We start from the raw sequence: 115,343 nt of genomic DNA on the forward strand, positions 1-115,343 counted from the left end.
ATTGATTTTGCAATATTTACAGCTTCATTAACGATTGCATAATGTGGGATTGTAGTTAAAAACTTGATTTGATAAATACTCATCCATAAAACTATTTGTAGTTCAATTGGAGTTCTTTTTGGATCAACCATTTTGCTTGTCAAGTATTCTAAATATAATTTATATGTTATAGTTCCGTGAACAATTGCAAACACAAGGTTTTTGAATTTATCTTCAATATTTTTATTAGAGACTTCATTTAATAAGATATTTGAAAAAGATTTGTTGATAAATACTTTTTTTAAAATATCTCAACTTAATTTTCGTGAATTATTATTCATTACATCCTTTTTTCTGATCAATACTAAAGAAGTTAATTCTGAACATTAATCTTTGGATTTGTCCAATAACGTATTCTTTGTCTGCTAATTTTTTAAAGTCCCCGTGTCCTAACACTTTGTGATAACATTGTTCAGTTAAAATTTCAATTAAGTTTGCTTCTGCATCGAAATCTTCTGCTTCTTCAATTTCTTCGGCATCATCAGCTAATAACTTAACATTTGCTTCTCAGTTTTCAACAAAGAATTGATAACTTTCTTTTACAATTTCAGTTACCATTTCATTTAATTTTTGATACATTGTTTTACCATTTGGTTCTGCTGCATTTTCGTGTTCTAAAATATCGGTAATTTTAGCAACGGCGTTTTCCACACTGTCATTTTCAACAACATATTGGTAATTGTGTTTTAACGGAATTTCTAACATCGCCTTATCTAAACGCGCTTTTAAAGTTTCTTCACTTTCAGATTTACGTCCAGCAATTCTATTTGCTAATTCTGTTAAAGTTGGCGGCATTAAGAAAATTGATAAAACATCTTTTTCATTTTTTAAAACTTGTGTTGCACCATCAACTTCAATTTCTAAAATAACATTTTTACCTTTTTCCATTTGTTCTTCAACGTATTTTCTTGGTGTACCATATGCATTACCAACAAAGTGTGCATATTCAATTAATTCTTTTTTAACAATTGCTTCAGCAAATTCTTGTTCACTCACAAAGAAATAATGAACTCCATCGATTTCACCATTTCTTGGTTGACGTGTTGTCATAGAAACTGAATATTCTAAATTTAAGTGAGGGTCTTCACGTAAAACATTGTTAACGCTCCCTTTTCCAACACCACTCGGTCCTGAAATAATAACCATTCTACCTTTTCTTTGTCCCATATTAACCTCTTTCCAATCTGAAGAAATACATATTCTTCGTTTTATATTCTTTGTGTTTTAGTAATTTAAATTCTTTAATTTGTTCTAAATCTAATGCTTTTTCAGATTCAACAATTACAATAGCTCAGTTATTTGCTAAATTGTAATCAACAACTTTATTAAAAAAGTTATAGTAATATTCAACCTCTTTAAATGGTGGATCTAAATAGAACAAATCAAACTTACTGTCCTTAATATTAAATAAGTCTAAAAGATCACTATAATCTTTTTCATACAATGTGAAGTTTGAAGGATGAATTCCCTTTAAGTTTTCTTTAATCACACTCATAGCATAACGAGAATTATCGTTAATGTAAGCGTGTTCAATACCTCTTGAAAGACCTTCAATAGATAGCGCTCCACTACCCCCGAATAAATCTAATGATTTCTTACCATCGAAAATAAAATAGTTATTTAAGATATTAAACATATCTTCTTTCATTCTTGCAGTTGTTGGTCTTGTGTTATCCCCTTCAAGGGCATAAAGTCTTCTTCCGCGATATTTTCCACTAATAACAATCATTTAATTCACCCCTAGTCACATTTATATTAGATTAATTATAACAAAATCCAACCTTATTTTGCCATTAATCTTTGTTATAATATTTTTATATAAAAGAGGTAATGAAATGAAACTAAATGATAATACAGAATTATTCCAAACAGAAATTCCATCAAACAAATGACTGACAAAAGATACTGATAAAGAAGTAATCCGTGCAGTTAGTGTTGATGTGGCAGACCCAGAAAATTTAACTCCAGAAGAAGAATTGGTAATGCATAAATTAATCGACTTTACACGTTATTCTCAAGATGCTGAACTAAACAAAGAAGATGGTCATGATTATCTAAGACCAGCAGTTGGATTGGCAGCTCCACAAATTGGTGCAAATATTAATATGTACTATATTCGCTTTGATCTTGGTGAAGAGAAAGAAGAATATGCGATGATTAATGCAAAAATAACAAGCAAAAGTAAACAGATAACAGCTCTTGATGATGGTGAAGGTTGTTTAAGTGTTGATGTTGATCACGAAGGAATTGTTCCCAGAGCTTATAAAGTTGTTGTTGAAGGTTATGATTATATAACTAAAGAATATGTTCAATTAACAATGAGACATTATCGAGCAATTGTTTTCCAACACGAAACAGAACACAATGAAGGTCATTTATACTACGATAGAATTAACACTTCTGATCGCTGAAAAACTGAAAAAGATTGAATTTTAATATAATAGAAAACACCCCGTGGGGTGTTTTTCTAGGTAAATTTGATTTAGTTAATTTTTTCATTTATTTCATCTATTATTGTCTCGATATTATTTATTGTTCATTCTGAACTACTAGTATTAGTATTAATATCGTCCAATAAACCTTTTATTTCTTTTATTTCTTGCATAAATAATGTAAATTGTTCTTGATTCATAAAAACCTCTTTTCTAAGGATTGAATAGAAATCCAACCTCATATAGTTTTAGGAAAAAAATTAAACAATTAACTCTTCTATGCCAAAAACTTTTTTATTTAATTTGATAATAGCTTTTTTAACTATTACCATGTCATTTTTAAGTTCTTCCATATCGGCTTTCAATTCAGCAACATCCGCTTTCAATTCAGCAATGTCAGCTTTCATTTCAACGATGTCATCTTCTATTTTGTCCATTTTGCTATTCATTTCAAACTTAAGATCGGTAATCATTTTTGATAGTGCTTTGAATTGTTGATCACTCATTTTGTTATCTCCAATCTTTATATTCTCATCACCAAATTTTTTGGCTATTTTGGGAATTTTTGTTTTAATTTTATTTTTAGTTAAATCATCAAGGTTATTGATGATATTTAAGGTGTTTTCGTCAAATTCTAATTTGATTTCTTTATCACCATCAAATGATATTCACAATAATTTGCTTCATATTTTTTTCATATTGTATTTAGTACTTAATAGTACTTCCTCCAATATGTATTAGGAAAAAAATTCTAATCTGTCCGATTTTTGGGAATATTTTTATTTTTACGACATTCTACACAAACATCCCCTTCTTCTCCGATTTCAATTATTCTTAGACGTCTTTCTGCTTTGAATAATCATTTTTCCAATTCTTCTATCCTTGAATTTGTCTGCTTAATTTCAGACTGTAAATAAAAAATGGGATCAAAATCTTTCATTTTCTTATTTTCAACTCCAATTCTTATTTTATATCTCAGAGCGGTTTAACTTTTATTATCTTATATTTGTATTTCTTTTAAATATCTCAATATGTTATTAGCACATACATTTATTTACATTATAAATATTTTCTACCTTCATTGTATATGAATAATATCCAAAAATTAAGAGATTTTTTTAAAGAAAAACCAATGATTTTCTGTATAAATAATAAAAAAAGCCTTTGGAAAGGCTATTTTTATTAAAGAATATTTTCTATTTGTTTTTTGATAGATTTAAGAATCATTGGTGTTGATAAAAACACATTGTAAATAGCATTTAAAGTACCTAAATTAATACCTTCTTCACTAGATAGTTCGTAAGTTAAAACCCTTAAGGCAGACATGCTTATATAGAATAAAATGCCAGTTAAAGAAGTTTGTAAATCATCAGAAGTTTTAACAACAACACTTAGAACTATTTCAAGGTAGTGATATCCAGTTTTTAAGAATTCATCTTCACCAATTTCTTGACGTTTGTCTGCAACCATTTTAGTTATTTTTTCAATAACTTGATTTACATTATAGATTTTTTCATCATTTGTTGTGTTAACAAGAGCAGTCATAAATGTATTCAGCTGAACATATATAAAGTTGAAAGCCATTTTCAGATTATCGTTAACTTTATATATTTCTTGGTCACCATTTTCTTTTTCAAATTTCATTGTTTCATCATTAAATTCATCAAAGTTGTAATTAACTCGGATAACCTCGGCTAGATCATCGGCTACGAAACCTAAAAATTCTTCGCTAAACTCTTCAATTGACATGTCTTTAAAAATAACTTCATTTTCGTTAACTTCTTCAGTTAAACTGTCAATTGTGCGGTTCAAGATTGAAGCCATGGCATCTTCGCCATCTTCCATTCCAGCTTGTTTTTTAGCTTCTTGAATTTGTTGTGTTAGTTCAGCCACAACTTTCTTTCATTCAGATAATAATAATTGTATTTTTGTCATAAATTAAATATATAAATTCATAGATATAAAAAATCTTATGAATTTATCCTCCATAAGATTATTTTAACTTTCTAAAATAACTTTTGCTTAAATTTCTTTATTTAATTCAAAGTCATATGTTCCAACATGTTTTTTAATAAACTCTACATTTATTTCTTCATCTAATTTTTTATCCATGATGATTTCACCCTTTTTAAAAACAAGAATGCGATTACAAAATTTATTAATTAATTCGAAATCGTGCTCAACTATAAAAGTGGCAGAATTTTGTTTAATAAGCTTTCCAATCATATCTGTTAAAATGTCTTTTCATAGAACATCAAGATAGCTTGTGCATTCATCTAAAATCATTATGCTTGGACCAGGTTTTTGAAATATTAATAATAACAAGAATTTAAAGCGTTGTTGTTCACCACCTGATAAATCAGTGTAGTAGTTACTTCAGTATTTTTCTAGTTGAAATTCAAATGCTAATTTTTCAATATCTCCCTGATAATTATTTAATTTTTTAAATGTTGAGGCAATTTCTTTCAACTTCATATCAACAAAACGATCTGATTGTAAAATGTGTGATATCGAAATACTAAAATCACCCATTATTTCTATGGTGTTTTGACGATAAAGGAATGGGTCTATTAAGTTGGCGAAAAAAGTTGATTTACCACCGCCATTTAAACCAATTATTCCAATAACATCGCCTTCATTTATAATTAAATCTTTAACCACTAATCTAAAATCAGGATACTTAATCCCTTGGATATTAATTTTTAACATTTTTAAATCCTCCCATTCTAAAAATACAAACTCATACAATTGGGGCTAAACAAGATATAACGAACGCATTTACAAGCCATCCCATTCCAAAGAAATTATCACCATATATTAAAAATCCAAAATTAATTATTGGAATAAAGGTCATAACCATTCTGAAGTTCCCATCCTGATTGAAACTAGACATTTGACCCAATACAAAATTCAGAACCAAGAACAGAATAACAAAAATAGTTCTATAAATTGTCTTCGATGGTTTAATTAAAAACAATAATAATATTACTAACCCAAAGCTTAAAATTGCTTCGAGGTGTGTTACCAAGTATCTTGCGAAATATTCAGAAAAATGTAAATTGTCAAGAATGATTTTGTGATTAACAGCAAGTAATAAGACGAAGTACAGAATAGAAAGCGAAATTCCAATGATAAATCCACTTATTAGATAATGAGTGATGATTTTGTATTTACCTATTTTTGAACTAAACAAATACGAAGTGTAACCATTTTTATAGTCACGATATTGGTTGTTGAAGAATCCATTTATAATAACCAAATTTAAGACTAATAAAAAGAATCCAGCTGTACTAGCAATTACACCGAATTGTTTTGTAACATAAGTTCCAATTATCCCCATCATAAACAAACCAACCGCCATAACCACACTAATGCCTACATAATATCAATTATGCGATACTCTAGTAAAACTTGATTTTAATAATTCACCCATAACTAAAACCCCTTTTCTTTGCGGTTTCTTTTTAATTTATTGACGCTGTTAAGATTGTTTATTGTTATATAAATAATCACTAATAGTGCCACCATCACAATCGTGTTCATTAATATCCCAACTCCATAAAAACTTGCACCACTCAATAATGGGATGAAGTTAATAACCGGTATTGAAGAAATAACATCATCAAATACTTCATTATGTATAAATATAGCTCCCATTTTAATAGTCCCACTCACAAAAAATATAATAAATGTAGAAACAAAAGACCACGTTTTCGTTGCTGGATCTTTCACAAAAAACATCAATAATATCAATCCATACAATATAAGAATTATAATTTGAGATAAATAGTAATCTAAGAAATATTTCCCACTACCAATAGTGTTATCAATTAGATTATTATTAATTGTTAATTGTAGGATCAACAGAATTGTAATATTTAATGATGCTGGTATTAAGCTTGAAATCAAGTAGTGTGTTCCTATTTTAAATTTTCCTACATCAGTCGTAAATAAATAGGACATGTAACCAGTTTGGTAATCTTTATATTGATTATTGGAAAAAGTTTTAATAACAAATATATTCAAAATAACTAGAATGAAAATATAATACTTATTTAATTCTCCGTGATCATAAGTTGTTCCAACGTCTGCTGCTATTAATGTTATCGAAATAATAAAATAGGCAATAACAAAGTATCACTTCTTAAGTAATCTATGAAAATTTTGCTGTATCAAAACACCCATTATTTACACCTACTCTCTCTAATAATTTTACGCTTTAAAGTTTTATAATGAGGATAATTAAAATTGATCGTTGCTTTTAGTTCTTTTAATTTAAATAAAGTTTTGCTATGGTATTTTCCATTCTTGTTTTCGAAGAATTCAAATATAATTTTTATGTACAACTTTTTACATATAAAACCTAATTTTTTATGATATATTTTATTTAAGTAAAAAGTTTATTTCAGCCGTGAGGCTCTTAGTTATCAAAATATAATATTTATTCAAAATATAATAAAAGACATTGCGTAAAAAATATAACAAGAGCATTTTATATAGAAATAAAAAGAGAGGATTATTATGGAAAAAGATTTAAAAGTTACTGAAGCTACAAAAGTTGTTGCTAAAGTTGAAGAAGAAGAAATTAAACCGTTTGTTTTCAAACAAAAAGAAGTTAAAAGACAATATGCTAATGGAGATATCCCTACTAAAGTTTTTGCTTTAGGTGGTTTAGAAGAAATTGGTAAAAACACATACGTTATTGAATATGATAACGAAATTATTATTATTGATGCTGGGGTTAAATTCCCAGATGCTACTATGCTTGGAGTTAATGCAGTTATCCCTGATTATTCATACTTAGTAGAAAACCAAAAGAAAATTAAAGCAATGTTTATTACTCACGGACATGAAGATCACATTGGTGGAATTCAATACTTATTAAGACAAGTTGACGTTCCTGTTATCTATGCTCCAGAATTAGCTAGTGCTTTAATTAGAGACAGATTAAGAGAATTCAAACTTAAAGATAAAACAGTTGTTAAAGAATATGTATCTGATGATGTTTGAAAATCAAGCAACTTCAGAGTTAGTTTCGCAGCTCTTAATCACTCAATTCCAGATGCATTCGGAATTTTAGTTGAAACTCCAAATGGAAATATTTTTTCTACAGGAGATTATAAATTTGACTGAACACCATTAGGACACTATACAGAACTAAATAAATTAGCTGCTATGGGAGATCAAGGAATCGAATTATTAATGGCCGATTCTACTAATGCCGAAGTTGAAGGTTATACACCAAGTGAAAAAGGAATTATTGAAAATATCGATAAATTATTCTTAAAAGCTAAAGGTCGTATTATGATTACTACTTTCGCTTCTAACGTTCACCGTATTCAACATATTATTGAAACAGCAAACCGTTATGGAAGAAAAATCGTTATCTTAGGACGTTCAATTGAAAGAATTATTAAAATTATTCGTCAAATGGGACACTTAAAGATTTCTGAAAAAGAATTTGTTAAACCAAATGATATTGATAAATACCCAGATAACCAAATCATGGTTATTACAACTGGATCACAAGGTGAACCAATGGCCGCTTTATCAAGAATCGCTACAGGAAAACACCAATCAGTTAATATCAAACCTGGTGATACTGTAATTTTCTCTTCATCACCAATCCCTGGAAACAGAGCTGATGTTGAAAGATTAACAAACCGTTTAACTCGAGTTGGAGCTATCGTAATTGAAAACTCAGCAAACAACAAAATCCACTCTTCAGGACACGCTTCTCAAGAAGAACAAAAATTACTATTCAGTTTATTAAGACCAAACCACTTTATGCCAATGCACGGTGAGTTTAGAATGTTGAAAAAACACGTTGAAACAGCTGAATCAGTTAACTTACCTGAAGGTCATGGATTTGTAATGGCCAATGGAGATGTTCTTGAGTTATTAAATGGACATGCTGAAGTTACAAAACGTATTGATGCTGATGCAGTTTACGTTGATGGAAAAGATATGACAGGACAAGCATCAAATGTTATCCGTGAACGTGATATCTTAAGTCGTGATGGTCTGATTGCTGTTGTTGTATCAATTGATTCAGCTACAAATAAATTATTAAGCCAACCAAGAATTATTTCACGTGGTTCATTCTACGTAAGGGATTCTGGAAATATTATTGGTGAATCAATTAATATCGTTACAAATGCAGTTTTAGAAGTTCTTAACGGACCAAAACCTACATTTGGAGGTATCAAACAAGCGATTAAACAATCACTTTCACCTTACATCTTCAAAACAAAAAGACGTAACCCATTAATCATCCCAGTTATTTTAAATAAAAAACAAGGTGATAAATAATCATAAAAAATACCAATTGGTATTTTTTTTATTTTATGAGATATAATCTTTATAAATTAAAGGAGGAATATTATTATGAATAATTATTCAGCATTATCTGTCCCACGTGGAATGATAAAATTTGCTCAGATAATCGGAACGGTGTTTTCTGTTATTGGGTTAGCGGCAATGATCTTTTACCTAAACGATATCCGTAACGGGATCGGGAATGGTATAAATCAAGAAACAGCCGTTTTATCAGTAAGTTTAATCCTGGCTTTCACAGTATACCTAACATGAAAAACAATCTACACAGCTGTTGTAATTGTTAAATTTGTAAATAAGGCATCTGACCAAGAAGTTTTAGACAATAAATACATTTTAGCAACACTTAGTTTAACACTTGGAGGTTTTTTAACACCATTCATTTTAACAAGTTTCCCAAATGTACCAAGTAACTCATCAATAAATCCAAGATGATTCTTAACAAGAGTATTAGGAATGACAACATTGGTTGGTGGAGCATTATTCTTATTAACTTTCATCACTACCGCATTAACAACAAATTATAATGGTGCCACAGTATCATTTAATGAACTTACACAAAATGTTTATGGAATTGTTGGGTTAGTATTCGGAATTGCAACATTAGTTTTAGGAACAATTGCAGTTTCATTATTCTTCCAAAACTCTTCAAAAGAAATTTTCTTTGGAGATACCGGAATGGCTAAATTGATGAATGTTGTAGCAATCGCGTACTTAATCATTGCTTCAATTGAATTAGTTTACTTAATGTTCATTGCAATCATAAGATTATTAGGAGCAATCGCAGATCTATTCAGAGCCTTTGGTCAAGATGGTGGATTTATGAAATTCATGTATATTACAGCAGCCTTGGCTAATTTGGCAATTACAATGATGTATGTATCAATCATCATTAGAATCGCTAGTCAGTCATTGGTTGGTATTTGACAAAAAGATGGTCAAGTTAAAATTACAGAATTTGAATCAATCAACAGAGCGGAACAAAAACGTAATTATAAATAAGAAAAATCCAACAGTTAAACTGTTGGATTTTTTTATTGCGCATTGCCCGCTTCATAAAGTTTCCTGAAATGTCCTTCTTGGTTTTTAAGTTCTTCAAACGTTCCGGTTTGCACAATTCCTCGACCATTGGCCCCAAGCACTATAATTTGATCAACATTTTTAATTGTTGACAATCTATGAGCAATTGTAATCGATGTTCTTCCTATCATCAATTCTTCAAGTTTTGCTTGAATTTCCTTTTCAACAATATTGTCCAATGCTGATGTAGCTTCATCAAGGATTAGTATTTCAGGATCTTTCAAAAATACCCTTGCAATTACAAGACGTTGTTTTTGACCACCAGATAACATGAACCCTCTTTCCCCAAGAATTGTGTCATAACCTTTTTCTCAAGTCATTATTAATTCATGTAACTCCGCTTTTTTACAAGCTTCTATAATTTGTTCTTTAGAATATGTTTCATTACCATATCCAACTTTATCAATCACATTTCCATAGATAAGTTGTGGTTCTTGTTCCACATAACCTATTTTTGACAGAAAGGCTTCTCTATTGATTTTTTTGATATTTACACCATTGAATAGAACGGCTCCCTTAGTAACGTCATAATGCCTTAATAACAACTTAGCAATTGTAGATTTACCACTCCCTGTTTCTCCAACAAAAGCATATGATTTTCCTTTGATAAATTTGAAGTCAAAGTTTTTCAAAACTACCTTCTCAGGTTTTTCTGGATATGAGAAGTCAATATCTTTCATTTGAATTGAAGATATTTTTTCGATCCCTTCATAACCATTTTTTATAGATGTCTCACTCTCAATTATCTCCATAATTCTCACACTCGTGATTGATGCTTGAGCTATTCCATTAGTAATATTAACCATTTGAAACAATGGTCCACTCATCATTGCTTGAACCATTACAAAAGATGTGAATGTATTCTGAAAGAATTCATTTGATGTTTTAGGATCAACATTTAAGTAAAAAAGCATTGCTATTATAATTGTTAAAAATTGTAAACTAGCTGTTCCAGAATAAAGTGCAGTTTGCAAAAACGAGACTCCCTTAGATAGTTTTTCACTAATTTTATAGTACTCGTGATGTAAGTCTTCTGAAAGATTAATTTCTTTCTCTTCTGTAGCATTAGTTTTGACCAATCTCACGTTACTTATTCTATCTGTTAAATTACCATTGATATTTGTGATTAACTTTCTAGTTTTTGAATATCTAGTTTCTGTTATTCTAAATGAAACTAAGATTATTAATGTAAGTATCACAAATAAAGTTAGAACCCCAAGAGTGATCTTTCAATCGAGGATAAACATCATCGTAAATGAAGCCAATATTTGCAAAATTGCCAGTAATAACATAATCGGTATTGTAGAAACTTGTTCTCCCACAATTTGTGTATCCGATACAAATTTTGTAATTAATTCTCCAGTTTTTTTATCAGAGTAATATTGTATATCTTGTTTTAAAAGAGCTGTATACATTCTCTTTCTTAAATCTATTTCTATTTTTCTCCCTAATTTTATACCTAAGTAATTTCCGAAATATAAAACAAAGGCATTAACAAAAATGAGAACCAGTCCGATTACTATCAAAGTTCAGAAATCAAGATTTCAAAAACCACTGATAAACTCAGATCCATTCTTTATAGCTATTGCCATTGTAAGTTGTTGAGTAATCAACGGAACCATCAAAGTAATGGTTGTCGATAGCAAAATTAATATCAATATTGAAATCGATATTAGTAAATTTAGTTTTATATAACGATAAATTAGGCTAAACAAAATTAAGGTATTGTTACCTTGTTTTTTCATATTAATTTCCCTTATTATTTATCTTTTTATATTAAAAAACTAGTAACTTATTTTACGACAGCACCGATAATGAAATAAATGCGTTCTGCAGTTAATGAAAAGTTTTTTGTCATTAATTTGTTTTCTGTTGATTTCATATCGACACCCCTATTCTTATATTAATGATACCAAATATTATAATTATGTGGCGTTTTTTTATAAATACACCCATGCTACGAGTAAGAATACCTTGTTGCTGTAAAATATCTTAACAAACTAACAAATACTCTTAAAAAGTGTTTAAAACGCAATATACGCCACTATAAGATACTTTATAAGTCTAAAACACAGACCCCTTATGTCGTTAGGAGTTTTTACATTAATTAATTTCCACAAATATGCTTACACTTCTTATTTATTCGTATGGAAAATAAAAAAATGAACCAACCGGTTCATTTAAGCTATCCACATTTTTTAATAGATTCAACAAATCATTTACTAAATAAATCGTGTTTAACTTCCTTAAGAACAAAAACATTTGGTTCTTTTCCTAAAAAGTTTCTAAAATCACAATATGTTGTTCCGGCTGATATTGAATTCTGAGTATCAACTTCAACATAAGTTTTTTGACCAACAAACATGTCAGGATTTGTTATATAACCAATAGCACATCCATCATACATGTTTGAGTTAGGGTTCCCTTTAACACTTCCGTAATTTGAGAACATCTTAACAAACATGTCACCTATTTTCCCATCTTTGATTTCTTCTTTCATTTCTGGTGTAACTTTAGCTTGGATACCAACCTCCATTGGCGCCATAACAATATCTAATCCAGATTCGAAAACAATTTTAGCAGCTTCAGGATCAATGTTAATATTGAATTCTGAATAGACCCCCATGTTACCTCTTCCAAAAGCACCACCCATTAAAACAATACGTTCAATTTTTGTTTTAACTTCAGGATACATTCTTAAAAGTAATCCAATGTTTGTTAATGGCCCAATAGGCATGATTGTGATTTTTTCTTCACTTCTCATCAATTCATTTCGCATCGCAACTACCGCGTGTTCTTCTAAAACTCTGCTCATATCAGGTTCTGGGAATTCGTAACCATCCATCCCACTTGATCCATGAACATTTGCGGCATCTCTCAAAGGCCTAATTAACGGTAATTGAGCTCCAGCAGCAACCGGCACATCTTTACCTGTAATTTCTAATAATTTAACAGCATTAGCTGTAGTTTTGTCGATACCCACATTTCCAGCAACCGTTGTTATTAATCTAACATCAACAGATTCGTTAAATAAAGCTATACAAATCGCAGCGGCATCATCAATCCCTGGATCTGTATCTATAATAATTGGTGTTTTTCTCATAATGACTCCTTATTAAATAGATTATACATTTTATGGCATTCCTGTGAAAGGAATAATCTTTCATATAACAAAAAAACAATCAAAAGATTGTTTTTATTTTAATAGACTCAAAGCTCCATAAGGATTGGCATCTTGAGCATACTTACATGGTTTAATTTCAAATTTACGAGAATAAACTTCTCCCATGATATTCATAAATCCATCAACTCTTTTAGTTAGTAATTGAATGAAGTCGTCATTCTGACTAATTCCTCCACCAATTAGAACTAATTCTGAATCTACTACTGCATTTGCACATATTATAGTTTGAGCTAATACTTTAATCATTCTATCAACTACTTCTTTTGCATTATCGTCATGGTAGTACTTCGCCATTATCTCCTTACCGGTAGCTTCATTACCTGTTAACTTATTATAGTTTCGAATAATTGAACCAACACTTCCATCAAGATGTCCTATACTGATGGTAGCTAGATCAATATCAAAAGCAATTAGACCAAAGTTTCCCGCTAATAAATTGGTTCCTTTATACACTTTATTATCAATGATTAGAGATCCGCCCAAACCTGTTCCTACAATGAATAACATTGTCTTTTTATCACGAGTATCTAAATTATATGTAATTTGAGCTTCAGCAGCTGCGAAGGCATCATTTTCAACTTCTATTCTTATATCAGTTTTCAAATCTCTGCGATAATTCATCTTACTACAATTCTTTATTCCTGATTCACCCATCACTTGTGTTGTTGTAACATCAACCACACCCGGAGAAGAAATACCTATTCCATCAATTTGGTATTTTTTCGTAAGTTTTGAGATGATTTCATTCATCTTTTCAATTAACTCTAAATGATCTAAATACTTACCATATACAAAATCCTCTCTATGAATTATTTCGGTTTTTTCAAACACAACAGTCTTCAATGACATTCCACCAATATCAAAACACAATTTCATATAATCACCTCTTCATTGAGATTTTAGCATCGGTGAATTTTAAAATATGTAAAAGAGAATTCTAAATAGTCAAAGTACTTTTGCGATAAAAAACAAGAGCCATTAATCTGCTCTTGCTAATAATTATTTAGTTAAAGCTAAAGCTCCATATAAGTTTGCATCTTGAGCGTAAACACATCGCTGAATAGCAAATTTTCTTTTGTATGGTTCTCCAACTACGTCAAGGAAAGCATCGATTCTTTTAGTTACTAAATCAAGAATTAAATCACTTTGACTAATTCCTCCTCCAATAAGAACAAGTTCGGCGTCAGCCACAGCATTGGCACTGATAACAACTTTTGCAACATCTTCAACAAATTTATCAACACTGATTTTCTTTTGTTCATCCTTGTTGTAACCTTCAACTATTTCTTTCCCAGTTAATAGTTCACCAGTTCTGTCATGATGTCCTTTAATCAACATTCCAGTTGTTGCAGTATTGTGTCCAATACTTAAAGTAGCAAAGTTAATGTCATGTGCGATAAATCCAAAACTACCACCTAAAAGGTTAGAACCTTTGTATAGTTTATCGTCAAGAATTAAAGCTCCACCAAGTCCAGTTCCAATTATCATAACGATAGTATTTTTACCCTCAACTTCTTTATTGAATGCGATTTGTGACTGAGCTGCTGCGAAAGCATCATTTTCTGCAAAAACAGGTAAAGAAGTTTCTAAATCTCTGCGGAAATTTATATACTTGATATCTTCAATAGCTGCTCTACCATGAACTTGAGTTGTTTCTGTATCAATAACCCCAGCTGAAGAAATACCAATCCCATCGATCTGTGGATATTTTTCAATCGCTTCTTTCAATGCATTGTTTAAGATTTCTAACAACTCTACATTGTTAATAGCTTTTCCATAAACATAATCTTTTTTATTAACCATTTCTTGTCCATCAAAGACTGCTGCTTTAACTGACATTCCACCAATATCAAAACACAATTTCATATTATTCTCTCCTTTTACAACAAAAAGTACATAAGGGGATATGTACTTTTTATTTTATACTAAGCTCTTGCAGCTTTATTATTTGCTTTTTCTGCTAAGTGTAATTGTTTTAAAGCTTCTTTTTTATTTAAAACTTCAGAAACAATGTCAAATTCAGGTTTTACTTCTACTAATTTGTATGAGATTGGCATTACATTTAATGCGTTTTCAATATTATCTTGTAGATCTTTTGTACTGAAAATGTTTTTTCCAAATTGTTTTTCAACATTTGCATATACACCATTAACGTGTTTGTGTGCTTTTTTGTTGAATTTTTCAATTACTTTTCAATCGATTGATTTTGAAACTTCAGAGATTTGTTCTTCTAAAGCTTCACGTTTAACTGTATTATCGATTGCATTGAATTTAGCCATCAATTTATCAGCTTTTTCTAAGTTTTCTTTAACTACAGCTGCTTTTCCAGCTTTCATTAATTTTTCTTTTTTCTTAGCTTCTGATTCATTTAATGCTGCTAATTTTGTTTTTAATTTTAACTCTTTTACAATAACTTTTTCAACTTGTTTAACTTCTGCTAATTCTTCTTTTGTAAAGATTTCTTTAGATTTTGATAATTCAGCTTTAATAGCAGCTTTATCTTCTTTTGTTAATTCAACTCCATTAACTTCGTTTGTTGTAACAATTAAGTTAAAGATTGATTTTGATAATGTATTGATTTCTTGTTTTTCAGTTTTTCTATCTTGGTTTAATAAGATTCCGAATCCGATACCTCCACCAAATACAATAGCACATGATGCGATGTATAATAATCCGTTTGCTAATTGACTTAATTGTCCTGTATCTTTAGCAATTTGTCCTGTTGTATCATAGATAGTATTTTGGAAGTATCCGATTACTTCGAAGATTCCGATTCCTGTACTGATTCTTTGAGTTACTCCTAGAGCTCCTGCGAAACAACCAGCGATAAATGCTGCAATTACCCCAGCAATTAATGGGCGTTTTTTAGGTAAGTTGATTCCATAAATCATAGGTTCAGTTACCCCTAATAATGCAACTGGTACATAACCGATTGCTTCTCTTCTTAAGGCAGCATTTTTTGTCATCATGATAACTGCGATTACTGCTCCAAGTTGTGCGTAAACTGAGATTGATCCACCAAGTCCGAAAATTCCGAACCCTCCTTGTCCAGCAGCTGCTGACGCACCTTGCTGAACAACTGAAACCATTCCTAATGCTAAGTGCATTCCGAATACAACACATACTTGTCATAGAGCTGTATAAACCCCAGTACCGATTCCAATAGGTGCTTCCCCGATGTAGTACATTAATAATGAAATTACAGCTTCAAAGAAGTTTCAAATTGGCATGTAAATTCCTAATGCTAATGTAGCTGTTATGAAGAATACCATAAATGGTCTAATAATTAATTCGAACATTGAAGGTACTCATGTACCGATTCAATCATCAAGTTTTTTAGCAGTAAACATTGCAAAGATAACTACGAAAATTTTAATATTTCCACCAGTGATTTTTACATCAAGAATACCTTGAATAAATCTGTTTACTTGGAAGTCTGGGTGATTTGGCAATACTTGCTCAACAGTTCCCATTGAGAAGATTGTTCATGATCCTCCCAATCCTTGTGCTCCCCCACCTAAGAACATAAGTGGTGAACAGATCATTACAGCTAAAGGAATTGCGATAGTTCCTCTTAATTTAAAGTATTTAGCTGCAGATCACGCAATTGTAATACCCATGAACATTCCTGATGATTTACCAATTACGAATAACATGAATCATCAGATTTCTCCACCTTTAAGGTTCATAATTTGTTCAACTGTTCCGGCATTAGTTGCAAATGCTGGCATAACTTCTAATCAAGTTAAAATACCAATAATAGCTTGGATAATACCAGCCCCAACCATCATAGGGATGATTTGAACCATAATTCCACCAAACATTTGTAAGAAACGTTTTCCGGCTGAAGCTTTTTTAATAGCTCCTTGTTCAAAGTTAATTTCTCCCGCAGGTGCCAAGTTATCTTGATCAACCGCTTCTTTAACTTTATAAACATCTTGACCAATAATTACTTGTAATTCATTACCATTTCAAACAACACCTTTTGTTAAAGGTAAGCTGTTAATTTCAGTAACATTTACACCATCTTTGTTTTTAACTGCGAATCTCAAACGAGTCATACAGTTGTAAACTTCAGTATAGTTAGCTGGTCCACCAACAAATTTGTTGATTTCATGAGCTGTTGCTTGATATTTATTTTTTTGTAAGAAGAACTCTTCAGCTGATTTAACTTCTTCAGTTTTAACTTCATTTTTAACTACAGGTACGAACTCTCCAATTAAATCTCCTTGTTTAACAGTTCCTGTTTTTGCAAGAAGTTTGAATTCGAATTCTCCTACTTCTGAGTTAATTGTAATTGGACAAACGCGGTCTAAACCTGCTTTGTTAATTACTGTTGTATCCACTTTAACAACTTTTGTATCTTTAGTAACTGTGTCCCCAACATTTACTAGTTGTTCAAATGGTTTTCCATCCAATGACACTGTGTCTAAACCAATGTGCATTAGAATACTAATATCCTCTGATACTTGGAAGAAGAACGCGTGTTTTGTATCTGTAATTAAAGACACTGTTCCTTTTTCGATCGGAGCATAGAAGTCGGCTTTTTTTAGTTTTTCGTCAGCTCTAACATAAAATCCGTCACCAAGCATTTTTTCACTAAAAACACCATCGCCAAGATTTACAACAGAACCAACTTCACCATCAACTGGTGAATATACTTTAATAGCTTTATTTTCCATTATTTCCTTTACCTTTCAAATATATGATAATTTTTTCCACAACAATAAAAAAGTACTTTTTGGCAGCAAAAAAGTACTTTATAATAGAAAAAGTACTTTTTTATCATTTTTTAAACTAATAGGAACATTTCTAGGAATAAGTAGTTCAGCTGTAATTTTCTAAATACAGGTTGATGAGGCAAGTGATTAGAATCAATGCTCATTACTAAAATATCTTCGCGATCTTTTCTAGGGAATTTTCATACTTGTGATTCAGATGTGAAAACTATAATATTAACACCATCTAATTTAGAAACTGCTTCGAATATTTCTACTTCAATACTAGTTTCTTGTCCTGCAACTATTAATATTACAGTATCACCCTTTTTGATTGTTTTAATTTTATCCAACATATAATTAGATAACTCTCTTGAGAATAAGATGATATTATTTCTCTTTACAGAAAGTAGTTCTTGGAAGTATTGCGCATCTTTTCCAACTTGTGGAGATCCAGCAACCATAACTTTATCAGCATTTCGTATCATCATAGAAGCTTTAATTATGTCATCACGATTTGCCATACCATCTTTAATAGTTGCAATCGTAGAGTTTTGGAATTCGAGGAATAGATCAAAATCATCTGTTGGAGCAAATGAATTTCCATGTAGATTATCAGACTCCATTTTTAATCTCATAATTAATTCACGATAACCACTGCATCCTAAACGTTTGGCAAAAACAGTTACTGTAGATTGTGAAACATAACATTCATCAGCTATATCCTTAAGACTTAAGAATTCTCCATTTATATAAGATTTATGTAAAGATTTAGCAATTAAATTACTAATCTTATTTTCTTCATCTTTAATTTTTTCAATTTGGTTAATTATTTTACTCATAAAAACCTCCGGCCATTATTTATATTTTATACAAAAAAAGAAGGTTCCCCTTCTTTTTTTTAATTATTTGATGTTGTTTCCGTTGTTATTGATTAATTCTTCATATCAGTATGAAGATTTTTTACGGTAACGTTTTAAGTCTCGTAAGTCTTTTTCATCTCTGTTAACAAAGATAAATCCGTAACGTTTTTGGAACCCTTCATGTGTTGAAACTAAGTCCATTGCACTTCATGGGTTGAATCCGATGAATTCCATTCCTTCAGAAACAGCTTTACGCATTTCTAAAATGTGGTCTTGGAATCATGCAATTCTGTAATCATCGTCAACTGTCATATCTTCGTTTAATTCTTCACGAACTCCGATTCCGTTTTCAGTTAATAACATTGGTAAACGGTATCTTTCATAAATTTCTCTAGAAGTTACTCTGAAACCAACTGGGTCAATTGCTCAACCAAATTCTGTTTTACCTAAGTTAGGGTTTTGTGCACCCATAAACATTCCAGGTAATCCCATACCTTTTTGTTGATCTACTTCACCCTCTAATTTATCTTGATCTTCTCAAGCCTTAACTGTCATTGTGTTGTAGTAGTTAAATGCGATGAAGTCTGGCTTACCAGCTTTTAAGATATCTAAATCACCTTCGCGAATATCTAAAGTGAATCCTTGTTCTTCTAATCATTTAATCATTAATGGGTTGTGTTCTCCACGAACTGGAGCATCTAATCAGTATCATGATCTGAATACAGCAGCTGTTTGAGCAGCTAATACATCTTCAGGTTTACATGTTGCTGGATATACTGAAGAAATGTTTGGAGCTGGTCCAATTAAACATTCTGGGTATGCATCATGTAAATCTTTCATAGCTAATGATTGTGCTAAGAATAAGTGGTGTGCCATTTGGAATGTTTCACCAACAGTGAATTTTTTACCTGTTGGGTTTAAGAAATCTTGTCCAAATAAACTCATCATAACTAAAACGTTTAATTCGTTAATTGTTAATCAGTATTTAACTCTGTCTCCGTAAGCTTCAAAGATTGCTTTTCCAAATTTTTGGAATGCAGGAACAGTTAAATCACGATTTAATCATCCACCTTTTTCTTCTAAAGCTAATGGTAAGTCAAAGTGGTACATTGTAACGATTGGTTCAATACCAGCAGCGATTAATTCATTAATTACATCATTATAGAAGTCAATTCCTTCTTGGTTGATTTCTCCATCACCATCAGGAATAATACGTGTTCATGCGATTGAGAAACGGTATGATTTAAATCCCATTTCTTTCATCATTGCGATGTCTTCTTTATAGTGGTTGTAGAAGTCTGAAGTTACTTTAAAGTCTGTAATTTCATCAGTTCCTTTATGTAAGTCTTGAACAGACATACCTTTTCCACCTTGATCTCATCCACCTTCAACTTGGTAAGCTGAAGAAGATGCTCCTCAAAGGAATCCTTCGGGGAAGTCTTTTAATTTTTTAATTTTCATAATAAACTCCTTTTCAAAATTTATAACTCTATTATCTACAAAAAGAACTTAGATAAAAACTACTTTTAGTACTTAAAAAAGTACTTTATGAATTTAAAAGTCCTAATAAAAACAAACATCATAAGATGTTTGTTTAAATTCTTGATGATAATGGCATGTAAACTCATACATTAAGCATCTTATTAAATTTTTTAAGTTCAGTCTTAGATAAAATATCCTTCGCCTGTTCACTCATATCATTTTTCTTTCCTTGGATTGTTGTGTATCAAGCAATAATAACAATTATTGTACATACTCAACCACCAATCGCTAATATTTGAAGAAATGTTCCTCACATTCAGTGGATTTTATCAGTATTTGATTGCACAGGTACGGTTGCAATAATAGCTACAACTCCTGTGAATAAAACCGCTGTTATTAATCCCAATATTGCGATCCCAATCAATTTTCATCTAGAATCAAAAGCTCTAGTCTTAACCTCTTCCATATTATCAGCTGTTAATAGAATATTGAAAGCTGAATTTAAATTACCGTGTTCTAAATCACCTCTAGCCATTGTGACTGTATTTGTTCTTTTGTTGAATGTAAACAAAGGCGAGTATCAATTGATTCTTTTTTTCTTAATTGTAATGAAACTGTAATTTCTTTGTTCTCTTACTTTTTCAAACATTTCTTCACCAGTTAAAAGTGTTTTATTCATCTTACCAAAGATGAATAAAATCAAGTTACCAATTAACGCTGAAGCTAATAATGCTCCTAAAAATATAAAGAAAATCATAACTACTACTAGTTCCTGCATTTGTAATTTATCGTTAAACATTTTTCCTCCTAATAAATAAATACTACTGGTAGATAATAATTAATATCTCCATCATTGTCTAATAAGGGTTTCCCAATTATTAGATTATCTATATAACACTCTAGTCTATACAAGTAGTTATTATACAAGATAGTCGCACTCCTTTGTCGCTTTTCAACATTGAAATAAAATGTTTCTCTTATATTGCTATCAGAAATTATTATTGTATTGCTATTGAAACCACAAACTGTAAATTCATTTTCAGATAAGTATAAATCTACTAATTCTTCTCCTTGGTAAAGTTTTGCAAAATTTTTACCAACAACAACGATATTTTCACCGACTAAAATAATATTATCTATTTCATAGTCTAAGTCTAAAGTCTTATCTTTGGTAATAATTGTCGAAAACCTTGTTTTAATATCTTTCAATAACAGGAATCCACCAGTATTCTTAACTATTAATTTATTAGAGAATAATTGCGTTTTTTCAAACCCATCACCACTCTTTATGAAATTAACAACTTCATTTTGGTAAATTACAGATACAATAATATCTTCTTCGTAATTATTAACACTATAAACGAAACCATCGAACATGAAATCCAGTTTAACTTCTGTTTCAGATATTCCAATCATTGTATTTTTAAGAGGATTAGGTGAACTTAAAAACCTATTATTTCCAGTAACTTTTAATTCAATATTCTCCTTAAGGTCCTTTATATTTATATGAGATAAGAGATTTTTTTCAGAATCGAAATCAGAATCAGTAAAGTAAACAAGATCATTGAGAACTCAGAAATTATTTATTCATTGCCCATCCTCGAATGATTTCAAAGTTATTCTTTTTCCTAAATTGTTATTATTTTTGAAAAACATAATACCTCCTATTTCAAATAATTATACCTTTTATTATTGTGCAAATAAAAAAAGTTCCGTTCGGAACTTTTCTAATTATTCAATATCTTTTAATCAACTAAATGTTCTAGTAACGGCTTGGTTTCATCCACGAATATTTTTCGCAGCTTCTGCTCTTGTGGCAATTGGGAACAATGTGAAATCTTCAACATAATTTTTTTTGATTTCTTCTACACTTTCTCAATAACCGACAGCAAGACCAGCTAAGTAAGCCGCTCCCATAGCCGTAGTTTCTACGTTTGTAGGTTTAATAACATTGGCTTGTGAAATATCAGCTTGGAATTGCATCATGAATTTATTTTGTGATGCTCCTCCATCCACTTTAATTGAAGAGAATGGTTTTTTCACATCTTTAGCCATTGCTGATAACACATCATTGGCTTGGTATGCAATCGCTTCAAGTGTAGCTCTAACGATATGTTCACGTTTAGTACCACGGTCAAGGCCGAAAATTGCCCCTCTTGAATATGAATCCCAATAAGGAGAACCCAAACCAGTGAATGATGGTACAACATAAACTCTTCGATCATCATTAACTTGTCCAGCATATCACTCTGTTTCCAAAGCATTGTAAATGATTCTTAAGTTATCTCTTAATCATTGGACAGCTGCTCCAGCCATCATTACAGAACCTTCCAACGCATATGTGATTTTCCCATCATATGCAGCAGCTACAGTTGTTAATAATCCATGTGATGAAAACACTCTTTCATCACCTGTATTCATTAATATGAAACAACCAGTTCCATATGTAATTTTAGATTCTCCAACATTAAGACACAATTGCCCGAATAAAGCCCCTTGTTGATCTCCAATTGAAGAAGCGATTTTAATAGTTGTTTTATCTGCCCTAGAAATTAATCCAGGATACGTTTCTCCATAAACTTCAGAACACGATTTAATTTCTGGAAGCATATTTCTTGGCACACCGAACAATTCCAATAATTCATCATCTCAATCATTCGTATGAATGTTATAGAAAAGTGTTCTTTGGGCATTAGTATGGTCGGTTACAAATTCCTTACCACCAGTTAATCTATAAATTAATCATGTGTTAACAGTACCAAACATTAACTTACCATCATTCGCAAGTTCTCTAGCACCTTTAACATTGTCTAAAATTCATTTAACTTTTGTTCCTGAAAAGTAAGGATTTATAATTAAACCTGTTTTATTTCTAACCATATCAACAGTTTTTCCATCCATTGATTCACACCATTCAGATGTTCTTAAATCTTGTCAAACAATAGCATTATAAATTGTTAAACCTGTTTCTTTGTTTCAAACAACGGCTGTTTCTCGTTGATTTGTAATTCCTATCGCTTCAATTTGTTCACCTTTTATACCACTCTTATTTAGAACTTGAACAAAAGCTCCCCTTTGAGTGTTTCAAATTTCGATAGCATCATGTTCAACTCAACCTTCTTGTGGGAAGTATTGTGTAAATTCACTTTGATCAACAGCTACAATATTACCTTTTTTGTCAGTTATAAGTGCTCTAGCTGAAGTAGTACCTTCATCTAAAGTAATAATATATTTTTCCATATTGCCTCCTTGTGGCTATTAGATTTTCAATATTAAACTAATGGTATGACAGCTTTCTCAATCGGATTTCAATCAGTTTTTTTCTCCAATTTTCCAGCTGTTTCTTCAACTAGTCCAATAACATAATCTGCAATAGCAGGTGCTGATGCAATAGCAGGTGATTTCATTCCAGCTACATTTATAAAGTTTTTATCTCCACTAGCGTGCTTAATTCAAAAATCATCCATTGTTGGTTCTATTGGACGTGACCCAGAATAAGTCATACATGTTTTATTCATATTAATACTTGGTATTAATTTTTTACCAATATTACCAATGTATTCAAATTGTTCTGCAGTTACGAGACGAGTTTCATCTTTGGCCACACCGCTAACAGCAGTTGGACCAACCATTACATGACCTGATAGCATTGGCGCAACAATCACACCTTTACCGTGGATTGTAGGCATCATGAAAACCACTGAGTTAACGATTCCAGCTTCTGTTTTTTCCAATATTCTATATTCACCACGTTTAGTAGTTAAGTTGAAGTCAGGGTACCCCGCTTTTGCTGAAAGGATATCAGCATAATGTCCAGCAGCATTGATTACATATGTTGCTGAAATAATTTCCCCTTTTGAAGTTTCAATCTCATATAGATCTCCAACTTTATTTATATCAATAACTTTAGAATTTACTTTTAAATCCACTCCATTATGAATGGCATTGGTGAATAAAACTTTCGTTAGTTCAAAAGCATCAATGGCAATTGAGCTATTACATACCAAGGCACCAATAGCATCAGGAGAAATATTAGGTTCCCTTTTTCTTAGTTCCTCAGCGTCAATAATTTCCATTTCTTTAGCTTCTAATCCATTAATCAGACCACGTTCATATAGCATATGTGCATGATCCATTTCCTCTTTATTGAAAGCAACAATTGTTGAATCAATTCTTAAGTGAGGAAATTCCATATCTCTTAATCAATCTTCATATCTAATTTTACCAAGTACATTAAGTTTGGCATTCAATCTGCCCGGTGTAGGATCAAATCCCCCATGCACTAATCCAGAATTACCTGCACTAGTTTCCATAGCAACCCTAGCGTTTGCTTCCAGAACAACAACTTTTTTATTATATTGTCCCAATTCCCCCTAGCGATGGAAGCTCCAATCATTCCACCACCAATTACACAAATATCATAGTTTTGTTTCATAATTTTTTCTCGTTTTCTTAAGTATTACTTATTTAAAATGCTAGGAATAAAGCTCCTGCAATTATTCCCGCTGCCATTGGTGCAGCTACCGGAATTCATGAATAACCTCAATCAGATTTTCCTTTACCTGAAATAGGTGCCAACATGTGTACAATTCTCGGTCCTAAATCCCTTACAGGGTTAATAGCATATCCAGTTGTGCCACCAAGTGATAAACCAATAGCTATAATAACTATTGCTACTGCAACTGGCCCAAAAATAGCACCTTCCATTTTACTTTGCCCTAATGAAAGTATTGCAAATACTAAAACCATAGTTCCTACAAATTCCATACCAAAGTTGAATCATGTAGATTTAGTTGTAGGCCCAGTTGAGTGCATAGCTAAAACATTAGATGTAGCAAATTCGTCATTTCCAAATAATGTCATTTGTATATGTTTATAGTATAGTAAGTCAATAATGATTTGACCTAACATAGCCCCAATTAGTTGTAATGCTAAAACACCAATAAACAATCCGGCAGCTCCTGCTCCAGATCCGCTTGTAAGTTGTGTTAACACATCTCCTTTGCTTGATATCACTGCCCCAATCATAACTGCAGGATTTAATCATCCAGCTCCGTTAAGTGCTCCTGAAATTAGAGCTGCAGTAAATACTGCAAATCCTCATCCAAAAGTTATTGCTAGTCACCCTGCGTTGTTACCCTTGGTTCCTTTAAGGACAACATTGGCAACAATACCATTACCTAAAATAATAAGTAGCATCGTCCCAAATAGTTCAGTTAATAATAATGCTGTTAAGTTCATAAAAATCTCCTAACGTGTAAATCTCTTACACCTATATTTAACCATATTAAAAAATCTTTTCTCGCTTTTTCTGGAAATTATTCCAAAATGGAACCTTTTTATTAAATATTTTTCCATTGTATCAGAAAGAGATTTATATTATTGTTTTTTCACTCTTATTATTATATTCCTTGTAATTAATCTTTTCTTATGGAAATAAAAAAATAAGCCGAAGCTTATTAGTTTTTATTATTTGTTTTGGATTGCTTCAATTCCAGGTAAAGCTTTACCTTCCATGTATTGTAATGAAGCTCCTCCACCTGTTGAGATTCATGAGAAATCATCTTTGAATCCTAATTTAATAGCAGCAGCAGCTGAGTCCCCTCCACCGATTAAAGTGAAAGCATTATCTAATTTAGCAGCTGATTCACAAACTGCAACTGTACCAGCTTTGAAGTTTTCAAATTCTGAAACTCCCATTGGTCCATTTCAAACAACTGTTTTAGCTCCAGCTAATTCTTTTTGGAATAATTCAATTGTTTTAGGTCCAATATCTAATCCCATTAATCCTTCTGGTACGTCTAATCCACAGAAAGTTGGTTCAACGTCTGCGAATGTAGGTGCACATGCTGAATCAATTGGTAAAATAATTTTTCCGTTTGCTTTTTCTAAGTATTCTTTAGCTAATTCAACTTTATCAGCTTCTAACAATGAAGATCCGATTTCGTGTCCTAAAGCTTTCATGAAAGTATATGTCATACCCCCACCAACTAAGATTTTGTCAACTTTGTTTAATAAGTGGTCAATAACTCCGATTTTATCTGAAACTTTTGCTCCACCTAAAATTGCTACGAATGGACGTTCAGGGGCGTCAATTCCTTTTCCTAAGTTTTCGATTTCTGATTGAACTAAGAATCCTAAAACTGATTCTGAAATGTTTTCTGAAATTCCTACGTTTGATGCGTGTGCACGGTGTGCTGTACCAAATGCGTCATTTACGAATACATCACCTAATGATGCTCAGTATTTTCCTAATTCAGGATCGTTTTTAGATTCAGCTTTAACAACTTCTCCATCTTTAACATCTTCGAAACGTGTATTTTCGAATAATAATACTTCACCTTCGTTTAAAGCATCGATAGCAGCTTCTAATTCAGTACCTCTTGTTTGAGCTACGAATTTAACTGTTTGTCCTAAAACTTCTTCTAATCTTTTTGCAACTGGTGCTAATGATTTAGTAGCTTTATCTTCTTCAGCTTTAATTCTTGATAAGTGTGAGAATAATACAACTTTAGCTCCGTTTGAAACTAAGTGTTTAATTGTTGGTAATGCAGCTTGGATACGGTTGTCATCTGTAATAACTCCATCTTTTAATGGAACGTTGAAATCAACACGAACTAAAACTTTTTTACCATTAACTTCAATATCGTTTAAAGTTTTCTTTTGGTTATAATTCATCTTTTTTTTCCTCATTTTTCTCTCTTTTATATCTTTATTATTTTAACTCATTTAAAAAAGTTTTTCCAAATAAATGGAAATAAAAAAATAGTTCCGAAGAACTATTATTTTTATTATTGGAATTTTTTTAAAATTATAATCCCATGAAGTACATAGTTGTTCTAACTAATTGAGAAACGTATGAACTTTCGTTGTCGTATCATGAGTTAACTTTAACCATTTGTGTTCCATCAGCTTTAGTAATAACTTTAGTTAATGTTGCATCAAAGATTGAACCGAATGATGATCCGATTGTGTCTCCTGAAACGATTGGTTGATCACAGTATTTAATTGCTTGTTTTAAGTCAGCATCTGCTTCGATAGCATTTTTCATTGTTGAGTTAATTAATTCAACTGATAATCCTGTTTTTTCGAATTCAACTGTTAAGTCAGTAATTGATCCTGTAATTGTTGGAACACGTAATGCTGCTCCATCTAATTTACCTGCTAATTGAGGTAATACTAAAGAAACTGCTACAGCTGCTCCAGTTGTTGAAGGAATAATGTTTCATGCTGCTGCACGTCCACGACGTAAATCAGCGTGAGGTAAGTCTAATAATTTTTGGTCGTTTGTTACAGCGTGAACTGTTGTCATTAAACCAGTTTTGATTGTGAAGTTTTCATCTAAAATTTTAGCCATTGGTGCTAAACAGTTAGTTGTACATGAAGCTCCTGAAATAATTGTATCTTCAGCTGTTAATTCTTTGTGGTTAACTCCGAAAACAACAGTTTTTAAATCACCTTTAGCTGGTGCTGAAATAACTACTTTTTTAGCTCCTGCTTCGATGTGTGCTTGAGAAGCTTCTTTTGATACGTAGAATCCTGTTGATTCAACTACTAAGTCAATGTTTAATTCTCCTCATGGTAAGTCTTTAGCATTTCTTTCAGCAAAGATTTTGATTTCTTTACCTGAAACGATAATTGAGTTTTCAGTATATGAAATTTCACCTTCGTGGAATTTACCTTGTGCTGAATCAAATTCTAATAAGTAAGCTAAAGTTTTTGTATCAGTTAAATCGTTAACTGCAACAATATCTACACCTTTTTCAAATAATTGTCTAAATGTTAGACGTCCGATTCTTCCGAATCCGTTAATTGCAACTTTTTTTGCCATATATTTTTCTCTCCTTATTATATATATGCTTTAATTTTACTACTTTTTAATAAAAAAAGACAATACCATTAAATAATTTAAATTAATTAAACTATTTTCTATGGTTATTGCCTTTTAATTCGAATGCAACTGATAATCCTTTTATACGTTCAATGAAACGTTTTCTTTTAATTTTCTCAATATTACTATTATCATTTTTAACTGAATAATTATCAGCTAATTCCTCCATTGAGAAATTAGATGTGAAGAATGTGATTTTCTTATGTTCCATTCTATAGTTTAAGATCGTGAATAAAAAGTCATCACGAGTTCAGTTGGAAACAATTTCTCCTCCAATGTCATCTAAAAACAAAACATCTGCATGTTTTAAGTTTTTGACGATACTATTTTGTTTCATCTTCTTCGGATCATTTCATGAATCTTTTACTGAATTAATTAAATCCCCAACATTTGAGAATGCCACCTTATGTTTTTTAAATGCTGCATGATTTGCTAAAACTTTTATTAAAGTAGTTTTCCCAACTCCAGGTTCTCCAAATAAATAAAGCCCTTTACCATAACCTTCTTGAAGACGTGTCAAAGCATCAATTAAAAATGTTTTACGTTGTTTAATTTCTTCTTCAGTAAAAATATCTGCATTGTTTTCGATATCTTTTAAGTAATCTCCAGCTGTAAAATCAAATCCATCCACATCATAATCTGTATAAATGAAATGAGATTTGATTTCGAAGTTCTTATTTTCTGTCAATCAATGTGCGCATTTTTTCAAAGATACATAAAAACGATCGTTTTCAAAACGTAAAGATTTTTCATAACCTCTAGTTTCTTGTTTACATGAAGAAAGTGGACCAGGCCCACATTCAATATATTTAGTTACAAAATCTTCTAGAACAGGACCACTATTTAATAGGATTGAGTCTGTAATTTCAAACTCCGCTATTAGTTTATTTATAACTTTGTTGTCTTTAAATTTATTTAAACTAATTGTGTAATCCATAAAGTTTCTCCTATAATTCTTCTGCTATTGCTAATATTTTATCATTTGTTAAATCATCTTCTGAATATTTATCAAAATCAAATTTTTCAAATTCAATCTGTTCGTTTGTTTCTTTGTTATTTTTTCTAACAAAGTGTTTTGAAATCTTTTCACGTTTCTGTTTTTTATTATTGTTTACTTGTCTTAAATATATCATCACTTCTTCAGCGGTAGTAAGTCCATCTTCAACAATTGACTCAGCAATTTTTCTTATATAGTTAATTACAACTTTCTCATCGTTTTTGTAATATGAGTATTCCATAAGACAGTTTAACATCCCTGTTGTAATATTGAATTCATCAACGATTTCTCTTAAAGATTTTTTCAATGTGAAACTTGCAACTTCATTTGTAAGCATTTCATAATAAGTTTCACATTCAAATGAATTCATTTCATAAATTTTCTTAATACCCGTATCAGTTAAGTCTTTTTTAACGGCTTTTTTTGATTCTGTAATAACTTTTAGCAATTCAGTTTCGATAACATTATTTTTAATATCATTTGTTACTTTATCATATGCTTTTGAAATTAATTCAGCCATTTGAGTTTCAGTAAGTGTTTTCACACTCAATATAGAGTTCAAAATTTTTCTTGTATTCATGTCTTCTAGATCTAATGATAATTCTCTATTGTTTAATTCTTGTTTAAAGATATCTACGTTCATAATTTTTTCAAATAATTGAGAATCTCTTTTAGTTATATTATTTATTTCATCATCGTTTTCAGATGCATATGTCCCATATGTTTTAAAGTCATCTATAAATATCTCAGAAAAGTCTGCAGTAACATCTTCAAATTCATCATCGTTGTTTGCGACTCTATTTTTATAAATGAATTTTGTAGCTTCATAATTTTCTTCGCCCAATTTTGCCATCAATGTTCTGTTAAAAACATCATTGTTAAAAAAGGTTAAAGGATCTAGTGGTGCAAATACATTAAACATACGGTTTTCAGTTTTCTTAGATATTAAAGTTTTTACTAATTTTAAGGCTTCTAACTTTTTCAAATTTTTTTCTAGTTGTTTTTCAGTCGAAGCTGTTAAACAAATTAATCTACTTATTTGAAATGTTGGTCCATTCATTTTTTGAGTTAATTCAGATTCTTGAATTAACGTTAAATATAATCCCATTGCAGATGATCCAATAATTGGTTGGTATAAATTTATTAAGATAGATCTATCGAGTCCACCAATTCTTTCAGTCACATTAATGTTATATTTACAATTTGAAAAACTCATAAACGTACCTCCTTGACTTATAAATAATATTCTAAAAATTCCCGTTTTTTGTAAAAAAAATAAAGTTTATTTATTATACATTTGAATATAAAAAACAAACCTATGTTTTCCAAAGGTTTGTCATAGTTTTCCACATTTCCACATTGACTATTTTTGACAATTTGGACAGTAGTAAGTTCCTCTTCCATTAACAAATATTTTCTCAATAGTTGTGTTGCAATTTGGACAAGGTTGCCCAACTTTTGTATGAACTTTTAGATAATCTTGAAAACTTCCTCTAACTCCAGCTTGAGATTCAAAAGAGTGGATTGAAGTTCCCCCCTTTTCAGTAGCTAAAGTCAAGATTCTATCGGAACTTTCAATTAAGTTTGTACATTGTTCTAGACTCAATTCATTAGAAACTGTTTCGGGATGAATTTTTGCATCGAACAAAACTTCATTAACATAGATATTACCTAGTCCAGCTATTATATTTTGGTCTAATAAGAGTGTTTTAATAGCTTTACGGCTACGAATAGTCTTAGAGTGTAGATATTCACCACTTACTTGGTTATTCATCGGAATTGGACCTAATTTTGCAAGTGAAGAATTTGTGATATAGTCTTCTTTTTTATACATCTCTAGAGTACCGAATTTACGCGTATCATAATATCTCATCATCATTCCATCATCGAGTTTGAATTGTGCTTCAAGATGCTTTTCAGGATAAGAATAAAGATCTGGTTTTTCAATCATTCATTTACCTTCCATACGAAGGTGTGAAATCATTACATAGTCTTCTAATTTAATCAAAAGATACTTAGCAACATTAGTTACTTCAACAATCTTTTGACCCTTAACTAAGTTTTTCATTTCTTCGATTGAAGGAGTTTTTAATAACTTAGTATAAAAAATATTAAATTCTTCTATAACTTTTCCTTTAACTTGTTTATTTAATATTCTACCAACGGTAGTGACTTCTGGTAATTCAGGCATATTTCCTCCTATTTAAGTTCAAATCAGTTGGCTCCACTTGCTTGTGAAACCTCTAATTCTACTTTGATATCTTCTTTTATATCTAATAAATCAAACATATCTTTCAATGCATTTTGCATTTCATTTTTAATAATTTCAACAACTTTTTTTTCTTCTTCATTGACTATTTCAAATATTATCTCATCGTGAATTTGGGCAATCATTTTACTTTCAATATTTTTGTCTTTAAAAATATTGAAAATATTTATCATAGCAACTTTTAAAACATCAGCAGCTGTTCCTTGGATCGGCATATTAACAGCTACCCTTTCTCCAAATTGTCTTAATTGATAATTAGTTGATTTCAATTCATCAATATTACGACGACGATTTGCTAAAGTAAGAGCATAACCATGTTCTTTTGCAAACTCAATTTCTTCTTCTTTAAATTTAGCGATTCCCGGGAATGATTCATAGTACGAAGCAATATATTGCTTAGCTTCCGGAATAGAAATTTTTAAATCATTAGCTAAACCGAAATCACTTAAACCGTAAATAATTCCAAAGTTAAAAACTTTAGCAACCCTTCTTTGATCGTCTGTGATTTGCTCATCTGGTGCTAATCCAAAAATCTTTCTAGCAGCTTCAGCATGAACATCTCGATTGTTTTCGAAAATCTCAATAAGAGTTTCTTCACATCCCATTTGAGCCAATACTCTTAATTCGATTTGAGAGTAATCAAAGCTGTAGAATTTACGATCATCTTTGGTAATGAAAATCTTACGAACTTCTTTTTGATCTTTATCATGAACAGAGATATTCTGAACGTTTGGCTCGGAACTACTCAATCTTCCTGTATTTGTTAAAGTTTGGTTAAAAATTGTATGAACTTTACCATCTTCAAAGATGTATTTTTCAAACCCTCTTAAATATGTTGAGTATAATTTTGAGAACTTACGGTGTTTTAATAAAAGTTCAATTATTTCATGTTGACCAAATAACTTTTCTAGAACTTCTTTGCCTGTTGAACCCTTTCCAAGATTTGGTAATCCAAGGGTTGTGAAAAGTAATTCTTGGATTTGTTTTGGAGAAGCAAAATTGAAATTGTCTTCAATTTTACCAATAAGGATTTGGCGCATTTCATCTTCTAGTTCATTAATCTTATTTAAGATATTTAAAGTTTGTGTTTTTAACTCTTTACGATCAATTGATACACCAGCTTGTTCCATTTCAAATAAAACTTTTGCGAAAGGTAAATCAATTTTTTCATAAAGTGGAAGTTGATCAGTTGCTTCAAGTGCTTTGATTAATTCTTCTTTAACTTTAGTCATAAATCACGCTTTTTTAGTGATAAATTCCGCTTTAGCATTAATTTCTATATTCCCTGTTTTTTTAACACCTTTACCAAAAATATATTCGTCATCAACAATGTTTAGATCTGGTGAGATCATTCTGATATGGTTACTGAAAGTAGATTTAATATTTGAATCAAGAGTATATGAAGCTATCATCATATCAAAATCAAAAGAATCATAATCATATTCAAATCCAGCATTCTTGATTAATGAAACAGTCTTCTTGATATCATAAGTTGATTTTTTCAAATCTTTATTTTTGAAAAAATCATTTAAGCTTTGATCAAATTCAACTGCTGGTTCGACATCAAAAATTGTCAGCTGTTTTTCTTCAGTTGAAAAATCTAAATAGTAATTACCTTTTTCATTACTAATGGCAATTCCTGTAATTTTAGCTGTGTGATAGTTATCTTCTAAAGTTTGGATAAAAACTGAGTTTTGACCACATTCATATTCACTTGATCATTTATCAAGAATTGTAAAATTGTGTTTTTCATCATTATTAATATTTTCTGCACGATTTGTTAGACGCTTTACTAATGTATACATTTCATAATTAGTTAAGAATTCTGCAAGAGGTTCAATTGAAAGATTTAATTTTCTAAATTCTAAATTATCAATGTGAATATCTGTAGCGATTGTAGCAATTTCTTTACATAAGAATGCAGAATCTTTATCAGCTTCTAATTTCTCTTTTAACTTCCCTTTAATTTGGTCAATGTTTTCGTAAATTCCTTCAATAGAATTATATTCAGTAATTAATTTAATGGCTGTTTTTTCACCAACTCCAGCAACACCTTTAAGGTTATCTGATGGATCACCCATTAATCCTTTTAAATCCACAACTTGATTTGGTGCAACTTGTCATTTTTCAAACAATTCTTCTACACCAAATTCCTTCATATCACTTGTTCCTGAAACAGGAATCAAAACTTTAGTACGATCAGAAATTAATTGGAACATATCCTTATCACTTGTTAAGATTTCTACATCATATTCATCCATATCTTTTTCAATTAAAGTAGAAAGTGAACCAATTATGTCGTCAGCCTCTATATTATCTAATTCATATCAAGAAATGTTTGCAGAATCCAAAAATTCTCTTACCAATGGAAATTGAGTTACTAACTCTGGTGGAGTTGTACTTCTTCCGGCTTTGTAATCTGGTAATTTATCATGTCTAAATGTTTTTTTACCTTTATCGAAAGCTACTTTTACATCATAATAATCTCGATTATTCAATAAAGAAGTTACCATGTTGGCAAATGAATAAACTGCATTAGTAGGAACTCCTGCTGATGTAGTTAAAATGTTTCCTGTATATGCACTTGCGAAGTATGCTCTAAATATTAATGAGTTACCATCAATTAATAATATTTTTTTATTTGCCATGTTTTTTCCTCTTTTATTTTCTTATAATCTTTGTAATTTTATTAAGTGTTCCATTCACTTTTCCATTGTATTGGTCAGTTCTAACGTCCAGGGCTAAAATAGAGCCTATTTGAATATCATATTTCACATTTTCAAAAGTTCTAGAGAATACAGTAATATCAATTTCATCTGTATCATCAATTAAAGTCATGAAGGCCATTTCTTTACCAGTCTTGTCTTTCTTTACTCTGATAGAGTCAATCACCCCTATCAATAACAAGTTCCCTAAGTTATGTTTAGCTTTTATAATATCAGTCGGTCTTAAAGTTGAGTTCTCAATTTTAACCTTTGTCAACGGATGTCCTGTTAAGTAGAAACCAAAAATTTCTTTCTCATATTCTGCAACAATTTCATCATCTAAAACACTTTCTTCAATTAATGGGAACATTAATGGATCTAACTTTTCAACATTTTGATTAAATTCTGCAAATGACATAATCAAATCAATATTATCAATTAATGTTTGGCGATTGTATCCAAAGCTGTTGAATGCCCCCGCCTTCGCCAATGACATAAATGTATTTTTATTTAAACCATTTTTACTCATTCTTGTAACGAATGCGAAAATGTTTTCAAAAGCTGTTTTGTCTTCTTCATACAATATTCTTAATTTACTTATAAATTCTTGTCCAATCCCTTTAATTAAAGTTAGAGGCATAAAGACATTCCCTTTTGTTCCTATATAACCATAATTAACATTCTTAACACTTGGTATTTTAACCTTCACCCCATATTGAGCAATTTCTTTTAGGTATTGAGATGTTTTAACACCATTACCTAAAACTCCGTTAAGTAATGAGCAATAAAATTCTTCGGTAAAGTTAGTTTTAAAATATGCTAATCAATAACTTATATATGAATAAGCTATTGAGTGAGACTTATTAAATCCATATGAAGCGAACTTATCAATTCACGTTCAAATTTCGACAGCTTTAGCTTGAGAATACCCATTTGCTAGTGCCCCTTGAATAAATTCTTTTTGAACAGAATCCATATATTCATGATTCTTTTTCCCCATAGCTCTTCTTACAATATCAGCCTTGGCCAATGTGAAATTAGCTACACTTTGCAAAATTTGAATTACCTGTTCTTGATAAACAATAATTCCATATGTTGGGTTTAAAATATCTGCTAGCGCTGGATCAATCAGGTGTTTTTTAGAATATGAATTTTTACGTTCAATATATTCTGGAATGAATTCTTGTGGTCCTGGTCTATATAGTGCAGAAGCTGCTGAAATATCTTCTATTGAGTTTACTTTCATTCTTCTAACAACATTAGTCATCCCTCTCGATTCAAGTTGGAATATTCCAGAAGTATCTCCACGTCTTAATGTTTCATAAGTTCTTTTGTCATCTAATGGAATTTTATTTAATGAAACATTAATTTTTCTAGTTCTGTAAATAGCTTTGCGAATCTCTTGTAGTGTTGTTAAGTTTCTTAGACCAAGTAAGTCCATTTTAATCAGTCCAAGTTCTTCTAGGTGATTCATATCAAATTGTGTTTGATAAATTCCGTTATAACCAACTTTAATAGGTAAAACATCTCTCAAATCATCATCAGATAAAACAACCCCGGCAGCATGTGTACCAGTTTGTCTAGGAAGTCCGACAAGCTTTTTAGCCACAATGAAAATTTCCTCATATTGTTCAGAATATTCTTTAAGTTTTGGCGAAGCATTGATTGCCCCTTCAAAATCATTTAGATTCTCAAAATTAATGTTTCTCGTAATCGCATTAACGATATCCATTTCAATTCCATAGACTCTTGCAACATCTCTAATTGCAGATTTAACTCCAATTGACTGATAAGTCACAATTGTTGAAACATTAAATACTCCATATTTTTCAAATAGGTATTCAATAACTTCTTCACGACGATCATCTTGAAAATCAATATCAATATCTGGCATTGTCACACGTTCAGGATTTAAGAAACGTTCGAAAAGTAAATTATATTCGATAGGATCCACTTCAGTAATTCTTAACAAGAAAGCCACAAGTGAACCAGCCGCACTACCACGACCAGGGCCAACTAAAATACCTTGATCTTTTGCGTATTTAACATAATCTCAAACAACTAAAAAGTAGTCTTCAAATTTCATCGCTTTAATAACGCTCAACTCATAATTAAGTCTTTCAACATAATTATCAGGAACATTTTTACGCTTAACATTTTGGAAATACTTTTCCAAAGATTCGAAACACAACTTTTCTAAAAAGTTATAACTAGGAATTCCATGTGGTGTCACAAACTCAATTAAGTGTCGTTGATTATTTTCAAAAAGTTCAAACTTAATATCTTGTGAAATTTTATCTACCAACTCTTGATGTTTTTCAAAATTTTCTAGATTCTCATCTTGGGGATAGTTAGCTTGTTTTACTTGTCCGATTTCAGATTCTAGTAAATTATTTTTGATTGCATTTAAAATAACGTAATCTGTATAATCAGAAGCTTTAAAATAGCAAATTCTATCAAAAAATATTCCTTGTTCAGAGACATTTATCACTTCTACATCTGATATCTCAACTTCAAAATTAGTTAAGATAATAAGATTGTTATCAACTAGTTTTATAACTTCAGCAATAATTTCGTCTTCATCATGATCAACACCATTCATCATTCATGAAGATAAATGGTTAATTGTTTTGAAACCTATTTGGTTTTTAGGATATAAATTTATGATCCCTTGTTTCAACTCGATGCTCAATCCAATAATCGGTTTAATGTTTGCAGCTTTTGCTTTCTTAATAAATTCAGCAACTCCAAACATAGTTTTATTTTCGCTGTAGAATAAAACATCAAAATTATTTGCTTTTGCGAAGGAAATATAATCATCTATCTTAATAAATGATTCTTGAAAATTATAGGCACTTCGTACATTAAATTGTGGTGAATAACTCATTTTATTTCCTCCTTTTTAAACAACAAAATAACGGAGACCGTTATTATGCTTCTTCTGTTTTTTCTACTTTAACTTCTTTTTCAACTTTGATGAAATCCCCATCTTTGAATAAGTATTCAGTGATGTAATTTTCAACTGTGTAATCTAATAATTCTTCTCACATAATAGCTTCTTCTTGAGCTTCAGCCATTCATTTTTTAGGTTTTGTTACAGGTTGTTTAGGAACAAACATAGAACAAACATCATCAAATGGTAAGATTGATGTTTCATAAGTTCCAATAAATTTTGAAATTTCAATAATTTCTTCTTTATCAAATGTTAATAAAGGTCTTAAAATTGATAATTCACTAACTGTATTAATTACATTGATTGAATCAATTGTTTGTGAAGCAACTTGTCCAAGGCTTTCTCCAGTTACTAATCCTTTAGCGTCGATTTTTCTTGCTAATTGATTTGCAATTCTCATAAACATTCTTCTCATAATTGTAATCTTATAACTCTCTTCAGGCATATGATTTAATTCGTTTAATAGCATTGCAAAATCACATACATATAATCTGAACATATTTTGGTTATATTTAGCTGTTTTTTTAGCTAAAGCAAAAACTTTATCAAGAGCTTCTGGAGTTGTATGAGGCGGTGTCATGAAGTGAATGAAGTCAACTTGCATACCACGTTTCATTGTTAAGAATGAAGCAACTGGCGAATCGATACCTCCACTTAATAATGAAAGTGCTTTTCCTGAAACTCCAACTGGTAATCCTTTTAATGCAACTCTACGAGAATCGAAAACGTCAACGTGATCTTTTTTAACTACGATTTCAATTTTTAAATCTGGATTTTTAACATCAACAATAAGATCTTTCATTTCTCTTAAAATTACTGGTGCGAATTCTTTTTTCATTTCAGCAGATGTCATTTCAAAAGACTTGTCTTTTCTTTTAACATCTAATTTAAAACGTTTTTTATCTGAAGCTTTAGCAATTTTTAAACAAGCAGCTAAAATTGCTTCAGGATTTTTTTCAGTTTTCTCAACAACTGATAAAGAGTAAATTCCAAAAACTGTTTGCAATTCTGCAATCACAGTTTCAACAAATTCTTCTTTAACCTCTAGCATCAATGAGTTGTTATCCTTTGTATAAACAACATGTTCTTTATATGGTTTTAATTTAAATTTAATGTTTTGGATTAACTTAGCAATAAAGTGACTTCTATTGTTTCCTTTTAATGTTAATTCTCCGTACCTTACTAATATGTTTTTCATGTTTTTTCCTCTTATCTATCTTACTGATAGTTATTCTTAATTTCTTTTAATATGCTTGTAGTTTTGCTCAATGCCTCTTTAACATTTTTACTTTCATATATTTGTAATATATCAATTAATGATTGTTCAACTTTGCTATCGTTTGTTGAATATCTTTCAAGATACACAATTGCTTTTTGAGTTAGAACTTCCAATAATAAAGCATCAAAAATCTCATCTTTAATTTTCAATGCTTTAACTAAGTAACTATCAAGTATTTCTAATGCACTTGTATAGTTTTCTGGCATTACCATTTTTTGACGATATAAATCATCTTCACTAGCCCTATTAATAACTTTATAAATCTCATTAATACGAGTTTTAAATTTGTATAAATCAGGAATTCTTTGATTCTTGATTAAGATAGCTTCAGATGTTGAAACAGCATTTCTGATGTCACTTATTTTAGAATCAATATTTTCCATAACATTTTTCTTAGTTCTTAATGTTTTGGTAATTCTTCTCAACTCTTCATAATACTCAATTAAATAATTTAAGTAATTATTAAGTAAATCTTTAATTTTATAAATATCTAATTTACCACCACGCTCATTGGTTTTTTTGATACTTGTATATAATTCTTTAAATTGAGCATTCAAGGTCATTACTTTAGATGACATTTGTTCGTGGATTATTCTAGCCCTTTGAACATCTTGACCCAATTCTGAAGTAAAGTTAATAACATCTCCAACTGCTCGATAATCTATTTGTAGTCTTGAAAATAAATTTGCAAGATCATCAAGATTATTAGTCATGAATTTCTTAATTTCATTTTCATATTTAACATCGACTTCAAAGTTGGTAATAACCATTTCTAAATCCGCTAAATATTCAACTGCTGTTGAATATTTGAAATTGCTTATATTTAGAACAATTTGATCGCGATATTTTTCATAATGTTCCTTTAACATTTCATACTTTTGAATTTTATTTAAACGTTCTTCATCGGTCAAATTAATTTCAAGAAAGTGAGCTTTTAAACCTTCTAATTTTTCAACTGCTACAACATTTAGATAATCATCTGCTCGATAAATGAAATCTAAGAATCCAGCAAACCCTTTTAAGTATTTGAATAACGCATTAACAATTTGCATTGAAGCTGAAAAATCACCCTTAATAACATTCTTATCAAATAAACGATGCATTTTCTCAATGTCATTATTTCTTTTTCTTATCTCTTGTTGATCGAACTTTAATCTCGGATTTTCTAACATTCCAGACATTTCTCGCTGAATTTTATTAAACTCCTGTCTTAAAAGAATTTTAGCATCCTTATGAATTGCTTCCATTTCCATGAAAGCATCAGTTTCAGCAATTGCATCATAAAATGAACTTATTGTCATTTTTAAATCTTCACTAGCTCTCTTAACTTTTAATAAGTTTGAAAAAGTTGGCTTACGGTTTTTCTTGTTAGCGAATACTTGTTTAATAACTTCAATTTGTTTTGGAACATTTCTTTCCATTTCGACAAAGTAGTTAACTTTTCATACATCTAAAGCATTTTTCAAGGCTGGGTTAATATTATTTCTATTGATGTTAGACAATCTATTTAAACGCGACTGTAAAGAGTTTCTTGCGATGATATCAATACTACGATATCCTTCCATTGCATGTCTAATAATATGTTTGTATATAACCAACATCGCAAAGGAAATCAGCAAAGCGATTAGAGCGATTAAAAATATTACAATCCCTCAAATATTAGAAGGTGCTAATTTACCAGTAATGTCTCAAGCTAAAAACATCAAATCAACACCTTTCTATAAGCTTTTGCCACTTTAAATTATATCAAAAATACCTTATTAACTTAAACCTGTTGCACCAATAATAAAATAAGTTATAATAATAGAGTTATTTACAGATATTCTGCATATAGTTATGTATTAAAAGCTGTCTATTATTTAAAGTTAAGAGTAACTCTTGGCAGTAAGAGCGAATAAATAGACTGGTTAGTATAGGAACTATTCAAATATTTTTAATTGACACGAAAAATTATATAAAAGGAGACTTTAAATATGTCAAGATTCACTGGATCAACATTCAAAAAAGCTCGTAGATATGGTTTCTCAATTCTTGAAAGCGGAAAAGAATTTAGCAAAGGTAAAAAAAGAGTAACTACACCTGGTCAACATGGTAAAGACAAAACTAGATTAAAAATGTCTGGTTATGGAACTCAATTACAAGAAAAACAAAAAGTTAAATTCATGTATGGAATGACAGAACGTCAATTCAGAAATACATTCGCAAAAGCTAAAAAAGTTCACGGTGGTATTTTAGGGGAAAACTTCTTAGTTCTTCTAGAATCAAGATTAGACAACATTACTTACCGTTTAGGATTTGCTATGACAAGACAAGGTGCTAGACAATTAGTTAACCACGGTCATATCTTAGTAAATGGTAAAAAAGTTGATATTCCTTCATACCAATTAAAACCTGGAGATGTTTTAGAAGTTAAAGAATCAATGAGAAAAAACGATAAAATTGCTGAAGCATTAACAAACAATGAATCAACAGTTGAATTCGTAAAAGTTGATAAAGCTAACTTAAAAGGGGAATTCGTAAGATTACCTGAAAGAAAAGAATTGAATAACGAAATCAATGAAGCGTTAATCGTTGAATGATACAACCGTTTAATTAAATAATTAATTAAACATTATTCTAAAAAAACACGGGCAACCGTGTTTTTTTATGCCCCTACTTATTAAGACTAAAAAAACACGGCTCTGCACCGTGTTTTTTCATAAATTAAAGTTCAAACCATGTATGCAATGAGAGAAAATATTTATACATGTTCAATAATTTAAAAATAAAAGAATGATCATAAATTTAGGTAATTTATTTTTTTGGTGGGACTACAGAATCATTTAAAGGGTTAATTCCATATCCCAACTTCATAATATAACTTTTTCCAAAAAAAGTCTATAATTTTAGAAAAGATTTCCAAAATTATAGACATAATTAGAATTTTTATTATTTTTTATTTAACAATAATTGCGAAATATTTTTTCTTCCCTCTTTTAACTAAAATGTATTTCTCATTTAAAGTAGGAATTGTTGAGATTTCTTGGTTTTCGTCTTCAATTATTACTTCATTTAATGAAATAGCTTTTGAAGTTAAAAACTCACGAGCTTCACGTTTAGAACTAGCAGCGCCTGAAGCTACAATAGCATCAATTACAGAAGTATTAGCATCTAATTGAGCACTTGGAATTGCTGTTAATGCAACCTCTAATAAATCTTGGCTTAATTCTGAGATTGTTCCTTTAAAGAATGCTTCGGTTAGAGCTACCGCTTTATCCAATCCTGCTTGACCATGAACAAAAGTTGTAATTTCTGTTGCTAATGTTTTTTGCATGATTCTTTTAAATGGAGCTTCAGCATGAAGTTTGACCAACTCATTAATCTCTTCTTCACTTAAGAAAGTTAAGAATTTTAAGAATTTTTCACAATCTGCATCATCTTGATTTAGTCAGAATTGGTAAAATTCATATTCACTTGTTTTTGTTGCATCTAATCAAACAGTTCCAGATTCAGATTTACCAAATTTATTACCATCTGATTTTGTTAGTAATGGAATAGTAAATCCAGCAGCTTCTGAATTATCTCTACCAATTTGTGAATTAATGTAATCAGTTCCTGATGTGATGTTACCTCATTGATCTGAACCACCAATTTGAACTTTACAATCAGCATTAATATATAAGTTGTAGAAGTCATAGGCTTGTAGCATTGTGTACATGAATTCTGTAACAGATAACCCTGTTTCAATTCTTCTGGCAATTGAATCTTTTGCTAATAGGTAACCAAGAGTAAAGTCTTTACCTACATCACGTAAGAAATCAATTAGAGAAAAGTTTCTTAATCAATCAGCATTGTTCATGAATGTTACATCGGGAATAATTTTTCTCATTTGTGATTCAATAGCTTTAACATTTGCAATTACTTGCTCATCAGTTTGTAAAACTCTTTCTGCAGATTTAAAAGACGGATCTCCAATCATTCCAGTTCCACCACCCATTAAAGCGATCGGTTTGAAACCTTGGTCACCAAATCGTTTTAAAGTAACTATCATCATTAAGTGTCCAACATGTAATGAATCAGCAGTTGGGTCAAATCCACAGTAAACTCCTTTACCATTATTTTGAGCTTCTATTAATTTTTCTTCGTTAGTGATTTGTTTAACTAACCCTCTTCAATTTAATTCTTTGACTATATTCATAATCATTCTCCTATTTAGGTCTTCTTGATTTGATCTTCCCAACTGGACGATCAATAAGAATACTTTCATCTATATCATCTTTATAAATTCTTTTTTTCGAAGGTTTGATTCTTCGACTTTGTATTTTTTCCATAAGAACTCCTATTTGATTTTTAATAATCTCTCAGACTCTATGTTTTTACGGCCAACTTTAGCTTCGGCTACACCATCAATTAAGACGGCATCGCCTGTAAATTCGACAGTTAATTTTGCAATTGAGGCTCCAACACCATATACATCTACTGGTGCTTTAGCAGCTTCGAATTCCGCAATCTTATCAGCATTAAATCCTGAAGAAACAATAATTTTTACATTATTGTGTCCTTTTTCATCTAACGCTTTTCTAACTTCCTTAACCAATGGAATACTTACTCCATTTAAAGTTTGGTTAGGATATAATTCTTTTTTAGCTTCAACTGTTTTATCAGTTAAATTACCAGCTGTATCTAATCTAACAGCATGTAACTTATCTCCAAAGTAATCAGCCACTCTTATAGCATCAGTTACACAATCATTGTGATAATCAACAAGTGAAACTAAATTAACATCAGGAAATACCTCATTAAAAGCAATTGTCGCTTTCAATACATCACCATCAAAAGATTGAATTAATGCATGAGGCATTGTTCCTGATGGCATTGGTACATCTTTGTCATCAATATATTTAATTGCAGCTTCAGTAACAAATCTTCTGAATCCACCAATATATGAAGCATAACCATCATTTTCTAGTGTTGTATATGAATCAGCACGATCAAGCATATTTAGTAACATTTTTCCATTCGATGCTTCAACAACTCTTCTTGAATTTGTGGCGATTGAACTGTTTCTCGCAAGAATACCATCAATCATTCCTTCTAATCATCCAAAATCACAATATCGTCCTGTAATTTTTAAAACTGGTTCTAAAGGTTGAACGATATCTCCATCTGCCAATCCTCAAATTTCTAAACTTTCAAAATCTTTTGAAGCGAATTTCAATAATGCAATTGTTTCATCAATTCCACATAAAACAGTATTTTCCTTACGTTGGAATCACTGCATAGTTACAATTTGATTAGGTTTTTTTTCTTCTAAAATTGCTGTAGTTTTTTTAAAATAATCAGCTAAAAAATATCCATCTTTAACTCTTGGATCAAATTGAAAATTAATTATTTTTTTCATTGTGAACCTCTCAGAAACTTGCACCAATTTTGTTATCATATGAATCACCTAATTCAATAATTCCTTCAGCATTATAAATTCCTTCTGGAATTTGCAATTCTCTAGCACTACAAATCATTCCGTTTGAGTCATGTCCGCGTAATTTACCTTCAACAATTCTCATTCCGTTTGGCATTCAAGTACCAACAGTGGCTACTACAACATTTTGTCCAGCAGCTACATTTTTAGCACCACAAACGATTTGGATTTCTTCTCCAATATCAACTTTACATAAATGTAAGTGAGTACCTTCAATATCTTCACAAGTTATAACTTTACCAATTCTGAATTGTGCATCTTGTTTAACAGGATAGATATCTTTAATTTTGTTCTCAACAAAATTAACAACTTCCTTATTTTCAGAACAAAATCCATTTTTAATTTCGATTTCATCGCTAACCTTAAAGATGTTGATACCAACAATATTTTCCTTGTTTTTTAAGATTGTTAAATTACCATTTTCCTCCGTTTCTAAAACAGATAAGTTATGGTCAAATGACACCATTAGTGTGTCAAATTGCTTATTGTAAAAAATTCCGTATTTTAAAGTGTTCATTGTGATAATATTTCTCCTTTACCATTGATTATTATTATACCAATTTATATAATTAATTAATAACCAAATAGGAGGTATATATGAAAATAGCAATCTTAACAGATTCAGCTTACGATGGTAAGGCAACGGATTTCAAAGATTTACATGTTATTCCATTAATGATTACTACAGAAGATGGTAAATCAATTTACGATGATGAAAAACTTGATAAAGAAACCTTTTACAAGATGTTGGATGAACAACAATTAAAAACTTCACAAACAACACCTGGTGACATGATGAAAAAATGAGATGAACTTCTTGAAAGTTACGATCAAGTTATCTTCGCGGGTATTTCAAGTGGATTAAGTGGTCAATTCAATACATTTAGAATGTTAAGTGAAACTGAAGAAGAATACAAAGGAAGAGTTTTTGTATGTGACACTCAAGGGGTATCAATCGTACTACAACACCTAATCAAAAGAATTGCATTCTGAATTGCTGAAAACAAAACTGGATTCGAAATCTTAGAACTTGTTAAAGGATATTCAAAAAATTCCACAACTTTTATTATCCCTAAAAACTTAGAAACATTAAAACGTGGTGGAAGAATCAGTCCAGGAGCAGCCGCTCTTGCTAAGATGCTTAAAATAATTCCTATTTTAAGGTATAACGGTCAAATTGATAAAGAAGGAACAGCTAGAACATTCAAAAAAGCTTTAATAGAATCATTAGATATTATTAAAAAAGAATGTAAAGGTATCAAAGAAATTGATTTAACTTGTTCTAAATTATCACTTGAAGATAAAGAAATGGTTGAAGAAATCATTAAATCTCAAGGTTTAACAATTGGATTAAACGCAGAATTAACAAACGTAATTAGTGCTCACACAGGTCCCGGAACAGTGGCCGTGGTTGGATGAAAGGCTGGTAAATAATTATGAAAATTGGAATTTTAGTAGATAGTGCTGCAACTGCAACACCAAAAGTGTTTAATGACACGGTGGTATCATGAATACCTTTACATGTAACATTCCCTGATAATACAGATATGTTAGACACACAGGAATTAATTGAAAAAAATAATGTTTACAGCAGAATTGAAAATGGTGAAAACATTAAAACTTCTCAAGCAAGTCCTGGAGAATTAGAAAATAAATATGATGAACTATTAAAAGAATATGATCACATTGTTCATATCCCTATTACAGCAAATCTATCATCAATGTTACAAACAGCGTTTATGACAGCAAATGACGATAAATATGAAGGTAAAGTTACTGTTTTCCAAAATGAAGACATGGCTGCCCAAGGAATTAAAGAAGTTGCATTACATGTAAGTGCTTTAATTCAAAATGGAACTCTTACAACTCCTGAACAAGTGGTTGAAGAAATTACAAAATTTAAAGAAGCAATGTATCTAGGAATTATTCCTGGGGATTTAAGAAAACTTTCAAGTGGTGGACGTGGAACTGGTGTTTTAACTTCAGTATTAAATATGTTCAAAACAAAAGTGCTAATTAGATGAACATCAAAACCAGAAAAAGAAGCAATGGGAAGAACTTTCTCAGGTGTTCTTGAAAAGGTTATTGATCGTGTAAATCAAGATTATAAAGATGGTTATAATTTCATTTTCGTTAGAACTCCGTTAACAAGTGTTAAAACTTACATGAGTATTAAAGGAATTTTAGATGAAGCTGGAATCAAGTATTCTGAAGAATTCATCCCTTCAATTTATACAGTTCATGCTGGTGTTGAAACAGTTGGGTTCATCATTACTAATAAATAATTAAAAAAATGACCAACTCTGTTGGTTTTTTTTATGTTTTTATAATTACTTTCTAATATTGAAAGTAATTTTTACTGTGTATTAATGTAATTTCATTTTTTTATAATCTTATTATAGGTTTTCTTTTATTATTTATTGGAAAATCAACATTTTTTAGGTTTCCTTGTTTTACTTACAAGGGATGATAGCGCTATGTTTGGTATTAAATCAACATAGTTAAGCGGATAGGAGAATATCATGGATTTAAAAAAAGAATTGAAAAAATACAGTCAATTAGAGGATGGGTCAACAATTTCTGTATTAGCCAAGGAAATATATAAACAATCTATGTCTGGGGTATTTTTAAAAATGGGTCCCCTTTCTAAGTTGACTAATGTTAGTGAGAGTTCAATTACTAAATTTTCGCAAAAATTAGGATATGTTGGTTTTAAAGATTTGATGGACAACGTAAAGAAAATTAACAAGGATTATCGTCGCCCAGAAAAAGAAGAAAATGAAAACAATAACGATATAAATGTTTTAAAAGAATCTATCCTTACATCAATTAATAATTTTCACGCTACAAACAAAGTGGCAATTGATGATGTGTTGGATTTGATCAAAAACTTTAAAAACGATGTTTACATAATCGGAAATGACCATAACAATGAATGTTTAAGTTTTATCTATGACTTACTTTCAAGTAGTGAGTTAAGAGTTTTCAAAAACCATACAAACTACCATAGTTTAAACTTGTACAATAAAATGACTAAGGATGATTTAATCATCTTTGTTTCAATTGGTGATCAGAATGAATATGCTAATTTCATGTATGAAAATGTACGTAAAAAAGCCGGTAAGGCAATTGTGGTATCTGATAGTACATTTGATGAATATCAAGCTGACGAAGACACTATTGTTGTTTATTTAGATCAAGATCAAGACACAGCATCTGTTTATAAAAATAAGATACTGATGAATTATATTGTTTATTTAGTATATAAAAATCTTTAGAAATATAAAAAAAGCACCGCGTGGTGCTTTTTATTTTCTACTGGCAAGGACGAAAGGAATCGAACCCTCAACGCTCGGTTTTGGAGACCGACGTTCTACCATTGAACTACGTCCCTAAGGAAAATAAAATCGCACTTTTGTGCGATTGTTGTTTTTTTAATGGCAGGGGCAGCAAGACTCGAACTCGCGACACTCGGTTTTGAAGACCGATGTTCTGCCAACTGAACTATGCCCCTATGTATCAACTTTTTTATTATAGCAATTTTTGATAGGTAAATAAATATAAATATAAAAAAATGTGAGATTAACTCTCACATTTTTTACATTTCTTACATAGACCATGAGCTTCGATTTTAAAATGTTCTAAACTCATACCTAACAAGTCTGAAATTTTACTAATTTCGACAAAATCAAATTTATCCATGATTGCATCTTCAACATGATCAACTTGACCACATTTATCACATTTAATGTGCATAGATCTCTCAGCTGCAATCTCATAACAAATGCTTTTACCATTAAAAGTATTTGCGAATAGAATATGATTTTCTAAAAGTAAATCCAAAGTGTTGTAAACACTCATTAAATTTACATTATCAAATTTTGCTTCTAATTCCTTAACGATGTCTTGAGTTGTGACATGATCTTTAGACTTAATAATACTTTTTATTACAGCACTTCTAATCTCTGTCATTCTAATGTTTTTTGATTTTAGTTTCTCGATAATTTGGTTATATTTTTTTTCTTGATTATCAGTTAATTTCATTATGCTTTTAATTCTTCAGCTAACTTAACTAAATCATCAACAGTTTCAAGTTCGTTCAATTTATCATCAGGAACTCTGATGTCTAATTTATCTTCTAAAGTAACTATCATATCCATTAAGTCTAGTGAATCAATACCCATTGTATTGAATTTAGACCCTTTATTAATGGCACCTTTAGCTCCCTTAGCTTTCAATTCTTTTATAATTTCTTCATAAATATTCATATATATCACCTTTTCATAATTATAACACTTTATAAATTTTATAAGTTAATTTCAATCTTATAAAATCATTGGTATGTTTTACGGTCGTATTTTATATTGATTACCACCATATTTTTATTATAACTAATTTTTAGTGTTTTTATTTGTCGGTTTATTTTCTTTAATAATAAGTGGGCAAACTTATTAGGATCAACTTCCATTTTGCTGCTGAGAATATCTGCTGCTTCACTTGAGGTTAACCTAGGTTGAATCAAGTTGTCAACATTTTTATGGAATACTCCGGATGTAACTATCGACATCACTCCAGTTACAATACTTGTTGTTAAGAACAAGAACATCAAACCTATCTTTAAATATCTATACTTCATAAAGACTCAACAACTCCTTAAATTTTTCGGCACCTTTAAGTTTCACAAATTCTTTTCAAAAGTCCTGTTCTAAATTGTATTCCTTATGTATAGCCTCTTCTAAAGCTATGTCATTATAACTAACTTCATATTTGGTATTTTTTATATTTATTGTTTTATTTAGTTTTCTACCCAAAAGACTATAGTGAAAATCAAAGGTTTGGTTTTTCCTAAAAGGATTCACCACCAACCCTTTATCCCCATATTCATTGTCTACTACAATCTTTTGTTTATTTACCATAGTTTTATTGGTAATTTCCAATGATAGTCTATTATGATCTCTGGCTGTTTTAATCATTGGATTGATGTTATAGAAATTTTTAATGGGACCTTCACCATTAATTTTAAAGTTATCAAATTCCAAGATACTTTCATTGATGTTGTTTTTAATCATTCTTATATCATTTAATATTCTCGTATTGCGTTTAACCCTATCGTGATTTTCAAGATATTTTAGTTGGTATTCAACGAACTTATCTATAGATTTAATATCCTTAAAATCAAATGTTGTTTCCTTCAAGTTTGTCGTCAGAATATCATGAGTTTTTCTTTTTGTTTTAGTTATCAGATCATACTCCAAATAATACTTCATTGTTTGATTAGAATAACCATCACTTAAATTAGTAACTGGATTTACTATTTTAATTTCTCCTTGTGCTTGGCGCAACTGTTTATTAACTCGATGTTCTAATGTATAAAATAGATTGATTCCTTGATCGATATAATTCTTTTCATCGATTTGATACTCAAACATATTTATTCGTTTTTGTGAACTCTCTATAACATAGTCTCCATTGAGGTTTATTAACGGCTTAACTACGCTTAATTTGCCATTTTTAGACGTATATAGAGTGAATTTCATATCTTGTAGGATAAATTCCTTACCAAAGCTATTTGTAGGGTTTAAATGGCTATTTAAACCGATATTTACATAAACTTTATAATAATTCTTCCCATCTGTTTTAAATTTGTTATTTACGAAAACTATTTCGGGACTAAATTTCGATTGATTTAATAATTCGTAGTTTTCTACTTTAATGCTCTCTTGATTTATATTTTGACTTATCATAGTACCCCTATAGTATTAGGAGAAAATAAAAAAAATAGCCCTAAGACTATTCGTTAATTTTTAAAATGGGGCGCCGAACGGGAATTGAACCCGCGAATGCTAGAACCACAACCTAGTGTGTTAACCACTTCACCACCGGCGCCATATAAAAACGTTGATTTAACAACATAGTAATTATACTTAAATAAGTACTTATAAGTCAATATCAACGTTGATTTTTTTATTTTATTATTCTTTTGAACCTGAATTACTTGTAATACCTTTAACAAGGTATTTTTTAGTAAGAACAAAGATAATAAACATTGGTAATATCGCAATAACAGCTGATGCCATTTTTACGTTTTGAGGATCCATTAAGCTTCCTACTTCATCACTAATGTTTCATACTCCGTTTGCGTCTCCTGTAGATTCAATAATTTGTCATAACAACATTGGTAATGTCATTCATTCAGAATCTGATTTAAGAACCATTGTAGGTCATAATACAGAGTTTCATGATGCAATGAATCCCATTAATGCTGATGTGAAGATTGTAGCTCTTACTAAAGGAATAGCTACTTTTCAGAAGAATTTGAATGTTGATAATCCATCAACTTTCGCAGCTCTCTTAATTGAGTTATTAACACCATCAAAGGCATTTTTGAACATATAGATTGTAAATGCATTTCCGATGAATGGCACAAATAACGCCGGTAAAGTATTTTGTCAGTTAAATGTTGTTGCCAACATGTATTGTCCAATTAATAAAGCTTCACCAGGTAACATCATTGTAGCTAGGATAACGACAATTAACACTTCTTTTCCACGTGTGTTGTAGTGTGATAATCCATAACCAGCTAATAATGAAGCAATGATTTGAGTAGTCATTGAGATGATTGCAATCACAAATGAGTTTGCAATGAATTTTGAAACTTCTAGTTTAGCTTCTGGGTTATTGAATAAGAAGTCATAAGCAGCTGTTGTTCATTCACTTGGTCAAATTGGTAATGCACCAGTTAGTCCTCCACGAATTTCATCAACTGATCTAAATGAGATTGAAATCATTCAGTAGAATGGGAATATTACAATAATTGCCATCACAGATAAGAACAATGTTCTAACTGTTAATATACCAGCTTGTTTTCATCAAACTTCTCCAGCCATTGATGCTGTAAATAATTTCTTTTTGTAAACATATCTGTTAAATCCAAAGTTGTTTACATAGTTAACATTACGACGGTGTTTTCCAATTAAGTTGAATTTAATTGTAATTTCAGTCATTGTTAATTTATTACTTGAGATATCAAACAACTCTTCAGCTCATTCAAAATCATTTTGAACTAATTGTAAGTGTCTTTCATTTCTTAATGATTTGATTTCAGCTCTTGAAGTAGCTTCTCTCATTTTTTGTTTATGGTCAAATCTAATTTGATCTCTAATGTTTGAGTATTTAGCATCAATTTCGAATTTGTTTAAGTTAGCCTTTAAGCTATTTCCATAACTCTTTTGAATTTTAAGATTAGTAAATAATTTATATCCACTATAAATAGCTAGAACTAATATTAAAACTCCAAATACGATTGCAGCAATTCAACCACCTTCTGAGATAGTTGTAGTAACTGCTTTATCACCAGTTCCAGTAGTAACATCTTTGAATGATGTGTGGTACATAAATGAACCAACCACAGTTAATACTGAACCAAGTGTAATTGTTAATAATGTCATTCAACCAAATAACATATTACTTCTACTTGCCTTAGAATGGTAAGTATGTTTTTCAAATTGTTGTTGCATAATTACCCCCTATTTGTATCTTTTTGCAAGCATTCTTGTAGCAATTCTAGATAGAATTGTAATCGCTAAAATTATTATTAGCAATAATATGGAAGCAGCTCCGGCTTTTTGGTATGATACTACCCCTTGGCTGGCTCCTGTTGTTTTTTCATAAATTCAGAAAACAATTGTTTGTGAATCTACCATTTCGGCAGCTGATTCAGATTTAAATAATCCTAACGGCATAGCTTTGAATGATTGAATGATTCCCATTGTTGTTAAGTAAACTACCATTGGAGTGATTCCTGGCATACTTATTCTTCAGAATTGTTTTGTTTTGTTCATACCATCAATTGATGCTGCAGCATAGTATTGAGGATTTACTCTCATAAATGCCGCAGTTAACATAATGATGTTAAATGGTAATGCTCTTCATATACCAAATATCAATAATACCCAGATTGCAAATCTTGGATCATTTTGTCATCTAATTGGATCCATACCAATTCCTGTAAGGATTTGGTTTAATAATCCTCCATCATTTGATGAGAACATGAATGAGAATGCCATCGCAATAGCCATCGCACTTGTTCCATAAGGTAAGAAGAATAACCCTTGTAAGAATGAGAATATTCTCTTATTAATAATTGATGATAAAGCTTTAGCTACACCGATTGAAATAATCATTGAAACCGGCACAACAACTACAACATATAATGCTGAGTTACGCATAGCTATCATGAAAGTTCTATCATTGATGATGTTTTTGAAGTTAACCATTGAAGCTGTTCATTTAACTAGATATTGACCATCTCCATTGAAACCATTTTTGAAAATGATTCCAGCAGCGAAGAATGTGAATAATGCTAGGAAAAAGAAAGCTGGAGTAACTCATATTAATTGAATGAAGAAACTGTCATGTTTTTTAACAACCTTTTTATTTTTTACATTTTTTACTGATTGAGTGACGTTATCAAAAAACTTTAGTTTGAAACCGTTGTTTGTTGATTCTACGTTTGTGTTTGTATTAGTTTTAGCCATCTTATGCTGTACCTAATAATTCTTGTTCACCCTCGTTGTTAAAAATGTAAATTTTTCCTTTGATAAAGTTCATTCCAACTTCTGAACCATGGTTGCTTGATTCTAAGTTTTTAGCGTCATAAATAACTCTTACTTCTTTATCTTTGTTTACTAACACTTTTAAGAAGTCTGATCTTCCTAAACGTTCAATTACATCAACTTTAGCCATAACTGGTTTTTTGTTTGAGTATTCAATTGTTGATTTAGCACCAACTAATTCAATGTGTTCAGGACGAATTCCAATTGTAACTGTTTGACCTTTGAATTCTTTTGAAGTTCCAATGATTTGGTCATTTAAGATAATGTTTCCTTTATCATCAATTTTTGTATCTTCAAAGAAGTTCATTGATGGAGTACCAATGAAGTTTGCAACAAATCTGTTTGCGGGAGCTTCATATACGTCCATTGGGGCAGCACCTTGTTGTAACACCCCTTTACTCATGATGAAGATTTTATCTGAAATACTCATAGCTTCTTCTTGATCGTGAGTAACAAAGATTGTTGTAATCCCTGTTTCTTTTTGGAATTTTTTAATTCATTCACGTGTTGATACACGTAATTTTGCATCTAAGTTTGATAATGGTTCATCCAATAGAAGAACTTTTGGTTTTTTAACGATTGCTCTAGCAATAGCAACACGTTGTTGTTGTCCCCCTGATAATTCAGATGGTTTCTTTTTAAGTTGAGTTGTGATTTCCACTTTTTCAGCAACTTCATTAACTGCTTTTTTAACTTCTCTTCTAAATGATTTGAAGTTTTTGTTTTGAGTACTAATTTTATCTTGTAATTCATCAGTTGAAATTTGTTCATTTTGATCAGCTGCTAAGAATTTTGTATATTCATTGTTAATTGTAATTTCAAGGTTTTCATTTTTTGATAAGAATTTTTCTAAAACTGTTTCTAAGTCAGATTTGAATTCGGCTTTTCAAGCCTCATAAGTTGTTGCTTGTGCTTTTAAGATTGAATCTTTTTCCTCTAGTGAAACTTTTCACTCAACATTTTTACCTTCCATCTTAGCCATTCTTTCAGAAACTTTAACTTCTTCAATTAATGTTTTTTGGTGAGTTTTAACAGCTTCTTTAATCGCTTTAGCTTTTCTGTTTGCAATAACTACATCATGGATGTTCATTTTTTCACAGAATTGTTTAATTACAAATTTAAAGATTCCAGCATTTTTAGGTTGTAACTTTTCAAATTCAGAAACTGTTAAGTTAAGTTTGTTTGATAAAGCTTTTAACATTAAGATTTTTTGTTCTTCAATAAACGCTCTTGAATCATCGTATCATTGAATGTATAAACGAGATCTGAAGGCATTTAATTCCCCATCACCATATACTTCTAATGCGAATTTATTAGATAGGTCTTTTGATCTAACTAGGTACTTATCCGCTAATTTTGAAAATTCATTTTTGTATTTATTTGTGAATTTCTCAACAACTTTTTCCATTTTAGATTTTGCTTCAATTTTAGCTACAGATGTTCCTGTAAATTTAATTGATTCAATTTCTAATTTAGTCATTTTGTTATTTTCAGCAATTTCTCTTTTAAAGTTTCCGTTTTGGTATAGTGGGAAAGCAATATTTTGGAATACTGATAAATGTGGATATAGTGCGTAGTTTTGGAAAACTAATCCAATGTTTCTTTTTTGAGGTGATTTTTTAGTTACATCCACTCCATCAAATAAAATTTGTCCTTGACTGATTTGAATTAATCCGGCAATAGCATTTAATGTTGTTGATTTACCACATCCTGATGGTCCTAATAATGAAACAAGTTCACCTTTAGGTACAGATAACGATAAATCTTCAACAGCGATTGAATTTCCGTAATCAATTAATATATTTCTTAATTTAATACTCATTGTTTTTCTCCTATTTTTTTCTTATTTTCCTCAGATTGTAGAGTGTTCTTTATAACCTGATGATTCATATACAACTTTTGATGTTGAGTTAGCATTTGTAGCCATAACTAAGATTCTTCCATCTTTTGGATTGTGGAATCTTTTTGATCAGAAGTTATTTAATGTTAATTCTTTTTCTGGATCTTTCATTTTATCTGCATTAGCAAAATCTGATAATCCGTAGAAAGTTGCTACTCAATCTCTAAAGATAAAGAAACGCATTCCATTACCATACGGTGATGGTGATTGTGAATATAGCAATCCAGTATCTGTTGCAATTTCTTTTTCTGTTGTAGTTAACTCATCGTTCATGATAGTAGCATTTGGTGTTGCTAGCGCTGAAATTGCAATACTATCAACGATTTGGTGCATATATTTGTCAAAACTGATTTTTGTTTTAACTGTATTATTTTTTGAATCGATTGAGGCTGATCCAAAGTTTTCATAATACATATTAGTTGATTCATCATGGTCTTCCCCATGTTCAATGTTATATAGTAATTTTTCTTTTACCTCGTGTTCTGTAATAACCTTACCTTCACCGGCATTTAAAACTTCTTTTTCAATATCTACATATGAATAGTAGTTTGATGGAATGTATCCCGAATTTGCTGAGTAATCAGATAAAGACTTAGCTTCCATGAAATAGTTAGCAAATCGGATTGCAACATCTTGTTGTTTTTCTGTTGTTGCTTTAAACATTGATAGTCCAGGTCCTTGTTGAATCCCGAATTGACGACGTTGTTGACCAACAACTTCTCCTGTTTCAGATTCAGAGTCACGATAGAATGCTGGTGTAGCTACTGCTAAAGCATTGTTATCATAAACTTTGTTTTCTGTATCATTATTCACCATGTTGCCGTTTTCATCAATTTTTTTAGCTGTAACACTGTATGATGCTCCAGCAGTTGAACCCATACCAACTAGCATGTTACCGTTGATGAAGTAATTAGAACCATAAATTGATCCTGAAGGGTTACCCCCAAGTAATCCACCATTGTGGTTTTCGTTTCCAGCAAGTGGAACCAATTGATTCATATAGTTAAAGAATTTAGCTACACTGTCAACTGAAGTTGTACCACTTTTATCGTTAATTTTTAATGTATATGCATCAGTTCCATCTCAGTTGAAGAATTTTTTCTGTGGATTTTGTTCTAATTCAATCCCTGTTGAGTTTCTATCTGTTCCATAAATGAATCCAGGAGTATCATCGATTGATAATGAGAACATTTTTCCTTTATTATCTTCGTTGTCTAAAACTTTTGTCTGTTTAGCCAATTCATAGAAAGCAGTTGATAGAACTAATATCTTGTCTGCATCTGCTACGATGTTTTGAATATCTTTAGCGTTATATACACCTTTTTCATATTGATCTTCATCAGTTTTAGGTGCAAATCATGTTTTGAATAATTCTTTAATTGATTGTCCTGCGTAAATATTAATTGTTGGATTTTCAGTTTGACCGACAGTTGCTTCTTGATTTTTGAAATCTGGAACTTTAACATCATTGAATTTTTTTGAAGGATCACCAAACACTGTTGATTTAGATTGTTTAATAACTACATCTTCATAGCCCTTAAGTGTTTCATGTGGATTTCAATTTTCATCCACTGCTAAATTACTAAATTGAGTTTCATTAGTTAAATCTACTTCTCCATCTGTAATTCTGTAAACAAGTTCTGCTAATAATCTTTTATTAAGCATTCCATAGTTCATAGATTTACCAGTTGGTGCTCCGTACATTTTTCCACTTGTTGTCATAGCTTCACTTAAGAATGAGTATGTTAATGGTTTGAAGAATTGAGTTTTTTCATATTCTGGAAATTCAGCATTAGCATATTGTGATGCTGCATCTTCGTCTCCAACTTTTTTCAAGTCGTATTTTAAGATTTCCTCTAATGAACGGTTATTTGTAGCTTCATTACCAACTTTGAAGTTATTTTTGAAGTCTTTTAAGTTTTCGTATTGGAAATTAGACGAAAAATTATTAGCACTATCAGAACCAACTTGTTTTTGAGTGTTTAAACTTTCAATTCACTCATTATCTCAGTTGATTACAGCTCGCATATCGATAACTTTGTCAGCCCCAACTTGTGTCTCATATAACGTTACGTTATCTGGATAAGTCACATATAAGTTTGGAAGAGTTTCACCAGAAGTAATTTTTTTAATAATATCCCCTTTTGGAGCTGATTGAACCACAACTTCCATTTTTGAATATTCACTACCCTCTGACTTTAATTTAGCATTGAACTTGTCAACCATTGCTTGGTAGGCTTTAAAAGGAGCCTTCTCAGGTTTGGATACATCTTGTTCAATTTCTAAAATAACTTTTGTTGTGTCTTCTACTTGCGTACATGATACAACAGCTGCTCCAGTTGTCGCTACTAACGATACTGCGCCTAATATTACTAATAATTTTCTCATTATAATTGCCCTTTACTCTCTCTGATTAATTCATTCATGTCGTCAATAACTTGCATCGCTTGATCCAAGTTATCAATTATAGCTCCAGAAGCCAATGCATGGCCTCCTCCGCCTCACTTAACAGCGATGCTGTTTATTGTAAGTTCTTTACTTCTGAACTCTACTCTGTAACGCCCATCTTCTCTGATGGCAAATGTAATTCAAACATCTATCCCTTTGATGTTTTTTAGAATATTTGAAAACTTACCGTTTTCTTCATATCTAATATTATATTTCTTAACCATTTCGTCAGTTAGAATAATATATCCTAAACCTTGGTCAGTTACTTTTGCTGTAGTTATTAATTCTGATCTCAACTCGAGATCTTCGAAAGTACTCTCGTACATATTATTGTATAATTCTTGTCAATCGAAGTCTTCTTCGAATAACCTCGCACATACTTCAAATGTCCTTGAAGTTGTACCCCTAAATAGGAAACGACCTGAATCGGTACAAATCCCATGATAAATCACTCTCGCGGCTTCGGGAGAAATAATTCAATTTAATTCTTTGGCTAAATAACCAACCATTTCACTGGCACTTGTAAATGTTGTATCTACTCATGAGATGTCTCCATATGGAGTCGCATCTGGATGGTGGTCAATTTTTATTATTTCTTTTGCTAAACTAAAACGCTGATCATCAATTCGTTCAACGTTTCCACAATCTGTCACGATAACTAATGCGTCTTTGTAAAAGTCGTCGCTAATTTTTTCATCCATTAAACCGATGAATTTTAAATATTCAATATCTTCACCTTGAACAAAAACTTGCTTGTCAGGGAAATTTGAGGTAATTAAATACTTTAACCCTAGTTGAGAACCATAAGCGTCTCCATCTGGGATAATGTGTCTATGAATTATAATCTTATTGTACTCTTGTATTTTTTCACTAATAAGAGATAAGTAATTCATGCAACCTCCGTTGTTGTATTTCTTAAACCTATGTAGGTTATTAAGTTCTTAAATTAATAATATAGTATTCTAATATTTAAACAACACATAAAAAAACATATTTTTAACGATATTTTTAAAAATTTTCACATATCACGGAAAACCTTATTTAAAGGCCTTAAATAGGTAGAAAATTTTCTAAAAATACCACAATAAGTGAACTTATCATGGTATTTATAATTATTGATTATATTTTTCAATTTCTCTCATTAATGAAGATGATATTTCTTTATCTCCATCTTCAGCAAAAAAGAAGATAGTTTCTAAATTGTTATTCATAACTTTATTAGCTTTTGCTAGTTCATATTCATATTGGAAATCAGTGTCATTTCTAATTCCTCTTAATAAGTAATTAACTTCTAATTCACGCGCTAGTTGATGAGTTAGCTTATCTGGGTTCATTATTACTGACACTCTACTAAAGTCTTGTAACAACTCTCTAACGTCCCCAAAACGATCTGTTATATCGCTGCTATCCTTATTAATATTGTTTGTTACAACAACAATTACTTCATCAAAAACTTCAACAGCCTTTTCGATTAATTTAATATGTCCTTCATGGATTGGATCAAAACTTCCTGGAAATATAATTTTTTTCATGTTTGCCTCATAATTCTATATTAAGATTATAAACTTCATTATTTTCAATGAAAGGATTTGTTCCAAATTGGAATAAAAAAATAGCCGAAGCTATTTTAGTTTACTTATTATTTAGATGCTTTAGCTTTTTTTGCTTCTGCTTCTTTACCTTGTTCTGCTAATTCAGCTTGTAAAGCCATTTTTTTACGAGTTGAAGGTAATACAATGTTGTTTAATAACATACCACTGAATGATAAGTAGATTCAGAATCCAACTAATGTGATTGAGTTTGCTGCTGCTAAAATTGATTTAGCATCTTTTAAAGCTTCTGTATCATTTAAGAATAGACCTGTAAAGTTTGCTGCTGTAGCAATTGTTCAAGCAACTAATGGTAAAACAATTCCATCAACGAATAATTTTTTTGTCATTCCTTCTGGTGATTTGTTTGCGTCCATTAATGTTGAAATTACGTATAATACTAAGCATGAAGATAAGATTAAGTATCCAACTGCTGAGAATCAAACTCAAATTTGATCCATTGATCCAGCATCAGTAATTGTTTTACCGTCTGGGAATACTTTAGACATACCAACCATACCAGCAGAAATTGTAATAGCTAATAAAATGTATAAGCTGTAGTAAATTGCTGCAGGTTTAGCTAATGCTTTTTTCATGTTTGCGTATGAAGATTTTGTAAATGTTAATGTTGCGTGTAAAGCGATTGCTAAACCGAATCATGTTAACATGAACACAGCTGAAGTAACAAAAGTATTAATATCTCCTGTTGTTTTAGCCAATCCTGTTACTAATCCTCCTACTAATGCTCCAACGATAATTGCAGGAATTAAAGTTGCGATTAAGTAGATTGAGAATCTAAACATTTCTAAGCTGAATAATTTTCAAGCTAATTTAGATTGTGTATCTGTTCCTGTTTCTAATGCTTTATAGTAAGCAATACTGTATTTTGAACCAACTGAAGTGTATTCGTATCCACGTTTGAAGTCAAAGAACATTTCATCAGCTCTTTGAGCGATAGCCATTCTTCTTTCTTTTTCATACATTTCTTTTAAAGAATTGATGATTACTTCTGATGGTTTAACATAAATAGTTAAATCTAATTCTCTAATTAAACCTGATCCAATTTCTTCCATCATGTTTGTTAAGAATGTAGGTTTAAATGCTAAACCTCCGTAAGTTGCGTAAACCCCTTTAATTTGTTCGTGGTCTCCTAAAGCTAATTTGCTGTTTAAATCAGTAACTCAAGCAATAGTTTTTTGGTAGTTATATAAAACGTTATTGTTACGTGCTTTAACGTAACCTTTAATTCCGATAACTGTTCCAAAGAATAATTGTTTTGTTAATGGTACTAACATCGCAAATACTCCCCCAACTAAAACTAGTTTAAATGGGTCAAGTAATGATTTAGCTAATGAGTTGTGAGCAAATACCCCTTGGAATAATCAACCTTCAGAAGCTTTATCTGCTACTGCTTGTTTGATTAATGCAACATCAAAAATATCACCAGCTGATAGCCCTAAAGCTCCAGCAACTGTTCCTCAGTTTGTTGATCCCATTTGTACATGGTTATAACCTAAGGCTTCATTTGATAAGTTATATACTGATGCATTGTCAATTCATGCTGAATATCCAAAGTATATTACTGCTACAACTAATAATAAGATTATTAATCTTGTAGTTTTTCTCATATTATTCTTTTCCTTTCTCTAACTATAAGATTATAGCAATATATAAATGTTAAAAGTCAATATATAAATAAAAAAAGCACCAAGAAGCGCTTTTTTTGTTAGATTTTTTTATTATTTAACTACTATGTTAACAATTTTATCTGGAACTACGATTTCTTTAACGATTTCGTGTCCTTCAATAAATTTAGCAACATTTTCATCAGCTTTAGCTAAAGCTAATAATTTTTCTTTATCTAAACCTTTTTCGATTTCAATTGTTCCACGTAATTTACCATTAACTTGGAAAGCAACTGTTGCTGTATTTCTTACCATTTTTGATTCATCATAAGTTGGTCATTCTGCTTGTGTAACTGATCCAGTTTGTCCAAGCATAGCTCATAGTTCTTCTGAAATATGTGGTGCAAATAATGACAACATTTTTACAAATCCTAAAATGTATTCTTTATATACAGTTCCAGGTTGTTCTTTGTAAATGGCATTAACTAATACCATTAATTGAGAGATAGCTGTGTTGAATTTTAAACTTCCGATCATCTCAGTAACTTTTTTAACAACTTCATTATAAACAAAGTCTAGGTTACCATTATTTTCTTCAGCAAATTCAACTTTATTAATCATTCTGAATGCTCTGTCTAATCATTTTAAAGCAGCATCTAATCCGTCATAACTTCATGGTAATGAAGCATCAAGTGGACCCATGAACATTTCATATAACCTTAATGTGTCGGCTCCGTGTGAACTAATTACATCATCAGGGTTAATTACGTTTCCTCATGATTTTGACATCTTACGACCATCTGGTCCTAGAATCATTCCTTGGTTAAATAAGTTTTGGAATGGCTCAGCCACTGATGTTATTCCTAAATCATATAAGAATAAGTTTCAGAATCTTGAATATAGTAAGTGTCCAACAGCATGCTCTTGTCCACCAATATATAAATCAACTGGCATTCATTTTGCAAATCTTTCTTTCGCTTCTTCACTTTCAATATCAATTAAAACATTTGGTGTTTCAGTTAAGATGTAAGCTAAGAAGTATCATGATGATCCAGCTGATTGTGGCATTGTATTTGTTTCTCTTCTTACAGGAACTCCACCAATTGTTGTATTTACTCATTCAGTAACGTTTGCCAAAGGTGATTCTCCAGTACCACTTGGTTTAATGTACTCACCGCGTGGTAATGTTACTGGTAATTGATCTTCTTCAATTAAAGCGATGTTTCCATCTTCAGTATAAGCTACTGGGAATGGTTCACCGTAGAATCTTTGACGACTGAATAATCAATCTCTTAGTTTATAGTTAACTTTTCTAGTTCCTAAATCATTTTCTTCTAATCATTTAGTAATTACTTCTAAAGCTTCAATTCTGTTTAATCCATTAACCATTTCAGAGTTAATGTGAGCTCCTTCACCTACGAATGCTTTTCCTTCAGCTTTTCCTTCAATAACATAAATTAAAGGTAATTTAAATTTAGTTGCGAATTCATAATCTCTAGAATCGTGCGCAGGTACTGCCATTACAGCTCCTGTTCCATAATCTTTTAACACGTAATCCGCAATTCAGATTTGGATTTCTTCTTTAGTCACAGGGTTGATTGCGTAAGCTCCTGTAAATACTCCAGTTTTTGGTCTTGATTCATCTTTACGATCAATTTCAGATTTGTTTGCAGTTTCTTCTACATATGCATCAACTTCAGCTTTTTTATCAGCTGTTGTGATTTGTGAAACAAGCGGATGTTCTGGTGCTAACACAACATAACTAACACCGTAAATAGTGTCAGCTCTCGTTGTGAATATTGGAATCTCAATCCCTTCAGTTGTTGAAAACTTAATTTCCACACCTTCAGATTTACCAATTCAGTTTTTTTGTAAATCTTTTAGTGATTGTGGTCAATCAAGAGTTTCTAAACCATCTAATAATCTTTCTGCATAATCAGTAATTTTTAATACTCATTGACGCATGATTTTTTTAGTAACTGGGAATTCCCCACGTTCAGAAACCATTCTTCCATTAACATTGATGATTTCATCATTTGCAAGAACAGTTCCCAAACCTTCACATCAGTTAACTTCAAGTTCTCTATTTTCAGCTAATCCCTTTTTAAGAAGTTGTTGGAAAATTCATTGAGTCACTTTATAGTATCCAGGATCAGCTGTATTAATTTCTTTATCATAATCATATGAGAACCCTAAAGCTTGTAATTGAGTTCTAAAAGTTTCGATATTTTGTAGAGTAAAATCACGTGGATCATTTCCAGTTTTTAAAGCGTATTGTTCTGCTGGTAAACCAAATGCATCTCATCCAATTGGGTGAAGAACATCGTGTCCTGTCATTCTTTTAAAACGAGCATAAACATCTGTTGCAGTATAACCTTTAACATGACCAACATGTAGTCCAGCTCCAGATGGATACGGAAACATGTCTAATACATAAGCTTTTTTATCGCTTGTAGTAGTAGTTTTGTATGTTTGATTTTCTTTTCAGTATTTTTGTCATTTTTTTTCTATTGCTTTATGTGAAAAATCCATTTTCTTATCTCCTTCAAAGTCATTAGTATAATTTTACTATTTTTAATTATAAAAACAAAGAAAAAATAGACCTAAGTCTACTTTTCTTCAATATTAACGTTTTCTTCTAATTCGACCAATTTTATGAGCTCTTAACCCTTCGCTGGCACGAACTTTGTTTTCTTCTAAAGTTTCAATAACTTCTTCAATGATTTCTACTTGATGTTCTTTTTCTTCAAGTGGGATATCAGAACTTATAACTTCCTCTAAATTGTTTTTTGTGTTATCGATTAAGTCATCTAATCTTTCGACTGTCGCTTTTTCTCTTGGTGACATATTAGGGTTTAATTTCCTATTATTATGTTTGAAGAAGAATTGGGCAGCTTTTCCTCAGAAAGTATTTTCATTATCTCTTTCAGCAGTTAGATTTACTAATCATTTTTTACGTCTGTAGATTGAGTAACCAAGTCCAGCTTTTATCAATTCAGCTGTATTTACAATAACAAAGATATAAACAATGTCTAAACTAAATAAACCAGCATCACCGATTACATCTTTGTTACATAAAACTAAGAATAGGTATAAAGGAATTTGGACACATCAATTAAATAATGAGTCCATTGCAAGTGCTCATCACACTTGACCCCCTGCTCTTAAAATTGAATATGCAGTATTGGCAATCATTAATCCTGTATAAGTCAATCCATACATTAATAACATTCAACGAGCGATTCTATGTGCTTCTGGTGTTATATGTCAAATGCTTGGTAAAACCCCTGATAAAGCCACTAATGACAATCCGAATACCAGTCCAATAATAATCGCTAAACCATACAAGTGTTTCGCATTGTATTCAGCTTGTTTAAGGTTGTTAGCCCCCAATTGGTTACCAACAAGAGCAGTAACCCCAGCATTCATACCATGATATAGTGGAGAGAATATAGCCATAGTAACTGTAGCGTAAATTGCATTAGCAGTTAAAGCTTCAACTGAATAAGTTCCCCTCATTTTTACCATTACAACAGCTCCGAAAGCAAATGCTAGTTCATTAATTAAAATAGGCATAGCTTTTTTAGATGTGTTGGCAATAATACGTTTTTGAACCCTGAATGATTGGGTTGTTGGGATAAACTCGAATCTTTTAATAGAAAGCAAGGTTACAATGAATATTGTTTGAAGTGATCTTGCAATAACTGTAGCGATCGCTGAACCTCTAACTCCTAAGTTTGGAGCTGCGGATCCTAAAATAACTGCATCAGTTAATAATAAGTTTCCTAAAACATTAAATGTTAAAGCAATCAATGACATTCAGAATGAGTATAATGGACGTCCAGTTTCTCTCAATGATGTAATTGCTACTTGGTTAATTGTTAGTAATAAGTATGAAGGAGCAATAATTTGGTAGTAGTGTTCCCCTTCTTGAGTTGAAAGAATTGACACTTCATTTTGAATTGCATTGAAAACTCTTGTAACTTGTTCTTTAGTTGAATTTTCAGTTAATTGTCCTATTTCGGCGAAAACATCAGAAATTGATTCATTCCCGTAATGTGGGTTTGTAGTAAATGAAATTAATGGTCTAGTTAATCCTGGAATGGCAAAGATCGCAAAGAATAAAGTAATGGTAAATACTACATAAATTTTAATAGATGTAATTTGTCTTAATTTATTATAGTCTCCAGCTCCATAGTATTGAGAAGAATAAACCCCGGCTCCATAACAGAAACCAGATACCATGGCGAACATAATAACGTACATTTGGTTAGATGCTGTGATACCATTTACAGCAATTTGTCCAGAAGTATAAAGTTGTCCAGATTCACCAACAGCATAATTCCCAAGTCCGAATCCATTTAAAAAATCACTACCAAGTTGATTTCAACCAGAAAGCTTAATATTATTTAAAAAATCCTCAAAACCATTAACTTGTTTATTAGATAAGTTGTTAACAAACATACTATCGACAATGTCAGTTGAAGCCATAATAATCTCTTGGAAAATAGATCATAAAATAATCCCCAGTGCAGCTGCATATCATGCACGACTGGCGAAGAATTTATTCTTTTTGTCCGCTCTTGTAACTGTTTCCATTTTATCCCCTTCATTTTAAATCTAGATTGATTTTATACCTTTTAAAAATAAAAAAAAGTACTGAATGAACAGTACTTGATTTATTTTTAAATGGTCGGAATAATTGGACTTGAACCAACGACCTCTCCGTTATCAGCGGAGTGCTCTAACCAGCTGAGCTATATTCCGAATAACAAGAAGATTTTATTGTTTTTAGAATTAAATTGCAATAGAAAAAATAAATTTTTTTAAAAAATTAAATAAAAAAACAGCGGGAGCTGTTTTTCCTTGTTCAAATAACTACTTTTTGCTAATTTCAAGCATTTTGAAATCACCGTTTTTTTCGCTTCTTTCATATTTGAATATATATACATCTATTTCGTTTTTATCATTTGTATATTCAACGATTAAGGTTTGCCCTTTTATCGCAACTTTATCAAACTTATTTAAATCTTTAAAGGTGAATTTAAATTTAGAATTGTCAGTGAATTCTTTTATAAATTGTTCAGAGTAATCTTTTGCTTTATCTAAATTGTTATAGATTTTAGAAATTAATTTGCCATACAATGATAAATTATCAATGGTTTCACCATTTTTTTCATTTATTGGTTTCAAGAATTTATTTACTAAAACTTCTCAAATAGAGTCTGGAATTATTTTGCCATTTATAAATCCCAAAATTATATCTATATCTTGGGGCTTGTTTAAAATTTGTGAGATAGCGTTCCCAGTATTTTTATTACCCTCCGCATCAGTATATGTGTTTTCAAAAATTTTATTAACTAATAAATTTATATCTTTGAAGTGAATTGAAGAATACTCCACATCTTTAAGTTTAATCATTTCATCAACACCAAGATCCGCTGCTAATTGATCAATTATTTGTCCAACACTCATTTCAGTATAATGAGAACCAATCGGAACTTCTTTGCCAATCATCTTATCTAATGGCGTATCTAAAATAGTAATTAAGTTAAGAGGTTTGTTTGAACCAAAGATACTATCAATTGAATCTACAGTCTCTTTAGAAATCATTCCAATCAGAGATTTTAAATCACCACTGTATAAAAATGTAAATAGGTCTTCGATGAGTGGTAGGTTACCAATAATACCTATAGCGAGTTTGCCAATGCCGGTTGTATCGTTTTTAAATAAATCCTCAAGCATTATGTTTATTGAAGTAATTGGTTCTCCAGTATTCAAAGAGTGGTTAATATCAAACAATACAGTCCCTATATGGGAACTAATCACGCTTGTAAAATCATCAGAACTCACAACATCACTTAGGTCCATACCTAGTTTTGTTTTCAATAACTCTTCAACTGTTATGTAAAGGTTTCCTAAAATATCCGGAACTCCTTGTGAAGAAAGCATCCCACTAAAAATTATTGGAGCAAAATTACTAATCATAAACATCAAAAAGTTTGTGTTCTCAGGACCCTCAAATGATTCACCCTTAAACTCCTCGCCAATTGGTAACAAGATGTTAATTAATTTTTGTATTCTATACCCTTTAGGGTCTCTTTCTTTATCGGCACTTCCTAAATAATATTTCAATGTCCCAATTATATATTCGAGGTTTAATCCGCCTTTTTTGAATATTGAAGTTATTTCTTCATTTCTTCCGAAGAACTCATCTCTCATATATTCGGTATTTGTTTTTTTATTTGAGAATAAATGATTTGCATCAATTGGTTGAATAATATCTTTTGTTTCATCAAACAGTGAAATTTTGTATTGCAACAGTGTAACTGTTCTTATGATATGTTTTGATATATTTAAAACATTTTCTGTATCATTTAAATCAATATTTGTACTGTCCGCTTCAGGTTTTTGCATAAGATCCATCAATAACTTCATGATTTTCCCAGTTAATACATTCGGATCTAAAGAATTACTTGTATTAAATTCAATAGGCTCACTGCCTGGCTTTGTTATTGCAAAAATTGTGTTAATAAGCGAAACCAAGAGTGCACTATCAATTTGCCCAACCTTTACAGCTTCTGTATCTTTCAGGACTTCTTCTCAGCCATCATCAACTAATTCTTGAGCTGGTCTATCCTCAAAGTATTTAATCACATCAATCTCGTCTATTGTTTTGTTAATTGTTGATTTTATCTCAGGATTATTAGACATGAAATCAATCACTTTACCCATAGCTTCTTTTGTGTTTTCATCTAGTAAGTTTATATTTCCTGAAAGTCCAGGTATCATGCTATTTAATATATCAGTTGTTAAAGTTGGCAAAATAACCATCACACTTTTCAACATTCCCGAAAACTGTTTTGAGGGAATACCTAAAATAGACTCACCCATTATGTTTTCAATAGCTCCAGAGCCATCACCAAGAGAGCCACTCAAGTCTACCCCTTCAATTTCAGTATCACTTAAATTTAGTGCCTCACCGAAATAATTTTTATTAAGCATGCTTAAATCCGAATTAGATTCAACATTATAATCATTAGCGTCAAGTTCTATACCCATACCCTTAAATGTATCGAAGGCATTTAATTCACCTAAATAATTATTTAAAGAGCTTAAATCATATTTATTTTGATCTGCCATAATGATTTGCTTTGCAATACTAGCTGCTGAACCTTCAAGGTTATTTTGTGAATTGCTAAATTTCATTTTATCGTTATCTGCCTTTGCAGTATCAGAACAAGCCACTACCATGGCAGCTGATGAAGCGGTAATTGAGATCGCTCCTAAAATCGTTAATAATTTTTTCATATATCCTTCTTTCTAATATCTTTAAAAGACATTAGGACTAACAGCATATGATTAATAAGACTTATGCATACGCGCTAATCCTTATAAATTAATATTCTATTTTTTTGATATATCAGTTATTTTGAAAATTTCAAATTTTGTTTCTCTCTCATATTTAATTGTATACTTAGTTTCTTTTTTTGATTTAGCATCTATATAATTAGCAACTAGTGTTTGAGATTTTATAGCATTTGTTTTAGCAAAATTTTGGACTTGACTAAATTCAAATCTATACATATCTTCGCTTTCAAAAAGTTCTACAAATTCATCTTTATAGTTTGTTGGTTGATCCACTTTCTTGTAAACCTTTGCAATTCCAGTTATTAATTCTTTAAGTAAATCTGGAGATGGTAAATTCTCATTGTGTTTGGGCATGAAAAATTTGTTAACTAAAAATTCCCACACTGATCCTTCGATAGCACCTTCTTTTGAAACACCTAGAATTTCTGCTACATTTGGTAAGTCTTCAAGGATTTTAGAAATTAAATTCTTTTCACCTTCTTTACCAATTATCATTCGCACAAGTTCTTTAATATCTTCAAATCTAATTCCATAGTTTTCCAATTGTTTCAATGTTTGATTTTCATCCACAGAAAAATCACTTGTTATATCTTTTATAAGCTCTGTGAATCCCAAAGTTGTATAGTAGTTAGCAATTGGAAGTTTTTTACCGATGAACTTATTGATTGGAGTTGTTGCCAATGTTTGTAAATTTAGAGGTTTGTCACCAAATCACTCTTCGACTTTTTCTCGTCCATTTGGAATTAAATCGATTAATGTATCAAAAAGATTTACCCCTGCAATTTCGATATTCATGTCATTTTTAAGGTCACCTTTGTAGATTACATTATAAGGATCCTTAATTATTTTAGGCAGTATATTGAAAACAATTCCACCCATAAATCAAAATCCAGCTTTAAGCATGCTTTCAACTTGTGTGATTTTTCCACCATTCCCCAATGAGAAGAATATACTTGGTATCAAGCCATAAACATTACTTGGAGTCAGAACTTTCTGTAATTTTTCTTCGGTAATTATCCCCGCTACCATTGATGGTAATTGGTCCTTAATTTTGTCATAAATCATAGATACAAACTCTGGAGTTACATATTTTTCAATGATTGGCAATAACATATCTGCCACGGCACCACCATTTCCTTTTTCAGAAGTAACCGCACTAATGTTTTTAGGTTCTACAAAAACCGGGAACATGATGTTGATGAATTTTTGTAATTTGTATCCATTAGGATCTCCCTCACCAATATTACCTAAATAGTATTTTATAGAAGATAACAAGTACTTAATGTTTAAGTTTCCATTTTCAAACTTATCAGCAACCTTAACTTCTGTTGCTGTCTCAAATACCTGGTTTACATATTCGTTGTTTGTTTGCTTATCTGAAAATAAGTGTTTACTATCTTTTGGTTCAATCACTTTCCCATCATCAAATAATGAAAGTTTTAATTGTAGTAATTGCACCATTCTAATAATCTCGGTTGCGATATCAACAATTTTTTCAGCATTCTCTGTTAATGAATATTCTTTAATAATAACTTGATTGCTTTGAACCTCTTTATTAACTATTAAGTCTAAGACCTGACCAAAACCCTTTCCAAGGTTTTGTGATATTGAAGCATCATCATTATAATCGAAAGCTTTGAATTTTTCATAATTCATTATTTTTCCAATACTATTAACTAACGCTGAGTACATTGCTGTATCAATGTTTTTAACCGATAATTCTCCAAGATATTTTGTAACATCCATCCCATCAATAGTTTCTTCAATCGTTTGTGTTACTTTTGGGTTTTTTAAAATTAGTTCTATAGCTAAAGATATCACATCAACTGGAATTCCAGCAATGTCTTTTAACTCTGGTATTTGAACAACAGAACCAAGTGACCCCAATAATGTTGTAAGCATTTGAGTTGATAGCGTTGGAGCAATGCTCATAACCATAGTTAAAGTGTTTGATATTTTATCTCCATCAATTCCCAAAATTTCTTCTGGCAACATTTCAGATATCGCACCCTTGCCATTCCCTAGTCTTCCATTAACTTTTAAATTATCAGATAGAGTTGCATCATTTAGACTTACTCCCGTCCCAAAATATCTATTAGTTAATTCTCCAACCACTGAACCTTGTTCCAGACCTCTATCATTTTGTTCAAAATCAATTCCTAGGTTTTTTAAAGTTTGTTCAGCAGATTTTCCATCCAATGTATTATTAATTGCACCAAGACTGAAATTATTTTGATCAGCCATGATTATTTGTTTTGTCAATATGGCAGCAGATCCTTGTAAATTATTTAGTGAATTGTTAAATTCACGATTATCTTGTTCTTCGTTTGTTGTAGTTTTATTACTACATGCTACAACAGTAGCAGCTGAAGAAGCTGATAATGAAATTGCACCTAAAAGTGCTAACATTTTTCTCATAATATATCTCTCTTTTCTTTTTTAAATACTAAAAAATATAAGACTTACTTTAGTCTTAAAAAAGAAATTGAGTTGGTGGTGTTTGTTCCTTTTTGGAACTTATTAGTTGTTTTGTTTCAATCGATGTAATTTTATTAACAATTTCATCATTTGCTTTAGCGATTGTTAAAAATACTCCGTGTAAGAAAGAGATAAGATTTTTTAAAGTTCTACGGAATGATTCAATAGTTAATTTAATGAATCTAATGCGTTTAAAACTTCACTTAGTAAATCCAGTGAAATCATATTTAATAACAGTTTTTTTGCTTGCAGCATAAGCAAAAGATGCTAAAAACACAAAGAATATCATCAATAATGATGTTCCTGTTAATCCCAAGTGAATGATGTAAAGTTCATATAAAGAAGTATTATTATATTCTAAGAAATTCACAACATTTCACGGAACATTACCCATACCATCAATCATTCTAACAGATAGAAAAAGTTGTACTCCAAGTTGTAATAAGAAAACAGCAATACCCACTGTAGATACCTTATCAATTTTTATATAAGCTGATGTTTTGTAATTATTGCGTTTAATTTTAGAGAAAGACTCTAAAACGTATTTAAGGATTGAGAACGAGTATGCTAAAGATACGAAGAAAAGTGTGACACTTATAAAAATCATGTATTTAAAATCGCGGAAATCCATAAGCATAGGAAAAAAAGCTAACAGAGCAATTACCCCAATAACAATTAAATATAAACTAGATATTCCTTTGATATATTTCTTTTCCATAATTTATTCCTTTTACTTATTCTACTATTTTAAATACAAAAAGGTAGAATATTTTAAGTTTTTAACTTTACCTTTTTAAGTCCTTAATAATGAAATGCCTATAAATAAAAAATAAAAAACACACTATGAAAGTGTGTTAATTATTAAACTTCTTTTGTAATTTCAACTAATTTGAATACCGCAAATTTAGTTTCGCGTTCATATTTAAATGTGTAATTTTGCACTTGTCCATTTTCATCTGTATAAGCAGTTTTTAATGTTTGTCCTTTAATAGCTACATCATCAAATTTTACAGGATTGCTGAAATTAAATTCAAATGCATTATCATTATCAAATAGCTCAACAAAATCGTCTTTAAAATCAGTTGGTTGATCTATTTTTTTATAGATTCTCGCAACCGCAGTTAATAACTCCTTCAATAAATCAGGTGAAGGTAGTTCAGAATTATGGTTAGGTTGGAAGAATTTATTTACCAACAATTCTCAGACAGAACCAGATTGTGCAACACCATCTTTAATTCCTAAGTGTTCTACTAGATTAGGTAAATCTTCTAATATTTTAGATATTAGATTTTTCTCACCATTTTCACCAATAATTACTTTAACTAAACTTAGAATATCTGTAAATCTTATTGAATAGTTTTCTAGTTTGGCATAAGTAGCATTTTCATCAATATCAAAATCTTTAGAAATGTCATTTATAAGTTCTGTAATACTCAATGAAGTGTAGTAACTAGCAATAGAAGGTTTTGATCCTATAAATTTATCTAGTGGTGTATTTGCCAATGTAATTAAATTTAATGGTTTATCCCCAAAAATTTCATCCACTTTTTCTTTTCCATTAGGTATTAGACCAATAATCGTTTCATACAAGTCAATTCCCAATCCAAGGGCACTAATTCCGATATAAGATTCTTTCTTAAAGTCTCCACTATAAATACTTTCAAATGTATTTTTAATCAATTTCGGCATTGTTCCTCAAGCTAAATCAAGAACAAAACCTAGACCTGTGATAGATTTAGCAAATGGTTTTAATGTTGGAGCTTCTCCACCATTACCAAGAGCATAAACGAAACTCCCAATCAACGTTAATAAGTTATCTCCAGTGATTGTCTTTTTAAAGTTAGCTTCAGATATTAAAGATTTAGCAGCATCTGGTAATAGACCATATATTAAATTAATAACAGTCTCTCCACCACTATCTATAACAGAATATAATAATCCTCCAATAGCATTCATGATTCCAGATGTATGGAAGTCCATTGTTTTTAAATCACCGATGTTTTTAGGTTTAACAGTTAATGGTATTAAAATGTTTATAAATTTTTGTAATCCATATCCTTTAGGATCAGCTTTTTCACTATCTGAAATATTTCCCAAATAGTATTTTATTGAAGAAAGTAAGTATTTGAAGTTTATATTACCAGAAGAGAATTCAGTTCCAATAGTAGCGCTGTCATCTTCAACTTTAAAAACCTTAGAGATGTAATCAGTATTTTTTAAATCTTTAGAAAATAAGTTTTCCCTTGTTTTAGGTGTTTCACCCTCTTTATAGACTTCTTTAGAATCGTCAAATAGAGATAATTTAAATTGGAATAAAGTTATAGCTCTCATGAATTGTGCTAATATTGCAGAATAATAATCAATATCGTCAACTAGTGAAAAATTCTCAATAACAGAATTAACTTCAGAATTACTTGCTTCATCACCACCATTTAAGATGCCACTAAGGATTCCACCAAGTGATGCCATCGCATTAGTTTCAATATCATCATTTGTAGCATAATCTAAAGGTTCATAATCAGGATTCATAATCATTGTAATCCCATTTGTTAATGCAATTGTCAAGGCACTATCGATGTTTTTGATTGACACATCAGCAGCATATTCTAAAATATCCATTTCTGTTATTATCTTTTCAAGTTTTTCTAAAACTTTGTCGTTCTTTAGCATTAATTCCAATGCCAAACTTATTATTTCAGTAGGAATTCCAGCAATATCTTTTAATTCGGGTAGATCAATAATTGACCCAAGTGCACCCAATAAAGTATTTAACATTCCAGTAGATATAGTAGGAATAATAGTCATTATCATAGATAACATTTGAGATAACTCATCACCAGACATCCCTAAAACATCATCAGGAAGAATTTGTGATATTGAACCCTTACCATTACCTAATTTACCATCTAAATTAATCCCATTAACATTAACTTCTTCAAGATCAATTCCTGAACCAAAATATCTATTTGTTAAATCTTCTAAAATAGCTCCTTCTTCTAAACCACGATCATTAGATTCAAAAGTCATCCCCATTTGTTCTAAAACACTTTGGGCTGATTTACCACTTAAAGTATTATTAATTGAATTTAAACTGAAACCATTTTGGTCAGCAATAATCATTTGTTTTGCTAAAGCAGCAGCAGACCCTTGTAAGTTATTTTGTGAATTATTAAATTCTCTTTGATCAGTTTCTTGACTTGTTTCATTTGAACAAGCAACAACAGTTGCAGCTGATGATGCAGTAAGAGCAACGGCTCCTAATAATGCCAACATTTTTTTCATAATAAATCCCCTTCATTAATAACATTCTTTCTATAATTATATATTGAATAAACAATTAAAACATAAATTGATAGTCTAAAAATGATACAAATCAACATTGGAAATCTTTTTATTGAAATAAAAAAATCAACCCGAAGGTTGAAGTTTTGTTTGATTAACGTTTTGAGAACTGAGGTGCTCTACGTGCTCCACGTAATCCGTATTTTTTACGTTCTTTGATACGTGCATCACGAGTTAATAATCCAGCTGCTCTTAAAGATTTTCTGTAGTCTTCACTTGCTTCTAATAAAGCTCTAGCAATCCCTAAACGAGTTGCTCCAGCTTGACCAGTGAATCCTCCACCTTTAACTGTAACTGTAATATCGAAATCAGTTTTTGTTCCTGTTGCTTCTAATGGTTGTTCTAGATCTTGAACTAATGTTGCGTATGGAAAGAACTCTAAAGCTGCTTGCCCGTTTACTGTGATTGACCCTTTACCAGGTGTTAAGATAACTTGAGCTACTGAAGATTTTCTTCTTCCAGTTCCTCTATAAATAACTTTTGTGTTTGCCATTATTTAGTTTCTCCTTTTTTAGTATTAATTGTTAATACTTCTGGTTTTTGAGCTGCGTAAGGGTGGTTTTCCCCTACGAAAACGTGTAAGGCACGGAATTGGTTTCCACCTTGTACGTTTTTCGGTAACATTAATTTAATTGATCTTTCAAGAATTTTTCTTGCGTCTAATTCTCTTTGAACTGCAACAGTTCTTCTTCTCAATCCACCTGGGTGCATTGAGTGGTGGTAGTAGTTTTTGTCTGATTCTTTTTTACCAGTGAAAACTACTTTCTCTGCGTTAATAATAATAACGTGATCTCCGTTATTGATGTGAGGAGTGAAAGAAGGTTTATGTTTCCCTCTTAATACCATAGCTACTTGTGTAGATAGTCTCCCTACTGTTTGTCCAGCAGCATCAACGATAAATCATTTTTTATCGATGTCTTTTGCTGAAATAAGTGTTGTTTGGTTCATGTGCTTTTTTCTCCTTATGACCTGTCCGGGGTTAAAGTGTAGTAAGCGTTATTATTATAATTAATTATTAGTCATATATCAACAACTTAGCAATAAAAAAAGTGGCTTAGCCACCTTTTTATAAGTCCCCGTCTTTTAAAGCATGAACTGCATTAAGTTTTCTAATTGAATTGAATCCAACAGCAATTGTAATTGCGTAAATTCCTACAATAGAAGCCAATACAGCAAATGGTAAGAAGATTGGGAATGCCAAAGGTAATACCAGTGATCCCACTGTATAAAGCATCCTAATAATTGAACTAAATGCTCAGAATCCGAATCCGAATCCAGTTACAAATGTAACGGCAATTACAATAAAGTACATACCTAATACATTTTTAACAATATAAGGATCACTGTATCCCAACACTTTCAATGTTGCGATAAAACGTTTATTATCGTTAATTACCAGTGATGTAGTCAATAGAATAATTACGAATGTAATTACAATTAACAATGTGATAACCATTATTAATAACATCATTATAACTTCTGACATTTGAGCTAAGATAGCTTGTGAAATTGCAATTGGCACAATATTGGCCATTGCCCCTTCACCAGCTCCATCATAAATACGATCATCAGTTACAGATCCATTCATAGCCAATGGACTGTAATCCCCGTATTTTTGACTAATAGCAATCAATGATTTTAAATCCCCTACATCATCTTTATTAGAATATTTGTAGTTAAAAATTGGATTTGCATTTTTAAATATTTGTAAGATATTTTTAGCTGCAACAGCAACTTCAGTATCTTTACCATTTACATAATTATTAATAAATTCATCATATGTTATATCATTTAAATTTTTTGGTAAATACATTGAAGTTTGTTCACCATTTAATTCAAACTCTTTATATACATCATTATTAAATTCGTTTGCTCATTGTTTTCTAAATTGGTTATTTCACAAGTATGCTTCAACTTTGTCATAACTCAGAATCTTTTGAGCACTCTCTTCTTTAATTCAAGCTTGTGCTGTTCCATATCCTTCATGAACTCCAACAATTGTGAATTTTGTTGGAGTTTTTTTAGTTCCCACTGTTGTTTCACCTTTTAATGAAGATCCATATAATGCTCCAGGTGTTGATCCATCAATTGATGAACCACTGAATGCTAATTTTTTACCTTGATTATTTGTAACAGAAGCTGATGTCGGTTTAAGTTGTGAAAACTGTGTAAATTTAGAATCTTTAGCAACGTTTCTTACAGTTCCAGCATCTCAACTATCCAACTCCATTGCAGTTGGCTCGCTAGTTGTTAAATCTTGTAATTCGTTTTGTAGAACTTCCAAATCAACAACATCACCGATACCAATATCCATTTTCTTAGCAATTGTTTCATTGATGATTATTGCATTTTCAGCATTTTCCATTTCATATAATCTGCTATTTAGGATTTGGTGGTTTCCAGCTTCAGTTAGTTCAATAAAGTCAGTATTATTTTCAATACCGTAAATATTGAATCCGAAGTTAGAATTCATATCCTTAACATTTATTTTAGTTCCTATTTGTTCTTGTTTACTATCATAAGCGATTACACCAAATGATTGATTATAAGTTTGTTCTCCGTAGTACCCTTCTTTGATGTATTGTTTTACAAAGTAAGGTGATCTTGAGTAACCAGCTTGAATAATCGCTTGATCAGATCTAAAACTGAATAGTGCAGCATATCAATTTAAATAGTAAGGAATTTTTTCTTTAATTTCCTCTGCAGAAAGTGTTGATGCTGATTTCATTGAGAATTCATCAACTTCATTTTGATTAGTATTTCAATCATTGTCAATAATTCTAAATTGACCAAGTGCTTTATTTTCACCATCACTAAATTGGAAAGGTTTATATTCATTTACCCTCAATGCTGATAAGTATTCATTGAATCCCTCTTCATTTTTAATGAAGTCTTCATAAGCTTTATTAGCAAATTTTGAATCAGAGTTGAATGACTCTATTTTCTCTTTATGAGTATTTTTCATAGGATCTATATCTTCACCATAATAAGTGTTTGTAATAGATAGACCAATTGAATTTACATACTTAGTATAGAATTGTTGCAATATTTTAAATTGGAAACGATAAATATCATCTTCAGTCGGATTATTAATACCGGGCACTGAATTAGATTTTAAAATTTTAGCCAACTCTACTATATCGGGTCATTGTTGACCTAGGATTTTTCACCCAAATGCATCTCCAGGCATTCCGATGTCGGCTAGATATCTAAAGTAGGCATCTGTAATAACAACATTGTAACCATTAAGCATTTTTAAGTTACTTAACATCATTTCAATAGATGTCATTTCTCCATCACCAGCTGCTGAATTCAACAGCATTGAATAGTACTCATTCTTCATAGTCCCATTATAATAATCTTTGATAATGTAATCCATATCATAATTACCATTTTCATCTAGAGGTAAACCCGTAACAGATTTCATTACATCAGAATAATTATATACATCATTTATACCAACCTCTTTATTTCAAGCTTCAACATCACCGTTGTAAGTTTTTAAGAAAGTATATGGGTTATTATAAGTTGGTTCAGCATACTCAACCACTTGTTTATATTTAATTCCCTTGTATGATGCAGTTTTATTCCTTGTAAGAATGTCAGGAGCCGCAAATGCAACAGTTAAACTGACTGTAGCTAGTAATACAACTAAACCAACACCAAACATTTTTCCAGATGCATCAACAAATAAGGCTGTTCTCATTTTTGATCTGAATGAATCTCTGATGTTCATTTTTTTGATCATCATACCAAATTTAGAAATCTTTTTACCCTTGTTTGCTTGAATTAAATCAAGAGCAGAATCCTTTAAAATTGCATATGCAATTCAGAATGAAATCCCTGTCAAAATAATTCACATCAATAGAACAGCCATTCCAAATCCGAAAATATCAAATGTTCATTCTTGGAAATCCATTGAGAAGTAAGATGAGAAAATACTAATTAACTCTATTTGAACTGATTGAGCAATTAAGAATCCCAATATTCCCCCAACAATTGCTGTAAAGAATGGTGTCATAACATAACCCAGAACAAGTTTACGTTTTCTGTATCCAAGTGCTTTCATAGTCCCGATTTGACCACGAGTTTTTTCAATTTGTTTGCGAGTAATTAAACCCATTGTATATAAACAAACAACCAACACGATTACGGCAATAACTGTAGCGGCGATATTGTACATTAAAAGAGTTTTTTCAATGGATTGAGTTCTCCCGCTGTATCTATATGCAGAATCTGTACCTGCATATATAAAAACGTTGTCTGTATTCTGTTTACCAATTAATTGTTTAAATCTACTATTCATTTCATCAATCATAGATGAAGTTAATTTAATATCTTTTTTAGTCTTGATTGAATAGAAAGATTCTAATTCATTATTTGATGAAACAACTAAATCAGCACTAGAAGCATCATATAAATAAAGGCCTTTGCGACTATTCTCATCTTTTTTCAAACCAAAAGTTTCAGGACTTACATAAATTAATCCTTCTCTTGTTTTATTTGGTAAAGGCGAAGATGCATTGATAATCGGCATCATAAAGTCAGCTGAGTTTCCATAACCAACTACTTGGTATCAATTATAGTTTCTATATGCTGTCTGATATAAACCATTTTCCTTATTCAAACCTTCTTCAGTCATTTTTTGAATATCGGCATATTGAATATCAGATGTGTTGTCATTTTTCTTAGAATTAACAAACATTTCGTTTCCCAATGTGTCTTTTTGTAAACGAATAATTGATCCAATTTCAATATTATTTTCCTTAGCAAATGTTGGATCTAATACAACATCACGAGATGTTTCAATATCTCTTCCTTTACTAATCACTAATTGATCGACAGGGGTATTCCCTTTTGTTGTAAATTTAGCAATTGCTTTCAAAGTCATCTCTTGATTGTTGTTGAATACTTGTGTAAATTCACGAGCTTCAGTTCTTGATCAATCAAATTGCAAGTCACTACTTTCGTTAAAGTATTGTTCTTGTAAATTGTAGACTCAGTGTTGTTGCGCCTCAACGACGTTTGTGGGCACATTAGTATTTCCAGAATCTCCAGTTGTAACGTTTTCAAACGGGTCTAATTGTAAAACAATATTATGCTGGTTTGAATTAGCTATTAATTTGTCGTGGTTCTCGATAACTCTTGTAGAAATAGCTGTTGTAATTGAAATAATCAAAGCTAAAAGTGTAACTAACATTGTTAGTCCAAATAATTGTGCTTTATTATTAAAAGTATTTCTAAATGAGTTTTTCAAGATAAGTCTTCAACTTGAATTTTTCATTTTTTTCCTCCTTATATATATTTATTTTTAAATATATAAATTAGGCGGTGTTAAACCTTTTTTAGCCTGACGTAATTCAGAAGATTTGATATTATTGATTGTTAAAGTAGAAATAGAATCTTTCTTAGGAAAGAAACCTTTTGTTATTTTAACCATTTCAAAATCAACACTGTTTTTTAAAGTGTTTCCAATTTCAGATTTATTTTTAATTAATTTTGAAATAATTTTGAATCCTGCAAATTCTTTTAAGTCTGTCAAATCAACCACTAATGTTTTTGATTTGAATAAAGCCACACTTAAAGAAAAAACTGCAACTAGCATAGCTAAAATTAAAACAGAGAATGTAAGTTGTAATGAATAGATAGTTTGTAAGAAATCATTTGAAAAATCTAAACCACTCAAAATTTTATACATGATTCCACTATCTGTAGATAGAGAAACAGATAAATAAATTTGACCTACCAGACCTAGAAATCAGACGATGATTGCAGTAAAAGTTATTCTATCAAGATTAACATTTTTTACATCCTTGAAATTATTACGTTTTGCTTGATCAAAAACATTACCAATTTTTGTTAAAGAGAAGGCAGAGAATGCTAATGAAGCAACTATAAAAATGAAGTTGCTAAAAAGGATTTCAGTCTCAGACATTCCTAGAGTTTCACGTCAAGAAATGATTGAGGCTACAAAACCAAATGAAATAATTAAATAAGCTAATGAGATAGACTTTGCAAAAGTTATTTTCTTTTTCATATTATTCTCCTATTAATAATAATTTTACCTTATTTTGCAGCCAAAAATATAAAAAAACACCCACATAATGAGTGTTTTTAGAAAGGGATATTATTATTGCATTCATATATAATATGCTTTCCTTCTCACATAAAGATCATCCAGAAACTCATAAAATTTATCAATCCATTAATATTTAAGTGACATTGTTTTATATCCCTTAAATAAATAATACACCTTTTTAATTAAAATTCTATCTTTTCTAAAATTAATCCTTTTGCTTCAATTACAATAGTTGATTTCTCTCCAATGCCTTGTAACTTATTTTTTATATCAGAAGTTGATATTCTTTTACCTTGATAAGCACTCAAAGCTGCTCCAACAATCATTCTAATTTGATAACGAATGAAACCCTTACCTTTAAAGATTATTTCAACCTTACCAGTAGAACTTCTCTCGACAACTATTGAGTCAACTTTACGATATGTTTTTCGCAGCTGCATTTCTTCAGTTGTTAATCCAGAAAATAATTTAAACTCATGTTCACCAATAAAACAATTAAATATTTCTTGCAATTTTTCAATATTGATTTCTCCATATCTTCAATCAAGTTCAAAGCGTTGATTGAAGATATTTGTTTGTTGGTCATTAATTACATATTTATATGTCTTTTGTTTAACATCACGAATATTGAAATCTTCTGAAACTTTTTCAATTCTATTAATTATGATGTCACTAGGCAAAGCCCTATTTAAAGCTTTAGAAAATCTAGTTAAATCAGGCTCAAATTCAATTGTCACTAAAACCTTTTGATCAAGTGCATGTACACCCGAATCAGTTTTTGATGCTCCGAGTATTTTGTATTCACTATTCTTAGTAATACCTTTTAAGGCCTTTTCAAGCTCTCCTTGGATTGTTTTACCCTTTTTCTGAATAACTCATCCACAATAGTCAGTTCCGTCATAAGAAAGCGAAATTAGTAAATTAACCATATCTTAATAAAGAGTTAGTTGATCGATATATGGGATGTGCATAAATGATAATGCATCATAACCCATAGCACCATAAACTATGGCAAAGATTGCCATTCCCATACCAAATAGGAAAATAACTAAATCTGAGATTCTGAATTTGAACTGTACATATCTTGTTCTTTTAGCATGGGGTTCATAACCTCTTGCATCCATTGCATAAGCAAGATCTTCTGCCTTTTGGAAAGCTGAAACAAGTAATGGAATAATCAAAGATGTTAAACCCTTTACTTTATCTTTAGCTTTACCATTTTTAATATCAATCCCTCTTGAAGATTGAGCTTTCATAATTCTTCCTGCTTCATCAATTAAAGTAGGAATCATACGCAGTGCGATTGAAATAATCATTGATAAGATGTAAACCGGAATACCAATTAATTTCAATGGGTATAATAAGTCTTCGATTGCCAAAGTTAATTCTAATGGTTGAGTAGAACCAGTTAAAATACATGTTAATGTAATCATTAAATAAATTCTTCAACCCATCAGTAAAGCACTATATAATGCTTTTTCACTAAGTCAAATATTTCAAGTTTTGTAAAAGTGACCAATTGGTTTAATCAAACCTAAATCAGGAATTGCTATCGTTGAAGAATCTAAATTTGGACTAATAAATCCAGATCATCCCCCACCAACTTTTTGTATCAAAATTCCACTTTGGTCAATTCCGCCATTTTCGGTTAATAACTTAAATGTTTCCTTATCAGGATGCATTAAGAATAAATTTATAGCAAAGATAACAATAAAAATAAATAGCACAGGAGCAATTAATTTTAAAAGCATTCTTCATGGTAATCTAGACATTGCAAAAATACCAAATATTACAACTGACATTACGATATATCCAGTAAATCCAATCGGAAAGAAAATTCCAACTATTAATAAAATAATCATTAATAATTTAAGTCTTGGATCCATTTTATGGATTACTGAATTTTTGGGTATATATCTACCGAATGTAATTCTCATTTAATTACCTCCTTCTATTTTTTTGAAATTGCAGCTTTATATTCTCTAGCAAAATCTTCTACATTTCTAACTTTTTTATCTAAAATATCAATTCCTTGATCTTTTAATTTATACATAAGTTTGTATAACTTAGGTGGCTCAATTTCAATTTTCTCTAATAGTGTTCTATTAGAGAAAACCTCAAATGGGTTTCCTTTTGAAATCAATTTACCTTCATGCATAACAACAACTTCATCAGCGATTTTCAATACTTGATCCATGTTGTGTGTTACCATAATAATTCTCTTACCTTGTTCTTTATTAAGACGTTGGAATAGTTTCATAAAGTCATCTTCACCTTGAGGATCAAGTCCACCTGTAGGTTCATCAAGAACTAAAGTATTACCATCCATTGCAATAATACCAGCAATAGCAACACGACGTTTTTGTCCACCTGATAATTCAAATGGTGATCTAGTCAAGTAGTTCGCTGGAAGTTCAACTAATTTAAGTAATTCTGGCACTGACGCAAAAGCTTTTTCCTTATCCCCACCAAGATTGATTGGGCCAAAGGCAATATCTTTTTCGATTGTGTCTTGGAATAATTGATATTCTGGAAATTGGAAAACTAATCCAATTTCTTTACGTAATTCTTTTACTTCTTTAATTTTCTTGATAGCGGCAGGTATTTGATAATCTCCAATTTTTGTTCTTCCTGATTCAGAAATTAGTAAACCATTTGTAAGTTGAATCATTGTTGATTTACCTGAACCAGTAGTACCAATAACACATGTGATTTTACCTTTTTGTAAAGTTAATGTAGCATTGTCCAAAGCTCTGAATTCAAAAGGTGTCCCTTTAGAATATGTATATGAAACATCTTCTAAAACTATATCCCCTGAGAAATCAAAAATCTTATTTTCTTTACGTGAAGCTTCTAATTCTTTCATATATTGTTTTTGTAATTCTACATCTTTAATAGAGGCTTCTCTTATTTTCTTAATTTCTGATTCACATGCAGATTTAATATCTGCTTGATTCAATGCATAAGTCTTTTTAACACCTTCAACTAATTGAGAATGTTGCTCAAACGAAATCTTTTCTAATCTTAAATCTTCATCCAAGATATCGATTGCATCCTTTAGAGTTGATTTATTTTCTTTAAGAATTTCTTTGTATTTATTTTTAATCATTTTTATTTGCATAATTGTTTCACCAACTCATCCATATCTTTAGAATGCTCTGTCTCAATACCAACATTAGCTAAAGCTTCTTCTACTGTTGCCACAAAAGGAATATCCAAATGAATAGATTTTAAGTATTCTTTATCTTTAAGAATTTCTTTTGGAGTTCCCATTCTTTCTAATCTACCACCATTCATAACAATAACTTTGTCAGCATTTAAAATCTCATCCATATCATGCGTAATTGAAATAATTGCTTTATCACCACGATCACGTAATTCAACCATGATTTCTTTGATTTCACGATTACCTTTTGGATCTAACATACTTGTTGCTTCATCAAAGATTAAAATATCTGGGTTCAATGCCAATGCTGACGCAATAGCTACACGTTGTTTTTGCCCACCAGATAAGTTAAGAGGTTCTTTATCTAGGAAGTATTCCATTCTTACTTTTTTAGCAGCTTCTAGAATGATACCTTCCATTAATTTAGGTTCTACTCTTTTATTTTCTAATCCAAAAGCAATGTCAGCTCTAACTGTAGAACCAATAAATTGGTTATCTGGATTTTGGAAAACAATTCCTAAAAATCGTCTAATTTGGTCTAAATTATTTCTTGTCATCAAGTTACCAAATACTCTGATATCACCTTGTTCAGCTCCAAGTACACCAATTAATAATTTTGATAGTGTAGATTTTCCTGAACCATTATGTCCGATAACTGTAACATATTCTCCGTGTTTAATATTAAAATTAACATCGTTTAAAGCATATGGGAAATCTGGAGCATATTTAAATGAAAGACCGTTAACTTCGATAGCATTATCGCTTGTTTTAGGAAGAGAAGCACCACGGCCTTTTTCCTTAACAACAACTTTTGATTCTTTAAATAATTCTTTAGCTTCTTCAAATAATTCTTTTGCTAATTTTGTATCATTTTCTATTTTGAAACTTTCTACTTTTTTTAACATTGTTTTTGCATTAGAAAAATTCACTTTAAAAGCGTTGTTTGTTCCAATCTTATTAAATTCATTTTTCAAGAAGTTATACTTATGTTTAGCCTCTCTCACTTGATCTTTAGTTGCTTGGTCAGTTGCGCGCTTATCTCTCAAAGAGAAGTAAACGTTAGCTGAATCAGTAACTTTTACAAAGTATTTATTTAATAAAATTTTGTATTCATTAAGATCTTTTTGAGTTAATTTTTTATCATTAAACTCGATAATTAATTGATTCATTTAATATTCCTCCATAGAAAATTTCCATATAGTATTAGTTTATACTTTTTATAAATAAGAAACAATAAAGATACTTGATTAGATATAAAAAAATAAGACCCGTTAGGGCCTTATTTTCTATGAGACTATACTAATTCGATAATTACGATTGGTGCGTTATCACCTTTACGGTTATCTAATTTAAGAATTCTAGTGTATCCACCATTTCTTGTTTTGTATTTTTTAGCAATTTCTGTAAATAATTTTTGTAATGCTGTTTCTTTATCTGAAGCATCAATGTCTCTTAATCAAGCTGCTGCTTGACGTCTAGCGTGTAAATCACCACGTTTAGCAAGAGTAACCATATGGTCGAAGTGTTTTCTTAACTCTTTTGCTCTAGTTTCTGTGATTTCTAAACGTTCTGAAATAATTAATTCAGTTGTTAAGTTACGCATTAATGCAGTTCTTCATGCAGTGTTTTTACCACGTTTTTGAATGTATGACATGTATTACTACCTCCTATAATTTTCTAAACTTGTTTGAAAGTTAACCCTAATTGAGCTACTTTGTCTTTGATTTCTTTTAAAGATTTACGTCCTAAGTTTCTGATTTCTTGGATTTCATCTTCTGATCTTGATACTAACTCTCTTAATGAGTCAATTCCGGCACGTTTTAGACAGTTTAAACTTCTTTGAGTGAAGTCTAATTCTTCAACTGTTTTATCTAATTCTTTTTCGTCTTCATCAGTTACACCGATTACTTCTAAACCGTTAATTTCTTGGTTTAGGTTCACGAAGAAGTCTAAGTGAGCAACTAATACTTTAGCTGCAGTTGAAATAGCGTCTACTGCTGTGATTGATCCATCTGTAGTTACTTCAATTTCTAATTTTTCTAAGTCGATTGAACGACCGATTTTAGTTGAATCTACATTGTAGGCAACTTTGATGATTGGTGAGTAGTTTGAGTCAATTGTAATTGCTCCAACTTCTAAGTTTTTTTCTTTTTTGTTTTCTTTAAATGATTTGTATCCACGAGAATTTTTCGCAAATAAAACTAAATCTAAAGTTCCACCATCAGCAACTGTTGCTAAGTGTAAGTCTTTATTTAAAACTTCCACTCCAGCAGGTAATTCTAAATCACCCGCTGTTACTACTCCTGTAGTAGTTGTAGAAATTTTTAATTCTACAACTTCTTCATCTATATACATATTTGCATCAATTTTTAAAACTAATTGTTTAATGTTTAAGATGATACGAGAAACATTTTCAACAATCCCTGGGATTGATGTAAATTCGTGAGCAGCTCCAGCAATTTTAATTGCATAAACTGATGCACCAGGTGTTGCAGAAAGAAGAGTTCTTCTTATTGCATTCCCTAAAGTAGTTCCGAAACCTCTTTCAAGTGGTTCTACCATAAATTTCCCGTATGTTTTTTCTCTTTCTTCTTTTAAAAGAGTGAATTCTGGTCTCATAAATTGTTTCATATATTAACCTCTTGGGCGTTTTCTTGGACGCACTCCGTTATGTGGGATTGGTGTTGTATCTTTAATTGATGTAATTTCCAATCCTGCCATTTGTAATGCTCTAACAGCAGCATCACGACCTGGTCCCGGACCTTTTACCTCTACAGAAACAGTTTTTACACCGTTATCCATAGCACCTTTTGTAGCTGCTTCTGAAATCATTTGCGCTGCATATGGTGTTGATTTTTTAGAACCTTTAAATCCTAGTGCTCCAGCACTTGATCAAGATAATACGTTCCCTTTTTCATCACTAATAGTAACAATTGTGTTGTTAAAAGTAGAGTGAATGTGAGCGATACCTTTAGGAATATTCTTTTTGATTCTTTTTTTACCTTGTGGTTTGTTTGCCATAATCTATATTCTCCTTCTACCTATTTTTTCTTGTTAGCTACAGTTTTTCTTGGACCTTTTGCAGTTCTTGCATTAGTTTTAGAAGATTGACCTCTAACTGGAAGACCTTTACGGTGTCTTAAACCTCTGTAACTTCCGATTTCCATTAAACGTTTGATGTTTAATGAAACTTCTCTACGTAATTCACCTTCAGTTTTTACTGAAGCTAATTCTGTAGAAATAGCTTTAATTTGTTCTTCTGTTAAATCTTTAACACGAACGTTTTCGTCGATGTTTAATTTAGCTAAAATTTGTTGAGATGTTGTTAACCCTACACCATAGATGTATGTTAATGAAATAACAACTCTTTTATCATTTGGGATTTCTACTCCGCTAATACGAGCCATATTACGTATCCTTTCTTTTTATAAAATAAATATATATTTTGTAATCTTTATTAATTTAATTAAACTAATTAACCTTGTCTTTGTTTGTGTTTCGGTTGAGCACAAATAATCATTACGCGGCCTTTACGTCTAATAACACGACAGTTGTCGCAAATTTTTTTGACTGATGATCTTACTTTCATCTTTTAGTACCTCCGTATATTTTTCGTCGCTTTTAAAAAGCAATAATAAATCGGTGTAACCGATTTATTTAAATATCTTAATTTTAAGATTTATATTTAGTATTATCGTTTTGCGATAGTTCTAAATGTAATTCTTCCACGTGTCATATCGTATGGTGATATCACGACTGTTACCTTATCTCCAGGTAAGATGCGAATGTAGTGCATTCGGATTTTACCTGACACGTGTGCATCGATAACTATATCGTTTTCCAGTTTTACTTTGAATTGTGCATTAGGTAGCACTTCAACAACCGTACCTTCAAATTCCATTTCTGTTTCTTTTGCCATATTTATATTCTCCTAACCTCTATTTTTTATAACGAGTTAAAACTTCGCTACCACTATCAGTTACCAATATAGTATGTTCAAAGTGCGCAGCCATACTGTGGTCCGCTGAATATACTGTTCATTTGTCTGCTGCAGTTTTTGTCTTATGAGTACCCATTTGAACCATTGGTTCAATTGCGATAGTCATACCTGCTTGTAAACGCATCCCAGTATCAGGTGTCCCGTAATTCGGGATAAATGGATCTTCGTGCATTGCAGTTCCGATTCCATGACCTGTGTAATCTCTAGGAACACTAAATCCAAATGACTCTACAAACTGTTGTATTGTAGCTCCAATTGTACCTAATCGTACTCCTGGCTTGATTTGCTCAATAGCAAGCTCAAGCGATTTTTCAGTAACCTCTAATAGTATACCATGCTTTTCGTCTTTTTGTACACCACAAATTTTAGTAAATGCTGAATCCGCATGTCATCCTTCAAAGACACATCCAGTATCAATACTTACGATATCTCCATCTTCAATTACACGATTTGCTGGTATTCCGTGAACTAATTGATCATTAATTGAAATACAAATAGTTTTTGGAAATCCACCATACCCTTTAAAGTTTGAAGTACACCCTTTTGAAGTAATGAATTCTTCAAAAGCTTTGTCTAAATCTAAACAATTTACTCCAACTTGACACATGTCTTTTAACATTTGAACAGCTTCTGATAAAACTCTACCAGCAACCCTCATTTTCTCAATTTGTTCTGGTGATTTAATTGTAACCATTAAGCGTTAAATCCTTCAACCATTTGTTCATAAACTGTTTCTGGGTCAGCTTCGTGGATTTCAGTTAAGTGAATGTACCCTGGTTTGTTTTCGTAGAATTCAATTAAAGGTTTAGTATCTTTTTCATAAGCTTCTAATCTAACCGCCACTTTTTCTGGTGTATCATCAGCACGACGTACTAATTCAGTTCCATCATTGTCACAAATCATATCAACTTTTGGTTTACGGTTTGTTAAGTGGTAACTTACTTTACATTTTGGACAAATAACTCTTCCTGAAATTCTGTCTAATAAAATATCTTTTAAAACATCAACATAAACTACGTGATCCATTTTAGCTCCAACTTCAGCTAACATTTTTTCTAATTCTTTAGCTTGGTCTAAAGTTCTAGGGAAACCATCAAAAATTAATTGTTCATGGTTATCTTTTAAATAGTTTTTAACAATAGCATTAACGATTGAATCTGGTACTAATCTACCTTCATTCATGTACTTAGCACATTCTTGTCCTAATTCTGTATTGTCTGAGATCTCTTTACGCATTGCATCTCCAGTTGAGAATTGAGTAAATCCTAATCTTTCTACTAATTTTTCTGCTTGAGTTCCTTTTCCTGATCCAGGAGCTCCTAATAACATAATGTTCATTTTGTTATCCCTTTCATAAATATCTATGTATATATTTTAACATTTTTAATACTTTATAAATAAAAAAAGGCCCTTACGGGTCTTATTTTATTTATTTTTTAATTCAAGAGATTATAACTTTCATATCTCCTGAAAAGTTAATTTCTTGAACCTTACCTAAAGTTATTGCTGATTCTCCATTTTTAAATGGTTGCCCATTAATCATTCCGTGTCCCTCAATTACACAGAATTGTAAGAAGTAAGCATCTTCATAACAAGAGAAAGTATTTTCATCTTTCGTGTTAAGAACATATAGGGAAAAATATTCTGAACTAAATACTTCTTTATTAGCTTGTCTTACAATTTGTTCTACACTATCAGGAACTTTCGTACAATTAATTGAATCTTCAATATCAAGTCTTCTTGGTTCACCAGCATCATCTAAACGATCGTAATCATAGAAACGATATGTTATATCACTAGATCTTTGTAATTCAAATACTGACACTCCAGGAGTGATTGCATGAATTTTACCTGGTTCAACATATAAGAAGTCTCCAGCTTTAACTGGTTCTTTTTTTAATAACTCATCTCATTGACCATTATCAACCATACTACGTAATTCTTCTTCAGAATTAGCATTATGTCCATAAATTAGATAAGCATCTTTTGGTGCCTCTAAAACATATCAACTTTCTGGTTTACCAAGTGAATTATGTTTAGTTTTAGCATATTCATCAGTTGGATGAACTTGCACTGAGAGGTAATCATTCGGAGTTATTATTTTAGACAATAAAGGAAACTCTTCTTGGTAGTCACCAAATAAGTGACGATTGTTTTCAAACACTTCTTTTAATGATGAACCCTTAAACTCACCATCAACTATATAACTCATTCCGTTTGGGTGCGCTGAAATTGTTCAAGCTTCACCAATCTTTAAATCTTTTGGAGCATCAAACCCCATTTCTCGCATTTTATCTCCTCCTCAGATTTTTTCTGAGAAGAATGGTTTTAATTTAATTATGTTCATATTAAGAGATTTGTGATTCGTAATTGTTTACAAATTTATTTCTTAATGCGATTTGATTATTATCTAATTGAGTTTTTGTTTCAGATTTTACTTTTAAGATTTCTTCATTAAATCTTTGTTTTGCAGCTTTTTCTTCTGCTTTATTTTTATATGAATCTTTTTCGTTTGAGAAAGTTTCTTTAACTTTTACTAATTCAGTATTTTTAGCTACTTTAACAGCTTTATTGAATTCTTTAATATCTTCTGTTTTTGTTTTGATGAATTCTTTTTCTTCGGCAGCATTCACTTTATATGCAGCTTTCGCTTTTAAAACTTCTGCTTTGTATGTTTCATTCATCTCAACTAATTTAGCTTTTAAATCAGCGATTTGTTTTTGTGTTTGAGTTTTAACAACTTCAACATTTTCATTTTTATCTTTTGCTTCTTTAACTAAAGTTTTACCATTAGCTTTTGTGCTAGCGATTTCTTCTTTAATTTCAATTTTTGCTTCTCTTCTATTGTTAGCTAATTCAGCTAAGATAACAGCATGTTTTGCTTTAACTGATCCAACTACCCCAGCATCTGAAACTAATCAGAAACCATACACAGAAGTTGTTACAGCAACTCCTGCTGCTACAGCGATGAAGAAGTATAATGTTTGAATTCCGTAAGGAACAGCTCCTAAGATAGCAACAATTGGTCCACCGTGAGCAGCAAAGTTTTGAACACCTAATGCTCCAGCAATTCCACCAGCTACAGCTGATCCTAATACGTTTGCAACTACAGCTCTTTTTGGATCTCTAATTGCGAAAGGAATAGCTCCTTCAGAAATACCGATTGATCCCATGATTAATGCAGCAACCCCAAGGTTTTTTGTATCATTGTCAAAGAATCTAGGGAATAAGATTGTTGTTAATCCCATAGCGATTGGCGCAACTGGAATAGCTGCTCCAACTGCACCCATTGGTTCATAGATTTCAGCAGTTACTAATGCAGATCCTGTGATGAAAGCAATTTTATTAATTGGTCCACCCATGTCGAATCCAGCCATTGCTCCTAATGCTAATCCTAATGCAAGACCAACTCCAACTCCAAGGTTAGGGTTTGATCTATATGCTTTTTCAAATCCTGTTTGAATTTGATCCATTACTCATCCAATTGGTCCACCAATTACATAAATAAATGTGAATCCTAATCCTAATCCCACTACAATTGGGATAAAGAATATTGGCATTGCAGCTGATAATGAACGTGGTACATTTCATGTGTTGATTCATTTAACAGCATATCCAGCCATTAATCCGGCAGCAATAGCTCCCAAGAAACCAGCAGGTGTTGCTACAGCATCCATCCCTGGCATTGGCATAAAGTTGTCTGCATTATTTCCTAAGAAAGCAGCAACCATAGCTGGTGCAATCGCAGCACGTCCGGCAATTGAGTTACCAATAAATCCTGCAAGGATTGGGATCATCATAGCAAATGCTGCTCCCCCAATAATTGACATAACGTTTAATGGTCCTCATTTATAATCTCCATTGGGACCATCAGTTCCAGCATCAGGACCTCAAATCCCTTTAGCTAAACCGATTGAGAACGCTAAGGCAATACCTCCCATAACGATAACTGGAATCATGTATGAAATCCCAGCCATAATGTGTTTCATAACACCTTGAGATTCTGAAGAACTGTTTTTTGAAGTTTTAAACCCTTCACCTTTAACTTCTAGAACAACTCCTTGTTCTAGAGCATTTTTAATAGTTCCTTTTGGATCTTTCATTGCTTTAGCAACTTTTAAACTATAAACTTTTTTACCAGCAAATCTTGATAAATCAACATTTACATCCGCAGCAATAATAACTACATCCGCAGCATCAATTTCTGCTGGTGTTAATTTTGTACCGACACCTTTTGAACCTTGTGTTTCAACCCTTACGTTGTAACCCATTTCTGGTCCAGCTTGTAATAATTTTTCTTCAGCCATGTAAGTATGAGCAACCCCAGTCACGCAAGCTGTAATAGCAACAATGTTTTTAACACCTTCACCTTTAACTTCAACTACTTCTTTTTCTTCTTTTTCAGTAGTCATAGCTTTAATTATACCTGCTGGTGTTTTAGCAGTATTCATTTCAGCCTTGAATTTTTCATCCATCAACTTCATAGCAACACCGCTTAACATAGCTAAGTGTTCTTCACCATCTGGTCCTTCCGGTATTATCAATGCTATAGCAACTTTAGTTGGTTTGCCATCCATTGAATTTCAATCCAATTCATCTTTGAAACGAACTACAAATACAGCAGCTTGTTTTGCTTCTTTAATTCTCGCATGGGGAATAGCGAAGCCATCTTCGAATCCAGTTGAACCTTCAGCTTCACGATTTTCATATCCCTTAACCAAAGCAGTTTCACTAGAAACAATACCAAGTCTCTTTGCTTCTTTAGCAATAAACTTGAAAGCATCTTTTTGGCTATCTATTTCAACATCCAAAAACACATGCTCTTTTTTCAAAATATCTTTGTTCATATTTACCTCCACATTTATATTCTAAACCTGAATATTCAAAAAATGAATAAAAATATTCACTTTTTGAATATTTTTCCAATTTTATGTGTTTTTTATATTTTCTCCAAAAAAATGGAAAAAAAACAAGCCTAAGCTTGTTCTCATTTTCATTGTTCCATAATATCTGACGTAACTATATCTTTAGATAAAATTGATTTAAATACCATCTCTCATATTGCATATGCACAAATTCTTGATGAGAAAGAAAAAGAACGATATTTAGCATCACTCGAAATTGTGCTGAAATTTATATCCGAACCTCTTTTCATTTCTGTATCAAAGTCACCAGTTAAACTTATGATTTTAATATTTCGCTCTTTAGCCTTTTCAAAAATTTTCTTCAACTCAGCTTTATCCCCTGAATAAGATAAAAGGATAACAACATCATTTTCTTCCATATAGTTAATATTCATGATTTGTTGGTGTCAATCTACACCCATCATCGAATGTTTTCCGATTTGAATTAATTTATGTTCGATCGCAAATTTTAATGATGTGTTACCACCCATTGCTGCGACATTTATTTTTTCTGCATTCAAAATCATTTCAGCAGCAGCTTCAATTTTATTATCAGGGTTGTTTTTAAAAGTTGCCCTCAAATCACTTACTAGGGTCTCAATATTATCTTGATAATTATTCTCAGCGAATTTTTCTTCAAAGTATGAAGATATTTCCTTGTTAAGAATTATTTGAAATTCTTTATAGTTATTCATCTTCAGTTGATTTTGAACATATCTTGTCGCTGACGGTTGACTACACTTAGCTTTTTCTGCTAATTCCACAACTCCTGAATTAAAAGATTTGTTATTAGTTATCTCATCAATGATAACATTACTAATATCTTGATTGATAGTTTTGTTTTCTTTTGAAAACTTATATATTTTTTCTATTACCATTTTATAGATCTCCTTTAATTAGTTCTTTTTTATAGTGTATCACAATTAAAAAAATACCCAATAAAAGCGTTTCTTATTTTAAGTTGGTATTTATCAAATTAGATAGTATATTATTTAATTAATGGAGGTATTTTTTGAAGATACAAATCATAGGACCGAATGGTGCTGACTTAAGTTTATACGCAAACTTAATTCAAGAAATACACCATCTCCCTCTTCTTGAAGTAGATGATGGAGCAACATCAATTAATGTAGAAACACTACGAAACTTTCTTAACGAAAATGATTCATGAGTTATTAGTGGAAATTTAATGAAACGAGAAAACTTCGAATTTGTTAAACCTAATTTACTTATTTATATAGTTGGTGAAAAAGAACCCACTTTTAGATCTAGAAATATTTATAGACGTGAAGTTTTATCTGATGGCTCAATAACTATCAAAAACAAAAACTTAACAAACAGCGATATTGAGAAGAGAGCTTATGAATATATGAGTGATGAAAACGAACTCGCAACTGACACTATGAGGTGGCATCAAAGCCTTATGGATAACACTACAGCTGAGGTACTTGTAATTAAAAAACAAAACAAGTTAGCAAAAAACTTAAAGAAGATAGCTTTAGAAATTAATTTTGATGGAAGTAAATCTAAAAAATATGCAATTTACTTAAGTTCATACATCAGTCTATGTTCGGAATTCATAAAAGCTTTAATAGTTGTAATTTTTGTTTGACCATTCTATTCACTTAATAGAAAGATTAAGAATTATCGTCAAAATGGTTGATGAAGAAAAAAACAAAGAGAAATAAAAAAATATGAAAGAAAAAATAAAAAGAATAAGTAGGTTATAAAATGAGAATACAAATTATTGGAGCTAGCGCAACTGGTAAAAGTAGTTTAGCAAAACTAATTGCTGATCAAAATAATATTAAATGAATAGATACTGATAACTACTACTGAAAAGATGAGTCTCTTTCAATTAAAAATACAGACTTGGAAAAATATAATTTATGATTAGAAGATATGAATAAGTACGAGGACTGAGTTGTATCTGGTAGTAACTACTCATGACACAAACCGGGATTTGAAGACAAGGAATTATTAGTTTTTTTACAAATGGATGAAAGTAAAAGATTTGAAAGATTATACAAAAGAGAAATATCTCGTCATGGAGATAAAGCATTTGATATGATTGATGATCAAGGTAATCCAACAAATTCATTTATTGAATGATGTAAAACTTATTACTCTCAAACAAGTCCTTTGAAGGGTGGTTCTTATTTAGCACACACAATTGAAATTGACAATGCAAAATGCCCCGTCTTAAAATTAGATGCTGAACTCCCTTTAGAAGAAAAATATAATTTAATAATGGCTGAGATAAGCAAATAAAAAAGAATCGCAAGATTCTTTTTTTACTATTTATTTGTAATTCAATTATAGACATTGTCTCATTCATTTTCTTTAAATTTAACCAGATTGTCAATAATATCTTTTTTAGATTCTTCAGATAACTCGTCACCTTTAATCCCAGATATTGTTTCTCAAATATTAATACTATTTCCTCCAAACACAAATTCTCCATTTCAGTCAGGAGATATTTGTTCCATAATTTTATTTATTTCATCAAGAGTTTTAGCATCTCTTAACGCAGTTTCAATTCTTAGAGAAATATCATCAATTTTATCATTTAATAAAGTACCTAGAATAGTTCCTAATTTTATATCTTGGAATGAATAATACAAGAAATATATTGCTCCACCAAGTAGTGCCATCATATAGAAAACAAAGAATACTATCCCTGCTATTTTGAAGGTTTTATTACGATACATCAAAGCTGAAAATAATACAGTCAAAATTGATATCATCAAAATAGCGGTACCAACAATGAAAGGTATGATAAGTATTTTATCTAAAATATTTGATCCTGTAATATCTTGAACTGATGAAAAACCAAATGGATTAATAAATGCATTAATTATCGAATATAAACTATCAAATGGTGTGAACCCTTCTACATTTGTATCCAAGAAAGTTATTAAATAATTTTTAGGTTCTGTTATAACCTCATCTATTGCTTCATCCAAACCGAGATAACCAAATACACCAGCTCCATACAACATTAGAAATAGTCCTAACAAGAAAAATAGAGAGCTAGATATATAAGTAATAATCCTTGAAACTTTCCCGACAAATCCTTTGTTCAAATTTAAAACAAAAAATATCAGAGATATTATTGCAAATCCTATCATGATTCCAGATAAAGTTTGTAATAGTTGTGGTCAATATTTATCAAAACCATCCAAATTGTAATTCGATATAGAATCCTTGATTGAATTAGTTAGATCTTGAATTGCGTTATGCATATATTCACATCCTTTATTAGTCTAATTATAAACAAAAAAAGAGCAAAAGCTCTTTTTCTTTTTATCAAATGTGTGATGGTTTTTTATTTTCACTTTCTTCTGTGAATTTTTCTTTTTTAGAATCAATAAATGATTGTTGTATCATTCTTCCTTTTAATTGTTGTACAGTTTGAATTGCAACTGAGATACAAATAATTAATCCAGTACCTCCGATTGCTAAGTTTGATGGTAGATCCGTCAACTTAGAAATAACGTATGGTAATATAGCGATTAATGCCAAGAATACAGCTCCGATAACAGAAAGTCTATTGATAGTTCCTGTTAAGAATTTAGTTGTATCTTTACCTGGTTTAATACCTGGAACGAAAGTTCCAGATTTTTGGAAGTTCTCTGAAATTTTTTCAGGATTGATTTGAACTTGTGCATATAAGAATGTAAACATTAATATTAATACTGCATAAATTCCAATACCTCATCATGTTCCAAAGTATAAGAAATTGTTACAGAAGTATACAAACCCAGAGTCTGGATTGGATACTTGAACGATTTGTGAAATTGTGATTGGTGTAGATATAATTGCTGATGCAAAGATTACCGGAATAACCCCTGCATTATTGATTTTAAGTGGTAGGTATGGAGTGTGATCTTTTGAATCAACTAGTCCAGAACCCGTTTGTTGAATTGGAATTTTTCTTTCCGCTTCATTCATTAGAACAACAAAGAAGATAACTAAGAAGAACACACCGACATATATGATGAATTTTAATAATCCATCAAATAGGATGTTTGCTTCTTCATTTTTACTTGAAACTCAAAACTCAAATGTAGCTTTAAAGTTTGTAGGCATCGTTGTAATAATACCGATGAAAATGATAATAGAAACACCATTTCCAACCCCTTTAACAGTTATTTGGTCAGCTAATCATAACATAAGGAATGAACCAGCTAACATAACCATAGGAACTAAAATATAGTAAAATGCAATACTTGATCCTCCATCATTTCACTTAGGTTCAATTAACCCTTGTGAAGATAATGTGAAGATTGTAGCTTCCGCTTGCATTACTGCAAATGGAATCATTAATACTTTTGTCAATTTATCTAACTTTTTACGCCCTCTCTCACCTGATTTAGATCAACGAGAAAGAACAGGAATAACATCTGTTGAAAGTAACTGAACAATAATAGATGCCGTAATATATGGAGAGACCCCCAATGCTAAGATTGAGAATTTACCAATACTTCCTCCTCCTAAAGTAGATAGAAGTTGGAAAAATTGTATATCATTTACCCCACTAGTAAAATCATCATTTATTGTTACACCCGGAACTGTTAAATAAATACCAGCTCTAATCACCACTAACACTAATAATGTAAAAACGATTCGAAAAAACAAATCCTTATTCTTTGTAAAGAAATTCGCCCTCTCGAAATCGTTTTTATTTTTAGATTTTTTAATGATTCCAGGCTTACTTTTTTTAGTAATCTGTTTTTTTATCATTATAATACCTCTGCAGTTCCCCCAACTTTTTCAATAGCTGTTTTAGCTGATTGAGAGATTTTGTTAACTTTAACATTAACTTTTTTAGTTAATGTTCCGTTTCCTAAAACTTTAACTAATTGTTTTTCGTTTTTAATAACTTTAGCTTCAATTAAAGTTTTGTGATCAACTGTTGTTAATCCCATGTTTTCTAAATCAGTTAAGTTAATTAATACGAATTCTTTCATGTTTCTTGAAGTAAATCCAATTTTTGGAAGTCTTCTGAATAAAGGAGTTTGTCCCCCTTCAAATCCGGGTCTTACCCCTCCACCTGAACGTGAGTTTTGTCCTTTGTGACCTCTTGTAGAAGTTTTACCTTTTCCAGAAGCCATTCCTCTACCTACACGTGTAGCGTCTTTTTTACTACCTTCAGTATATTTTAATTCATGTAATTTCATAAAATCTGTTGACTCCTTTCTTAAGCTTTAGCAGCTTCTACTTTTTTTGGTGCAGATTTGGCAACTTTACCAAATCTTAATTCTTGAACTCTTTTAGCTGTTTGCATGTTTTGTAAACCATCTAAAGTAGCTCTAATCATGTTGATAGGAGTATTACGTCCTAATGATTTAGCGTAGATATCGTTGATCCCCGCTAATTCAATAACGGCACGTGCTGGTCCCCCTGCGATAACTCCAGTTCCTTCTTTAGCTGGTTTAATTAATACTTTACCAGCTCCATAAGTTCCTAAAATTTCGTGAGGTACAGTTGTTCCTCTTAATGAAACAGTGATTAAGTTTTTACGTGCTTCCTTGATAGCTTTTTTAATTGCTTCAGGAACCTCGTTAGCTTTCCCTGTTCCCATACCAACTTGACCTTTTTTGTTTCCAACAACAACAACTGCTGCGAAATGGAAGTGACGTCCACCTTTTGTTACTTTAGTAACACGACGGATAGTTACAACTTTTTCTTCGAAGTCATCTTTTGGTTTTTCGAAACGACGGTTATTGTTGTTTCTTGGTTTTGAGTTTTTTCTGTCGAATTTTTTAGCTTCTGCTGGTTGAGCAGCTGCTACTGTAGCGTTTTCTGCTACTTCAATTGTTTTGTTTTCTGTAGTCATTTTTTCCTGCTCCTCCTAGAATTTTAATCCGTTTTCTCTTGCTGCTTCAGCGAATGCTTTAACAACACCATGGTATAAATATCCACCACGGTCGAATACAACTGTATCAATGTTTGCAGCTACTGCTTTTTTAGCAATATCTTCAGCCACTTTTACTGCTGATTCTGTGTTAGATCCGTTTTTTAGACCTAATTTTAAAGTTGATGCTGATACTAAAGTTGTACCTGTAGTATCGTCAATAATTTGAGCATAGAAGTTTGTGTTAGATTTGAATACATTTAATCTAGGTCTTGAAGTAGTTCCAGAAATTTTGTTTCTTACTCTAAAGTGTCTTCTTTTTCTTGATTCTGCTTTTGTAAATTTCATAATTTATTTCCCTTTTAAAGCGTTGGCTTATTTACCAGCTGCTTTTCCTTCTTTTCTAAATAATGTGTTCATCTTTGTAACGTACACCTTTACCTTTGTATGGTTCTGGTTTTCTATATGCTCTAATGTTTGCTGCAACTTCTCCAACTAATTGTTTATCGATCCCTGAAATGATAACTTCTGTTGGTTTTGGAGTTTCAACTGTAATTCCTTCTGGAATTACGTATTCAACTGGGTGTGAGAATCCTAATGATAAGTTGATTACATTACCAGCAACTGCTGCTTTGTACCCAACCCCAAGGATTGATAATTCTTTTTTGAATCCTTCACTTACACCTGTTAACATACCTTGTAATAAAGAGTTTGTTGTTCCATGTAATTGTTTTGTATGTTTTACTTCGTTTGCTCTAGTTGTAGTTACATTACCGTCTGCTACGCTAATTGTAATAACTGGAGCGAATTGTTTTGTTAAAGTTCCTTTTGGTCCTTTTACTGTTACTGTGTTATCTGCTGCTACTGTAATTTCAACACCGGCAGGGATAGCTAATATTCTGTTTCCTATACGTGACATATATTAATTCCTCGCCTTTTCTATCAGATGAAAGCTAAAACTTCACCACCAACATTGTTGGCGCGAGCTTGCTTATCTGTCATGATTCCTTGTGATGTTGAAATGATACCGATTCCTAAACCGTTTAATACTTGTGGGATTTCGTTTGCTGGTGCGTATACTCTTAGTCCTGGTTTTGAGATTTTTTTAAGTCCTTGAATAACTCTTGTTTTACCTTGGTATTTTAATTCTAAAGTAATAGTTTTTTTGGCTTCTCCCTCAACTGTAAAGTTTGAGATGAATCCTTGTTCTTTTAAGATTTCTGCTATTTCTAGTTTCATTTTGCTTCCAGGCATAGATACTGTTTTTAAATATCTTTGGTTAGCATTACGAATTCTAGTAAGCATATCTGCAATTACGTCTGTAGTCATATTTTCTATTTCCTTTTCTAATTATCAAGATGCTTTTCTAATACCAGGGATTTGTCCTTCGTATGCATATTTTCTAAAGCATAAACGACAAATTCCGAATTTTTTTAGCACAGCGTGTGGTCTACCACATTGGTTACAACGTGTATAAGCTCTAACAGCAAATTTTTGTTGTTTAGCTTGTTTTACTTTTAATGATTTTTTAGCCATTTTTTCTATCCCCCATTATTTTTGGAAAGGCATTCCCATTTTTTGTAATAATGAAAATGCTTCCTCGTTAGTTTTTGCAGTAGTTACAACAGTAATGTCCATTCCACGAAGTTTTTGAACTTTATCATATTCAATTTCAGGGAAAATGATTTGTTCTTTAATTCCTAGAGTGTAGTTTCCAAATCCATCGAATGATGTAGTTGATACCCCTCTAAAGTCACGTACACGTGGAAGTGATACGTTAACTAAACGATCAAGGAAGTCGTACATTTTTTTACCTCTAAGTGTAACTTTTGTACCGATTGGCATCCCTTCACGTAATTTGAATACAGCTAAAGATTTTTTAGCTTTTGTTACTAATGGTTTTTGACCAGCGATTAATTCTAATTCAGCAACTGCCATATCTAATTTCTTAGTATCTGTAGTAGCTTCTCCAACTCCCATGTTAATTACGATTTTAGTAATTTTTGGAACTTGCATCACTGATTTGTACCCTTGTTCTTTAAATAAAACAGGAACAATTTCATTAGTATATTTTGTTTCTAATCTTGATTTCATAATATATATCTGTTCCTTTCTTATTTAGTAGTTTTCATACGTGTGTTTGATTTTTTAGCAACACGTAATTTTTTACCTTCAACGATTTCGTATCCGATTTTTGTTGTAGCTTCTTTATCTTTTGGATCTTGGATAGCTACGTTTGATAAATTGATTTTAGCTGGAATTTGTTTAATTCCACCTTCTGTATCAGTTTGTGAAGGTTTAACGTGTTTAACTACGTTTACCCCTTGAACTGAAACTCATTTTTTATCTTTTGAGATAAAAGTGATTGGTCCTAATTCACCTTTGTGAGAACCAGCAATGATTTTAACCACATCACCTTTTAAGATTTTTGATTTTGCCATATTCTGGTACCTCCTATAATACTTCTGGTGCTAGAGATGCAATTTTTGCAAATCCTGCGTCTTTAATTTCACGTGCAATTGGACCGAAAATACGTGTTCCACGTGGGTTTTTGTCATCTTTAATTAAAACTACTGCGTTTTCTGAGAATTTGATGTATGTTCCATCTTCTCTTCTTAATTCACGTTTAGTTCTAACGATAACTGCTTTAACAACTTGACCTTTTTTAACTGCACCACCAGGTGCTGCCGCAATAACTGAACAAACAATAATATCACCGATTCCAGTGAATTTTCTTACTGAACCACCAAGGTTACGAATTACACGAACTTCTTTAGCACCTGAGTTATCAGCTACTTTTAATACGGATAAGTTTTGAATCATAAATTTACTTCCTTATCTTTCTATTAAAGAACCGCTTTTTCAACAACTTTAACTAATCTAAAGTTTTTTGTTGCTGATAAAGGACGTGTTTCCATTATTTCTACTTTGTCACCGATTTTGGCAACTTGTAATTCGTCATGTGCTTTATATTTTTTAGAATATTTAACACGTTTTTTGTAAATTGGGTGGTTTTTGTATGTTTCAACTAACACAGTAATAGTTTTGTCCATTTTATCTGACACAACTTTACCAGTTAATACTTTTCTAGAATTTCTTTCCATTATTTGTTTTCTCCTTCTTCTTCAATTGCTGCGTTAGCCATTGCTGCTGCAATAGCGTCTTCATCTAATGAAGTTCCAAATTGTTCATTTTGCATTTCTTCGATCATTTTGCGTTGTTTTGCTCTTACTTCTTTTCCAGCTTCTTCTGCTTTTGTAACAGCTTCACTGTAGTTTGCTTTAATTGTTTTGTTTGTGTTTTCACCAGCTAAGCGTTTTTCACTTAGTGATAATTCGATACGTGCAATTTCTTTTTTAATATCTTTAATACGGTGTGTTTGTTCTAAAGAACCAACAGCAGCTTGGAATTTTAAAGCAAATAGTTCTGCTCTTTTTGATTCACCTAATTTAATTAATTCATCAACTGATAAATTTCTTAATTCTGCGATTTGATTTGTTTTAGCCATTATTCTTCACCTCTTTTAACGAATTTGCAACGGATTGGTAGTTTGTGCATTGCAAGTCTTAAAGCTTCCCTTGCGATTTCTTCACTTACTCCAGCGATTTCGAACATTACTGTTCCTTTTTTAACAACTGCTACTCATTTTTCAGGGTTACCTTTTCCAGATCCCATTCTAACTTCAGCAGGTTTTTTTGTCATAGACATGTGTGGGAAAATTCTAATTCAAGTTTTCCCGTCACGTTTCATAAAACGTGTCATAGCAATACGAGCAGCTTCGATTTGGTGGTTGTCAATTCAAGCACCATCTAAAGCCATTAATCCGAATTCACCAAAGTCAACTTGTTTAGCTCCTTTAGCTTTTCCTTCATAACTTACTCTGTGAGGCTTACGATATTTAGTTCTTTTTGGCATTAACATAATTATCTACGTCCTCCTCTTTTATTGTTGTTGTATCTTGGAGCTTCCATCATTGATGTATCAATGCTGTTTTTTCCTAATACTTCTCCATGGTTGATTCAAACTTTAACTCCGATTTGTCCATATGTAGTTGGTGCTTCATATAAAGCGAAATCAATGTTTGCTCTTAATGTTGATAAAGGTACTGATCCTTCTAAGTAACCTTCAGTACGAGCCATTTCAACTCCTCCTAAACGTCCACTTACAGAAGTTTTAATTCCTTTAACACCAGCTTTTAATGCTTTTCTAATAGCTAATTTTTGAACTGTACGGAATGAAGCACGGTTTGTGATTTGTTCCCCAATTCATCTAGCTACTAATGTTGCATCAGCATCTGGATTTTTAATTTCGATAACTTTAACTTTTACATCTAAGTTTCTGTCTTTAACAGCTTTTCTTACAGCTAAAACAATGTTTTCAACATTTTTACCTTCAGCTCCAAGAACGATAGCTGGACGAGCAGATTTAATGATTAATGTTAAATCATTAGATGTTCTTTCGATATCAATTTTAGCAACTGCTGCATCATTTAATAATGTAGCAACTGTTTTACGGATTACGATATCTTGGTTTAATCAAGTTACGTATTGTCCTTTTTCAGCGTATCATCTGTTTTCTCAATCTCTAACGATTCCTAAACGTAATACTTTTGGTGATACTTTTTGTCCCATATTTCTGCTCCTTCCTATCTAACGTCACTTACAATTAATGTAATGTGACTTGTTCTTTTTAAGATTTCGTATGCACGTCCGTGTGCTCTTGGTCTAAAACGTTTTAAAGTTGGACCTTCATCTACGAAAACTGTTTTTACAAATAACTTATCAGCTTCCATACCATTGTTGTTAACTGCGTTTGCAACTGCTGAGTTTAATAATTTTAAAACTGGTTCAGCTGATGCTTTATCTAAGTTTTGTAAAGTAGCAACTGCGTTAGCTACTGATTTGTTTCTGATTGTATCTACTACTAATCTTACTTTTCTAGGTGAGATACGAATCATATTTAATTTTGCTTTTGCTTCCATAATTATTCTCCTATCCCTTTCCTATTTTTTACCTTTGTCATCACCGTGACCACCGAATTTACGTGTTGGAGAAAATTCACCTAATTTGTGTCCAACCATATCTTCAGTCACGTATACAGGTATAAATTCTTTTCCATTATATACTCCGAAAGTTCTTCCGATGAATTCAGGGAAAATAGTTGATCTACGTGATCAAGTTTTAATAACGTCGTTTTGTCCCATTGTTTCCACTTTTTTAAATAAGTGTTCGTCAACGAATGGTCCTTTTTTTAATGATCTTGCCATATTCTTCTATTCTCCTTTTCTATTTAGTACGTCTTCTTACGATTAATTTTTGTGAGGCTTTTTTCTTATTACGTGTTTGCACACCTAATGCAGTTTTTCCTCATGGTGTTACAGGGTTCTTACGTCCAATTGGTGTACGTCCTTCTCCCCCTCCATGAGGGTGATCGATCGGGTTCATTACTGATCCACGAACTGTAGGTCTAATACCTTTTCAACGATTACGTCCTGCTTTTCCTCAATTAACTAAGTTGTACTCTTCATTTCCTACTTCACCGATTGTTGCGAAACATTCAGCTAAAACTTTTCTTACTTCTCCTGAAGCTAGACGTAAAGTAACATATTTACCATCATCGTCTTTCCCTAGGATTTGTACTGATGAACCAGCAGATCTTGCCATTTGTCCACCTTTACCAGGTTTTAATTCAACGTTGTGAACTAAAGTTCCTTCTGGAATGTTTTTTAATGGTGCAGCATTACCGATTTTAATATCAGCATTTTCTGATGCAACAATTTTCATTCCAACTTCCATTCCTTTAGCAAATAAGATGTAACGTTTTTCTCCGTCAATGTATTTTACTAATGAGATGAATGCGTTTCTGTTTGGATCGTATTCAATAGTTGCGATTGTTCCAACTACGTCTAATTTATTTCTTTTGAAATCAATAATACGGTATTTACGTTTGTGTCCCCCACCTTTGTGGCGAGTTGTAATAACCCCGCGGTTATTTCTTCCGGCATGTTTGTTTAATGCAACTGTTAATGATTTTTCAGGTGTATCTGTAGTTAAGATTGCTGAATAGTCAATAGTTGTCATATTTCTACGACCGTTTGTCGTAGGTTTATATTTTTTAATTGCCATAATATCCCTTTCTATAGCTTTGTTTTTATATTTATATTAGTGTTTACAATAATGTCCCTTTGGGAAAGGTTTTTCTATAAATCACTTAATACGTCTAATGATTCACCATCTTTTAAAGTGATGATTGCTTTTTTGTATTGATTTGTTTTTCCAACAAATTTACCCATTCTTTTATCTTTTCCTGAGTAGTTCATTGTTCTTACTGATTCAACTTTTACTTCAAAAATTTCTTCGAATGTTTTTTTGATTTGAACTTTGTTAGCTCTTCTATCAACTAAGAATGTATACACACCATCAGCATGACCAACGAATGATTTCTCAGTTAATACTGGTTTTTTAATTACTTCAGTTAAATGCATTATGCGTATACTCCTTCTACTGCTAAAGCAGCTTCTTCAGTCATAACTAATTTAGTAGCATTTAATAAGTCAAACACGTTGATTTGGTTAGCTTTTAATGTTTTAACTCTTTCAATGTTGTTTGCTGATTTAACAACAAATTCTTCTCTATCTTTTGTTATGATTAATGTTTTTTGATTATCAATTTGTAGGTTTTTCATTACAGCTACCATTTCTTTAGTAGATGGTTTTGAAAATTCAAATTTATCAACGATTACAAGATTGTTTTCTGATGCTTTAAGTGATAAAGCTGATCTGAAAGCCAATGCTTTTACTTTTTTGTTTACAGATTTTTTGTAGTTAATGTCTGGTGTTGGCCCGAAAGCAACTCCCCCACCTCTTCATTGAGGTGCTCTAATTGATCCTTGACGCGCACGTCCAGTTCCTTTTTGTCTTCAAGGTTTACGTCCACCACCACGTACTTCAGCACGAGTTTTAGTTTTCTTTGTTCCTTGTCTTAATGCAGCTTGTTGAGCAACTACAGTATCGTAAATTGCTTGTTGGTGAGGTTCAATTCCTCAAACTTTATCGTTTAAAGTAATGTCTTTAACTTCTTGACCTTGTTGGTTTAAAACTTTTAAATTCATTTTTTGATCCTCCTATGCTTCTTCAGTTGTAGCTACTGCTTCAACTGCGTTTCTATTTACTAATGCTGCTGCTTCTGTTGATTTAATTCCTTTTACATTTTGTTTAATTGAAACAAATTGATTTTTTGGTCCAGGAATTGAACCTTTTACTAACATTAAGTTGTTTGCTGTATCGATTGCTACAACTTCTAAGTTTTGGATTGTAACTTTTGCGTGTCCCATGTGACCAGCCATTTTTTTAGATTTGAAAATACGGTTAATAATTGCTCCCATTGATCCAATACCACGGTGGTATCCTGATCCGTGACCCATAGGTCCTCTTGAGTAATTATGTCTTTTGATTGCTCCCGCAAATCCTTTTCCTTTTGATATACCTGTAACGTCAACGTATTCACCAGATGTGAAGATGTCTTCTGCTTTGATTGTTGAACCAAATTCGAATCCATCCATGTTTCTGATTTCTTTTACGAAGCGCTTAGGTGCTGCTCCAGCTTTGGCAAAGTGCCCTGTTGCAGGTTTATTTACTAAATTAGCTCTTTTATCTTGAACTCCTAATTGAGTTGCAACGTATCCGTCTGATTCTTGAGTCTTAACTTGTAAAACTGTATTTGGTAAAACTTCAATTACTGTTACTGGTACTAATTTACCTGCTTCAGTGAAAACTTGAGTCATTTCTACCTTACGTCCTAAGATTCCTTTCATCTTAATTTCCTCCATTAATTTTGATAATCATGTATATTTCGTCTATTTTGTGTTTTTGATTTTTTTAGTTTGTTTTTTGAGATTGATTATTATAGTTTAATTTCAATATCTACACCACTTGGTAGTTTTACTCTTTTTAAAACGTCCATTGTTGTAGGTGTTGGGTTTAAGATTTCTAATAATCTTTTGTGTGTTCTCATTTCGAATTGTTCACGTGAATCTTTGTATTTATGAACAGCTCTTAAGATTGTAATGATTTGTTTTTCTGTTGGTAAAGGGATTGGTCCTCTAACTTTTGCACCAGTTCCTTCAGCAGCTTCAATAATCTTTGAAATGCTTTGATCAACAATTGCGTGATCATAACCTTTAAGTTTGATTCTCATTTTTGTATCTGCCATGCTAACCTCCTAATTTTTTGATTTTTAACGACAACTCACACCTGTGTGTTGTCTTTGCGTACACAAAATATACATGCTTTTTAATTATACCCATATTGTTTCTATATTAAAAGGCATATATAAGAAAACTTTAAAAAAGATAAAAACCCCTATTTTAAGGGGTTTTTAATCTAAATACTTATATATGTTCTAAATCTTTTTATATCGTTTAAGAATTGTATTTAATAGGTCAATCTCGTCATTATTAACAGCATATTTAGATAAGGTATTAAATGTTGCCTTATTATCTAAAATATAAGTTAAATAGTTTAATTTCAACTCTCTGAAGATCTTTTCAATATTCTTGATAGCTGTTTCAAAATCAATTCCTTCAAATGCAACTTCGATTCCTTTAACTAAGTATTGATAGTTATTAGTGATATTAAAAAGATGTCAATAAACGGTATCTTTATCAATGTTTTCAGATAATAGTTTTTCAACATTAGTTATTAGTTGATTTGCTAAGAGACTATTTTCGAAATAGAATTCAGCCACAATGTTATAACTTCATTCCAATGTTGTATTCAGTGTAAATACTCCACGATCTAAATCAACATAATCAATCTTATCTAAAATAGAATAATCTTCTAATAGTAATTCTTTTGGTAAATAGTATATTCTTTGATTCTTATTCGTTTGCACTAATTCGAATCTGTTTGAGATTACAAAGACATCTTTAAACTTAAATTTGTTTAAATCAAATCCTTCATGTACTAAATGTCTATGTATGCTCATATCTTTAGCTGGTGTTTTAGCATTTTGGATATTATAAGTTTCAATAAACTCTTGATTAATTCCTTCTTTGTTTGAACTAACGTTTTTATTACGGTTTTTAAACTTAAAGATATTTGGCATAAAGTTTTTTGCAAAGAATTCTTGCTCAACTATTTTTTGGAAGAAATAGTTCTTTGTTAAAAAGATAGTTGATTGCTTAATGAAGTCTAAGTAGATATCAAAACTAATCATGTAATAACCAGTAGCCACAACTTCTTTATCTGTTTCAATTGTAAAGAACTTTAAAGCTCTATTTCAATTGGCTGGTACAAACGCTAAATCTAAAATCGATTGAGGAACATTGCTATATTCTTCATTTCCAATTAGATAACTAATAACACCATTATTATTAATTACTTTAATTTCGATTAATACTGATTGATGGTCAAAATAAAACATATGTTCCTTTCTATAAAAAACTTGTGATTGCTCACAAGTTTTTAATTAAATATTATTTAGAATATTTACCTTGTGCTAGGTTGGCATTTCCTCCACCTTTGGCATTTACTTCTTTAATGTTTTTAAAGATATCAATAGCTTTGAATTTATCTTGAATTGATTCAGATACTCCAACAACTAAGAATCCTTCACCATTTGTTTCACTACCAAGAATTACAATTAGATCTTCGAATTTATTTCTCAATTGATCTGCTAATTCTTTTAAGTCTTTAATTGTTAAGTCTGTTGTGAATAATTTAATTTCATTTACGCCATCGGCATTAATTGTTGGTTCTAATGTTTTAAATTGTTCTAATTTAGCAGCAGTGATTAAATCATTAGCTTTTTTGTCATAACCTTTAAATACTTCTTTGTATTGCTCTACTAATGTTTTTAAAGTTTCTAAGTTAGCTTTAGTAATATCTAAACCAATAATTTGTTTGTTTAATGATTCTAAAGTTTCGTCTTTTAAGATTGTTTGTAATTGATTATATTTATCAGTTACTTTACCGGCTTCATCTAAATGTTTTTTGAATTGTTCTCTTAAATATTCATTAACTGTTTCATTTGAAGTTAAACACTTAATACGGAATGTTCCAGAACCTTTTGATTCAATTCCTGTAATAATAAAGTCTTCAATATCTTTAGTATTGTCAACGTGTGTTCCCCCACATAATTCAGAAGAGAAATCTCCGAATTTAACAACTCTAACTTCTTCATCGTATTTTTCAGTAAAGAATGCTAATGCTCCATATTTATTAACGGCATCATCCATGTTACAGAAGTATACTTCTCTATCGTGTGCTTCTTTGATTCTTCTTAATACTTCAGCTTCAGTTTCTTTTAATTCAGCTTCAGTTACATTTCTATTAAATGTAAAGTCCATTCTTAAACCATTTTCATCATTGTATGATCCAGATTGCATTACAGTATCTCCAAGAACATGTCTTAAAGCGTAATGTATCATATGTGTTCCAGAGTGGTTTTTCATAGTTAATGTTCTTTTATCTTCATCAACTTTGGCTTCAACAACATCACCAGTTGTTAAAGTTCCTGTTACTTGAACTCTATGAATGTTTTGTTTGTTTGGTCCTTGTTGAACATCAATTACCATTGCTGTTCCGTTTTCACCAATAATAATCCCGTTATCAGCTGCTTGTCCACCTTTTTCAGCATAGAAAGGAGTTTTATCTAAAATGATAAACCCTTCAGCATCAGTTAAAGATTTAATTTCTTTATCATCGGCAAACATAAAGTTAATTGTTGAATCACTTCTAACTGTTTCTTCTCATCCCGTGAATTCAGATTCAACAGTTAATTTTGTAAATAATTCATTTTGCTTATCTCAAGCTTTTAAATCTTTACGAGCATTTCTGGCAGCTTCTTTAGTTTGTTCTAATAATTTTTCGAAACCTTCTAAGTCAACTTTAACACCACGCTCTTCAGCCATTTCTAAAGTTTGTTCAATTGGGAATCCAAATGATTCAAATAATAGTAAAGCATTTTTAGCTGATACTTCTTTTTCATCATTGATGATTTTTTCTAATAAGTCATATCCTTTTGATAAAGTTTTTAAAAATTTTTCTTCTTCAGTTCTGATTGCATCTTCAATCATTTCTTTTTTGTCAATTAAGTATGGGTAGAAATCTCCCATTGCTTTAATAACTTCATCAACTAATTTGTATAAGAATGCAGTAGTAATTCCTAATTCTCTTCCATAAACTGATGAACGTCTAATTAAACGACGAATAATATATCCACGATCTTTGTTTCCTGGGAATACTCCATCAGCAATAGCGAATGATGTAGCTCTTACGTGATCAGCAATAACTTTGAATGCTGTATTAATTCTTGTTTGAGCTTTAACTGGATTTGTGTAGTTTTCAATTGAATACTTAAATTGTTGATCACACATAGTTTCAACTTTTTTAATAGTTGGTAAGAAAATGTCTGTTTCAAAGTTTGTTGGTGTATCTTGGAAGATTGAAGCTAATCTTTCTAGTCCAGCACCAGTATCTATGTTTTTTCTAGGTAGTTCAGCGTAGTTGTTGTTTCCATCGTTATTAAATTGTGAGAATACAACGTTTCATACTTCAATATATCTGTCATTTTCTAAATCTTCAGATAATAATTTAGTTCCTAAGTTTTCAGGATCTCATTTTTCTCCACGATCATAGAACATTTCAGTATTTGGTCCACAAGGTCCTTGTCCTACATCTCAGAAGTTTGTATCTCTAGTCATTGAGAAAATGTGATCTTCAGGAATTCCGATTTCTTCAGTTCAAACTCTGTAAGCTTCAGGATCTTCATTGAATACTGTTATGTATAATTTTTCTTTTGGAATTGCAAATCATTCTTCACTTGTTAATAATTCTCAAGCAAAGTGAATAGCTTCAGTTTTGAAGTAATCTCCAATTGAAAAGTTTCCTAACATTTCAAACATTGTTTGGTGACGTGCAGTTACTCCAACATTTTCAATATCATTTGTTCTAATAGCTTTTTGTGAGTTTGTTAATCTAGGGGCGGGTGGTGTTTTTCTACCATCAAAATATGGTTTTAAAGTAGCAACTCCTGAGTTAATTCATAATAGTGATGCATCATCTACTGGAATTAGTGAAACAGGTGCTAAAAAGTGGTGACCTTTTGATTGGAAAAAGTCTAGTCACATTTGTCTGATTTCGTTTGTTGATAATTTTTTCATTATATACCCCTTTAATAATTTTTACATATTAATTATTATACAACTTTCCAACCCGACTTTTATCACAAATGCCCAATTATTTTTTTATGAAAAAACATCTCTAAATGAAAATATTTTATGGGACAATTTTAATACACGAGGTGAAATTATGAAATTAAAAAATTTAAATCAAAAGCGATTAATCATGATCGACTTAGATGGAACTACATTAATGAACGAGGGGGATAAAATCCACCCTTCTACTAAGAAGTCACTAATGAAGGCTGCCGCTAACGGACATAAGGTGTGTATTATTACAGGAAGACCATTTAGAGCTATCCAACATATCTATGAAGAATTAGAGTTAGATACAATTTTAACAAACTTCGATGGGGCACATATTCATGACCCTTATATGAAGCAATTCAAGAGAATTGTTTTAGGAATTAACAATGAAATTATTCAACAAATTATTAATGAACCAGCAATCGCTGATTCAGTTGAAAATATTTTGATTGAGTACTACCACAAATCAATGTTATGAAAAGAAGATAAAGACTTAAATGATTTCTTCCACTTAGATGAGATCAATGGTGAAGAAGAATTATTTATTGGAGATCCAAGAAAAGAATGAACAGGACCTTCAACAAACATTGTTTTAAAACTAAAAGATTCAACTTACAAAAACAGAGTATTACGTGTTTTAGGTAAATACCAAGATGCCATTAAAATTCAAAGTGATATTTTATATGGTGTTAAAAATACAGCTACAAAACCAGTTATTACTTTAACAAATAAAAATGCTTCAAAGGGATTTGCAGCTGATATTTTGGCTCAATACTACAATAAAGATTTGAGAGATGTTATTGCATTCGGAGATCAATTAAATGATTTTGAAATGCTTCAAAAAGTTGGTTATGGTATTGCTATGAAAAATGGAGCAGACGCTCTAAAATTTGTAGCTAAAGGAATCACTTACAAAACAAATGACGAAGGTGGTTTAGGTTTATATCTAGACGACTTATTAATCGGAAATGAAATATAAAAAATGAACCGAAAGGTTCATTTTTTTACTTATAAATTATCCTTTGAAAGGAGGTCTCTTATCTGCAGCTCAGTGTCCCATACCATAATCATAATTATCGTGATTTACAACTTGTTCTACAGTTCACTTACTTAAATCTTGGTCAAATAATGATGCGGAATCAAACATTTTTTCCATGTTTGTTACAGATGCAACATTTCATCCTGAGATATCAGCATTAAACACTGATGCCCATTGGAACATCGCAGTCATACTTGTAGCACTGAATTCTTTTCATTTATCTAAACCTTTACCAGTGAATGAAGAAGTTCCATAGAATGTAGTTCCAAAATCTTTAACTTTTGTTACATCTCAATTTCCAAGATCACCATCAAATGCTTTTGCACCATCGAATGTACTTACCATTTTTTCAAGACTAGCAGTTGTTCACCCTTGGATTGTGTCTCCAGTGAAACTTACAGCATTATGAAACATATTTCCCATGTCTGTAACTTTTGAAACATCTCATTTTTCTAAACCTTTACCAGTGAAAATTGATTTTTTAGTTTCGATACTTTCACCATTACTTAAAGTTATTTGGAATGCTCTATCCATATTTGTAATATTTGAAGTATCTAGCATACCCAAATCACCATCAAAAACAATATTGTCTCTTAAAAAGTATTGCATTGAAGTTGCGTGTTCTGGTAATTTTGCATCTTTGTGAATTTCAGTTGTAGTTGTTAAAAGTGGAGTAACACTCACAACACCTTTATCATCAGTTGTGAATCCAAATTCCATTAAAGTTGTTCCTTCGTAAACGGCTTCTTTAGAAGTTAAAATAATATCTTCAACTGCAGAATTTTCATCGAATTTTTCTAATGTTGCTAATGAAGCATCAACTTCAGCTTGAGTAGCATCAGTTTTAGCAACTACTAACTCAGCTGCTTCAATTGCTGATTGAGCTTCATCAGTTAATTTCTTACCATCTTTTGCAAAAGCCTTAATTTCAGCAATTCTTGCTTCCAATACCTTTTTATCAACTGGTTTAGCTTCAGGTTTAGCTTCTTCAATTTCTTTTTCTTTTTCTTTTACTTTGTTTTCAATTTCAGTAACTTTAACTGTAAGAACTTTAATTTCTTCTGTCACTGTTACGATCTCAACTTTAACTTCAGCCAACTCTTTTTCAGCAGCTTCAACTGTCATGTTTTCATCAATTGCGAAAGCAGTAATTCTAGTAGCGTTTTCATTTGCTTCAATGAACTCAGTTAATTCTGTTTCTCTTTCTTCTAATTCGTTAAGTTTTGTTGTTTTAGTTTCTAATTCAACTTTTGTTTCACTTAGTTGAGCATTCAACTCCTTCAACTCTTCTTCTAATTGTTCAACTGGTTTAACATCAGTTACACTTTTGTTGTTATTAACCGCTAAGACAGTTAATGGGATTGCAGTGGCAAGAGCAGCAGCTCCAAGCAATGCAAATAAATATGCTTTGTTCTTTTTCATTTTTCACCTCTATAGTTATCCACTTTTAAGTGGTTATTATCAAAATGATTTTATTCTCTTAAAGGAAGAAAAACATATAAAAAACATTCCTTATTGGAATGTTTTACATATAAATATTCTTATACTTCGTATCTGAAAAAACATATTTAATAGTTTCACTATCGGCCTTATACCTATTAGTAGTTTTATTAATCTTCGCAATATCTTTATCAGGGTTGTTTTTACTCATTCTAATAGATTTGATTTTTCATTCAAAACCATAATGAGAAACAAACATGTTAATTTTGTCATCTTTGAAAACGTACTTAACGCGGTTTTTCTCATTTTTAAATCTATTATTGAATTTACAAATTAATACCCTAATGTATCTTTCAACTAAGAACGAAGAAGCAAATAACATCAAGAAGTCAAAAACATAACTGAAGAATACATCAGATAGCCAGTGTGATCTAGCAATTACTAAAGTTGTCATCATGATTAACAAGTGCATGAATCAAACAACAAATATAACTTTTATGTATATTGGTAATTTCTTAGGTCTATTTTTTCCGACAAAAACGTACCCGATTCCGATTAATGAAAATGTTGATAGTGTATGTCCAGATGGGAAATCACCATCAGCTCACGCTTTCGGCGCATTAGTCATATCAACACCATTAAACATTCGTCACGGTAATCAATATTTTAAGTTATCAAATCAATTACCGTTAACTTCATATCATTGGAAATATTCAGCTTGGGTTCATTGATTGTTATTATATGAATCTAATATGTATTGAATATTATCTTCAATACCAGGTATCTTAAGCATTTCTTCTGTTAGTGTAATACCAACAGCTTTACCATCAACTAATTCTACCTGACCAATTATTGTTGAATAATCACTATTAACTAAAAATGGTCTTCCAAATGATTGTTTAATAAATCAAAGAGCCACATATGGCAAGATAAAGAATACCAAAGCTTTAACAGAAGATACTCAATATTCATTTGACAGAACATCTTGTCGTTTACTAAATTTCGTGCGTAAGTAAATAATCGATAAAGTTAATATCAACAATTCTTGAGTGACAATTATTATTCTAGAAACTAATTTATAAGTATTCGATGTCAAATATTCCGCATCAATCCCAGGACCGAATCCTGTATCCATATTTTTAGCTGATAAAACTCTTGTCATTTTGAAAGCTATGAAAATTGATAATAATAAACCGTAAACTAGGTATATTCACCAACTATGTCTCTTTGTTAGAGAATCAGTTTTCTGTTTTTTATAATAGTGAATTGTTTCTAAAATTATGAATAAGCAAATAAATACAACAAGCCATACTTGCTCTTCACCTACTTGGTCATAAAATACGACAATGAATTTCACAACTTCATTTTGCATACCTTTTCCAAATCATACTGATCAATCATAATCAAAACTGCTAATTGATGTCAAAATGAATCCTATAAAAAAGATGATTGCAAAAACAGTTAGTGGTATGAATCACCACAAATTATTTTTCTTTATTTTAATCATTTAATTTCCTCTTACTATTTAAACTCAAATCTCTTCTGTTTCAGAAATTTGAAGACAAAGTAGATAATACTTCAATTAGGATAAAAATACCATATGAGACTATTAAAAAGAGTAAACAAGCTCCCAAAGTTAAACCTCATCCGATTTCATCTGGACATAGCATTCGATATGAACCTGGTCAATTACCATTTCATTCAGAATTAGCATTGGCTATTATATCTCCAGTTGCATTTATTGCTAAAAATCTTCCAATCACATAAACCATATAAGCCATTGGTAGTATTAAAGTTATCATTGCATCCTTGTAAAATACCTTTTTAGCAGGGGCAATATTTTTACTATCCTTAACTGTATAAACAAATAAATGTACCACTATGACTAGCGGCATAATAAAATGGCCAACGATTGCCTTAATCAATCCCAGGTGTTCAGAATCCATATGACCTGTTTTTATTAACAGACCACCATAAACTAAAAAAGAAATTAATCCTGTTGCTACAGAGGTCTTTTCCAATCATGGCAAAAGCCTTTGTTCTTTTCTGTGGATTGTACATAAATTATATGTGGCCATTATCAACATTATCCCAATTACTCAATTAGTATAATATAAACTCTCTTCCATCATTTTAAGATCGAAACTATAACTAGAATCCTTTGTAGCAATTGCATGCAATGGTTTTATAGCGAAAGCTGTTAAACCTAAAATTATTATCAAAATCGAATAGGCATACTCTATATATTTATTTTTTCTCATGATTAACCCTCTTGAATATCTTATCAATATATTTATTTAGCACATTAAAAAAGAGGGTTAAGTTCCCTCTTTTTTTAAAAAATAGCTTTTCTTATTATTTTATTAATGATTTTAATTCTTGAACCAGTTCATCCATACCATCAATTAATGGCATATATGTTTCTTCTTTCGTGAAATCAATTCCAGCATCTTTCATAATTTCCAATGGTTCTTTGTGCCCACCAGCCTTTAAGAAAGAAAGTGTTGATTCAATATTACCTTCTTTAATGTCAGCATACAATTTGTAGCTTGCAGTCACATCAATTGCATATTTATAAACATAAAATGGTGAGTGGAAGAAATGAGAAACTCTCGGTCATCCATAACCTACATTTTCTTCACCATCAATACTTGGAGTTTTATCAAAAACATTATAACCATATTCGTTTGCAATATTACCAAATAATTTACCTAGTTCATCAGCTGTTAACGGAATTCCATTCGCCACCATTTCACTTGCCTTGTATTCGAATTCAGCAAATTGAATTTGACGATAGAATGTCGAAACTAAGTCAAAAATTCTTTGTTGTAATAAATAGATTTTTTCTTCTTTAGAATCAGCATTTTTATACATGAAGTCAAACAATAAATGTTCATTAATAGTCGATGCCACTTCCGCTAGAATGATTGGATAATCACTCAATGGGTAAGGTTGGTTTTGGTCCGCAAATAACGTGTGTACTGAATGACCAGTTTCATGTGCTAAAGTATTTACAGAATTTAACTTATCATCTCAGTTCATCAAGATAATCGGGTCAACCCCAGATCCACCTGTTGAGTAAGCCCCATCTCTTTTATTAGTATCTTCGTAAAAATCAATTTTATTATCTGCTCAAGCAATATCTAAATTATCAAGATACTCTTGTCCCATTACTTCTAATGCTTTTCTGATAATAATTTTTGCTTCATCAACTGTAAATGTTCTATTATATTCTTTAACAAGTTTTAATTGTCTATCAGTTGGATAAAATTTTTCCATTCCAAATTTTTCTTTAATCAGTAACGTAAAATCTTCAAAAGGTTTTATATATTTTTTACCAACTTCTAAAAGTTTTAAATAAACATCAGTCGGAACTGAATCACCACTTAAACTCGCTTGTAGAGTTGACTCATAGTTTCTTATTTTTATAGACTCGTTAGATGATTGTAAAATACCTTCATAAATTTTTGCAAATGAATGCTTTTTATCACTGAAGTTTTTACCGAATAGTTTAGCCGCTGTCATTCTTAATTTTTGATCTTTGATTGGATCAGTATCTTCACTAATTTCTGCCATTAGCGAATTTGTTAATGT

Annotated in this window: 108 protein-coding genes, 4 tRNA genes and 1 pseudogene (2 of these 113 cut by a window edge); 10 read left to right on the forward strand and 103 right to left on the reverse strand. The window is 31.0% G+C overall.

The annotated features are described in order from the left end of the window. The 3 genes in view from rsmB to rsmD are tightly spaced (at most 1 nt apart) and all read right to left on the reverse strand, a layout consistent with a single transcriptional unit that may run on beyond the window. A protein-coding gene (gene rsmB / locus G319_RS0100305) for a 16S rRNA (cytosine(967)-C(5))-methyltransferase RsmB (protein ID WP_035358709.1) crosses the window boundary here: on the reverse strand, positions 1–320 show its 5' end (the start). 949 nt of this gene lie to the left of the window's left edge; 320 of the gene's 1,269 nt are visible here — the first part of the coding sequence; its start codon is at positions 318–320; its stop codon lies off the left edge, out of view. Further along, positions 313–1,206, reverse strand: coding sequence for a guanylate kinase (gene gmk / locus G319_RS0100310; protein WP_026389159.1), 894 nt, complete (start codon positions 1,204–1,206; stop codon positions 313–315). Before gmk ends, rsmB begins: the two co-directional genes overlap by 8 nt. 1 nt (position 1,207) lies before the next feature. Further along, the gene (rsmD, locus tag G319_RS0100315; RefSeq protein WP_026389160.1) at positions 1,208–1,768 is read right to left on the reverse strand and encodes a 16S rRNA (guanine(966)-N(2))-methyltransferase RsmD; all 561 of its coding nucleotides are present in this window, start codon (positions 1,766–1,768) and stop codon (positions 1,208–1,210) included. Between the two features lie 106 nt (positions 1,769–1,874). Here rsmD and G319_RS0100320 point away from each other — a divergent pair, with 106 nt between their 5' ends. After that, complete coding sequence (locus G319_RS0100320) at positions 1,875–2,480, forward strand: peptide deformylase (RefSeq protein ID WP_084514118.1); 606 nt, start codon at positions 1,875–1,877, stop codon at positions 2,478–2,480. Between the two features lie 41 nt (positions 2,481–2,521). Here the strand turns inward: G319_RS0100320 and G319_RS08720 are convergent, their stop codons facing one another. From G319_RS08720 to G319_RS0100355, 7 genes are all read right to left on the reverse strand, one after another. Continuing rightward, on the reverse strand, positions 2,522–2,671 hold the full coding sequence (locus G319_RS08720) for a hypothetical protein (RefSeq protein ID WP_156902642.1): 150 nt from the start codon (positions 2,669–2,671) through the stop codon (positions 2,522–2,524). A 60-nt stretch (positions 2,672–2,731) separates the two neighbouring features. Next, a complete protein-coding gene (locus G319_RS08725) occupies positions 2,732–3,169 on the reverse strand; it encodes a hypothetical protein (RefSeq protein ID WP_026389162.1) in 438 nt (145 codons plus the stop codon). 53 nt (positions 3,170–3,222) lie between these two features. Beyond that, positions 3,223–3,411: a hypothetical protein gene (locus G319_RS08730; RefSeq protein ID WP_026389163.1), complete on the reverse strand. Its 189-nt coding sequence runs from the start codon at positions 3,409–3,411 to the stop codon at positions 3,223–3,225. Positions 3,412–3,653: 242 nt separating this feature from the next. Beyond that, positions 3,654–4,406 carry a hypothetical protein gene (locus G319_RS0100340; protein WP_026389164.1) on the reverse strand — a complete coding sequence of 251 codons (753 nt, stop codon included), beginning with the start codon at positions 4,404–4,406 and terminating at the stop codon, positions 3,654–3,656. Between the two features lie 87 nt (positions 4,407–4,493). Further along, positions 4,494–5,180 (reverse strand): ATP-binding cassette domain-containing protein, encoded by a 687-nt coding sequence (locus tag G319_RS08735; RefSeq protein ID WP_026389165.1) that lies wholly within the window; start codon positions 5,178–5,180, stop codon positions 4,494–4,496. Further along, positions 5,167–5,904: a hypothetical protein gene (locus G319_RS0100350; RefSeq protein ID WP_026389166.1), complete on the reverse strand. Its 738-nt coding sequence runs from the start codon at positions 5,902–5,904 to the stop codon at positions 5,167–5,169. Before G319_RS0100350 ends, G319_RS08735 begins: the two co-directional genes overlap by 14 nt. A gap of 2 nt (positions 5,905–5,906) precedes the next feature. Next, a complete protein-coding gene (locus G319_RS0100355; protein WP_026389167.1) occupies positions 5,907–6,656 on the reverse strand; it encodes a hypothetical protein in 750 nt (249 codons plus the stop codon). A 336-nt stretch (positions 6,657–6,992) separates the two neighbouring features. Between G319_RS0100355 and G319_RS0100360 the strand changes: the two genes are divergently transcribed. Then, a complete protein-coding gene (locus G319_RS0100360) occupies positions 6,993–8,783 on the forward strand; it encodes a ribonuclease J (protein WP_035358711.1) in 1,791 nt (596 codons plus the stop codon). 75 nt (positions 8,784–8,858) lie between these two features. Then, positions 8,859–9,809, forward strand: coding sequence for a hypothetical protein (locus tag G319_RS08740; RefSeq protein WP_026389169.1), 951 nt, complete (start codon positions 8,859–8,861; stop codon positions 9,807–9,809). A 32-nt stretch (positions 9,810–9,841) separates the two neighbouring features. Here the strand turns inward: G319_RS08740 and G319_RS08745 are convergent, their stop codons facing one another. The 21 genes and pseudogenes from G319_RS08745 to G319_RS0100475 form a co-directional block, all read right to left on the reverse strand. Next, a complete protein-coding gene (locus G319_RS08745; RefSeq protein ID WP_035358713.1) occupies positions 9,842–11,632 on the reverse strand; it encodes an ABC transporter ATP-binding protein in 1,791 nt (596 codons plus the stop codon). Between the two features lie 440 nt (positions 11,633–12,072). After that, positions 12,073–12,990: a ribonucleoside hydrolase RihC gene (gene rihC, locus G319_RS0100380; RefSeq protein ID WP_026389171.1), complete on the reverse strand. Its 918-nt coding sequence runs from the start codon at positions 12,988–12,990 to the stop codon at positions 12,073–12,075. A gap of 93 nt (positions 12,991–13,083) precedes the next feature. Next, the gene (locus G319_RS0100385; RefSeq protein WP_026389172.1) at positions 13,084–13,947 is read right to left on the reverse strand and encodes an ROK family protein; all 864 of its coding nucleotides are present in this window, start codon (positions 13,945–13,947) and stop codon (positions 13,084–13,086) included. Between the two features lie 123 nt (positions 13,948–14,070). Beyond that, positions 14,071–14,937 (reverse strand): ROK family protein, encoded by an 867-nt coding sequence (locus G319_RS0100390; protein WP_026389173.1) that lies wholly within the window; start codon positions 14,935–14,937, stop codon positions 14,071–14,073. Positions 14,938–14,996: 59 nt separating this feature from the next. Further along, positions 14,997–17,753, reverse strand: a complete 2,757-nt coding sequence (locus tag G319_RS08750; RefSeq protein WP_026389174.1) for a PTS sugar transporter subunit IIABC — start codon at positions 17,751–17,753, stop codon at positions 14,997–14,999. A gap of 110 nt (positions 17,754–17,863) precedes the next feature. Next, on the reverse strand, positions 17,864–18,631 hold the full coding sequence (locus G319_RS0100400; RefSeq protein WP_026389175.1) for a MurR/RpiR family transcriptional regulator: 768 nt from the start codon (positions 18,629–18,631) through the stop codon (positions 17,864–17,866). 63 nt (positions 18,632–18,694) lie between these two features. Further along, positions 18,695–20,113 (reverse strand): glycoside hydrolase family 1 protein, encoded by a 1,419-nt coding sequence (locus G319_RS0100405; RefSeq protein WP_026389176.1) that lies wholly within the window; start codon positions 20,111–20,113, stop codon positions 18,695–18,697. A gap of 133 nt (positions 20,114–20,246) precedes the next feature. Further along, the gene (locus G319_RS08755) at positions 20,247–20,933 is read right to left on the reverse strand and encodes a hypothetical protein (protein WP_026389177.1); all 687 of its coding nucleotides are present in this window, start codon (positions 20,931–20,933) and stop codon (positions 20,247–20,249) included. 8 nt (positions 20,934–20,941) lie between these two features. Beyond that, positions 20,942–21,790 carry a hypothetical protein gene (locus tag G319_RS0100415; protein WP_026389178.1) on the reverse strand — a complete coding sequence of 283 codons (849 nt, stop codon included), beginning with the start codon at positions 21,788–21,790 and terminating at the stop codon, positions 20,942–20,944. Positions 21,791–21,865: 75 nt separating this feature from the next. Then, positions 21,866–23,374: a glycerol kinase GlpK gene (gene glpK / locus G319_RS0100420; protein WP_026389179.1), complete on the reverse strand. Its 1,509-nt coding sequence runs from the start codon at positions 23,372–23,374 to the stop codon at positions 21,866–21,868. Positions 23,375–23,406: 32 nt separating this feature from the next. Then, positions 23,407–24,569: pseudogene (glpO, locus tag G319_RS04480) on the reverse strand (type 2 glycerol-3-phosphate oxidase). A gap of 32 nt (positions 24,570–24,601) precedes the next feature. Then, entirely contained in the window at positions 24,602–25,375 is a 774-nt protein-coding gene (locus tag G319_RS0100430; RefSeq protein WP_026389180.1) for an MIP/aquaporin family protein, read from the reverse strand. A 228-nt stretch (positions 25,376–25,603) separates the two neighbouring features. Continuing rightward, a complete protein-coding gene (locus tag G319_RS0100435; RefSeq protein WP_026389181.1) occupies positions 25,604–26,812 on the reverse strand; it encodes a phosphoglycerate kinase in 1,209 nt (402 codons plus the stop codon). 133 nt (positions 26,813–26,945) lie between these two features. Continuing rightward, the gene (gene gap, locus G319_RS0100440) at positions 26,946–27,965 is read right to left on the reverse strand and encodes a type I glyceraldehyde-3-phosphate dehydrogenase (RefSeq protein ID WP_026389182.1); all 1,020 of its coding nucleotides are present in this window, start codon (positions 27,963–27,965) and stop codon (positions 26,946–26,948) included. 91 nt (positions 27,966–28,056) lie between these two features. After that, positions 28,057–28,962, reverse strand: a complete 906-nt coding sequence (locus G319_RS08760; protein WP_051350829.1) for an ATP-binding protein — start codon at positions 28,960–28,962, stop codon at positions 28,057–28,059. A 10-nt stretch (positions 28,963–28,972) separates the two neighbouring features. Beyond that, positions 28,973–30,238, reverse strand: coding sequence for a DnaD domain protein (locus G319_RS0100450; RefSeq protein ID WP_026389184.1), 1,266 nt, complete (start codon positions 30,236–30,238; stop codon positions 28,973–28,975). A gap of 147 nt (positions 30,239–30,385) precedes the next feature. Further along, complete coding sequence (gene mutM, locus G319_RS0100455) at positions 30,386–31,213, reverse strand: DNA-formamidopyrimidine glycosylase (RefSeq protein WP_026389185.1); 828 nt, start codon at positions 31,211–31,213, stop codon at positions 30,386–30,388. A gap of 8 nt (positions 31,214–31,221) precedes the next feature. After that, a complete protein-coding gene (gene polA / locus G319_RS0100460; protein WP_026389186.1) occupies positions 31,222–33,939 on the reverse strand; it encodes a DNA polymerase I in 2,718 nt (905 codons plus the stop codon). A 13-nt stretch (positions 33,940–33,952) separates the two neighbouring features. After that, complete coding sequence (locus G319_RS08765) at positions 33,953–36,883, reverse strand: DNA polymerase III subunit alpha (RefSeq protein WP_026389187.1); 2,931 nt, start codon at positions 36,881–36,883, stop codon at positions 33,953–33,955. A 43-nt stretch (positions 36,884–36,926) separates the two neighbouring features. Further along, positions 36,927–38,147, reverse strand: coding sequence for a tRNA uracil 4-sulfurtransferase ThiI (gene thiI / locus G319_RS0100470; protein WP_026389188.1), 1,221 nt, complete (start codon positions 38,145–38,147; stop codon positions 36,927–36,929). A gap of 20 nt (positions 38,148–38,167) precedes the next feature. Beyond that, on the reverse strand, positions 38,168–39,931 hold the full coding sequence (locus G319_RS0100475) for a hypothetical protein (protein WP_026389189.1): 1,764 nt from the start codon (positions 39,929–39,931) through the stop codon (positions 38,168–38,170). Positions 39,932–40,201: 270 nt separating this feature from the next. On the opposite strand from G319_RS0100475, the gene rpsD reads away from it, so the two are divergent. Next, positions 40,202–40,828: a 30S ribosomal protein S4 gene (rpsD, locus tag G319_RS0100480; RefSeq protein ID WP_026389190.1), complete on the forward strand. Its 627-nt coding sequence runs from the start codon at positions 40,202–40,204 to the stop codon at positions 40,826–40,828. Between the two features lie 335 nt (positions 40,829–41,163). On the opposite strand, the gene tyrS is transcribed toward rpsD, so the two are convergent. The 4 genes from tyrS to ytpR are packed head-to-tail and all read right to left on the reverse strand — an operon-like array spanning position 41,164 to position 44,203. Next, positions 41,164–42,411 carry a tyrosine--tRNA ligase gene (gene tyrS, locus G319_RS0100485; protein ID WP_026389191.1) on the reverse strand — a complete coding sequence of 416 codons (1,248 nt, stop codon included), beginning with the start codon at positions 42,409–42,411 and terminating at the stop codon, positions 41,164–41,166. 4 nt (positions 42,412–42,415) lie between these two features. Next, complete coding sequence (locus tag G319_RS08770; RefSeq protein WP_280123355.1) at positions 42,416–42,538, reverse strand: hypothetical protein; 123 nt, start codon at positions 42,536–42,538, stop codon at positions 42,416–42,418. An 8-nt stretch (positions 42,539–42,546) separates the two neighbouring features. After that, positions 42,547–43,608, reverse strand: a complete 1,062-nt coding sequence (locus tag G319_RS0100495; RefSeq protein WP_026389192.1) for a nicotinate phosphoribosyltransferase — start codon at positions 43,606–43,608, stop codon at positions 42,547–42,549. Next, positions 43,592–44,203, reverse strand: a complete 612-nt coding sequence (ytpR, locus tag G319_RS0100500) for a YtpR family tRNA-binding protein (RefSeq protein WP_026389193.1) — start codon at positions 44,201–44,203, stop codon at positions 43,592–43,594. The genes G319_RS0100495 and ytpR overlap by 17 nt, the downstream gene beginning before the upstream one ends. An 80-nt stretch (positions 44,204–44,283) precedes the next feature. Between ytpR and G319_RS0100505 the strand changes: the two genes are divergently transcribed. The 3 genes from G319_RS0100505 (at position 44,284) to G319_RS0100515 (ending at position 46,964) form a co-directional block, all read left to right on the forward strand. Then, a complete protein-coding gene (locus G319_RS0100505) occupies positions 44,284–45,120 on the forward strand; it encodes a DegV family protein (protein WP_026389194.1) in 837 nt (278 codons plus the stop codon). Positions 45,121–45,122: 2 nt separating this feature from the next. Then, positions 45,123–45,971, forward strand: coding sequence for a DegV family protein (locus tag G319_RS0100510; RefSeq protein WP_026389195.1), 849 nt, complete (start codon positions 45,123–45,125; stop codon positions 45,969–45,971). Between the two features lie 237 nt (positions 45,972–46,208). Continuing rightward, positions 46,209–46,964, forward strand: coding sequence for a MurR/RpiR family transcriptional regulator (locus G319_RS0100515; RefSeq protein WP_026389196.1), 756 nt, complete (start codon positions 46,209–46,211; stop codon positions 46,962–46,964). 41 nt (positions 46,965–47,005) lie between these two features. Here G319_RS0100515 and G319_RS0100520 read toward each other — a convergent pair. The 40 genes from G319_RS0100520 to G319_RS08840 all read right to left on the reverse strand — a co-directional run bounded on the left by G319_RS0100520 (position 47,006) and on the right by G319_RS08840 (position 92,081). After that, positions 47,006–47,080 (reverse strand) — tRNA-Trp (locus G319_RS0100520). A gap of 44 nt (positions 47,081–47,124) precedes the next feature. Then, positions 47,125–47,200: transfer RNA gene (locus G319_RS08775), tRNA-Trp, on the reverse strand. A gap of 68 nt (positions 47,201–47,268) precedes the next feature. Beyond that, positions 47,269–47,730, reverse strand: coding sequence for a Fur family transcriptional regulator (locus tag G319_RS0100530; protein WP_280123356.1), 462 nt, complete (start codon positions 47,728–47,730; stop codon positions 47,269–47,271). Beyond that, a complete protein-coding gene (locus G319_RS0100535) occupies positions 47,730–47,954 on the reverse strand; it encodes an acyl carrier protein (protein ID WP_026389198.1) in 225 nt (74 codons plus the stop codon). The genes G319_RS0100530 and G319_RS0100535 overlap by 1 nt, the downstream gene beginning before the upstream one ends. A 38-nt stretch (positions 47,955–47,992) precedes the next feature. Beyond that, entirely contained in the window at positions 47,993–48,322 is a 330-nt protein-coding gene (locus G319_RS0100540) for a hypothetical protein (protein WP_026389199.1), read from the reverse strand. Then, positions 48,312–49,430 (reverse strand): hypothetical protein, encoded by a 1,119-nt coding sequence (locus G319_RS0100545; protein ID WP_026389200.1) that lies wholly within the window; start codon positions 49,428–49,430, stop codon positions 48,312–48,314. The genes G319_RS0100540 and G319_RS0100545 overlap by 11 nt, the downstream gene beginning before the upstream one ends. 66 nt (positions 49,431–49,496) lie before the next feature. After that, positions 49,497–49,572 (reverse strand) — tRNA-His (locus G319_RS0100550). A gap of 86 nt (positions 49,573–49,658) precedes the next feature. Next, a complete protein-coding gene (locus G319_RS08780) occupies positions 49,659–51,203 on the reverse strand; it encodes a carbohydrate ABC transporter permease (RefSeq protein WP_026389201.1) in 1,545 nt (514 codons plus the stop codon). A 9-nt stretch (positions 51,204–51,212) separates the two neighbouring features. Continuing rightward, positions 51,213–52,223: a carbohydrate ABC transporter permease gene (locus G319_RS08785; RefSeq protein ID WP_051350830.1), complete on the reverse strand. Its 1,011-nt coding sequence runs from the start codon at positions 52,221–52,223 to the stop codon at positions 51,213–51,215. A gap of 1 nt (position 52,224) precedes the next feature. Beyond that, positions 52,225–54,123, reverse strand: a complete 1,899-nt coding sequence (locus G319_RS08790) for an ATP-binding cassette domain-containing protein (RefSeq protein ID WP_026389202.1) — start codon at positions 54,121–54,123, stop codon at positions 52,225–52,227. 21 nt (positions 54,124–54,144) lie between these two features. Next, on the reverse strand, positions 54,145–56,589 hold the full coding sequence (locus tag G319_RS08795; RefSeq protein ID WP_026389203.1) for a lipoprotein: 2,445 nt from the start codon (positions 56,587–56,589) through the stop codon (positions 54,145–54,147). Next, positions 56,589–57,542, reverse strand: coding sequence for a DHH family phosphoesterase (locus G319_RS08800; protein ID WP_026389204.1), 954 nt, complete (start codon positions 57,540–57,542; stop codon positions 56,589–56,591). Before G319_RS08800 ends, G319_RS08795 begins: the two co-directional genes overlap by 1 nt. Positions 57,543–57,761: 219 nt before the next feature. After that, a complete protein-coding gene (gene coaD / locus G319_RS0100580) occupies positions 57,762–58,181 on the reverse strand; it encodes a pantetheine-phosphate adenylyltransferase (RefSeq protein WP_026389205.1) in 420 nt (139 codons plus the stop codon). Positions 58,182–58,288: 107 nt separating this feature from the next. Beyond that, positions 58,289–59,866 carry a hypothetical protein gene (locus tag G319_RS08805; RefSeq protein ID WP_051350831.1) on the reverse strand — a complete coding sequence of 526 codons (1,578 nt, stop codon included), beginning with the start codon at positions 59,864–59,866 and terminating at the stop codon, positions 58,289–58,291. Between the two features lie 111 nt (positions 59,867–59,977). Beyond that, on the reverse strand, positions 59,978–62,395 hold the full coding sequence (gene leuS, locus G319_RS0100590) for a leucine--tRNA ligase (protein WP_026389206.1): 2,418 nt from the start codon (positions 62,393–62,395) through the stop codon (positions 59,978–59,980). A 93-nt stretch (positions 62,396–62,488) separates the two neighbouring features. Next, positions 62,489–64,462: an MATE family efflux transporter gene (locus tag G319_RS08810; protein WP_051350832.1), complete on the reverse strand. Its 1,974-nt coding sequence runs from the start codon at positions 64,460–64,462 to the stop codon at positions 62,489–62,491. Positions 64,463–64,553: 91 nt separating this feature from the next. Beyond that, a tRNA-Ile gene (locus tag G319_RS0100600) sits at positions 64,554–64,630 on the reverse strand. A gap of 111 nt (positions 64,631–64,741) precedes the next feature. Then, a complete protein-coding gene (locus G319_RS08815; protein ID WP_026389207.1) occupies positions 64,742–67,174 on the reverse strand; it encodes an MOLPALP family lipoprotein in 2,433 nt (810 codons plus the stop codon). Positions 67,175–67,270: 96 nt separating this feature from the next. Continuing rightward, complete coding sequence (locus tag G319_RS08820) at positions 67,271–69,652, reverse strand: MOLPALP family lipoprotein (protein ID WP_026389208.1); 2,382 nt, start codon at positions 69,650–69,652, stop codon at positions 67,271–67,273. A gap of 55 nt (positions 69,653–69,707) precedes the next feature. Then, a complete protein-coding gene (locus G319_RS08825) occupies positions 69,708–70,430 on the reverse strand; it encodes a hypothetical protein (protein ID WP_026389209.1) in 723 nt (240 codons plus the stop codon). A gap of 143 nt (positions 70,431–70,573) precedes the next feature. Continuing rightward, entirely contained in the window at positions 70,574–72,994 is a 2,421-nt protein-coding gene (locus G319_RS0100620) for an MOLPALP family lipoprotein (protein WP_026389210.1), read from the reverse strand. 154 nt (positions 72,995–73,148) lie between these two features. Beyond that, a complete protein-coding gene (gene rpsI / locus G319_RS0100625) occupies positions 73,149–73,547 on the reverse strand; it encodes a 30S ribosomal protein S9 (RefSeq protein ID WP_026389211.1) in 399 nt (132 codons plus the stop codon). After that, positions 73,547–74,002, reverse strand: a complete 456-nt coding sequence (gene rplM / locus G319_RS0100630) for a 50S ribosomal protein L13 (protein WP_026389212.1) — start codon at positions 74,000–74,002, stop codon at positions 73,547–73,549. The genes rpsI and rplM overlap by 1 nt, the downstream gene beginning before the upstream one ends. A 118-nt stretch (positions 74,003–74,120) precedes the next feature. Then, positions 74,121–78,338 (reverse strand): ABC transporter permease, encoded by a 4,218-nt coding sequence (locus G319_RS08830; RefSeq protein ID WP_026389213.1) that lies wholly within the window; start codon positions 78,336–78,338, stop codon positions 74,121–74,123. A 27-nt stretch (positions 78,339–78,365) separates the two neighbouring features. Further along, entirely contained in the window at positions 78,366–79,091 is a 726-nt protein-coding gene (locus G319_RS08835) for a hypothetical protein (protein WP_026389214.1), read from the reverse strand. Positions 79,092–79,315: 224 nt separating this feature from the next. Continuing rightward, complete coding sequence (truA, locus tag G319_RS0100645) at positions 79,316–80,062, reverse strand: tRNA pseudouridine(38-40) synthase TruA (RefSeq protein WP_026389215.1); 747 nt, start codon at positions 80,060–80,062, stop codon at positions 79,316–79,318. A gap of 3 nt (positions 80,063–80,065) precedes the next feature. Then, positions 80,066–81,070, reverse strand: a complete 1,005-nt coding sequence (locus G319_RS0100650) for an energy-coupling factor transporter transmembrane component T family protein (RefSeq protein WP_026389216.1) — start codon at positions 81,068–81,070, stop codon at positions 80,066–80,068. Between the two features lie 14 nt (positions 81,071–81,084). Continuing rightward, positions 81,085–81,999 carry an energy-coupling factor transporter ATPase gene (locus G319_RS0100655; protein WP_026389217.1) on the reverse strand — a complete coding sequence of 305 codons (915 nt, stop codon included), beginning with the start codon at positions 81,997–81,999 and terminating at the stop codon, positions 81,085–81,087. 245 nt (positions 82,000–82,244) lie between these two features. After that, a complete protein-coding gene (locus G319_RS0100660; protein ID WP_026389218.1) occupies positions 82,245–83,468 on the reverse strand; it encodes an energy-coupling factor transporter ATPase in 1,224 nt (407 codons plus the stop codon). 125 nt (positions 83,469–83,593) lie between these two features. Further along, complete coding sequence (gene rplQ / locus G319_RS0100665; RefSeq protein WP_026389219.1) at positions 83,594–83,953, reverse strand: 50S ribosomal protein L17; 360 nt, start codon at positions 83,951–83,953, stop codon at positions 83,594–83,596. 23 nt (positions 83,954–83,976) lie between these two features. Next, on the reverse strand, positions 83,977–84,930 hold the full coding sequence (locus G319_RS0100670) for a DNA-directed RNA polymerase subunit alpha (protein ID WP_026389220.1): 954 nt from the start codon (positions 84,928–84,930) through the stop codon (positions 83,977–83,979). 3 nt (positions 84,931–84,933) lie between these two features. Next, on the reverse strand, positions 84,934–85,320 hold the full coding sequence (gene rpsK / locus G319_RS0100675; protein WP_026389221.1) for a 30S ribosomal protein S11: 387 nt from the start codon (positions 85,318–85,320) through the stop codon (positions 84,934–84,936). A 20-nt stretch (positions 85,321–85,340) separates the two neighbouring features. Next, positions 85,341–85,706 (reverse strand): 30S ribosomal protein S13, encoded by a 366-nt coding sequence (gene rpsM / locus G319_RS0100680; protein WP_026389222.1) that lies wholly within the window; start codon positions 85,704–85,706, stop codon positions 85,341–85,343. 68 nt (positions 85,707–85,774) lie between these two features. After that, positions 85,775–85,888, reverse strand: a complete 114-nt coding sequence (rpmJ, locus tag G319_RS04970; protein WP_031542174.1) for a 50S ribosomal protein L36 — start codon at positions 85,886–85,888, stop codon at positions 85,775–85,777. A 102-nt stretch (positions 85,889–85,990) separates the two neighbouring features. After that, a complete protein-coding gene (infA, locus tag G319_RS0100685) occupies positions 85,991–86,218 on the reverse strand; it encodes a translation initiation factor IF-1 (RefSeq protein WP_026389223.1) in 228 nt (75 codons plus the stop codon). A gap of 19 nt (positions 86,219–86,237) precedes the next feature. Further along, positions 86,238–86,993 (reverse strand): type I methionyl aminopeptidase, encoded by a 756-nt coding sequence (gene map, locus G319_RS0100690; protein ID WP_026389224.1) that lies wholly within the window; start codon positions 86,991–86,993, stop codon positions 86,238–86,240. Then, on the reverse strand, positions 86,993–87,637 hold the full coding sequence (locus G319_RS0100695) for an adenylate kinase (protein ID WP_026389225.1): 645 nt from the start codon (positions 87,635–87,637) through the stop codon (positions 86,993–86,995). The genes map and G319_RS0100695 overlap by 1 nt, the downstream gene beginning before the upstream one ends. Before the next feature lie 91 nt (positions 87,638–87,728). After that, positions 87,729–88,646: a type I phosphomannose isomerase catalytic subunit gene (locus G319_RS0100700; protein WP_026389226.1), complete on the reverse strand. Its 918-nt coding sequence runs from the start codon at positions 88,644–88,646 to the stop codon at positions 87,729–87,731. Position 88,647: 1 nt separating this feature from the next. Then, the gene (locus G319_RS0100705) at positions 88,648–91,146 is read right to left on the reverse strand and encodes a PTS fructose transporter subunit IIABC (protein WP_026389227.1); all 2,499 of its coding nucleotides are present in this window, start codon (positions 91,144–91,146) and stop codon (positions 88,648–88,650) included. A gap of 128 nt (positions 91,147–91,274) precedes the next feature. Beyond that, a complete protein-coding gene (locus tag G319_RS08840; RefSeq protein ID WP_035358715.1) occupies positions 91,275–92,081 on the reverse strand; it encodes a MurR/RpiR family transcriptional regulator in 807 nt (268 codons plus the stop codon). 134 nt (positions 92,082–92,215) lie between these two features. On the opposite strand from G319_RS08840, the gene G319_RS08845 reads away from it, so the two are divergent. Together G319_RS08845 and G319_RS08850 are read left to right on the forward strand one after the other, a co-directional pair. Beyond that, a complete protein-coding gene (locus tag G319_RS08845; protein ID WP_026389228.1) occupies positions 92,216–92,926 on the forward strand; it encodes a hypothetical protein in 711 nt (236 codons plus the stop codon). Between the two features lie 8 nt (positions 92,927–92,934). After that, on the forward strand, positions 92,935–93,474 hold the full coding sequence (locus tag G319_RS08850; RefSeq protein ID WP_026389229.1) for an AAA family ATPase: 540 nt from the start codon (positions 92,935–92,937) through the stop codon (positions 93,472–93,474). 26 nt (positions 93,475–93,500) lie between these two features. On the opposite strand, the gene G319_RS0100725 is transcribed toward G319_RS08850, so the two are convergent. The 24 genes from G319_RS0100725 to alaS form a co-directional block, all read right to left on the reverse strand. After that, positions 93,501–94,448: a hypothetical protein gene (locus G319_RS0100725; protein WP_026389230.1), complete on the reverse strand. Its 948-nt coding sequence runs from the start codon at positions 94,446–94,448 to the stop codon at positions 93,501–93,503. Between the two features lie 61 nt (positions 94,449–94,509). Beyond that, on the reverse strand, positions 94,510–95,952 hold the full coding sequence (secY, locus tag G319_RS0100730) for a preprotein translocase subunit SecY (RefSeq protein WP_026389231.1): 1,443 nt from the start codon (positions 95,950–95,952) through the stop codon (positions 94,510–94,512). Further along, positions 95,949–96,386 carry a 50S ribosomal protein L15 gene (gene rplO / locus G319_RS0100735; RefSeq protein WP_026389232.1) on the reverse strand — a complete coding sequence of 146 codons (438 nt, stop codon included), beginning with the start codon at positions 96,384–96,386 and terminating at the stop codon, positions 95,949–95,951. The genes secY and rplO overlap by 4 nt, the downstream gene beginning before the upstream one ends. Positions 96,387–96,406: 20 nt before the next feature. Beyond that, positions 96,407–97,045: a 30S ribosomal protein S5 gene (gene rpsE / locus G319_RS0100740; protein WP_026389233.1), complete on the reverse strand. Its 639-nt coding sequence runs from the start codon at positions 97,043–97,045 to the stop codon at positions 96,407–96,409. A 15-nt stretch (positions 97,046–97,060) separates the two neighbouring features. Continuing rightward, positions 97,061–97,411 (reverse strand): 50S ribosomal protein L18, encoded by a 351-nt coding sequence (rplR, locus tag G319_RS0100745; protein WP_026389234.1) that lies wholly within the window; start codon positions 97,409–97,411, stop codon positions 97,061–97,063. Positions 97,412–97,466: 55 nt separating this feature from the next. Further along, the gene (gene rplF, locus G319_RS0100750) at positions 97,467–97,982 is read right to left on the reverse strand and encodes a 50S ribosomal protein L6 (protein ID WP_026389235.1); all 516 of its coding nucleotides are present in this window, start codon (positions 97,980–97,982) and stop codon (positions 97,467–97,469) included. A 20-nt stretch (positions 97,983–98,002) separates the two neighbouring features. Then, positions 98,003–98,392 carry a 30S ribosomal protein S8 gene (gene rpsH, locus G319_RS0100755; RefSeq protein ID WP_026389236.1) on the reverse strand — a complete coding sequence of 130 codons (390 nt, stop codon included), beginning with the start codon at positions 98,390–98,392 and terminating at the stop codon, positions 98,003–98,005. Between the two features lie 21 nt (positions 98,393–98,413). After that, on the reverse strand, positions 98,414–98,599 hold the full coding sequence (locus G319_RS0100760) for a type Z 30S ribosomal protein S14 (RefSeq protein WP_026389237.1): 186 nt from the start codon (positions 98,597–98,599) through the stop codon (positions 98,414–98,416). Positions 98,600–98,614: 15 nt separating this feature from the next. Beyond that, positions 98,615–99,157, reverse strand: coding sequence for a 50S ribosomal protein L5 (rplE, locus tag G319_RS0100765; RefSeq protein ID WP_026389238.1), 543 nt, complete (start codon positions 99,155–99,157; stop codon positions 98,615–98,617). Between the two features lie 20 nt (positions 99,158–99,177). After that, entirely contained in the window at positions 99,178–99,504 is a 327-nt protein-coding gene (gene rplX, locus G319_RS0100770) for a 50S ribosomal protein L24 (RefSeq protein WP_026389239.1), read from the reverse strand. A 13-nt stretch (positions 99,505–99,517) separates the two neighbouring features. Further along, positions 99,518–99,886: a 50S ribosomal protein L14 gene (gene rplN / locus G319_RS0100775; protein ID WP_026389240.1), complete on the reverse strand. Its 369-nt coding sequence runs from the start codon at positions 99,884–99,886 to the stop codon at positions 99,518–99,520. A 23-nt stretch (positions 99,887–99,909) separates the two neighbouring features. Continuing rightward, positions 99,910–100,167 carry a 30S ribosomal protein S17 gene (gene rpsQ, locus G319_RS0100780; protein WP_035358721.1) on the reverse strand — a complete coding sequence of 86 codons (258 nt, stop codon included), beginning with the start codon at positions 100,165–100,167 and terminating at the stop codon, positions 99,910–99,912. Further along, entirely contained in the window at positions 100,167–100,571 is a 405-nt protein-coding gene (rpmC, locus tag G319_RS10185) for a 50S ribosomal protein L29 (protein ID WP_026389242.1), read from the reverse strand. The genes rpsQ and rpmC overlap by 1 nt, the downstream gene beginning before the upstream one ends. Further along, on the reverse strand, positions 100,571–100,984 hold the full coding sequence (gene rplP / locus G319_RS0100790) for a 50S ribosomal protein L16 (protein ID WP_026389243.1): 414 nt from the start codon (positions 100,982–100,984) through the stop codon (positions 100,571–100,573). Before rplP ends, rpmC begins: the two co-directional genes overlap by 1 nt. A gap of 2 nt (positions 100,985–100,986) precedes the next feature. Beyond that, a complete protein-coding gene (gene rpsC / locus G319_RS0100795) occupies positions 100,987–101,694 on the reverse strand; it encodes a 30S ribosomal protein S3 (protein ID WP_026389244.1) in 708 nt (235 codons plus the stop codon). 14 nt (positions 101,695–101,708) lie between these two features. After that, on the reverse strand, positions 101,709–102,044 hold the full coding sequence (gene rplV / locus G319_RS0100800) for a 50S ribosomal protein L22 (protein ID WP_026389245.1): 336 nt from the start codon (positions 102,042–102,044) through the stop codon (positions 101,709–101,711). 21 nt (positions 102,045–102,065) lie between these two features. After that, entirely contained in the window at positions 102,066–102,329 is a 264-nt protein-coding gene (gene rpsS / locus G319_RS0100805; protein ID WP_026389246.1) for a 30S ribosomal protein S19, read from the reverse strand. Positions 102,330–102,348: 19 nt separating this feature from the next. Further along, positions 102,349–103,188 (reverse strand): 50S ribosomal protein L2, encoded by an 840-nt coding sequence (gene rplB, locus G319_RS0100810; RefSeq protein WP_026389247.1) that lies wholly within the window; start codon positions 103,186–103,188, stop codon positions 102,349–102,351. A 74-nt stretch (positions 103,189–103,262) separates the two neighbouring features. Then, complete coding sequence (gene rplW, locus G319_RS0100815) at positions 103,263–103,547, reverse strand: 50S ribosomal protein L23 (RefSeq protein WP_026389248.1); 285 nt, start codon at positions 103,545–103,547, stop codon at positions 103,263–103,265. Then, complete coding sequence (rplD, locus tag G319_RS0100820) at positions 103,547–104,173, reverse strand: 50S ribosomal protein L4 (protein ID WP_026389249.1); 627 nt, start codon at positions 104,171–104,173, stop codon at positions 103,547–103,549. Before rplD ends, rplW begins: the two co-directional genes overlap by 1 nt. Before the next feature lie 12 nt (positions 104,174–104,185). Then, positions 104,186–104,875 (reverse strand): 50S ribosomal protein L3, encoded by a 690-nt coding sequence (gene rplC, locus G319_RS0100825; protein ID WP_026389250.1) that lies wholly within the window; start codon positions 104,873–104,875, stop codon positions 104,186–104,188. An 89-nt stretch (positions 104,876–104,964) separates the two neighbouring features. Next, positions 104,965–105,273, reverse strand: coding sequence for a 30S ribosomal protein S10 (gene rpsJ, locus G319_RS0100830; protein ID WP_026389251.1), 309 nt, complete (start codon positions 105,271–105,273; stop codon positions 104,965–104,967). Positions 105,274–105,462: 189 nt separating this feature from the next. After that, positions 105,463–106,485: a hypothetical protein gene (locus tag G319_RS08860; protein WP_026389252.1), complete on the reverse strand. Its 1,023-nt coding sequence runs from the start codon at positions 106,483–106,485 to the stop codon at positions 105,463–105,465. 52 nt (positions 106,486–106,537) lie between these two features. Beyond that, positions 106,538–109,225, reverse strand: coding sequence for an alanine--tRNA ligase (alaS, locus tag G319_RS0100840; protein ID WP_026389253.1), 2,688 nt, complete (start codon positions 109,223–109,225; stop codon positions 106,538–106,540). A gap of 148 nt (positions 109,226–109,373) precedes the next feature. Between alaS and G319_RS0100845 the strand changes: the two genes are divergently transcribed. Beyond that, on the forward strand, positions 109,374–110,249 hold the full coding sequence (locus G319_RS0100845; RefSeq protein ID WP_026389254.1) for an HAD-IIB family hydrolase: 876 nt from the start codon (positions 109,374–109,376) through the stop codon (positions 110,247–110,249). 36 nt (positions 110,250–110,285) lie between these two features. Here the strand turns inward: G319_RS0100845 and G319_RS04880 are convergent, their stop codons facing one another. From G319_RS04880 to pepF, 4 genes are all read right to left on the reverse strand, one after another. Continuing rightward, the gene (locus G319_RS04880; RefSeq protein ID WP_051350833.1) at positions 110,286–111,731 is read right to left on the reverse strand and encodes a BspA family leucine-rich repeat surface protein; all 1,446 of its coding nucleotides are present in this window, start codon (positions 111,729–111,731) and stop codon (positions 110,286–110,288) included. A 103-nt stretch (positions 111,732–111,834) separates the two neighbouring features. After that, a complete protein-coding gene (locus G319_RS08865; RefSeq protein WP_026389255.1) occupies positions 111,835–113,256 on the reverse strand; it encodes a phosphatase PAP2 family protein in 1,422 nt (473 codons plus the stop codon). Continuing rightward, on the reverse strand, positions 113,249–114,010 hold the full coding sequence (locus tag G319_RS08870) for a hypothetical protein (RefSeq protein WP_026389256.1): 762 nt from the start codon (positions 114,008–114,010) through the stop codon (positions 113,249–113,251). Before G319_RS08870 ends, G319_RS08865 begins: the two co-directional genes overlap by 8 nt. A 94-nt stretch (positions 114,011–114,104) precedes the next feature. After that, positions 114,105–115,343, reverse strand: the 3' portion of a protein-coding gene (gene pepF, locus G319_RS0100865) for an oligoendopeptidase F (RefSeq protein WP_026389257.1). The gene runs 561 nt beyond the window's last position; 1,239 of the gene's 1,800 nt are visible here — the last part of the coding sequence; the start codon falls outside the window, past its right edge — the gene reads right to left on this strand; it ends in the stop codon at positions 114,105–114,107.

This window comes from Tullyiplasma multilocale ATCC 49900 (genome assembly GCF_000483165.1).
GTDB lineage: Bacteria > Bacillota_I > Bacilli_A > Mycoplasmatales > Mycoplasmataceae > Tullyiplasma > Tullyiplasma multilocale.